This window comes from Pararhodobacter sp. CCB-MM2, from assembly GCF_001691415.1.
Classification (GTDB): domain Bacteria; phylum Pseudomonadota; class Alphaproteobacteria; order Rhodobacterales; family Rhodobacteraceae; genus Pararhodobacter.
Map to the genome: position 1 here is coordinate 1 of NZ_LRRR01000014.1, position 106038 is coordinate 106038.

Below are 106038 nucleotides of genomic sequence, written 5' to 3' on the forward strand. Positions count from 1 at the left end.
CCCCCGACCAGCCGCAGCCGCGCCCTGACCGCGACCGCTCGGATCTGGCCGGGCAATCCGTCGACCAAAGCGACATCAATTTCCGCGAGCAACAACCCCGATGACCGATCCCCTGTTCCGCAAGGATGCCTATCTGCGCCAGTGCACCACCACCGTGACCCGCATCACCGAGGACGGCGCGCTGGTCGTCGCCGCCTCGGTCTTCTATCCGCAGGGTGGCGGGCAACCGGGTGACACCGGCTGGCTGGACTGGGACGGGCAGCGGCTGGAGGTGGCGAATACCCGCAAGGAAGGAGCGACCGAGGTCGCGCTGATCCTCGCCGAGGGCGCCCCCACCCCGCCCGAAGGCGCCGAGGTGACGATGGAACTGGATTGGGAACGCCGGTATCGCCACATGCGGGTCCATACCGCGCTGCACCTTCTGTCGGTGGTCATCCCCCTGCCCGTCTCGGGCGGGGCCATCGGGGCCGAAAAGGGCCGGCTCGATTTCGACATGCCCGAAGCGCCCGAGGACAAGGACGCGCTCGAGGCCCAGCTGAACGCGCTGATCGCCCGCGACCTCTCCGTGTCCGAGAGCTGGATCACCGATGAGGAGATGGAGGCGAACATGGACCTTGTGAAGACGATGTCGGTTCGCCCGCCGATGGGTCAGGGCCGCGTGCGCCTCGTGCGGATCGGCACCGAGGATGAGCAGATCGACCTCCAGCCCTGTGGCGGGACGCATGTCCGCTCGACGGCCGAGATCGGCCCGGTGACGCTGGGCAAGATCGAGAAAAAGGGCAAGCAGAACCGCCGGGTCTCGTTGCTGCTTGCCTGAGCCCTTGCGGGGAGGTCGCAGGGGGCTTTGCCCCCTCGGCTTCGCCTCACCCCCAGGATATTTGTGGAGTAAAGATGGGGCCGGCGTCGTGCCCCTGTATCTTTGCTCTCTAAATATCCTCGGGGGTGTCCAGAGGGGGCGGAAAGCCCCCTTTGGCCCGCACCCACCGCCAGACCCTCCCGTCGAGGATGACGAGCCCCAGCGCGATCAGAGCCATCCCCGCCACATGCCGCGGCAGAAGCGCCTCGCCAAGGAAGGCGATGCCAAGCGCAATGGCGCTGACTGGCACCAGGAAGGTGACGAGGAAGGCGTTCACCGCGCCCGCGCTGGCGATCAGACCGAAGTAGAGCCCATAGGCGAACGAGGTCGACAGAACCGCCAGCCCCAGAAGCGCGGCCATCACGCCCCAACCGGGGAAGGCCAGCGTCCAGGGTTGCTCACGCAGGGCGACGAGCGGCAGTAGCATCAGTGCGGCGCAGCTGACCTGACCGAAGGCAAGCGTCAGCGGCGGCAGGGCGAAGACCCGCAGGCGGCGTCCCCAGACGCCCGCCAACGCGTAGCTGAAGGCCGCGCCGAGGCAGGCGGCCTGCGCCCAGAAGGTGCCATGGATCGCGCCCGATCCCATCATCACCGCGACACCGGCGAAACCCGCCAGCACGCCAGCAAGGCGTGCGCGGGTCAGTTTCTCGTCCTGCGTCGCCAGATGTGCGACCACCACGCCCCAGAGAGGCGTCGTCGCGTTCAGGATCGAGGCGAGGCCCGAGCCGATCTGCCCCTGCGCCAGTACGAAGAAGCTGAAGGGAATGACGTTGTTCAGAAGGCCCATCACCGCCAGCGCGGTCCAGGCTGCGCGGCCCTTGGGAAAGGGCAGGCCCAGCAAAGGCAGTGCCGCGGCCAGCACCAGCGCGGCGAAGCCGACACGGGCCAAGACGATGGTGAAGGGCGGCAGATGGGGCACTGCCACGCCGACAAAGAAGAACGAGCCGCCCCAGAGGACGGACAGAAGGATCAGGCGCAGCCAGTCGCGGCCGGACATGGAGGGGACTCCCGGTGTTGCTCAGGGCCTCACCCTGCCGGATCCGGGCCACAAGACGCGACCCGGAACCTGCGCAAACGCGGTGGATTTAGGATGCGTGCCGGTACGCACCGCGTGGCGGATCAGTCGCGCGTCCAGGTCTGGTCGCGGCAGATGAACAGCACGCAGCCGGCCACCGTCAGCTGGTCGCCCGCGAGGTCCATGCGCGACCGATACGTCTGATCACGGTCGGGCGCATAGATCTGGCCGTCGCGATACTGGCCGTTGCCGCGCGGCTCCATGTCCCAGACAATCTGGCGGCCGTTGTTGGCCGACTGCATTGCCGCGCCCGAGCCGTTGTAGCTCTCGATCAGCGTCCCACAGAGCGTGTCGCCGCACATCGACATCTGGATCACGCCGTAATTGCCGTTGTCATCCGGCTGCGTGCGCCAACGGCCCTCGGCCGGATCGGCCAGCGCGGCCCCGGCGGTCATCAGCAGCGCGGCGGCGGCGAGAATCGTGGTTTTCATGGTAGCTCCTCCCGTTTTCGCGCAGCATCCTCCAGCGCCCGGCCCGTGGCAAGCGTGGCGTGGCGTCCGCCTCACACCCCGCGCATCGCCTGCGTGATCACCGCCATGTCCTCGGCCGTGACCTCGAACAGGCCGTATCGGAAGGGCGCGCCCCAGTGCTGGCCGCCGAAAGACAGATGATCCAGAAGCGGCCGGATCGGCGCGAAGCCCACCGGCTCCCAATGAACATCGCGGCGAAAGGCGGTCCAGCCGCCGCCCATCACGCCGGGATAGGGCGCCCCCTCGGCCACCGTGCCGAGCGCCGTGAAGCTTTGCACCTGCGCGCCGTCCTTGATCCGTTCGCGCGGCGAGTAATAGGCCACGCGATCACCGGGCCGGAGGCGCCGCAGGGGCGCCTCCTTGCCGTGGTTGACCTGCATGAAGCCGCCCGCCCGGCCGATGGCCACATGCTCGGCGCAGGCGACGGCGATCCAGTGGCGCGCGCTCATTGCGGGGCCGCCGCGCGGACATAGGGGCGAAGGCGGTGGCCGTCCGGGTCGGCGACCACGAAACCCTCGCCGAAGCTCATCGCGGTGATCTCTTGCAACAGCGGCGCGCCCGAGGCGATCAGCCGGTCGCGCAGGGCCTCCAGCGCGGCGCGGTCGGGCACGGTGAAGCTGAGCTCGCCGCCGCCCGGACGGATCGAGGCCGCGGGCGCCACGTCTCCTTCGCGCCAGAGGCCCAGCTTGGCCGAGGGGCCGAGCGCCAGCATGGCATAGGTCGGCGACTGGAAGATCACCGGGGCGGCCAAGGCCTGCCCGTAGAAGCGCGCGCTGGCGTCGGGATCCGAGACATAGAGGATGAAAAGCGGGTCGATGGACATGAAAGCCTCCTTGGTTGCGAGGCCGGTATCGCAGGGGTGAGTGTCAGCTTCTGTCAGCAGCGCGCATCCGCTCGCTCTCGCGCCAGTCGCGCAGCAGGGCGTGGCGGCGGCGGGGGAAGCGGTCGGGGAGGATCTCGCAGGCGGCGATGCAGTCCTCGCGGAAATGCCGGATCGCGCCGCGTAGCTCGCACCAGCCGACCAGCATCTGCACGCTCTCGAAGAACCCCAAGGCCACCGGCCAGACCACGCGGCGCGTCTCCTCGCCGGCAAGGCTGCGATAGCGCAGGGCGACCTTGCGCTCCTCGCGCATCGCCTCGCGCAGGGCGGCCATCGCGCCACCTGCCGCCCCCGGCAGACGCGGTGGCACCAGCAGGGGCGAGGTGTCGACGAAGAAGCGCAGTTCCTCAGGCAGCACGGCGCCGATCCGGCCCAAGGCCTTGCCCGCCGCACTCGCCAAAGCCGGGTCCGCGCGCGCCGCGACCAGTCGGGCACCCAGCACCAGCGCCTCCAATTCGTCGCGGGTGAACATCAGGGGCGGCAGCAGATAGCCCGGCCGCAGGATGTAGCCCACGCCCGCCTCGCCTTCGATCACCGCGCCCTGTGCGCGCAGCGCCTCGATGTCGCGATAGACGGTACGTAGAGAGGTACCGGTCTCCTCGGCGATGGCCTGCGCGGCCAGCGGGCGGCGGTGGCGCTGGAGGATCTGCAACACGGCAAGCAGGCGTTCGGAGCGGGTGGTCATGGCGCCACCCTCGCCTGCTCCGCGCGCGCCGGCAATGCCTGCTTTCGCGGCATGCAGGCCTTCAGGACTTCGTGACTGCAATCGCGGCAGATATGCGCCGATCCGGCGGGCCGGGGGCCTTTACGCCATGGGCTTTGCGGGCCTATAAGGGCCGCGCTCGCCCCCGCCCCTCAGCGGGGGCCTTCCATGCTATGGGACACGCACCACATGTTGGGACTGACTGGCCTCTTTTCGTCGGATATGGCGATCGACCTTGGGACCGCGAACACGCTGGTCTACGTCAAGGGCCGAGGCATCATCCTGAACGAACCGTCGGTCGTGGCCTACCACGTCAAGGACGGGCGCAAGCAGGTTCTGGCCGTGGGCGAGGACGCCAAGCTGATGCTGGGCCGTACGCCCGGCTCGATCGAGGCGATCCGCCCCATGCGCGACGGCGTCATCGCCGATTTCGATGTGGCCGAAGAGATGATCAAGCATTTCATCCGCAAGGTGCACAAACGCTCGACCTTCTCGAAGCCGAAGGTCATCGTCTGCGTGCCCTATGGCGCGACGCCGGTGGAAAAACGCGCGATCCGTCAGTCGGTTCTGTCCGCAGGCGCCCGCCGCGCCGGCCTGATCTCGGAACCCATCGCAGCCGCCATCGGCGCCGGCATGCCGATCACCGATCCGACCGGCTCGATGGTCGTCGACATCGGCGGCGGCACCACCGAGGTGGCCGTGCTGTCGCTGGGTGACATCGTCTACGCGCGCTCGGTCCGCGTCGGCGGCGACCGCATGGACGAGGCGATCATCAGCTACCTGCGCCGCCATCAGAACCTTCTGATCGGGGAATCGACGGCCGAGCGCATCAAGACCACCATCGGCACCGCCCGCATGCCGGACGACGGCCGCGGCAAGGTCATGCAAATTCGCGGCCGCGACCTGCTGAACGGCGTGCCGAAGGAAATCGAGATCACCCAGGGCCAAGTGGCCGAGGCGCTCAGCGAAACCGTGCAGACCATCTGCGAAGCGGTGATGATCGCGCTGGAAACCACCCCGCCCGATCTGGCGGCCGACATCGTCGACCGCGGCGTGATGCTCACGGGCGGCGGCGCGCTGCTCGGCGATCTGGATCTGGCGCTGCGCGAGCAGACCGGCCTCATCATCACCGTGGCTGACCAGTCGCTCAATTGCGTGGCTCTCGGCACCGGCAAGGCGCTGGAATACGAGAAGCAGCTGCGCCACGCCATCGATTACGAAAGCTGACCCTCACGGGGTCCCGATGAGAGAAGGCCGTGCCTAGCGATCGCAGCAACGAGGCCGATTATGTCCGCCCGGTGCGCCGACTGGTTATCGGCGTGCTGGTCTTGCTGCTGCTTGGCCTCTTCCTGCTCTGGCGCATCGACAGCCCAAGGATCGAGCGTTTCCGCACCGCTGTCGTGGACGCTGTCGTGCCGAACATGGACTGGGCCATGGCGCCGGTCACCCGCGTCGCCCGGATGATCGAGGATTTCCGCTCCTACGCGCGGATCTATGAACAAAACCAGGAACTTCGCCGCGAGCTGCAGCAGATGCGCGCCTGGCGCGAAGCCGCGCTGCAGCTGGAGCAGCGCAACGCCCAACTGCTGGACATGGCACAGGTGCGGCTGGACCCGCAGCTCACGCATGTCACCGGCGTGGTCATGGCCGATGCCGGCAGCCCCTATCGCCAGTCGGTGCTGCTGAACGTCGGTCAGCGCGACGGGATCGTCGATGGCTGGGCGGTGATGGATGGCCTCGGCCTTGCTGGACGGATCGCGGGCGTGGGCGATCGGTCCTCGCGGGTGATCCTGCTCACCGATTCCAACAGCCGGGTGCCGGTGCTGATCCAGCCCTCGGGCCAGCGCGCGCTGATCTCGGGCGACAACACCCCCCTTCCCGCGCTGGATTTCGTCGAGAACCCCGAGGCCCTGCGCCCCGGCGACCGCGTGGTCAGCGCCTCGGATGGCGGGGTCTTCCCGCCGGGTCTGCTGGTCGGCGAGGTGGTGATGGCCACCGATGGCCGCCTGCGCGTGCGGCTGGCTGCGGATTACGGGCGGCTCGACTTCCTGCGTGTGCTGCGGTCGCGCCCGGCCGAGCGGATCGAGGAAACCGGCACCCTCCTGCGCCCGGTCGATGCGCTGGGAACGCCGCTGGACCCGGCGACCGGCGCGCCGATGCCGCGCAGCACCCCCGGCACGGCCGAGGACCCGCTGGCGCCGATCCCCGCCGTGCCGACGCCCGGCCTTGCGCCCGGCACCGATCCCGATGCGGCCCCCGCCAATGAGTGAGGCCCGCGATGAATGAAAGCTGGCGCCTCGACACCCTGGCCTATCTGGGCCTCTACCTGCTGATCGCCGCCGCGATCATCATGGCACGCATCCTGCCGCTGACCAACGATTCGGGCTGGCCTGCACCGGACTTCCTGCTGGGGCTGCCCCTCGCCTGGGTCCTGCGCCGCCCCAGCCACCTGCCGGTCCTCGCCATCGCGCTGGTGTTTCTTGTGGAGGGGCTGTTCGTCATGCGTCCGCCCGGCCTTTGGGCGCTGGCGGTGGTCGTCGGTTCGGAATTCCTGCGCCGTCGCCAATCGGTCGTGCGCGAGATGAACCTGCTGCTGGAATGGGCCATGGTCGGCGCCGTGATGGTGGCGATGAGCATCGCCTACCGGCTGGCGCTCATGATCGTGATGGTGCCGCGTGACCCGCTCGACTTGAGTGCGGTCAAACTTGCGGTCACAATCCTCACCTATCCGCTGATGGTCTGGGTGTTGCAGACCGTGCTGCGCGTGCGCAAGCCCGCCACCGGCGAAGTCGACGAACTGGGTCGCAAGCTATGAAGAGACCGCCCAAGGACAACGAGGAAAGCGCGCGCAAGATCTCGCGCCGGGCTGCCCTGCTGGGCGGCGCGCAGATGGTCTTTGCTGGCGTTCTGGTGCTGCGCATGCGGTCCTTGCAGCTGGGCCAGTCCGAGGAATTCCGCCTGCTGGCCGACGAGAACCGGATCAACATCCGGCTGCTGCCCCCCGCGCGCGGCATGATCGTCGACCGCAACGGCGCGCTGCTGGCGGGCAACGTCCAGAACTACCGCATCGTTCTGGTGCGCGAGGATGCCGGCGAACCCCGCGCGGCGCTGGAACGGCTGGCGCAGCTGGTGCCGCTGACGCCCGAGGACATCGAACGCGCCGAGCGTGAGATCATGCGTCATCGCCCCTTCGTGCCGGTGACGATCATGGACCAGCTCAACTGGGAAGAGGTCGCCCGCGTCGCCGCCAACGCCCCCGCCATGCCCGGCATCACGCCCGAGGTCGGCTGGACCCGCTTCTACCCCTATGGCGCGGAATTCGCGCATTCGGTGGGGTATGTGGGCCCGGTTTCCGAGGCCGATCTCGCCGCGCGCGAGAACCCGGACCCGCTGCTGATGATCCCCCGCTTCCAGATCGGCAAGATCGGGGTCGAGCGGGAATACGAGGAAACCCTGCGCGGCTCGGCCGGACATCGCCGGGTCGAGGTCAACGCCGTCGGCCGCGAGATGCGCGAGCTTGACCGGCAAGAGGGGGATCCCGGCTCGAACATCCAGCTGACGCTGGACCGCCGCCTGCAGGCCTTCACGCTGGCCCGACTGGGCGAGGACAGCGCCGCCGCCGTGGTGATGGAGATCCAGACCGGCAACATCCTCGCGTTGGCCTCCGCCCCGTCGTTCGACCCCAACCTCTTCGTCCGCGGCATCTCGGTCGCGGAGTACAGCGCGTTGCGGGACAATGACCACCGGCCGATGTCGAACAAGACCGTTCAGGGCGCCTATCCGCCCGGCTCGACCTTCAAGATGGTCACGGCGCTGGCTGCCTTCGAAGCGGGGCTCACCACGCCCGATGAACGCGTCTATTGCCCGGGCTATCTGGAAGCCGCGGGCCGCCGATTCCACTGCTGGAACCGCGGCGGGCATGGCCGGGTCAACATCACCTCGGCGCTGGCCGAAAGCTGCGACGTGTATTTCTACGACCTGTCGCAGCGCGTGGGCATCGACCTGATCAACGCCATGGCCGAACGCCTCGGCCTCGGCATCCGTTACGACCTGCCCCTGTCCGGCGTCTCGTCCGGCCTGAACCCCTCACGCGAGTGGAAACGCGACCGGCGCGGGGCCGACTGGGTGATCGGCGACACGATCAACGCCTCCATCGGTCAGGGCTATGTGCTGGCGACGCCCCTGCAGCTGGCGGTGATGACCTGCCGTCTGGCAACCAACCGGGCAATCATGCCGCGCCTTGTCCATGCCGTCGACGATATCGAACAGCCGATCCCCGACCAGCCGCCTCTGGGCCTGAACCCGGCCAATCTGGCACAGGTGCAGCGCGGCATGTGGGAGGTCTCCAACTCGCAGCGCGGCACCGCCTTCGGCTCGCGTATCGTGGCCGAGGCCATGCGGCTGGCCGGCAAGACCGGCTCCAGTCAGGTGTTCTCGATCACCGCGGCCGAGCGTGCCGCCGGGATCCGCAGCCAGTCCGAGCTGCCTTGGAACCGCCGCGACCATGCGCTGTTCGTCTGCTACGCCCCCGATGTCGACCCGCGCTATGCCGTGTCCGTGGTGGTGGAACACGGTGGCGGTGGCTCGTCGGTTGCCGCGCCGATTGCGCGCGACATCATTCTTGCCGCGCAGAACGGTGGCCTGCCCCCGGTCGAGGCCTACCCCTCGGCCCAGCGCAACCGCATCGAATCGATGATCCGCACGATCTCCGAGCAGATCGGCCCCCCCGCCACGCCAGACGACGCCCGCAGCCGCGCCTAGATCGGAGAGCGCATGAGCTACCTTGAGTACAACGTCAAACGCTCGCCCTCGGGCCTGCGCAAGGTGCTCTATGTGAACTGGGCGCTGGTGCTGCTGCTGTCGGCGGTGGCCTCGATCGGCTTCCTGCAGCTCTATTCCGTGTCGGGCGGGAATTTCGACCGCTGGACCGAGCCGCAGATGCAGCGCTTCGGCCTGTCGTTGGCGGTGATGTTCACCATCGGGTTCGTGCCCCTGTGGTTCTGGCGCTCGATGTCGGTGATGGGCTACGCCGTCTCCTTCGTGCTGCTTCTGGGCGTGGAATTCTTCGGCACCGTCGGCATGGGCGCCCAGCGCTGGCTGGAGCTGGGCCCGATCCGGCTGCAACCGTCTGAAATGATGAAGATTTCCATCGTCATGATGATGGCCGCCTATTACGACTGGCTGGATATCAAGCGCGTCTCGCATCCGTTCTGGGTGCTGGTGGCCGTGCTTCTGATCGTCGTTCCCGCCTTCCTCGTGCTGATCCAGCCGGACCTCGGGACGGCGCTGATGATCATCGGCGCGGGCGGCATGGTGATGTTCTTCGCCGGGGTCTCGCTGTGGTACTTCGGTGCGGTCATCGGGTTGGGCGTGGGCCTCGTCACCGCCGTCTTCATGTCGCGCGGGACGTCGTGGCAACTGCTGCGCGACTACCAGTTCCGCCGCATCGACGCCTTCCTCGACCCAACCTTGGACCCTTTGGGCAGCTCGTATCACATCAATCAGGCGATGATCGCGCTGGGATCGGGCGGCTGGTCCGGGCGTGGCTTCATGCAGGGCACCCAGTCCCGCCTGAACTTCCTGCCCGAGAAGCACACCGACTTCATCTTCAACACCCTGGCCGAGGAATTCGGCTTCATCGGCTCGGTCTTCCTGCTGACGCTTTATATCGGGATCATCGTCACCTGCGTGATCGCGGCGATGCAGGCGAAGAACCGCTATGCCTCGCTGCTGATCCTCGGCATCGCCGGCAACTTCTTCCTGTATTTCGCCATCAACATGGCCATGGTGATGGGGCTGGCGCCGGTCGTCGGCGTGCCGCTGCCGCTGGTCAGCTACGGCGGCTCGGCCATGCTGATGATCCTGATCGGCTTCGGCCTCGTCCAATCCGCCTGCATCCACAGGCCCCGTGAGAAATCCTGACCGACATCGGGAAGAAGCCTGAGGGAGACGGCATGAAAGTTCTGTTCGCAGCCGGCGAGTCGCGCTGGCCCATCTGGGAAGCGCCCCTGCGCGCCGCCATCGACGAGGCCGGACTGGAGATCGATCTGGTCCTCGACGCCGATCCGGCCGAGGTCGAGGCGATGATCTACGCCCCGACCAATGCCTCGGCCGGGACCACGAATGACGATTTCGCGCCCTATGTGAATTGCCGCGCCGTCCTGAGCCTCTGGGCCGGGGTGGAGAAGATCGTCGGCAACCAAAGCCTGACGCAGCCCCTGTGCCGAATGGTCGATCCCGGACTGACGCAGGGCATGATCGACTATGTCGTCGGCCATGCGATGCGGGCGCATATCGGCCTCGACCGGGTGCTGGCCACGCAGGACCGTTGGGAGGTCGTCGTGCCCCCGCTGGCCAGCGAGCGCCCGGTGGCGATGCTGGGCCTCGGCGCGCTGGGGGCGGCTTGTGGTCAGGCGTTGGCGGGTCTGGGCTTCCCCGTTCTGGGCTGGAGCCGCACCGCCAAGGACGTGCCCGGCATCACCTGCCACCACGGCCCCGAGGGCCTTCGCCGCGTGTTGGAGCAGGCGCAGATCGTCGTGCTGCTGCTGCCCTCGACCCCCGGCACCGAGAACACCTTGAACGCCGAGACCCTGTCCTGGCTGCCCAAGGGCGCCGCGATCATCAATCCGGGTCGCGGGCCCCTGATCGACGACGAGGCCCTGCTGGCCGCGCTGGAGACGGGTCAGGTCGGACAGGCCACGCTCGATGTCTTCCGGATCGAGCCCTTGCCGCAGGATCACCCGTTCTGGGCCCATCCCAACGTCACTGTCACGCCCCATATCGCCGCCGAAACGCGCCCGACATCCGCCGCCCGCGTCGTGGCCGAGAACCTACGCCGCCTGCGCGATGGCGAGCCGCTGCTACACGTCGTGAACCGGGCCGAGGGTTATTGATGCAGATCGCCGTCGTCGGGGCCGGGATCATCGGACTGACAACGGCGCATCGCCTCGCGCTCGAGGGCCATGACGTCATGGTCATCGCCCCCGCCGAGGAACCCCACCGCGCCTCGACCGGCAATGCGGGCACCATCGCCACCTATGCGCTGGACCCCGTCGGCACGCCGGGCGTGCTGCGCGACGCGCCGAACCTGCTGCTGAACCCCGACAGCCCGCTGGCGATCCACCGCCCCTCGGCCTTGTCGCTGGTGCCGTGGCTCCTGCGTTTCGCCCGCCAGTCGCTGCCCGTTGCCGCCCAGCGCAACCGGCAGGCCTTGGCCGGGATCGCGCTCGATGCCGATACCCGCTGGCGCGCCCTGATCACCGCGCTGGGGCTGGATGCGCTGCTGCATGATCGCGGCGCGCTCTATGCCTATGACAGCCCGCAGGCTCTGGCCCGTGGCGCGGAAGCGATGAAGGCCCGCCAAGCCCTCGGCGCCGCGGTCGAGATGCTGTACGCCCCCGCGCTGCACGCCCTCGAACCCGCCTTGCCCGAGGGCCGTTTCGCCGGCGCTGCACTGTTTCCCGGCACACTCTGGCTGGACGATCCCGCCGCCGTTCTGACCCGCCTCGCCGCCTCGACCCGCGCGCACCGCATCGACGCCCGCTCCCTGTCGCTGGCCCCAAAGCCGCAGGGCTGGCAGATCGACACCGACCGCGGTCCCTTCAGCGCCGAGGCCGTCGTGCTGGCCGCCGGCGCCTGGTCCGCGCCCCTGCTGCGCCCCCTCGGGGTCAAGATCCCCCTGACCGCCGAACGCGGCTATCACCTTGAATTCGATGGGATCGAGCCCCTGACCCGCCCGACCTGCCCGGTCGCAAAAGGCTTCTATTTCACGCCGATGAAGGGCCGTCTTCGTGCCGCCGGGACGGTGGAACTCGGCGGGATCGGCGCGCCGCCATCCCCGCATCGCTGGGAAAAACTGGAACAGGGCGTACGCTCGGTCTTCCCCGATCTGCCGCCGCCCTCACGCCGCTGGATGGGCCTGCGCCCGTCGATCCCCGACAGCCTGCCCGTGGTCGGCACGGCCCTCCCCGGCCTGATCTGCGCTTTCGGCCATGGCCATATCGGCCTGACCTTGGCGCCCCTGACCGCGGAGCTGGTCAGCCGCGCACTGGAGGGCGAAGCCCCTCAACCCGCGCTCTCCCCCGCCCGGTTTTAGCGTTTCCGCTCGCGCTTTTTCCGCGCGGCGATCTTGCCCGCCTTCTTGGCCGCCCCCTTGCGCGAGATCGGCCCGCGTGAGCGCCCGTTGCGCCGCGCCCGCGCCATCGGCGCGCCGTCGACTTCCAGCAGCTCCAGCACTACGCCGCCGGTGATCGCCTCGGCCTCGGCCAGCTTCACCACCACGCGTTGCCCCAGCCCCAGAACGGTGCCGGTCTTCTCGCCCGTCAAGGTCTGGGTGTCCTGATCGTGGCGGAAATACTCGTCGCCGAGCGAGCGGATCGGCACCAGACCATCCGCGCCGGTCTCATCCAGCTTCACGAACAGCCCGAAGCGCGCGATGCCGCTGACCCGCCCCTTGAACACGGCACCAATCCGGTCGGCCATGAAGGCGGCAAGGTAGCGGTCAGTCGTGTCCCGCTCAGCCGCCATCGAGCGGCGCTCGGTCTCCGAGATCTGCACCGCCGTCTCGGCGAGGTTCTCGATATCCCAATCCGTCAGCCCGTCATCACCCCATTTGTGGGCCTTGATCAGCGCGCGGTGGACGATGAGGTCGGAATAGCGCCGGATCGGCGAGGTGAAATGCGCGTAATTGCGCAGGGCGAGGCCGAAATGGCCGAAATTCTCCGGCGCGTAATAGGCCTGCGTCATCGAGCGCAGGGTGGCCATGTTGATCAGCTCGTCGAACTCGCTGCCCTCGGCATCCGACAGAAGCTTGTTCAGATGCCTTGTTTGCAGCACCTGCCCCTTGGCCAGCGTCAGCCCCGCCCCCTGCGCCACCTCGCGCAGGGCCTCGATCTTCTCGACCGTCGGTTCCTCATGGACGCGGAACAGCAGGGACGAGCGATGGGCGTTCAGCTCCTCGGCGGCGGCGACGTTGGCCATCACCATGAATTCCTCGATCACCTTATGCGCGTCGAGACGGTCCTTGAAGGCGACCGAGGTCACCTCGCCCGCGTCGTTCAGCACGATGCGGCGTTCGGGCAGGTCCAGATCCAGCGGCTGGCGCGCGGCGCGGGCATGAAGCGTGGCTTTCCACGCGTCATAGAGATGCCCCAGCCCCTCGGCCAAAGGCGCGCTCTGCTCATCGGGCCTCCCCTCGAACGCGGCCTGCGCCTGCTCATAGGACAGGGACGCGCGCGAGTTCATCAAGCCGCGCACGAAGCGATGGGAGGTCTTCTCACCCTGCGCCGAGACCTTCATCTCGACGGCCAGCACCGGGCGGTCGACGCCCTCGTGCAGGGAGCACAGATCGCCCGACAGCCGGTCCGGCAGCATCGGCACCACGCGGTCGGGGAAATAGCTGGAATTGCCGCGCTTGCGGGCCTCGCGGTCCAGTTCCGAGCCCGGCCGGACATAGGAAGCGACATCGGCAATGGCGACCCAGACGATGAAGCCGCCGGGCTGCTTGGGATCGGGCGCGGCGCAGACGGCGTCGTCATGGTCGCGCGCGTCGGACGGGTCGATGGTCAACAGCGGCAACCCGCGCAGGTCCTCGCGCTTGCCCGCGGGCAGCTCGGGCGCGGCTTCGGCCTCGGCGATGACCTCATCGGGGAAATGGTCGGGGATGCCGTGCTGGTGGATGGCGATGAGGCTCACGGCCTTCGGCGCACCGGGGTCGCCCAGCCGGTTGACGATGCGCGCGCGGGGCAGGCCCATGCGCGCCTTCGAGGTCTGCTCGGCCTCGACGAGTTCGCCGTCCTTCGCCCCGCCGCTATCGGTCCGGGGCACGAGGAATTCCAGATCCGCGCCCTTGTCGATCGGCAGGATGCGCCCGAATTCCGACCCCGCGCGGTAGATGCCCAAGACCGTGCGCGGCCCCGATTGCAGCTTGCGGATCGGATGCGCCTGCCAGACGCCCTTGACCTGCACCAGCTTCGCCAGCACCCGGTCACCCGCGCCCATGGCCGGCTGGCCCTTGCGCTCGATCACCAGAATGCGGACGGGCTCGGAATCTTCCTCGGCCAGCTCCGCCAGCAAGTCGCCCTGCGCATCGGGGCCGGTGACGCGGATGATGCCGACGGGCGGCACACCGCCGCCCCGCGTCCGGCGCTTGCGGCGCTCATAGAGGCCGTCGCGCTCCAGCTCCTTCAGCATCGCCTTGAGGTCGATCTTCGCCGCCCCCGACTTGATGCTGAAGGCCCGGGCCACCTCGCGCATGGTCGGGTGGCCGGGCTGGTCGTTGAGCCATTGGGCGAGGTCGGATTTCGAGGGCAGCTTGTCCATATCCCGGCGCTACCACGCAGCCCCGCCGCCGTCACGCACAAAGGCAGAACCGCCGCCGCCCGCTCCCCTCAATATCTTCGTTCCGAAAATATCCCGGGGGGTGAGCGGCGTCTCGGAAACGCTCCGGTGGAGCGTTTCAGCCGCGAACGCGGTGCCCGTGGCACCGCCGGAAGAGGCCGCAGGCCGAGGGGGGCAGAGCCCCCCTTCTTCCGTCGCCCAAGGCCTGCGTGCCGGAGGCATGCCGGACGAGGGCGAAACCCCTCACCCGGTCACAGCGACCATTTCGGCGTGAACGGCAATTGCGCGGACAAAGCCCCGTCCACTGCCAGAACCTGCCCGTTCACGTAAGACGCCGCATCCGAGGCCAGGAAGGCGACCGCCTCGGCGATCTCCTCGGCCTGCCCGCCCCGGCGCAGCGGGTTCAACTGGCCGATCCGGTCTTCGCGCCCGCGCGCCCGCGCATCGTCGAACAGCGGCGCAGTCATCGGCGTCTCGATCAGCCCGGGCGCCACGCCGTTGACGCGGATCCCGCGCCCGGTCAGCGCCATGGCCGTGGTCTGCACGAGGCTCACCACCCCGGCTTTCGAGGCCGAATACGGAATCGGCCCCGCCCCGGCCCGCAGCCCCGCGACCGAGGCCGTGCAGACGATGGCCCCGCCCTGCCCCATATGCGGCAGGCATTCGCGGATGGCGATCCAGGGGCCCAGAAGGTTGATCCGCATCACCTCCATGAAATCGGCGCTGGCGGTGTCCAGCTTGGGCATCAGGCCGCCGGTGATCCCGGCATTGGCGTGCAGGATGTCGATGGCGCCAAAGACCTCCAGCGCCCGCGCGACGATCCCCTGCACGCCCGCATCGGTGGCGCAATCGGTGACCACGGCCTCGGCCCGGCCGCCCGCGTCGCGCACCATGGCCGCGGTCTCCTCGGCCCCGGCCTGCACATCGGCCACGACGACCGAGGCCCCGCCCCGCGCCATCAACAGCGCCGTCGCCCGGCCGATGCCGCCCGCGGCGCCGGTGATGATGGCGGTCTTGCCCGTGAATTGTCCCATGGTTCCTCCCGGCCCCGAGGACGGACGGGGGCTCTGCCCCCGACCCCGGAGTATTTTTGACAAAGTGAAAGCGCGATCAGCCGTCGAGCGCGGGGTTCCGGCCGCGGTTGGTCACGAAGGGCGCCCAGCCGGGGTGGTTGAGCCCCTTGCGCTTCTTCACTTCCATCCGGGCCAGCTGGTCGCGGTGCACCTCGTCCGGGCCATCGGCCAAGCGCAGGGCGCGCAGGCCGGCATAGGCCAGCGCCGTGCCGAAATCATTGCCGGTGCCGCCGCCACCGCAGGCCTGAATGGCCCAGTCGGCGATCTTGCAGGCCATGTTCGGCGCGGCGATCTTGATCATGGCGATCTCGGCCTTGGCCTCCTTGTTGCCGACCGTGTCCATCTTGTGCGCCGCATGCAGCGTCAGCAGGCGGCACTGGTCGATCATGATCCGCGCCTCGGCGATACGCTCCCGCGTGACGCCCTGTTCGGCGACCGGCTTGCCGAAGGCCACGCGCTGCAGCGAGCGGTCGATCATGATCTCCAGCAGGCGCTCGGCCATGCCGATCGTACGCATGCAATGGTGGATACGGCCCGGCCCAAGGCGGCCTTGCGCGATCTCGAAGCCCCGCCCTTCCCCCAGCAGGATATTCTCGGCCGGGACGCGCACGTTCTCGAATAGCACTTCCGAGGCCCGGTCCGGCACGCCGTAATACCCGAACACCGGCAGCGAGCGCAGGACGGTGATGCCCGGCGTGTCCATCGGCACGAGGATCATCGATTGCTGCTTGTGCCGATCCGGGTTCGTGGGGTCGGTCTTGCCCATGAAGATGCAGATCTTCGTCTTCGGGTTCGAGGCGCCGGTCGTGTACCATTTATGCGCGTTGATGACGTAATGATCGCCGTCGCGCTTGATCTCGGCCTGAATGTTCGTCGCATCCGACGAGGCCACGGCGGGCTCTGTCATGGCAAAGCACGAGCGGATCTCGCCATTGAGCAGCGGCTTCAGCCAGCGCTCCTTGTCGGCCTCGGTGCCGTAGCGCTCGATCACCTCCATGTTGCCGGTGTCGGGCGCGTTGCAGTTGAAGACCTCGGGCGCGAGGAAACTGCGGCCCATGATCTCGCACAGATACCCGTATTCGACATTGGAGAGGCCGGCGCCCTTGTCGCTGTCGGGCAGGAACAGGTTCCACAGGCCCGCTTCGCGCGCCTTGGGCTTCAGCCGGTCGAACATCGGGTAGATCGCGAAAGGGCCCAACTCCTCGGCTTCGCGGAAGAACTCGGCCTCGTTGGGATAGATATGCTCGTCCATGAAGGCCTTGAGACGGGCCTCGTAATCCAGCACGCGGGCGCTCTTGTCGGGTACCATGATGTCCTCCTCCGTTGCAGGCAGCCTAGCGAGGCCTTTCCGTTCTGACAAGATCGTCTGACGATCTGGCTTGACGATGTCCCGACGCCCCGCCAAACTTCGCCGAAAGCGGGAGGGGATGTCATGGCCGAGGCCGAACTCAATGCCTGGATGGCGCAGCATGTGGCGGGCTATCGCGGTCCGCTGACCCTGACCCGGCTGAAGGGCGGGCAATCGAACCCGACCTGGCGGATCGACGCGGCCTCGGGCGCCTATGTCCTCAGACAGAAACCCGTGGGCAAGACCCTGCCCTCGGCCCATCAGGTCGACCGCGAATACCGGGTGATGAAGGCGCTGGGGCAGACCGATGTGCCCGTGCCCCGGATGCTGGGCCTGTGCGAGGACGAGAGCGTCATGGGCTCCATGTTCTTCGTCATGGAGCATCTGGAAGGCCGCACCCTGTGGGACCCGCGCCTGCCCGAGATGACTGCGCCGGAACGCACGGCGATCTTTGACGCCATGAATGATGCCATCGCCAAGATCTCGATGGTTGATCCTCTGGCCGTGGGCCTGGGCGATTACGGACGGCAAGGTGGCTATGTGGAGCGGCAGGTCTCGCGCTGGACCAAGCAATACCATGCCTCGGAGACGCACAAGATCGCGGCGATGGACAACCTGATCGACTGGTTGCCGCAGAACATGCCGGCCGCGCCCGAGGAGATCCGCATCGCCCATGGCGACTTCCGGCTGGACAACCTGATGTTCCATCCGACCGAGCCACGCGTCCTGGGCGTGCTCGATTGGGAGCTGTCGACGCTGGGCGATCCCTTCGCCGATTTCGCCTACAACGTCATGGTCTGGCGCATCGCGCCGGGGATCTTCCGGGGCCTCGGCGGGGTCGATCTGAGCGGCACCGGCATCCCTACGGAAGACGAGTATATCAACCTCTGGTGCCGCAAGACCGGGCGTGAGAGGCCCGAGAACTTCGACTTTTACGTCATTCTCAGCCTGTTCCGCATTGCCGCCATCGTGCAGGGCATCGCCAAGCGCGCGCAGGACGGCACCGCCAATGACCCCCGCGCGGCCGAGATGGGCAAGGTCGCAGGCCCCTTGGCCGAGGTCGCCTGGGAGATGGTGAAGCGGTGAGCCCGACCTCCGGCCCCGAGGCGCTGGTGCGCGACGTGTTGCAGGGCCTTGCCGAGGGCCGCTTCGTGCCGGGCCAGCGGCTGGCCGAACCCGATCTGATGGCGCGCTACAACCTTGGCCGCTCGACGGTGCGCGAGGGTTTGTCGCGACTGGCGGCCTCGGGGATCGTGGTGCAAATGCCGCATCGGGGCACGCAAATCCGCTTCCTCAGCCGCCGCGCCGCCGCCGATGTGCTGCGGGTGACGGAGCTGCTGCTGGGACTGGTGGCCCGGCAGGCAGCCGAGGCCGTCGCGCAAGGGTCGGATCCCGCCACCCTGCTGGCCGCCACCGCCGAGTACGACGCGGCCGAAGGCGATGACCGCCCCCGTGCCCGCGCCCGCTACTATCGCGCGCTGACCCAGCTGGCCGGCAATGCCGAGCTGGAGCGCCTGCTGCCGACCTTGCAGGTCCATCTGATCCGGGCGCAGTTGCGGCTGAAACGCCCGCCCGGCCGCGGTGCGCGTGCGGCGCTGATCGCCGCGGTGGCCAAGGGGAACCCCGAGGAGGCCGACAGCGCCGCCCGGCGTCATATCAGCAGCCTGATCGACATGTTGCCCGGCCTGCCAGACAGCAGCTTTGCCCCGGACCGGATGCCGGCGCCGCGCGCTTAAAGCGTCGCGCTGGGGGCCGTTACCGGGGCGCGCTGGCCGACCATGCTGGCACGCTCCAACAGCACTGGCGCGCATTCGGCATGCGACCGCAGCGCGCGCTCCAGCGAGATCTGGTCGAGGCTGGTGTAAAACGCAGCCTTCGCCACATCGAGCACCGGAAAGACTCCGCAGCGATCCTCGATCAGGCAGCTGGTGCAATCGACGATCGGGCCGTCATTCTCCATCAGCCGGGCGATCTCGCCGATGGTGATGTCCGCGGCCGGTCTTGCCAACTCAACCCCTCCGGCCCGCCCGCGCGTGCTGGAAAGGATCCCGCCGTCCACCAATTGGTTGACGACCTTCATCACGCTGCTGAGCGGGATTTCGTGGGCCCGGGCGATCTCGCCGATCGACACGAGGGTGCCGGGGCGCGTCGCCAGATAGAGGCAACTGCGGAAGGCGTAGTCCGTAAACTTCGAAAGGTTCATGGCGGGACGGTCTGAAACCAGAGGGAAAGGGTCGCAATCGGTAGTCCGGCACGCTCCCTAATGCGAGTCTTTCATTTTGGAAAGACCCTATCAAAGATGAATATGAATTGCGGAATTACCCTGATGCGGGAATGTCACGAAAGGATGTTACCCGCGCGCCTTCCCGACCCGTCCGAAACAATCGCGCGCGTTGAGCGTGGCCTGTTAGCCGCGCCCCGTCAGCCGGTTGCCGATAGCCGCCAGTCGTGACGGCGGTCCCCCTGCGGCCTCGCTGCGATCCGCCATGGCGAAGAGCTTGTACATCGCGCGGACGCCCAGCCAACGGAAGGGTTCCGGCTCCCATTGGCTGACGCGGCGATTGACCCAAGGCAGGCCGGTCAGCGGCGTCCGCTTCCCCAGCGCCAGATCGGCCAGCGTCCGACCCGCCAGGTTCGAGGTACTGACCCCGGTGCCGACATAGCCACCGGCCCAGCCAATCCCGTCTGCGCCCAGCCCCACCGTCGCGCACCAATCGCGCGGCACGCCGAGGACGCCGCACCACGCATGGTCGATCTTCGCCTGCCGCGCGGCGGGGAAATGCTTGTGCAGGATCGCCGTCAGCCGCCGCACCGTCTCGGCATCGGGCGTGCCGTCGCGGTCGATCTTCGAGCCGAAGCGATAGGGCACGCCGCGCGCACCGACGGTGATCCGCCCCTCGCGCGTGCGCTGGCAATAGCAATAGGTATGGTCGAAATCGCCGAGGATCTCGTGCCCGTCCCAGCCGATCTGTGCCCAGATTTCCGGCGACAAAGGCTCGGTCGCGATCTGCGCCGAATTGAGCGGGAGCCATTTGCGCCGCAGCCCCGGCAGGGTCGCGGTGAAGCCCTCGGTGCAGCGCAGGATGATCGGCGCGCGGACCTCGCCTGCGGGCGTCGTCACAAGGCGGGGCGCGATGCGGGTGACCTCGGAGGCCTCGTGGATCGTGACGCCCAGCCGCTCGACCGCCGCGGCCAGACCGCGCACCAGCTTGGCGGGCTGAATGCGCGCGGTGCCGGTCACCACCATCGCGCCCTGCGCATCGGGGATGGCGACGCGGGCGCGGGTTTCCTCGGCGCCGATGGTGAAGACGCGCCCGCCCTCGCCCCAATTGGCGCGGTGCTTGATCTCGGCCTGCAGACGCTCCATCTGCGCCGGATTGGTCGCCACCATCAGCTCGTCGCAGCGGCGGATATCGGCGTCGATCCCCTCGACCTCGGCCACGCGGATGACCTCGTCCACGGTGCCCATCATCGCCTGCACCATGCGGCGTACGGCCTCGACCGACGTCGTCTCGGCATAGCGCTCATGGTTCCACGCGAAGCCGCCCGAAAGCCAGCCGCCGTTCCGTCCCGAGGCGCCGTAGCCTGCGAAATTCTTCTCGAGGATCGTCACCCGCAGCGCGGGGTCCTGCTGCTTCAGATAATAGGCGGTCCAGAGGCCGGTATAGCCCGCGCCGATGATGACAACATCGGCCTCGGCCGGCCCCTGAAGCGCGGGGCGCCGGGTCTCGGGCAGACCGATATCGGCGTACCAGAACGAGAGTTTGCCCAGGGTCGTCATCTGAGGTTCAGCCCTTTCAGGATCTCGTCGCGGTGTTGATTGCGTCGCGGGGCCGGGGCGGGTTCACGCGCCTGGCCATCGAAGCGCGGCGCGGGCCGGGGTTGCAAAGCACCGTCCACCTGCGCCCAGGTCTGCCGCGCGGCGAGATGCGGATCGGCCAGCGCCTCCTCGGGTGTCAGCACCGGCGCGACGCAGGCATCCGAGCCCGCGAACAACGCGGTCCAGTGATCGCGGGGTTCGGCGGCGAAGATCTCGGTCAGGCGCCGCGTTGCCTCGGGCCAGCTGGCGGGATCGTTTTGTCTGGCAAATGCCGGATCCGCAGACAGGGACATTTTCGACAAAAACTCGGCGTAGAACTTCGGCTCAAGGCATTGGACTGACACAAATCCTGCATCCGCACATTCATAACTGCGCGACCAATGTGGTCCGTCGAGGATCGAGGAACCGCGCTGCGCCCGGAACATCCCGCCCGAACGCATCAGCATCAACAGCGCCATCATATGCGCCGACCCATCGACGATGGCGGCATCGACCACCGTCCCCTGCCCTGTCCGTCCGGCGCGAATGAGCCCCGCGAGCATCCCCGCGACAAGGTACATAGCGCCCCCGCCGATATCGCCCACCAGCGTCGGCGGCGTGACCGGCGGCTGCCCGGGCGGCGAGGCATACCACAGGGCCCCCGACAACGCGATGTAATTGAGGTCATGCCCCGCCTGCAGCGCACGCGGGCCGTCCTGCCCCCAGCCGGTCATCCGCCCGTAGACGAGGCGCGGGTTCCAAGCGTGGCAGGCCTCAGGCCCCAGACCCAGCCGTTCCATCACGCCGGGGCGGAATCCCTCGATCAGCCCGTCGGCCGAGCGGATCAGCGCCTCCAGCACCGGGCGGTCATCGGGCGATTTCAGGTCCAGCGCGATGGTCTTCTTGCCGCGGTCCAGAAGGTTCGTCTCAGGAAGACCCGGCAACGGCGGGCCATCGGGGCGCTGGACGCAGATCACCTCGGCCCCCAGATCGGCCAATGTCATCGCGGCGAAGGGGCCCGGTCCCAGTCCCTCGATCTCAACGATCCTTATGCCTTCAAGCATCCGCTTCCCTCCATTCGCCCCGCGATTGCAACACCGCCTTCAGCAGCGTCGGCCGGTCGGTCATGATCCCGTCGACGCCCATGTCCAGAAGCTGCCGCATCTCGGCCTCGTCATCCACGGTCCAGACCTGAACCTGTACCCCCCGCGCATGCGCCGCGCGAAGGAAACGCGGCGTCACCACTCGGATCCCCCGGAACGCCAGCGGCACCTGCACAACCGGGAAGCGCCCATGCCAAATCGGCAGGCCCCAGCCGCGCAGCCAGAGGCCCAACACCCCGCGATGGGCCGGCGACCAGCTGATACCGTCGCCCAGCAAGCCCCGCAGACGGGCCGTGCGGCGCGGGTCGAAGCAACCGGTTCCGAAGCGCTCGATAGCCCCGGCACGGCGGATCACCTGCGCGAGGGGCTCGACGACATCCGGCGCCTTGGGTTCGATGTTGAACAGCGTGTCGGGGAATTCCTCCAGCACCTCGGTCAGCCGGGGGATCGCGGCGCCGCCATGGGTGCGCAGGCGCTTCAACTCGGCCCAGGTCAGCCGATCGATACGCCTCGGGTCGCCGGTCAGACGGGCGAGCGTGGCGTCGTGATGCACCACCACCTCGCCATCCAATGTCAGACGAACGTCCGTCTCCAGATGGCGGTAACCGAGGCCGACGGCATGGGCGAAGGCGGGAAGCGTGTTCTCCTCGTTCTCCAGCCCGCCGCCACGATGGGCAATGGGAACCGGGCGCGGATGGTCGAGCCAGCCGGGAAGGGTCATCGCGGGTCCTTTCGGCGCAAGATCCAGATCAACAGGCCCAGCAGGATCAGATAGGCCACCGCGCCGAACGAGACGAGCGCTTGCAAGCCCTGCGCGCGCTCGTCCAGCGATTGCCCCATGGTGCCGAGCGCGTGGATCAGGCCCCAGCCGCCGGCGACCCAGCTCAAGGCCAACAGCAGGATACGCTCGGACAGTTGCGTCCGGACGAGGACGTCGCCCGCCACCAGCGCCCCGCCGACGACAGCCAGCACCATGTCGTAATCGTAGAAATAGGGGCTGATCAGGGTCGAGGCAAAGCAGGCCGTGGCGAGGGTCCAGCGCAGCGGCAAGCCTTTGCGCAGGGTGACGGCGACCGCGCCGCAGGCCGTCAGCGCCAAGGCCCCCTGCGCCACGATGGCCACGCCGGCGGGCACGCCGAGGCTGTAGAGCAGCGCGTAGAGCGAGGTCATCCGCACGAAGGGGTAGAAATCCGCGCTGAGTGCCGCGCGGGCGCTGTCCACGCCCTGTCCGAAGGCGGCCCAGATCTGCGGCCCCAGCACCGCTGTCGCCAGCAGCCCCAGCGCCACGGCCACCGCCACGGCCAGCGCCAGCACCGCCCACCGCGCCCGCAGCAGCGCGTGCAAGCCCACGCCGATGCCGAGGTGCGGCTTGATCACCAGCAGGCCCAGCGGCAGGCCCGCCCAGCGGCTGCCGCGCAATGTCAGACAAAGGAAACCGGCGATCAGCGCGCCGGTGAGGAAGGCGTTCTGGCCGATCGAGGCGTTGATATAGATTGGCAGCGCCCCGGCCAGCAGCACCGCAAAGAACGACGGACCGGCCAGCCGGGCCAGAAGCCACAGGAACAGCGTCAGCGTCGACAGGGTGAACAGCGCATAGGCGATCCCCCTCGGCAGCAGGGGCAACGGCGCCACCAGAAGGTCGAATTGCGGCGGATAGGTCCAGGGCATGAAGGCCTGTTGGCCGGTCAACTCACGTTGGATCGCCGCCATGCGGGCGACGTCATGGGCCTCGGCCGCGCGACCGTCGAGGACCAGCTGGCCGGTGATGTAGAAGGCGTCGAAATCCGCGAGGATGCCATGGGCCCCCAGTGTGGGCACCGCCGTCGCGCTCTGCCAGATGGTGAGCACGAACAGCGCGATCAGCACCCCGGCGAGGACGTTGTTGCGCATGCTGCGCGTAATGCCGCCTGCCGCCATGCTCTGCCCTGCTCCTGTCACGCGCACCGGGTGTCGCGCGAAGCCTAGCGGCGGGGGAAGGCTCTGGCAATGCTCAGGAAAAATTGGAACGGAAGGGATGTCAGACAGCCAATCGCCTGACATTCCAAGCCGCCCTATGCGCCTTGGAAGGCCGCTGTCAGGCTTTCAGCGCCGCCAGTGCCTCGGCAAGGTCCAGCTTGCCGTCATAGAGCGCCCGGCCCGAGATCGCGCCGTTCAGGGGCGCGCCGGTTTCCTTCAGTGCGATCAGGTCTTCCAGCCGCGAGACCCCGCCCGAGGCGATGACCGGGATCGAGGTCGCCCAGGCCAGCTCGGCCGTGGCTTCAACGTTCGGGCCCTGCATCGCGCCGTCACGGTCAATGTCGGTGTAGATGATCGCAGCGACGCCCGCGTCCTCGAAGGCGATGGCGAGTTCGGTGACCTTGACGTCGGTCTCCTCGGCCCAGCCCTTGGTCGCGACGAGGCCCTTGCGCGCGTCAATCCCCACGGCCACCTGCCCCGGGAAAGCCCGCGCGGCCTCGCGCACGAGGTCCGGATTCTCGACCGCCACGGTGCCGAGGATCACCCGCGCCAGCCCCTTCGAGAGCCAAGCCTCGATGGTGGCCATGTCGCGGATGCCACCGCCCAGCTGGCAGGGCACCTTGACCGTCTTCAGGATCGCCTCGACGGCCTCGGCATTGACCGGCTTGCCGGCGAAAGCGCCATTGAGATCAACGAGATGGATCCATTCCGCGCCCTGATCGGCAAAGGCCTTGGCTTGGGCTGCCGGATCGTCATTGAAGACCGTCGCCTTTTCCATCGCGCCCTTGTACAGGCGCACGCATTGGCCGTCTTTCAGGTCGATGGCAGGATAGAGGATCATGGCGGTCTCCGCTGTTGGCTGAGGCGGATGTAGCGCCCCTGTCCCGCAGATGCAAATCCCCTGCGCCCGGCGCCGGAAATTGATTGACCACATAGTAAAAAATACAACAAAATCAACAGTAAAGCCGTTTCGCACTTGCAGCGATGGGGTCTCGCCCCTACACCACCCCATCCCGTAAAGCGGGCATGGAGGATCAGGGAATGGACAGACGCGGGGGCTTCGGCCCGTGGCTGGCGGTGCTGGCGGTATTGGTGGTTCTGGGCGGTGCGGTGCCCTATGGCGTGCTGGCCGGGCATGAGGGCTGGTTCACCACCCTGTTCTGGCTGGCCTTCGGCGTAGCGGTGATCGTGGTCATCGCGGCCGGTGTCAAAGGCTGGAGGGATCGCTGATGCTGTCGCCCCTGACGATCTGGACCGCGATTGCGGTCTTCACCCTGTTCGGCTTGTTCCTTGCGTGGCGCGCGACCCGTGAAAACGCCGGCACGGCCGAGGATTACTACCTCGGCAGCCGCAATTTCGGCGGTGTCGTGGCGGGGCTGTCCTATGCCGCGACGACCTATTCGGCCTTCATGCTGGTGGTCCTCACCGGCCTGACCTATCGCGGCGGCATCGGGGCCTTGGGCTTCGAGCTGATCTATTTCGCCGGCCTCGGCCTGCTGGTGATCTTCGCGCCGCGCTTCTGGCTGGCAGCAAAGCGCTGGGGCTTCATCTCGCCGGCCGAGATGCTGGGCGCGCGTTATGGCTCCGTCTGGGTGGCACGGGCGGCGGCTTTGGTCGGCCTTGTGTTCCTGATGCCCTATTGCACGACGCAGATGGCGGGGATCGGCTTGCTGCTGTCGGGTGTGACCGGCGGTGAAATCTCCTTGGTCGAGGCCGTGGCTACCGGTGCTTTGCTGGCGGCGATCTGGACGCTGTTCGCGGGCCTGCGCTCGGTCGCCTGGACCGATGCGGTGCAGGCGGTGGTGATGCTGGTCTCGGCGGTGCTGGCGATCCTGTTTGCCGTCGCGGCCATCGGCGGCTGGGGCGAATTCGCGCGTGTCAGCATGGAGACGCAGGCCCAGCGCCTGACGGTCCCCGGCCCCGGTCTGTGGAGCCTCAACACCTTTATCGCCCTGTCGCTGCCCTGGTTCTTCTTCGCGATCTCGAACCCGCAGGTCAGCCAAAGGCTGTTCATCCTCAAGGACATGGCCTCGATGAAGCGGATGATCTTCTGGGTGCTGGGCTTCGGTCTGGTGTTCACACTGATCGCCGTGACCTGGGGCTTTGCGGCGTTGCAACTGGCGCCGGGGCTGGAGAACACGGCGACGGCGACGCCCGCCCTGCTGACCTCGGGCGCGATCCCGGTGCCGGTGGCGGTGCTGCTGATCCTCGGCATCCTCGCCGCGGCGATCTCGACGCTGGATTCCATCGCGCTGACCCTTGCCTCGATGGTGGCGCGGGACGTGTTGAAGGACGCGCGCCCCTCGGCGCAGATCCTGACGGGCCGCGTGGTGGTGATCCTGGTGATCCTGTTCGCCGCGCTTTTTGCGGTGCAGAAGGCGCAGATCGTCGACCAACTGGCGGCCTTGTCGGCGGCGGGTCTGATGGTCACCGTGCCGGCCATCGTCGGCGCCTTCTTCTGGCGCCGGGCGACGGCGGCGGGGGCGCTGGCCTCGATTCTCGGCGGCGCGGCGCTGGCCGTGTGGATGGCGATGATCCAAGGGGTGAGCGTGTTCAACCCGGTGCTGGCGCTGAGCGTGCTGGGCCTGACCGTGGCGCTGTTCGTGGTGGTCTCGCTGGTGACGAAGCCGAAAGCCACGGCGCTCGATTTCGGCGCCGAGCTGCGGGGCGAGTTGGACCGGCACGGCGCTTGGTAAGATCAGCCAATTGTTGAAAAAGAAGGGGGCCACATGGCCCCCTTTTCCTTGCGCGGAGCCAAGGCCGGAGGCCGCCGCGCATCGCCGGCGCGCCCCTATGCGGCGGCGATTTGGTCGGGCTGGGTGCCTAAGGCAGAGGTCGCCCGGACGTGGCTGGCATAAAGCGCGCGGCACAACCCGCGGATCGCCCCCGCGCGCGCCGTCGCCCCGCGGCTTCAGCCCTTGGCGGCTTTCTCGGCGGCCTTAGCCTGATCCCACAGCGCATCCATCTCGGCCAGATCGCTGTCCGTCGGGGTCCGGCCCTGCTCGGCCAGCGCGGCCTCGATGAAGCGGAAGCGGCGGGTGAACTTGTCATTCGCCGCGCGCAAGGCCGCCTCGGGGTCGATATCCAGATGCCGCGCAAGATTGGCCATCACGAAAAGCAGATCGCCATATTCCTCGAACTGATCTTCCTTCGCGGCCTCGGTCAGCTCCTGCGCCTCCTCGGCGATCTTGGCCACCACTTGCCCCACATCGGGCCAATCAAACCCCACCCGCGCCGCGCGCTTTTGCAGCTTCACCGCCCGCGTGAGCCCCGCATGGCCAACCGGCACATCGTCCAGCACACCTGTCTGCGCCCGCGCCGCGCGCTCCTTGGCCTTCAGCACCTCCCAGGCGTCGGTCTGCGCCTCGGCGCTGTCGATCACCACGTCGCCGAAGACATGCGGATGGCGCGCGACCATCTTGTCGGCGATGGCGCGCAGCACGTCGTCCAGGGTGAAATGCCCGGCCTCCTCGGCCATCTGCGCGTGATAGACCGACTGGAACAGCAAATCCCCCAGCTCGCCTTTCAGCCCGTCCCAATCCTGCCGCGCGATCGCGTCATCGACCTCATAGGCTTCCTCGATCGTGTAGGGCGCGATCGAGGCGAAATCCTGCTCCAAATCCCAAGGACAGCCGCCCTCAGGATCGCGAAGGCGGGCCATGATCATCGCCAGACGCGGCAACCCGCCGCTGGGATCGTGGATGAGGGGATCGTCGGCCATTGCGCCCACCCGGGTTATTGAGGATGCTGCCGCCTCTATCCCAAAGCGAGACGCCGGAGTCCACCATGCCCGTCCTGAACCGCATCGCCGATTATGCCCCCGACATGACGGAATGGCGCCAACATCTGCATCAACACCCGGAAACCCGCTTCGATTGCGAGGAAACCGCCGCCTTCATCGCCAGCCGCCTGCGCGAGTTCGGCATCACCGAGATCCATGAGGGCATCGCCCAATCCGGCCTCGTCGCGATCATCGAGGGGCAAGGCGAGGGTCCGACCATCGGTCTGCGCGCCGATATCGACGCGCTGCCGATCACCGAGGAGACGGGCCTGCCGCATGCCTCGAAGAACCCGGGCAAGATGCATGCCTGCGGCCACGACGGGCATACCACCATGCTGCTGGGTGCCGCGCGCTATCTGGCCGAGACGCGCAACTTCTCGGGCCGCGTGGCGCTGATCTTCCAGCCGGCCGAGGAATGGGGCGGCGGGGCCGAGGTGATGGTCAAGGAAGGCATCATGGAGCGCTTCGGCATCGGGCAGGTCTATGCCCTGCACAACGCGCCGGGGGTCGAGTTCGGCCGCTTCGAGGGCGCGCCGGGCCCGCTGATGGCGGCGGTGGACACGCTGACGGTGCATGTGACGGGCCGGGGCGGCCATGGTGCGCATCCTGAGGAGACCGTCGATCCGGTCGCGGCCATCGTGCAGATGGTCGGCGCGCTGCAGACCATCGTCTCGCGCAACCGCAAGGGCACGGATGCGCTGGTGATCTCGGTCACGCAGATCCACACGGGCTCGGCCGACAACATCATCCCCGAGACCGGCTGGTTCTGTGCCACGGTGCGCACCTATGACAAGGCGGTGCAGGACATGGTCGAGGCCCGCTGCCACGAGATCTGCACGGGCATCGCCACGGCGATGGGCGTGAAGGCCGAAGTGACGTTCGAGCGCGGCTATCCGGCAACGGTGAACCATGCCAAGGAGTTCGACTTCGCGACCGCCGTGGCCGGAGAGATCGGCTCCAGCGCCGGCGAATGCGAGCCGGTAATGGGGGCCGAGGATTTCGCCTATATGCTGGAGAAGCGTCCGGGCGCCTATCTGTTCCTCGGTCAGGGCGAAGGCGCGGGCCTGCACCATCCGAAATACGATTTCAACGATGCGGTGGCCCCCGTCGGCGCCAGCTTCTTCGCGCGGCTGGTGGAGAAGGCGCAGCCCCGCGCCTGACGGGCGTCGGCGCGGGCCGGCGGGCCGGGCGTGCGTATTTGCAGCAGAGTGAATGAGCAGGGGCGGCGCGGGGAGACCGGCGCCGCCCTTTGAGTATTTGCGACAAGGTGATGGGGCGAAGCCCGGAGGCGCGGCCAAATTGCGCGCATCTTTGTTCTCTAAATATCCTCGGGGGATTTGGGGGGCAGACAGCCCCCCTTACGCCATCAGCCGCTTGGTGGCGCGCCGGGCTTTCTCGGCGATCATCCCGGCCTCGAGGGTCGCAAGCTGGAAGTCACGCACGATAGTCCGGCCCTCGACCAGCAGGTGTTTGACACGGTGCGGCCCGCAGAGGACCAGCGCCGCGACGGGGTCCCAGCTACCCGCCGCCTGCAACGCGCTTAAGTCCCAGATCGCGAGGTCGGCGCGTTTGCCGGGCTCGATCGAGCCGAGCTCCCCTGCCCGTCCCAGCACCGTGGCGCCGCCCAGCGTCGCCACCTCCAGCGCCTCGCGGGCGGACATGGCGTCGGCGCCATTGGCGACACGCTGCAGCAGCATGGCCTGACGCGCCTCGTTGATCAGATCGCCCGCGTCGTTCGAGGCCGAGCCGTCGACGCCCAGCCCCACGCGGACGCCCGCATCCCGCATCGCCCGCACCGGCGCGATGCCCGAGCCGAGGCGGCAGTTGGAGCAGGGGCAATGCGCGACGCCCGTCTTGGTATGGGCGAAGAGCGCGATCTCAGCGGCGTCGAGTTTGACGCAATGCGCGTGCCAGACATCGGCGCCGGTCCAGCCCAGATCCTCGGCATATTGGCCGGGCCGCACGCCGAATTGCGACAGGGAATAGGCGATGTCCTCGTCATTCTCGGCCAGATGGGTGTGCAGCATCACGCCCTTGTCGCGCGCCAGCAGCGCCGCGTCGCGCATCAGTTCCCGCGAGACCGAGAAGGGCGAACAAGGGGCCAGCGCCACGCGGGTCATGGCTTCGGGGCGGGCATCGTGGAAGGCGTCGACGACGCGGATGCAATCCTCAAGGATCGCGCGCTCATCCTCGACCACGCTGTCGGGCGGCAGGCCCCCTTTCGATTCACCGATGGACATGGCGCCGCGGGTCGCATGGAAGCGCAGGCCCAACTCGGCGGCGGCGTGGATCGTGTCCTCAAGCCGCGCGCCGTTGGGATAGAGGTACAGGTGGTCCGAGGACATCGTGCAGCCGGTCAGCGCCAATTCGGCCAGCCCCAGCTGCGTGGAGATGTGGAAATCCTCGGGCGTGTAGCGCGCCCAGATCGGGTAGAGGGTCTTCAGCCAGCCGAACAGCAGCGCATCCTGCCCGCCGGGCACGGCGCGGGTCAGGGTCTGGTACAGGTGATGGTGCGTGTTGACGAGGCCGGGCGTGACGACGCAGCCGCTGGCCTCGATCACCTCGGCGCCGTCCGCGCGCAGGCCCGGCCCGACGGCCGTGATGGCGCCGTCCTCGACCAGCACCGAGGCGCCCGCGAGTTCGCGCCGCGCCCCGTCCATCGTCACCACCACATCGGCGTTGCGGATCAGCGTTTTCATTTCGGCCCTTTCGGCAAAAGGAAACGGGCCCCGAAGGGGGCCCGCCATGGTTCAGTGCTTGGTGCCCGAGAGCCCGCCGTTGACCTCTTCCGTCGATTCCTCGGTGAGGTTCTCGGGCAGGATCAGGTTCAGCACCACAGCGATCAGCGCGGCGGGCAAAAGGCCCGAGGTCAGCAGGATCTGCAGCGTGCGCGGCAGGTGTTGCAGGGCCGAGGGCTCCAGCTGCAGGCCCAGACCGACGGACAGGGCGACCGCGAAGATCACCATGTTGCGGCGGTTCCAAACGACGTCCGACAGCATCGAGATGCCCGAGGCGCAGACCATGCCGAACATGACGATCACACCGCCGCCGAGCACATTGATCGGCACGGTGTTGATGAAGGCGCCGACCTTGGGCACCAGCCCGCCGAGGATCAGGAACAGCGCGCCGAAGGTCACGACATGGCGGCTCATCACGCCGGTCATCGCCACAAGGCCCACATTCTGGCTGAAGGACGTGTTGGGCAGGCCGCCGAACACACCCGCGATGGCGGTGCCGAGACCGTCCGCGAAGGTCGCGCCCTGGATCTCCTTGTCCGTGGCCTCGCGCCCCGCGCCGCCCTTGGTGATGCCCGAAGTGTCGCCCACCGTCTCGATGGCCGAGACGACGGCCATGAAGCACATGCCGATGACGATGGCCCAGTCGAACTGGAAGCCGTAGTGGAAGGGCGAGGGCACGGTGAACCAGCCCGCGCGGCCCAGCGAGGTGAAGCTCACCTGCCCCATCATCAGCGCCACGAGGTAGCCCGCGACGATGCCGATCAGCACGGCGGCGACGGCGGTGAAGCCCCGGGTGAAGAACTTGATGCCGAGGGTGACGAAGATCACCACCAGCGCGGGGGCCCATTTTTCCAGCGTGCCGAAGGCCTCGGTTCCCATCAGGGGCACGCCGCCCGCTGCGTATTGGATGCCGACCCGGACCAGCGCGAGGCCGATCATCAGGACGATCAGGCCGGTCACCAGAGGCGGCAGCGCGAAGCGGATCTTGCCGATCACGGTGCCCAAGAGGAAATGGAAGATGCCGCCGATCATCACGCCGGTCAGCAGCCCGCCAAGCCCCGCGACACCGGCGCCCGCGACGGCGGGGATCATGATCGGGATGAAGGCAAAGGAGGTCCCCTGCACGATCGGCAGGCGCGCGCCGATGGGGCCGAGGCCCACGGTCTGGAACAGCGTGGCGATGCCGGCGAACAGCATCGACATCTGGATCATGTAGGTCATGTCGGGGAAGCCCAGCGCCCCCTGATCCGAGCCAAAGCCGATCCCCGCCGCGCCGCAGACGATGATCGCGGGGGTCACGTTGGCCACGAACATCGCCAACACATGCTGGATGCCCAGCGGCACCGCGATGCCCAGCGGCGGCGTGTAATTCGGGTCCTTCAATTGCTCGGGCGTGCCGATGCGAGAGGTGCTCATTCCGATGTCCTTTCCCTGTGGGGGCGTTCTTGCACAGCCGCCCGCGCCCCGCCCCCGGGGTTGCGCTGCGGTCAAGGAGGCCGGGTTGTTCCCGGTCTTTTCGCTCAGGCGATCACGCTGAAGGGCGTGTCGAACCAATGTTCCTGAAGATTGGGCGTCTGGCCGATCCGGTCGACCACCGCGAAGAGGCCGGGCGCGGCGAGCGGCGTCAGCACGCCGTGCCAGGTGTTGCGATGCAGGTTGATGCCCTGCTTGCCATCGGTGACGAAGGCGAGGGGCTGGCCCGGCTGGCCGCCCTCATCCGGCGCGACGATCACGAGGAACGGGTGTTCGTGCAACGGCAGGAAGGCTTGCGAGCCTTCGGGGTGACGCTCGACCATGTCGAGCCGGTTGGGCAGCGCGCGGGGCTCGGCGTTGAAGATCGAGATCCCGGCGCGGCCCTCGGGGCCGAAATCGAGCTGCGCGCGGTCGTGGAAGCGGCCGCAGAGACCCTGATTGATGATCTTGTCCGGGGCGCCTGTGGCGGCGAGGACATCGCCGAAAGGGGCGAAGGCCTCTTGGGTCAGGGGTTGGACGCGGATCTCTTGCATGACGGGCCTTGGGTTCGGGTGGAGAGCGCCGGGGGTTTCACACCCCCGGACCCCCGTGGGATATTTTTGGAGCAAAGATGGGGTCAGCGGCTTCCGGGGTTCGACCACGGGCCGCGCAGGCGGGCGTGGCGGTTGACGTCCTTGTAGAGCAGGTAGCGGAAGGGCTCGGAGCCGCCGGCGTAGCAGGCCTGCGGGCAATAGGCGCGCAGCCACATGAAATCGCCGGCCTCGACCTCGACCCAGTCGCGGTTGAGCTTGTAGGTGGCCTTGCCCTGCAGGACATATAGGCCGTGCTCCATCACATGCGTCTCCTCGAAGGGGATCGAGCCGCCGGGCTGGAAGGTGACGATGTTCACATGCATGTCGTGGCGCAGGTCCGTGGGCTCGACGAAGCGGGTCGTCGCCCAGCGGCCCTCGGTGTCGGGCATGGCGATGGGCTTGAGGTCGCGCTCGTTGGTGACGAAGGCCGTGGGTTTCTCGATGCCCTCGGCCGGTTCCCAGATCTTGCGCACCCAATGGAAGCGGGCGGGGGCATTGCCCTCGGCCAGCAGCGTCCATTTGGCCCCCGCCGGGATATAGGCATAGCCGCCGGCATCAAGCTCGTGCCCGGTGCCGTCGATGGTCAGGGTGATCAGGCCATGCGTCACGAAGAGCACCGATTGCGCGGCCGGATCGTTGTCGGGCAGGTCCGAGCCACCGCCCGGTTGCACCTCCATCACATATTGGCTGAAGGTCTCCGAGAAGCCCGACATGGGCCGCGCGATCAGCCACATGCGTGTCTTGCGCCAGCCCGGCAGATAGCTGGTGACGATGTCCGAGAAGCAGCCCTTCGGGATCACCGCATAGGCCTCGGTGAAGACGGCGCGCTGGGTCATCAGGGCGGATTGCGGGGGCAGGCCCCCTTCGGGTGCGTAATAGGTCACGGCAGGAGATCCATCAGGCGGATTTCGGCGATCCGCTCGACCTGACGGCAAGCGGTGGCGAATTCGGTGTCGGTGTCATGGGCGATGCGCGTCTCGAAGGCCTGAAGGATCGAGGCCTTGGTGTTGTCGCGCACGGCGATGATGAAGGGGAAGCCGTGCTTCTCGACATAGGCCGTGTTGAGCTGGGTGAAGCGCGTCCGCTCGTCATCCGTCAGGGCGTCGAGGCCGGCGGAGGCCTGTTCGTTGGTGGACTCGGCCGTCAGGCGCTTTGCCTGCGCGAGCTTGCCGGCAAGGTCCGGGTGGGCGCGCAGCACGCCAAGGCGCTCCTCGGCGGAGGCCGAGCGGAACATGCGGGCGAGCGCGTTGTGCAGGCCCACCGCCGTGTCATGTGCGGGGCCGAGCTCCAGCCCATGGGCGCGTTCGGCGATCCAGGGGGAATGTTCGAAGATCGAGCCGTATTTGGCGACGAACGTGGCGCGGTCCATCCGGCTCGGGCGCTCATAGCGCTGGTTGGGATAGGTCGCGGCCCAGAAATCGGCGATCTGCGAGCGGGTGGCGAACCAGGCCCCGCCCTTCGCCGCGACATGGTCGAGGAAGCGAATGAGCCCCGCGATCTTGCCGGGACGGCCGATCAGCCGGTTGTGCAATCCGATCGAGAACATCCGCCCGCCCTCGGCCAGCAGGGTCTCGTAGCTGTCGATCAGGTATTGGCCGAAATCCTGCCCGGTGACCCAGCCCGGCGCGGTGGCGAAGCGCATGTCATTGGCTTCGAGCGTGTAGGGGATGACCAGTTGGTCGCGCTCGCCCACCTCCAGCCAATAGGGCAGGTCGTCGTCATAGGTGTCCGAGATCCAATCAAGCTGCCCCGTCTCGGCCGTCAGCGCCACTGTGTTGACCGAGCAGCGGCCGGTGTACCAGCCGCGCGGGGGCTCGCCCACGACTTCGGTGTGCAGGCGGATCGCTTCAGTGATCTGCGCGCGTTCCTCGGCCTCGGGCATGTCGCGGTGTTCGACCCATTTCAGACCGTGGCTGGCGATATCCCAGCCGGCGTCCTTCATCGCCTTGACCTGCTCGGGGTTGCGGGCAAGCGCCGTCGCCACACCATAGATCGTCACCGGCAGGGCGCGCTGGGTGAACAGGTCGTGCAGGCGCCAGAAGCCGGCCCGCGCGCCGTATTCATAGATCGATTCCATGTTCCAATGGCGCTGGCCCGGCCATTGCGCGGCACCGGCGATGTCGGCGAGGAAGGCCTCGGATTGCGCATCCCCATGCAGCAGGCAATTCTCGCCGCCTTCCTCATAGTTCAGCACAAGGCTGATCGCCACGCGGGCCCCGCCGGGCCAGTCCACACGAGGGGCGCGGGGGCCATAGCCGATCATATTGCGGGGATAACGGGGGGCGTCGCTCACGGCGTGTTCCTTGGGTAGGCAGTCTGCCTTTCCACCGTAGCCAAAAAATCCCCGGGGTTTATCAATTTTTCCCGAAAAGACCTTCGCGGCGCCCGCCCTCTGGCCTTTGCGCGCGCGGCAGGCACAATGGGACCACAACGAACAGGAGCGCGTCATGCCCGGCTATCTGACCACCCATGTCCTCGACACCGCGCGGGGCCTGCCGGCCGAGGGGCTGCGCATCACCCTGCACCGGTTAGACGGTGAGACCCGCACCCTCGTGGCCGAGAAGGTGACCAATGACGACGGGCGCACGGATGGCGCGATCCTGCCGCAGGACAGCTTTGCCACCGGCACCTATGAGCTGACCTTCCACGCCGGGGACTACCTGCGCGCGACCGGGCAGGACGGGGCGGCGCCGCTGTTCCTCGACGTGGTGCCGATCCGCTTCGGCATGGCCGACGCCGAGGCGCATTACCATGTGCCGCTGCTGCTCTCGCCCTATGGGTATTCAACCTATCGCGGTAGCTGACGGTTTGTTGCCGAAACGGCGTGTTGACCTGTTAACCCTGAGCAGGCCAGATACCGCCATGTCGGATCGCGCTGGTACTCTTTTGTTATACGCCCCGGTGCCGTTGCACCGGAAGGTCGGGGTGCTCCACCTCGAGGATCAGGCCTGCAACGGCCTCCGCCTCTGGGCCGAGCATTTCGAGAAACTCATCCTGATGATCCCCGAGGCGTCAGGCCCCCTGCCCCCCGCCTGGGTGCCGCTGGAGCGGGTCGGGCCGTCGTTGGAGCGGATCGAGCTGCTCATCGTCCCCGAGGCTTGGCGCCCGGACCGCTTCCTGCGCGCCCTGCCCGGCCAGAAGCCGCGCATCCGCGAGGCCATCGCGCGGGCGGATTACGTCGGTTTCGCCATCGGCGGGCTTTGGGGCGACTGGGGCTCTTATGCCGCGTGGCAGGCGCATAAGATGAAGAAGCCCTTCTACATCTGGACCGACCGCGTCGAATCCGCCGTGGTGCGCCGCACGCTGGGCTCGCTGCCCCTGCGCCGCCGCGTCCGCGCGAGGGTCGAGGTACCGCTGATGGCCGCGCTGGAGCGCGCGCTGATCCGCCGCTCGACGCTGGGTCTGTTCCACGGGCGCGAGACCTATGACACCTACGCGCCCTATGCCTCGAACCCGCAGCTGGTGCATGACATCCATCTGAAACGCGCGGACCATATCCCGCCTGAGATGCTGGCCGCGAAGATCGCCGGCGCCGCCGAGGGGCCCCTGAAGATCGTCTATGCCGGACGGGCGACGGCGATGAAGGGGGCGATGGACTGGCTTGCCGTCTTGGAAGGGCTGGCTGCGCGGGGAGTCGATTTCACCGCGACATGGCTCGGCGACGGGCCGGATTTCGCCGCGATGCAGGCCCGCGTGGCTGAGGGGCCGCTGCAAGGCCGCGTCGCGCTGCCCGGTTTCGTCAGCGACCGGCCGACGCTGCTGACGGCGCTGCGCGAGGCGGATCTCATGCTGTTTTGCCACAAGACCCCTGAAAGCCCGCGCATCCTGATCGAGGCCTTGGCCTCGGGCTGCCCGATCGTCGGCTATGACAGCCCCTTCCCGGCGGATCTGATCGACCCGCATGGCGGCGGCAAGCTGGTGACTTTGGACGATGTGGCGGGGCTGACCGAGGCCGTGACGGCCTTGGCGCAGGACCGGACCGCTTTGTCCGATCTCATTGCAAAGGCGGCGCAAGACGGGGCGATCTTCGACGATGAAGCGGTCTTCGCCCATCGGTCCGAGCTGATCCGCGAAAACCTGCCCGGCCCTCGGTAATCAGGCCCTGACGGCGCGCTTGGTGGCGACGGGCTGCGGCTGGCCCCAGACGCCGCCGTCCAGTTCCCATGCCTCGGGCTCTCCGGCGACAAAGCCCTTGGGGCCCCAATAGTGGCGGGTGATCTGCACCGCGCCGTCCTCGACATCCAGCGTCAGGAACACATTCGCCTCGCCCCGGCGACGGGTCGACAGCGAGGTGCCATTCTGCACGAACAGCGTGCCCGGCAGGTCGCGGAACGGCGCGATATGGCTGACATGGATATGCCCCGACAGCACGATGCTGACGCCCATCTCGGGCAGCTGGCCGCGCAGATTGTCCGCGCCGATCATCAAGGGGTCGATGTTCAGCGCCGCATGTTCCAACGGATGGTGCATCACCGCGATCCGCATGCGCCCGCCCGCGTCGTCGAAATGCCCGCGCAGGGTCTCGATATGCGGCGGCGTGACCTTGCCGCGCATCCATTGCGTCCGGTCGGCGGTGTTGATCCCCGCGACCACGGCGCCATGGCTGTGCCAGACCGGCTCCTCGGGTCCGCCCGAGGCCTTGCGGAACCGCCCGTAAGGATCGAGGAACCGCAGGATCGGGTTGAAATGCGGCAGGTCATGGTTACCGGGCACGCTGAGATGCGGCTCGGGCAGACGCTCGACAAAGTGCCGCGCCTCGCGGAACTGGCTGATCGTGCCCCGTTGCGCGTAATCGCCCGAGACCACGGTCAGGTCAGGCTGCTGGGCATGCACGGCGTCCAGAAGCGGGTCGATCAGGGCCGGGTCATGCGCGCCGAAATGCAGGTCAGAGAGGTGGACGATCCGGGTCATGCAGCCACCCGGTCGGCCTCGTTCGGCACGATGATCGACAGCGCGTCCTCGAGGATCTCGAAGGTCAGGGGCGCGGGAATGCGTTTCTTTTCGCCATCATAGGCGACGATGGGCTTCGGGTGCTTGGTCTCGATCACCATCTTCGACGGCGTGATCAGCTCCACGTCGCGCCCGGCCTTCATCGTGCCCATCGCCAGCCGCAGAGCCAGCATGAACAGATGCCCCCGGTGCCCGTCGCGGGCCATGTAAACGGCGAATTTGTCGCTGGAGATCGCGTCCTTCCCATCCAGCCCGAAGTAATCCAGCTGGTAGGACGAGCGCGCGGCAAACAGCAGCGGCGTGCGCAGGCTGCGAGTCTGGCCGTCCTCGGTGGTGATGCGCATCTGATGCGGGCGCTGGAAGCGATAGAGCGTGCGGATCAGCGACAGATGCGCCAGAAACCGCGAGCGGCCCCAGCGCCGATACACATCCTCCCGCGCACGCAGTGCGGCGGGATACAGACCCAGCGAGGCATTGTTCAAGAACACCTGCCCGTTGACCGAACCCACGGAAATCTTGTGCGGACGTCCCTTCAGGATCGCTTCAGCGGCGGGCTCCGGCTCTTGCGGCAGGCCAAGGCCGCGGGCGAAGTAGTTGAACGTGCCCAGCGGCAGCACCCCCATATGCGCGTCGGTGCCGATCATCGCCTGCGCCACGCCCATCACGGTGCCATCGCCGCCCGCCGCGACGATCACCCGGTGACCATCGGCGACCGCGTTCTTCACCTCATCCTCAAGGCCCTTGTCCTTGGACCAGCGGCGCAATTCGGCGCCCGAGCCCAATGCGGCCATCGCCTTGTCGATCGCCTGTGCGTCCTTGCTGTTGCGCCCCGATTTGGGGTTGGCAATGACGCAGATGTCCTCGCTACGGATTTCGTCGCTTCTGAGCATCGGAACCGGGCCCTTCGATCTGCGGCAGGTCCAGACCCTGCACTTGCGCCGCCATGTCGGCACGGATGCGCCCGACGATGAAATCGGCAAACAACCGCACCTTGGGGTCACGGAGCCGCCGGTGCGGCGTCAGCAGGCTCAGCGTCACGGGCAGAGGGGGCGTGGCCAGCGCCACCGGCACCAGCTCCCCGCTCCGCAAGTAAGCGCCTACCTCGAAGACAGGTTTCATCACGACGCCGTGACCAGCCAGGGCCCAGTCGGTCAGCACATCGCCGTCATCGCTTTCAAAAGGCCCGGAAATATCGAATTTCTGCACGCCCTGCGGGGTCTGCAGGGACCATTGGAATTCCTTGGCGCCGGGGTAGCGCAGGTTCAGGCAATCATGCCGGTCGCGGATCAGCGCCGCGCCATCCGCCGGCATCCCGCGACGGGCGATGTAATCGGGCGCGGCGCACAGCAAGCGCGGGCATTCCGCGATCACCCGCATCTTCAGCGCCGAATCCTCCAGCCGCCCCAGATGAAGCACTGCATCCAAGCCCTCGGCGGTGACGTCGATTATCCGGTCGGACAACCGCAGCCGCAGGTCGATCAGCGGATAGGCCGCCTTGAACGCCGGCACGAAGGGCGCGAGGAACCGCCGCCCCACACCCAGCGGCGCGCCCACGAACAGGACACCGCGCGGGTTCTGGGTGGCGTCGGCCACGGCAGCCTCGGCGTCCTCGATGGCCTGCAGGATGCCCAGCGCGCCCTCGTAGAAGATCCGCCCGTTCTCGGTCGGTTGCAGCTTGCGCGTGGTGCGGTTGAACAGCCGCACGCCGAGGTGCTTCTCCAGCTCGGAAATCCGCCCCGAGGCCACCGCCGGAGAGGTGCGCTGATCCCGCGCAGCCGCAGACATGCTGCCCAATTCATAGACACGCACGAACATCCGGATCATGTTGACATAGGACATTTTCAGGCCCCGCTTGAAAGTCCTCAGAGATTTGATGGACTAACAGAAAGACCTGAGGGGCGATAGCCTTCGGGAAAACAACGGGGATAGCGCGATGGACAGCGGACTTCTGGAACTTGCCATCATCGGCGCCTGGCTGGAATTCGCCATCCGCTGGCTGCATGTCGTGACCGCCGTGGCCTGGATCGGCTCCAGCTTCTATTTCATCGCGCTGGACCTTGGCCTGAACCGCAACATCGAAGGCCCGGCGGATGGCGAGGAATGGCAGGTCCATGGCGGCGGCTTCTACCATATCCAGAAGTACCTCGTCGCACCCGAGCGCATGCCCGAGCATCTGACCTGGTTCAAATGGGAAAGCTACATGACCTGGCTGTCGGGCTTCACCCTGATGGTCGTGGTCTATTACCTCGGTTCGGAATTCTACCTGATCGACCCGGCGGTGCTGGATCTCGCGCCGTGGCAGGCGATCCTGATCTCCATGGCCTCGCTGGCCTTCGGCTGGCTGGTCTATGACCAGATCTGCAAGCGCTTCGTCAATTCGAACCAGACGCTGGTGATGATCGCCCTCTTCGTCGTGCTGGTCGGCATGAGCTATTTCTACACGTCGGTCTTCTCGGGCCGGGCGGCGATGATCCATCTCGGGGCCTGGACCGCGACGATCATGACCGCGAACGTCTTCATGATTATCATGCCGAACCAGCGCATCGTGGTCGCCGACCTGAAAGCTGGCCGCAAGCCCGAGGCGAAATACGGCAAGATCGCCAAGCAACGCTCGACGCATAACAACTACCTGACCCTGCCGGTCATCTTCCTGATGCTGTCGAACCACTACCCGCTGGCCTTCGCCACGGAATACACCTGGATCATCGCCAGCCTCGTGTTCCTGATGGGCGTGACGATCCGGCACTACTTCAACTCGAACCACGCCCGCACCGGCAATCCGACCTGGACCTGGGCCGTCACCGCGGTGATCTTCATCCTCATCATGTGGCTGTCGATTGCCCCCGCGATGCGCGAGGAAGAGGATGTGGCCTCCCTGCCCGCCTCGGTCGCGGTCTTCGCCGAGGCCCCGCTGTTCGAGGACGCGCATTCCATCGTCGCCGGGCGCTGCTCCATGTGCCACGCCGAATTCCCCGGCTATCCCGGCATCAACTGGGCCCCGCGTGGTCTGCGGCTGGAAACCCCGGCCGAGGTCGCCCGCGCCGCACGGCTGATCTATCTGCAAGCCGGGCGCTCGCATGCGATGCCGCCCGCCAATGTCAGCTGGATGGAAGAAGACGAGCGCGCCTTGATCCGCGAGTGGTATCAGTCGGTCGCCGGCTGATCGCCTTCTTGCCCCTGCCTGCAACCGGCCCTAAGCCTGCGGGATGCGCATTCTCGACAACATCATCAGCGACCGGGGCTCGAAATACGCGGTCTCGGGTGCGCCTTGTGCCTCCGAGGACGAGGCGAAGGCCTTCATCAAGACCCTCTGCCGCCAGAAGAAATTCGCCAAGGCCACGCATAACACCTGGGCCCTGCTGACCGACGAGGCGCCGATCAAGAACGACGACGGCGAATCCGGGGCGGGGATGGTCATCCTGCGGATGCTGGAGCGCGAGGGGCTGAAGAACCACGTGATCGTGGTCACCCGCTGGTTCGGCGGCAAGCATCTGGGGGGCGACCGCTTCCGGCATGTGCAGGAAGCGGTGCGGATTTACCTTGAGGATCTGGCGAAGGGCTGAACCGATTTAGTCGTTCAGCTTGTCGAGCCGCGCGCGCACGCTGAGGCCATGCGCCTGCAGGCTCTCGCTGGTGGCCAGCGTCTCGGCGGCCGGGCCGATGGCGCGAAGGGCCTCGGGCGTCATCTTCGCCAGCGTCGTGCGCTTCATGAAATCGAGGACCGACAGGCCGGACGAGAACCGCGCCGAGCGGGCGGTCGGCAGCACATGGTTCGGCCCGCCGACATAATCGCCGATCGCCTCGGGCGTCCAATGGCCGAGGAAGATCGCCCCCGCGTGACGGATCTCTGGCAGCAGGGCTTCCGGGTCCTCGACGCAGAGTTCAAGGTGCTCGGGCGCGACGCGGTTCGACAGGGCGGCGGCCTGCGACAGGCTGTCCACCACGATCACCGCCCCGTAATCGCGCCAGCTCGCCCCGGCGATCTCGCGCCGTTCCAGCACCTCAAGGTGACGGTCCACGGCGGCGCAGACGGCATCCGCCTCGGCCTGCGAGGTGGTGATGAGAATGGATTGCGCGACTTGATCGTGTTCGGCTTGGGACAGCAGATCGAGCGCGATCCAGTCGGGGTCGCCGGTGCCGTCTCCGATCACGAGGATTTCCGACGGCCCCGCGATCATGTCGATGCCGACGCGGCCGAAGACCCGGCGCTTGGCGGCGGCGACGAAGGCATTGCCCGGCCCGGTGATCTTGTCGACGGGGGCGATGGTTTCGGTGCCATAGGCCAGCGCCGCCACGGCCTGCGCGCCGCCGACCCGGTAGATCACATCGACGCCCGAGAGCTTCGCCGCCAGCACGACGAGCGGGTTCACCGCACCGCCCGGCGTCGGGCAGACGACGACCAGCCGCTCGACCCCGGCGACCTTGGCGGGGATGGCGTTCATCAAGACGGAGGACGGATAGCTCGCCTGCCCGCCCGGCACGTAGAGACCGGCGGCCGACACGGCCGACCAGCGCCAGCCCAGCGAGGCGCCGGTGGCGTCCGTCCAGCGGGCATCCTCGGGCTTCTGGCGCTCGTGATAGGCGCGGATGCGCTCGGCGGCGAGCTCCAGCGCGGCGCGATCTTCAGGCGTGACTTGGGCGCAATAAGCCTCGATCTCTGCGTCCGAGAAGGCCAGCGTGTCGGGCGTCAGCTCCAGCCGGTCGAATTTCGCCGTCAGCTCGATCACCGCCGCATCGCCGCGCTTGCGGACATCCTCGATGATCCCCGCGACGACGGCGTCGACGTCCGGGCTGTCCTCGCGTTTCATGCCCAGCAGATGGGTGAAATCGCCCTCGAAACCGGCATCCTGCGTGTTCAGAAACTGGGTCATGGCGATCTCCGCTTGGGCTTTGCGCCGTCGATAGGGGATCGCACCGCGCAGGGCAAGCGGACCCGTCAGCGCAGGTCCTTGCACAGCGGGTCGCCGGTGGGCGCAGCAGCGGATGGATCAGTCTGAATGCGTGGGCGCGTGGTGCGACGGCGCGGCATAGGGGCGCGTCACGTCGCTGAGTTCGACCTCGAGGCATTCGACCGTCAGCTGCAGGGCGCCATCCCCCGCGAAGGTCAACACGACACGACCGGGTCCGGCAGGCGCACCGTCCTCGGGCGCGGCATCCGCGGCATAGTCCACGGACAGCAACGACAGCACGGTGTCCTTGTCGCGCGACAACCCCTGATGCCCCACCGCCGTGACGTCCGAGAAATCGAGAACCGAGCGCACCCGCTCGAATCGCCGGCCCGAGGCACGGGCGCGTGATTCGTCTTCCCAGCGGAAGCGGTTGAGAAGAAGCGAGAATCGGCGGCGCGACTTCGAATAAGACAGATCTGCCCCTGTCAAAACGGCATCCTGTACCAGCGCCGAGAGGACGCGAAGATCCTCGGCATCACGGGCCAGCAGGCGCAGCGGCGCTTCGGCACCATCCTCGAATCGGGCGTCGGTCATTGGTCTTCCTCATCGTCGCCACGCAGGCGGGCCTGAGCCTTGCGCTTGGCTATATTGGCTTTGAGCGCGGCTTTCACACGCGCTTCCTTGGCCTCGTCCCCCTTGGTCGCCTTCACCGATTTCACGCGGCGGGCGCCGTCGAAGCCGTCAGCGGCGGGGTTCTTTTCGGGCTGATGTGTGGTCATGCACTTTGTCTTAGCGCAGGGTGAAATAATGTCCAGACGGGGCTTGCGCCCGCTGCGCGGAGCGTCTATTCAGCCGCCCACGGAGACGCTGCAGTAGCTCAGTGGCAGAGCACTCCCTTGGTAAGGGAGAGGTCGAGAGTTCAATCCTCTCTTGCAGCACCATCCGTCCTTTGAAGGATCGGTCGAAACCCTGCCCCGGCAGGGTTTTTTGCTGTTTGGACGCCAGCAACGCGAAACGCGCCGCTCCTTTCGAAGCGGCGCGTTCCCCTTTCCCAACACGAAATCAGATCAAGCCTGTCAGCACCGCGGCGACGAAGCCGCCCGTGACCAGCAGCAGCAGCCCCACCGCCAATGAGCCGAGGTCCTTGGCGTCCTTCGCCATCTGCGACCATTCCGGCGAAATCCGGTCGCAGAGAACCTCGATCGCGGTGTTCAGCGCCTCAACCGCCAGGACCAAAGCCAACAGGAAGCCGGTGACCAGCCAATGCCAGACCGCGGCGCCGGCCCACAGATAGGCAACGGCGACGACCACGGCGGCCAGCAGCTCCAGCCGGGCGGCGGTTTCCTGCAACAGCCGGCGGAACCCGGCGAGGGAATAGCGCGTCGCGTCGAGGGCGTGCAGCAGCCCGCCGCGCGGAGGAGTGACGGTCGGCTTGCGGGTCGGATCGGAGAGGGTCATCACGCTTGGTCCTCGCGGCGGCAGGTGGCGGTCAGGTCCAGCGCGGGATCGCGAACCTCGGTCTGGACGTCGAGCAGGCCCAGCATGCTGGAGAACAGCATATCATGGCTGGCCCGTTCCTGCGCCACGTCGCGCAGACAGCCCTCGTCAAGGCGCATCGCCGTGCGGAAACGGGCGCCCAGCCACATCAGCATCGGCACATGGGTCTGCTCCTCAGGTGCCATGAACATCGGGGCCGCGTGGAGGTAGAGTCCCCCCTCGCCCAGCGACTCGCCATGGTCGGACAGGAAGACCATCGCCGGGGTCACGCGGTCCGAGGCCTGCAGGATGTCGATGGCGCGCGACAGGACATGGTCCGTCTCCAGCACCGCGTTGTCATAGGCGTTGACGATCTCCTCGGCCGAGCAATCCGCGAATTGCGCGGTCTGGCAATCCGGCGTGAACTGCGCGCGCTCCTCGGGGTAGCGCAGGTAATAGGCCGGGCCGTGGTTGCCGATCATGTGCAGCACCAGAACGGTGTTGCGGGTGATCGTCGCGGCGGTCTGTTCGATCAGCGGCAGGAAGACCTCGTCCGTGCACTCGACGGCACAGGCTGCGGGGTCCAGCGCCTCGTCCACACGCTCCCAGCCAAGACGGGCGGCGATGTGCTGGTCGCCGGTGTTGTTGTCCACCCAGCGCACGTCGAAACCGGCGCGGGCCAGGACGTCGAGCAGGTTCTCCCGGCCCAAGAAGGCCTCGCGGCTGTAATCCGCCTGCGTCAGCGGCGAGAACATGCAGGGCAGCGACACGGCGGTCGCGGTGCCGCAGGAATGCGCATCGGGCAAGTTGATGACCGCGCGTTCGGCCAGACCGGGGGTCGTGTCGCGGGCATAGCCGTCGAGGCCGAAGTTCTGTGCCCGGAGCGTTTCGCCGACGAACAACACCATCAGCACCGGCGCGGGCGCCGTCTCCAGCAGCGGGCCGGGCGCGGCATCCTCACCCACCGGCTGCAGCACGCGCTCGCCGCTGTTGAGCTGCTCCTTGCCGTAGCGCACCAGCGCCGCGAGGGTCGCGCCGGGCTGATAGGCGCCGGCAATGTCCTGATGCTCGCGCAGGGTCGAGGATGCGGCGGCGTAATCCGCGAACAGGCCGAACAGCACGACGACCAGCGACAGCATCACTGCCAACGGCCAACGCCACAGCTGGTGCCAGATCCCCACCCGCGACACGCGCGGCCAGAACACCAGCGCCACCGGCACCACGCCGGTCAGGCCGATCCACCCCACGGCGCCAAGGGTGACGAGGTGCTGCGCCTCGGTCGGCGTGGTTTCGAACACCGAGCGCACCAACTCACGGTCGACGAGCGTTCCGAAGGCGCGCTCGAAATACGCGGCCGAGGCGGCAATCACGATCAGCGCCGCGGCCACCGGCTTTTGCAGCCGCCAGGGGCCCAAAAGCTCCAGCGTCAGGAAAGTCAGGGCCGAGAAGGCCAGACCGAACAGCGCCACGTTGACCGGCCGGTCCGGGAACTGAAGCATCAAGCGGCTCCAGACGCCGGTGTTCAGCACGCCCATGACATAGAGGGTGACCAGCAGGTTCAGGGCCACATGGCCGATCGTCGGGCGCGGGAAGCGGGGTTCGGGGGGCAGGGTCTCGGTCATCGGGTCCGTCCAGATCAGGTGTCCCCCCGCCTTTCGACCGCCAACCTTGCGCTTGGCTTACGATCCCGCATCCGCCCACGATTTTCCTCGCCCGACCGGCGGCGCGGCGATAGACACAGCCCATGCGCCTGCTTCTTGTGGAAGATACCGCCGATCTGGCTGACAGCGTCCTGCGCGCCCTGAGGGCCGAGGGGCATGCCGTCGATCACGCCCCCGACGCCGCCACGGCCGAGGCGGCGATGGCCGTCGCGGAGTATGCCTGCGTGGTGCTGGACCTTGGTCTGCCGGATGGCTCGGGGCTGGAGGTCCTGCGCACGCGGCGCCGGGCCGGGGACCGCACGCCGGTCATCATCGCCACCGCGCGCGATCAGATCAGCGACCGGATCGCGGGCCTCGACGCCGGGGCCGACGATTACGTCGTGAAGCCCTTCGACCTGCGCGAATTGCTGGCCCGGGTCCGGGCGCAGGCCCGCCGCGGCCAGAACGCCCCCGAAACCCGCCTTCAGCTGGGCGAGATTGAGGTCGACCGTGGTGCGGCCAAGGTCTGGCGCGACGGCGACGAGATCCGCCTGACCGCGCGTGAATGGGCCTTGTTCGACGCGCTGCTGGGCGCGCGGGGCCGGGTCTTGGGCAAGCCTGCGCTGGAGGAATCGCTCTATGCCTTCGACGCCGCCATCGAGGGCAATGCGGTCGAGGTCTATGTCTCACGCCTGCGCCAGAAGCTGGGCGCCAGCGTGATCGAGACCCGGCGCGGTCTGGGATACGTCCTGCCATGAGCGCCCGACGTTGGTCCTTGGGGCGTCGCCTGACGATGCGGGCGCTGGGGCTCGTTGCCTTTGGCTGGCTGGCCACGATCGGGCTGTCGATCGTGGCGCTGAACCATGAGCTGAACGAGATGTTCGACGAAGAGCTGCAGGCGCTGGTCGAGGCCACGATCCTGTCGCTCGATGCCGGCACCGACACGCCGATTGCCCGCAGCTGGGGCGTCGGCACCGCGGATGGCGAGCGCCTGCTGCGTGTTTTCCCGGCCGAGGCCCCTGCCCCGGCAGCGCCTTGGCCCGCGCTTCAGCGCAGCGGGTTTTCCGATGCTGCCGGCTGGCGGATCCTGCGGCGTGAGGCCGATGGTGCGGTGATCGAGATCGCGCATAGCAAGGCTTGGCGGCGCGAGGAGATGATCGAGGCGGCCTCGGCCCTTCTGGTGCTGATCGTGCCGCTGGGTCTGCTACTGCTTTGGGGTCTGCGGCGAGTGACGGCGCAGGCCACCGCCCCGGTGACACGGCTGGCCGGGGCCGTCGCCGCACGCAGGCCCGACGATCTGTCGCCCGTCGAACCCGAAGGCCTGCCGGACGAGCTGCGGCCGCTGGCGCTGTCGGTCACCGCCTATCTGTCGCGCATCGACGACCTTCGCCGGTCGGAACGGGACTTCGTCGCCAATGCCGCGCATGAGCTGCGCACGCCCCTCGCCGCGATCCGGGCGAGGCTGGATCTGTCGCCCGACCCGGATGCTCAAGCCGCGATCACCGGCATCGACGCGCTGACACGGCGGGTGGAACGGTTGCTGCAACTCTCGCGGCTGGAGGCGGGCGTGGGCATCGGGCGCGGGCCGTCGGATCTGGTCCGCATCCTGCACCTGCTGATCGACGAGATGCGCCCGGAAAGCCCAGCCGCCCTGCGTTTCGACGATGGGGATCTGGAGGCTTTCCAGGTCGCCGCCGACGCCGATGCGCTGGCCATCCTGCTGCGCAACCTGATGGAAAACGCGCGCGATCATGGGGATGGCACGATGGTGCTGCGCCTGACCCCAAGCGGCCAGTTGAGCCTGACGAATCCTGTCCAAGGCCCCGTCAGCCTCCCGAAGGGGCGCTTTGCCACCGGCGGCGCCTCGACAGGTCAGGGGTTGGGGCTGTCGATTGTCGAGGCGCTGACCCGGGCGATGGACATCGGCCTCGACCATCAGATCGCGGAGAACCGGGTCACCGTCACCTTGGATTTCGCGGCGCTGCGACCGACGGCGTAAGCGCCGATCAGTCGTCGAACGGCGTCATCTGCGCGACGATCACCGCGTTCTCGTCCAGCGCCCGCTGCATCAGCTTCCGCTCGGCCGGATCGATCTCGTCGCCCTGCTCCAGCCGCTCTTCCAGCGTGCCGTAGCCGGTGACGTCCAGCGGCGCCATGTCGGCCTGCTTCAGGATCGCGACCGTCTCGCGCACGGCCTCGGCCTCGTCCACGCCCGAAGCATAGCACAGTAGACCCGCCCCGGTGCTACCCTTGGGCAGGCCGTCGCCATCCTTACGCCCCACCTCGACCAGCAGGGTGTAGACCTTCTGCGCGCGTTTCTGTTTCTCGGCCATGATCCCTCGCCCGGCGTGCCGCCGTGTCCAATGCTCCCGCCTCTTAGCCTGTCGTGGCCGGTTCCGAAAGCGCCTCGTCGCGATGCGGGTTGAGCTCTTGCTGCCAATCGTCGATCGCTTCGACAGGCCAGACCAGCATCAGGGTCGTCAGCGTCAAGCTGTCGCGTGCCACGACGGTGGCGACAACCTCCAAGGCCAAGATGGCCGCCACGATCCAGCGCTTGCGGACCCGCAGGGCCACGACGAAGCCGGCCAGCATGAACAGGTAGTCGCAGACCGCGTTCAGCACGCTGTCGCCGACATAGCCCTGATTGATCGTCGTCGCGCGGAATTTCTCCAGTACCCAATCGGTATGCTCGATGATCTCCCAGGCGACGCCGGTGACGATGGCCAGCGCGAACAACGTCGTCGCCCGCAGGCCCAGCGCCCGGCCAATCAGCGCGATCAGCAGGCCGTGGACGATATGCGACAGCGTGTACCAATCGGCGATGTGCTGGGAATTGCCCTCGTCGAAGACGGAGTTGACCCAGAGCTTCACCTCGCCACAAGTACAGATCAGCGGCTGCCCCCAAAGGAACAGCGTCACGCCGATCGCCGGCACGCCGAGCGCCGCCAGAATTGCCAGGAACCTCATCCGCCCTCTCCGTGCCAGAGAGCCGAGGGTAGTGCGCTGACAACGCTCGGCAATCCGGGCCGGGCGAATTCACGCGCGGGCGCGGATTTCGGCGGCGAGGCGGCGGGCCCAATCGGCATACAGGCCCGCGCCGGGATGCACCCCGCTGGGCGCCAGTTGCGAGGGGTGCAACTGCGTGGAGTGAAACGGCAGGCGGTACAGGGGCGGGTGGCTGTCGCGGATCAACACCTCGTCCAGACGCCGGGCTCGGGCCGCCATCACCCCGCGCAGGGGCCAGGGGACGAGGAAATGCTCCATCGGCGGAACGGCGCAACGCCAAATCTGCTTGGCCCCATGCCCCAGCAACAGCTGCGAGAGGGCCCGTTGCTGGCGGCGATAATGCATGGCCGAGACATGCCGCTGCACATCATTCACCCCGACCGAGACCACCGCCACATCGATCTGCCCCAGATCAACGGACAATAGCCGTGCCAAGGTCTGCCCGGTGGTCGCCCCGGCCCGCGCCTCAAGCCGCCAGAAGACCGTGAAATCGCGCGCCAGATCCGCCACCAGCTTGCCGGTCAGCGCATCGTCCTGCGTGCCGACCCCTACTCCCGCCGCCGAAGACCCGCCGACGATCAAGAGCCGCAGGTCAGGCCCCGTTCCGGTCACCCCCTCGCGCGGGCCGACCGGTTCGGGCAGGGCGGTAGCGCGCCGACGCAGCGAAACGCCTTGGGGCAAAAGGACGGGAGAGAGCAGCATACGCACGGGCAAGGTGGACATCATGGCGACACCGGAACTGGTTAACACAACGGAAAAAACGACTGCCAATCTGGCAGCGGAATCATGATCAGCGGCAAAATCGTTACGAAATGTTGAATGCCGACGCGGGACGTGATTGCCTGCCCGCAAGCACAGGAGGAGTTTCATGAAACGCGTCAAGGACATGGTGACCGAAGCGAATACGCTGGTCGAACACGCCCCCGCCGCCGATTTGTTTGCCCTACACGGGCAGGAGGGCGTGACCTTTGTCGATCTGCGCGACCCGCGCGAGCTGGAGCGCGAGGGGATGATTCCCGGCGCCTTCCATTGCCCGCGCGGCATGCTGGAGTTCTGGATCGACCCCGAAAGCCCCTACGCCAAGCTGCAATTCCAGTCGGGCAACAAGTTCGTGTTCTATTGTGCCTCGGGCTGGCGCTCGGCGCTGTCGGCGCGTGTCGCGCAGGAAATGGGGCTGGAGAACGTGATGCACATCACCGATGGCTTCGGCGGCTGGAAGAAGTCGGGTGGCCCGGTGGGCGAGAATCCCTCGAAGAAGGACTAAGCGGCGAACAGCTCGACCCCGACGGCCGACGCATAGACGGCCATCAAGAGCACGCTCTCGATCCCGATCCGCGCCGGCCCCTCTCGCTGGCGCAGGATCAACCCACCGAGCAGGATCGCCGTCATCAGCATGCCGGTGGCCAGCCAATACAGGTCCGTGGGCCCGATCGCCTGATAAAGCGAGCCCTCCCGATACGCGACGTCCGAGAAGACGAGGAACAGTGTGTCGAAGGTGTTGCCGCCGATGATGCCGCCGACCGCCAGCTGCAAGGCGCCCTTGCGGACCGCGACGAGGGTCGTCACCAGCTCGGGCAGCGAGGTGACAACCGCCGTCATCAGCGAACCGACCATGCTGGACGACAGGCCGAAGCGCGTGATGAAAGCCCCGCCCACCTGACTGATGACCCAGCCGCACAGGCCCATCACCACCACCAGCCCGGCGAAGATCAGCGCGGGGCGGGTGACGGGGGCGTCCGGGTCATTCTCGGGCTCGGGCTCGTCATGGCGGGTCTCGGGCGTCTCGACGGGGCGCCACATCGGCTGCTCACCCACCGCCGCGGACAGACGCAATCCGGCGATATAGGCGAAAAACATCACCACCGAGACCGGATGCACCGCCCAGAGGGTGAGGTCCGGCCCTGCCATCGCCGCCACGGGTAGGGACAGCAGGATCATCAGCAGCACAGCCTGAAACAGGTTCGCAGGCTCTGCCGCCGCGTGCTCAAGGTTCGCGCGTTTGTAGAGCAGGTCGGCGACGGCCAGAAACACCGTCTGCGCCGCGATGCCCCCCACTGCGTTCGACACCGCAAAGGACGCATCGCCCCCCGCCGCCCCGGTCACCGACACGACGATCCCCGACAGCGAGGTCGCACCGCCGAGGATCACCGCCCCGGCCATGGCCTCGCCCATACGGGTACGGTCGGCGATCAGATCGGCCATATGGGTCGCGCGGATCGACACGAGGACAACCACGGCACCGGCAGCCGCGAAGATCAGCAGAAGGACGGCCAGCGGCAGCTCGGCGAACATGGCGGGGCTCCGGGTCGGTCAGAATGGCACAATCGCGGGCTCAAAACGAAAGAGCCGGGCGCGACAGGCACCCGGCTCTTTGCTGTCACTCTCCGGCACGGGGCCGGGAGGCGACGTCGTTCAGCTTAGGCCGTGCGGCGGAACATGCGCGCGACGGCGATCAGGATGCAGGCACCGATGAAGCCGACGATCAGCTGACCGATCCAGCCACCCAGCGTCGCACCGACCAGGGCCACCAGGATCCAGTTCAGCACCAGCGCGCCGACGATACCCAGAATGATGTTCATCAAGATGCCCATGTTCGATTTCATGAACTGTTCAGCCAGCCAGCCCGCAAGGCCGCCGACGATGATGGCTGCAATCCAACCTAGTCCGGTCATGGAAGATACCCCCAAGGATGTGTGATGCCGGGTCAGAGTGAATAGCGTCCCGGCGCTTGGGGAAATAACAACGCCGGACGGATCTGGTTCCGCCCGGCGCCCTGTTTTCTTAGGTCTGTCGCGAGATCAGTCGCGCAGCAGCTCGTTGATCGAAGTCTTCGAGCGGGTCTTCGCGTCAACGCGCTTCACGATCACCGCGCAATAGAGGTTCACGCCGTTCTTCGACGGCAAGGAGCCCGCCACGACCACCGAACCCGCCGGCACTTCGCCATACATGACTTCGCCGGTCTCGCGGTCGACGATCTTGGTCGATTGGCCGATGAACACGCCCATGCCCAGCACCGAGCCCTCGCGGACGATCACGCCCTCGACGACTTCCGAGCGCGCGCCGATGAAGCAATTGTCCTCGATGATGGTCGGGCCGGCCTGCATCGGCTCCAGCACGCCGCCGATACCGACGCCGCCCGAGAGGTGCACGTTCTTGCCGATCTGCGCGCAGCTGCCGACGGTGGCCCAGGTGTCGACCATGGTGCCGCTGTCCACATAGGCGCCGAGGTTCACAAAGGACGGCATCAGCACCACGCCCGGCGCGATGAAGGCCGATTTGCGCACGACGCAATTCGGCACGGCGCGGAAGCCCGCGGTCTTCCACTGCGCGGCGTCCCAGCCCTTGAACTTGCTGTCGACCTTGTCCCACCAGCCGCCGCCCTGCGGGCCGCCCGACTGCTCTTCCATGTCCTTCAGGCGGAAGCCCAGCAGAACCGCCTTCTTCGCCCATTGGTTGACATGCCAGCTGCCGTCGGCCTGACGCTCGGCCACGCGCAGCGAGCCCGAGTCGAGTGCGTTGAGCGTGTTCTCGATCGCGTCACGGGTTTCGCCCGTGGTAGCCGGGGTGATCCCGTCGCGGGCCTCCCAGGCGGCTTCGATGGCGGCTTCGAGTGCGGCGTTCGACATGGGGCTCTCTCCGGTTTTCCAGCGTTATCCTGCCCTATAACGGGCGCGGGGCGTCTGGACAATGCGGCGCTTTCCGTAGTCGTTTGCATCCCCCGCGCGACAGGCTAGATCGCGGGGGCGACACCACAGGAGTTTCCCATGGCCAAGATGATCCATTCCATGATCCGCGTGCTGGACGAGGCGCGCTCGCTCGCCTTCTACGACAAGGCTTTCGGGCTGAAAGTCGCGGACCGGCTGGATTTCGACAGCTTCACGCTGGTCTACCTGTCGAACCCCGAGACCGGCTTCGAGCTGGAACTGACGATCAACAAGGGCCGGACCGAGCCCTATGATCTGGGCGACGGCTATGGCCATCTGGCAGTCTCGGTCGAGGATGTCACCGCCGAGCATGCGCGGTTCGAGGCCGAGGGCCTGTCGCCGCGCAAGCTGGTGGATTTCGCGCCCGCCGGCGAGGTGATCGCCCGCTTCTTCTTCGTGGCCGACCCCGATGGCTATCAGATCGAGGTCCTGCAACGCGGCGGGCGCTACCTGTAAGTCAAATGGGCTCTGGTGCGGGGTTCGCCCCGCACAGCAGCACCGCGACCCGCTCGCCCGGCTCGGGCCGGTAGGCACCCGACAACAGCGCCGCGAGGGCCGTCGCGCCGGCGGGTTCGACCAGCTGGCGGCCCTCGCGCCACAGAAGCTTCTGCGCCTCGGTGATCGCGTCATCGCTGACCAGCATCGAGGGGATGCCCTGCGACTGCGCCAACTCGTAGCTGAGCTGCCCGTGCCGCCGTGCTCCCAGCGCGTTTGCCGCGACGCCCGAGACCTCGACATCCACCGGCCCGCCCGCCTTCAACGCAGCATGCAGCGAACACGAGGTCTCGGGCTCGACCGCCACGACCTTGCGCGCACCCTGCCACCAGGCGAGCGCCCCGCCGATGAGGCCCCCGCCGCCGACGGCAATCAGCACCGTGTCGGCCGTGAGCCCCTGCGCGTCCCATTCCCGCGCCAAGGTCCCCTGCCCCGCCAGCGTGTTCACCGCGTCATAGGCATGGACTTGCATCGCGCCGGTCTCTTTCTCATAGGCCAGCGCGGCGGCCAGTGCATCGGCATATTGCCCCGGCACCACGGTCAGCCCCGCACCCGTCCGCTCGATCAGCGCGATCTTCGACGGCCCCGCCATCTCGGGGACGAAGATCTGCGCCGGGATGCCGAGGCTCGCCGCCGCATAGCCCACCGCCGCGCCATGGTTCCCGCCCGAGGCCGCGACGACCCCGCCCTTCGGCACCGGCCCCTTGATCAACGAGTTGAACGCCCCGCGCGCCTTGAACGACGCGGTGTGCTGCAGATGCTCCAGCTTGATCTCGACGGCATGGCCGCCCAGCGTGATCTCCATCACCGGGGTGCGCCGCACATGGCCCTCGATCCGCCCCGCCGCCGCTTCGATTTCCGCCCGCCAATCCATCGCCATTTCCTGCACTTCTGGTCAATCTTTGTCCGCGACACTACCTAGGGGGTCCGATAGTTGAAAGGGGAGCCGCCATGAGCAAGGCCACGAAGCGCGCCGACACCAGAACCCAGCGCCGTCACGCCCTGCGCGACAGCCATCAGGACATCGAAACCGCGCGCCATATTCCCCAGACGCCGCAGACCCTGTCACCGACCTATCGCCTCGCCTTCGCCGATGACGATTTCCTCTGCCGCGACGAGCTGCGCCCGGTCCGTCTGCAGCTGGAGCTGCTCAAGCCCGAAATGGCGATGAACGAAGCCGGCGTGAAATCGACCGTCGTGCTGTTCGGCGGCGCCCGCATTCCGGCGCCCGAGAACAAGGCCAAAGCCCGGACCGAGACGCTCGCCAACCTGTCGCATTACTACGACGAGGCGCGCAAATTTGCCCGCCGCATCACCGAGATTTCGCTCGAACAGGGGGGCGACGACTGGATCGTCACCACCGGCGGCGGCCCCGGCGTGATGGAAGCCGGCAACCGCGGCGCGGCCGAGGCCGGGGGCAAATCCATCGGCCTGAACATCGTCCTGCCGCATGAACAGGCGCCAAACCAATACGTCACGCCCGAACTTTCCTTCAATTTTCACTATTTCGCGCTGCGGAAGATGCATTTCCTGATGCGCGCCCGTGCCGTCGCGGTTTTCCCCGGCGGCTTCGGTACGCTCGATGAAATGTTCGAGAGCCTGACCCTGATCCAGACAAAGCGCATGAAGCCGATCCCGTTCCTGCTGTTCGGGCGCGACTTCTGGGAGAAGGTCGTGAATTGGGAGATGCTGGCCGACGCGGGCACGATCGCGCCCGAGGATCTGAAGCTCTTCCGCCTCGTCGAAACGGCTGACGAGGCGGTGGAGGCGATCCTCAACTGGGATCACTCGGCGGCGAAATAACGCTCGAGGATATGGCGATAGACGCCCTTCAGCTGATGCACATGGTCAGTGGCGACATGCTCGTCGACCTTGTGCATCGACTGGCCGACCAGCCCGAATTCGACCACCGGGCAATGGTCCTTGATGAAGCGCGCATCCGACGTGCCCCCCGAGGTCGACAGCACCGGACGCCGCCCGCAATTGGCCTCGACCGCGTCGGTCACGAGGTCGGTGAACCAGCCCGGCGGGGTGACGAAGCTCTCGCCCGAGATCTTCACCATCAGCGAGAAATCGACGCTCGTCTCCTCGCGGATCTTGGCGATTTCTCCTTCCAGCCAGCCGGTCAGGCTGTCGCCGGAATGCAGGTCGTTGAACCGGATGTTCAGAACCGCATGCGCCTTCGCAGGGATCACGTTCGAGGTGGGGTTGCCGGTGTCGATCGTGGTCAGCGCCAGCGTCGAGGGATCGAACAGCGCGTTGCCCTGATCCAGCTCGTGACTGGCCAGCCGATCAAGCAATTTCACCAGCGCTGGCAAGGGGTTGCGTGCCCGATGCGGATAGGCGGCATGGCCCTGGATGCCACGTGCCTCGATCCGCGCGGTCATCGAGCCCCGGCGACCATTCTTCATCATCTCGCCCATCTGCTCCGGGCAAGTCGGCTCACCGACGAGGCAATGCGTCATGCGCTCGCCCTCGGCCGCCATCCAGTCCAGCAGCGCCACTGTGCCGTCCGTGGCATCGCCCTCCTCGTCGCCGGTGATGGCGATGACCACGGCGCCATCGGGCGGCGTCTCGCGCACGAAATCCACCGCCGCCGCGACGAAGGCCGCGACGCCCGACTTCATGTCGCAGGCCCCCCGGCCCCAGAGCTTGCCCTCGGCCTCGGTGGCCGAGAAGGGATCGAAGCGCCATTCCGCCGGATCGCCCACCGGCACCACATCGGTATGCCCGTTGAAGCCGAAGCTGCGGTTCGCCCCCTTCGCCCCCCAGCGCGCGAACAGGTTCGACGTGCCGTTGCGGTCGACGCGGGTGCAGGTGAAGCCGGCGGCGGACAGTTCGGCCTCCAACAGCTGCAGCGCACCGCCTTCCTCAGGCGTGACCGAGGGGCAGCGGATCAGCCGGGCAGTGAGATCGACGGGGTCCATGGGCGCGGTCATCGGCGGCTCCTTCAGCTGTCCGGACGGGTCTGGCGAAGTGCTACCGAAACCCCTCCCCCCTCGCAAGGCACCGGGGTCGTTGGCAGAAGCGCGGATTGACCTGTTGCCATGAAAACGGCACAGTTCACGCCGAAGTTGTACCCCTGCGCCCGCCGACCGGTCATAGCTCACGAAACCTTAACCACTCTCCGGGCAGAACTGTAATCCTGAGACCGGCGTTGTCCGCTGGCAGGAGCATTTTGCATGAATGACGACATCATCAGCAACGAGACACGCCTGACGCGCATTCAGGGTCTGGTGGTGGACATTCTCAACGACCTTTTGCGCGCATCCATCGACCAGACCGATGCGTCGATCAACGCAGCCATATCGCGCTTGGGCGACTATTGCGTCCGGGATCGTGCCTATGTCTTCGTCCACGATGGTGAGGTGACCAACAACACCCACGAATGGTGCGCCGAGGGGATCGACCCGATGCTGGAGCATCTTCAGGGCCTCCCGATCGAACTATACGGCCCGATCGCCGAAGCCTTGGACCGCGGTGAGCATTTCCATGTTCCCGACGTCGCCGAGATGGAAGAGGGCTCACATTCCCGCGCGATTTTGGAAGAACAACAGATCCGCTCGATCCTGCTGGTGCCGATGCGCTGGGAAGGTGCGACCTACGGCTTCGTGGGCTTCGACGGCGTGCATCACACCCACGCCTTCCTGCCGGGTGAGGTCTATCTGCTGCAATCCGTGGCCGACGTGATCTGCTCGGTCCTGATCCGGCGCGAGAAGGACATCGCCGTCCGCGAAACCCAGGCGGAACTGGCCGACGAACAGGCGTTCCTCGAATCGATCCTGTCGACCTCGGCCATGGGGATGATGGTGTTCGACGCCGAGGGCCGCATCCAATTCGCCAATGATCAGGCCGAAACCGTGATGGGCGCCCCCCGCGCGGTGATGATCGGCAAGCCGCATGATTCCGACGAATGGCGCTATACGCGAGAAGACGGCACGCCCTTCGCGAAGGGCGAGACCCCGTTCGATCAGGTGATCGAGACCGGCAAGGCCGCGACGCCGATCCGCTTCGCGCTGCATTGCCCTGACGGCCTGCGCTATTGCTCCGTCCATGCCGCCCCCGTCCCCATCGGCGATGGCACCCGCGCGCGGGTCGTCTACGCCTTGCTGGACGTCACCGATCAGGTCGGGGCCGAGCGCGCCAAGGAAGAGGCGCTGGAAGAAGCCCACCGCGCCAATGCCGCCAAGTCGAACTTCCTCGCCAAGATGAGCCACGAGATGCGCACGCCCCTGAACGGCGTCCTCGGCGTGGCCGAGGTGCTGGAGGGGCTGGTGTCGGACGCCGATCAGCGTCGCATGGTCAAGGTCATGCACGATTCCGGCACGCTGCTGCTGAGCATCATCAACGACCTCTTGGACATGTCCAAGATCGAGGCCGATCTCCTCGAGATCGAGACTGTGCCCTTCGTGCCGATGGATATCGCCCAGCGGATCGAATCGGTGCACACGCTCAAGGCCTCGGAGAAGCATATTTCCTTCGGCGTCACCCTCTCTGGCGACGTCCAAGGCGCGCGCATGGGCGATCCGCACCGCATCCTACAGATCATGCACAACGTGATCTCGAACGCGGTGAAGTTTACCGAATCCGGCTCGGTCATGGTCGACATCAATTGCGATGCGCCGGACGTGATGGCCCTGTCGGTGCGCGATACCGGCATCGGCATGAGCGAAGAGCAGATGGTTCAGGTGTTCGAGGAATTCGGTCAGGCCGACAGCTCGATTGCCCGCCGCTTTGGCGGCACGGGCCTTGGCATGCCGATCGTCCGCCGTCTGGTGGAGATGATGGGCGGCAGCATCGACGTGGTGTCGGCCCCCGGCGAAGGCACGACCGTATCGCTGTCGCTGCCGATCGCACGGACGGATGTCCCGGAGGCTCGCAAACCCGCCCCTGAGGCCCCGCTAGACCCTGAGGCCCTGCACGGCCTGCGCGTTCTGGCTGCCGATGACAACCGGACCAACCGGATGATCCTGGGCGCCATGATGGGGCAACTGGGGATCGGGGCGGTTCTGGTACCCGATGGGGCCGAGGCGTTGAAAGCCTATGAGCGCGAGGAATTCGATCTGATCATCCTCGACATTTCGATGCCCGATCTCGATGGCGTATCGGTCCTGCGTGAGATCCGGGCACGGGAAGCGCAGCGGGCCACGGCGCCCGGCGCGCGTCCACCGGCCACCATGCTGCCAATCGTGGCCTTCACGGCCAACGCGATGTCGCATCAGGTGGAGGCCTATCTGAAAGCGGGCTTCGACGATTGCCTGACGAAACCCTTGCAGATTGAGAAACTGCGAGGCGCCCTTGGTCCGCTCATCGCCGAGCGGGGACGCCGTCGCCCAAAGCCGCGCAACAGCGTCATCACACTGCGACCAACCCTCACGGCCTGAGCGGACGACGCCGCCCGTAAAGCTATGACGTCAAACAGAAAACGCGCGTCTCAAACAGCGCGCGTTTTGCTTGAAACAGATGCAATCGTTGGTTTAGCGCGAGAGAGGCGTGGCGTTGGCGATCTCCCGGACGTGGATCCACACCTGTAACCGTACTTACGGAAACACGAAGAGGGCACCACGCATCCCCTCCCATTGTGCAGCCGTATCCAGACTGACTGCGCAAGTGCTGCAGCAACAGGACGGAAACTGGCGCCTATGGGCCGAAACCGCCCAAGACGCTCAATAACTCCGGATCAATCCGACAAGACGGCCCTGCACCTGCACCTGATCATCGCGCAGGACGCGAGTCTCATAGGCGGGGTTCGCGGCTTCCAGAGCGATCATCCCACGCTGCCGGCGGAATCGCTTCAACGTTGCCTCAAGCCCTTCCACCAAAGCGACAACGATATCGCCATTGTCCGCGGTGGTCTGTTCGCGGATCACGACGATGTCGCCGTCATGGATCCCGGCCTCGATCATTGAGTCGCCGTGAACCTCCAGCGCATAATGCTCGCCCTTGCCGCCCAGCATCGATCCCGGCACGGCGATGTGGTGCGAGACCTCGGAAATCGCCTCGATCGGTGTACCGGCGGCGATCCGGCCCATCACCGGCAGGTCCATCGCGGCTGCGCTGACCGGCATGGCGCGCGCGGGCGCCGGGGCCGGAGCGGGCGGCGCGCCCCCTTCGATCACCCGCGGGACGCGCGCCTCCAAGGCCTCAGGCATGCGGACGACTTCGATGGCACGGGCGCGATGGGCGAGACGACGGATGAAGCCCCGTTCCTCCAGCGCGGTGATCAGCCGATGGATCCCCGATTTCGAGCGCAGGTTCAGCGCATCCTTCATTTCGTCAAAAGACGGCGGCACCCCGTCACGCTTCATCCGCGTGTCGATCAGTTCCAAAAGCTCGAGCTGTTTGCGGGTGAGCATCGCGTCCTCCAACAGGGAAACGTCAGGCGTTTGCCCCCTGTTCTACGCATGTTCCCGTTTTGTGTCAACGCTTCATCAAGAAGCGCCGATCAGAATGGCAGAACACTCACCGAGTCGCCTGCCTTGCGCGGCCCGTCGCCCAAGGGACGCTCCAGGAGGCAATCGGCATCGGCCAAGACGCCCAGAAGGGCGCTATCCTGCGACGGGAAGGGCGTGACGACGCCGTCCACCAGTCGCGCGCGCATGTAATGCGTCCGGGGACCCGTGGGGCCGACGTCCTCGCCCAGCACGGCCTGCTGGCGCAGCGGTGCGACCGAGGGCAGGCCCAGCCAGCGCCGGACCATCGGCAGCAGGAACAGATGGCCGGTCACAACAGCCGAGACCGGATTCCCCGGCAGCCCGAGGTAGGGAACACCGCCCAATTGCCCCGCGATCAGCGGTTTGCCGGGGCGCATGGCGATCTTGTAGAAGGCGCGGCGCATGCCCAGCGCCTCGCCGACCTGACCCACGAGGTCATAATCCCCGACCGAGGCCCCGCCGATGGTCACGGCGATATCCGATTGCGCCATCTCGCCCATGGCGATCTCAAGCGCGTCGCGGCGGTCGGGTGCGATGGGCAGGATCAGCCCCTCGCCGCCGGCCGCATCGACCATGGCTTTCAAGGCGAAGGTGTTGGAGGCGATGATCTGGTCGCGGGTCGGATCCTCGCCGGGCATCACCAGTTCGTCTCCCGTGGCCAGCAGGGCGACCCGCGGGCGCGCGCGCACCGTGACATGCGGCACGTTCATCGCCGCCAGAAGGGCAAGATCGCGGGCATTCAGCACACGGGGCGGCGTCAGGGTGAAGCCTTCGTCGAAATCGCCGCCCGCGGGGCGGATGTTCGGCCCCTGCCCGAGGTTGGGCTGGATGCTGATGATATCGCCGTCGCGGGCGACATCCTCCTGGATCACGACATGGTCGGCGCCTTCCGGGACCGGGGCGCCGGTGAAGATGCGGACGGCTTGACCCGGCTGGACGGTGCCGTCCCAGCCATGGCCCGCGGCGGCCTCGCCCACCACGGTGAAGGCGGCGCCGATCGCCAGCTCGGCATCCCGCAGGGCGTAGCCATCCATCGCCGAGGACCGGAACGGCGGCTGGGCGCGCCGGGCACGGGCCGGTGCCGCAAGCACCCGGCCCGCCGCTTGCGCCAGCGCGACCGTTTCCACCCGCGCACCCGGCGTCACGAGGTCAAGGCAGAGCGACAGCGCCTCATCAACGCCGATCACGCGTTATCCCTCACATAGGTGCCGGACTTGCCGCCTTCCTTGCGCAGGACCGCGATGCCGCCGATTTCCATCGATTTCTCAACGGCTTTGAGCATGTCATAGACGGTCAGCGCGGCGGTCGAGGCGGCAGTCAGGGCCTCCATCTCGACCCCGGTCTGGCCGGTCGTCTTGACCTCGGCGGTGATACGCACGCCGGGCAGCGAGGGGTCGGGCACCAGATCGACGCTGACCTTGGTGATCGGCAGCGGATGACAGAGCGGGATCAGATCCGAGGTCTTCTTGGCCGCCATGATGCCAGCCAGCCGCGCGACACCCAGCACGTCACCCTTCTTGGCCGTGCCGGAGACGACATGGGCCAGCGTCTCGGGCAACATTACCACATGCGCGCAGGCGGTGGCAACGCGGCTGGTCACGGCCTTTTCGGACACGTCGACCATCAGGGCGCGGCCCTCGGCGTCGAAATGGGTGAGGCCGCTCATGCGGGCACCGGATTGGCCAGCAGCGCACGGGTCGCCCCGGCCACGTCGTCCTGCCGCATCAGGCTCTCGCCGATGAGGAAGGCGCGCGCACCATGGGCAGCCATGTCGGCCAGATCGGCGGGGGTGAAGAGGCCGCTTTCCGAGACCAGCATCCGGTCCTGCGGCACCATCGCCGCCAGCTGGCGCGTGGTGTCGAGCGTCGTCTCGAAGGTGTTGAGATTGCGGTTGTTCACGCCAATCAGCGGCGATTTCAGCCGCAGGGCGCGTTCCATCTCGGGCGCGTCATGGGTCTCGATCAGCACATCCATGCCCCAGCCCATCGCGGCGTCTTCCAGCTCGGCCGCCTGCGCGTCCGAGACCGAGGCCATGATGATCAGAATGCAATCGGCACCCCAAGCGCGGGCCTCGGCGACCTGATAGGTGTCGTAGAGGAAATCCTTGCGCAGGCAGGGCAGCGAGACGGCGGCCCGTGCGGCTTTCAGGAACTCGGGCGCGCCCTGAAAGCTGGGGGTGTCGGTCAAGACCGAGAGGCAGCTCGCGCCGCCGGCCTGATAGGCTTCGGCCAAGGCGGGCGGGTTGAAATCGGCGCGGATCAGGCCCTTCGAGGGCGAGGCCTTCTTGATCTCGGCAATGAGACCATAGCCAGTGGCCGAGGCGAGCGCCAAGGCCGCGTGGAAGCCGCGCGGGGCGGACGCTTCGCGGGCTTCGGCTTCGACCTGCGTGAGCGGACGGGCGGCCTTGGCGGCGGCCACTTCTTCCAGCTTGTAGGCCTTGATGCGGTCGAGAATGGTTGCCATGGCGGGGCCCTCCTTGCCGGAAATGACTAGCCCGAGACGGGCGATTTGGGAAGCGTCGGGCTCAGTAGCCCAAAGCCTTCCTCAGCATGTTCAGCGCCATCACCATGATGAAGATCGCGAAGACCCGGCGCAGGGGCTTGGGGTCCATCGCATGCGCCAGTTTCACACCCCAGGTGGTGGTGATCATCGTCATCGCCACGACCAGCGCGAAGGCGGGCAGGTTCACGGCGCCCAGCGTGAAGGGCGGCGCATCTGCGATCGGGACGAAGAGAAACCCGATGACCGAGGGCGCGGCGATGGTCAGCCCGAAGCCTGCCGCCGTGGCCACCGCGCGGTGGATCGGCACGTTGAACAGCGTCATCAGCGGCACGCCGAACGAGCCGCCGCCGATCCCCATCAGCACCGACAAAAAGCCGATGATCGAGCCGGTGATGCCGCGCGGGGCACCTTTGGGCATGTCCTCGCCCAGCCGCCAGTTCTCGCGGCCGAAGGCCAGATAGAGGCCGACGATCAGGCCGACGCAGCCGAAAATGCCCTGCAGCACGACCGATTTCAGCCCCGAGGCCGCGACGACGCCCAGCAGCGCGCCGATGGCGATCCACGGGGCCCAGCCCTTGAGGATGTCCCAATCCACCGCGCCGCGCTTGTTGTGGGTGCGGACGGACTTGATCGAGGTGACGATGATCGTCGCCAGCGAGGTCGCCAGACAGACCTGCATCAGCTGGTCGCTGCCATAGCCCAGCGCCGAGAAGGCATAGAAGAACGCCGGCACCAGAACGATGCCGCCACCGACCCCCAACAGGCCGGCGATCACACCGGCGACCATGCCGATGGCCGCCAGCAGCAGCCCCATGAGGATCAGGGTCGAGGGATCGGGCATGTCAGTTCTCCAGCGCCTGCGCGGACACGAGGCGGATGCGTTCGACCATCGCCCGAACCCCGTTCGAGCGTTGCGAGGACAGGTGTTCGTCCAGACCCAGCTGTTTCAGCGCGGCGCCGGCGTCGATGCCGGGCACCTCGGCCAGCGGGCGACCGGCGTAGAGCGCATGCAGCACGGCAATCAAGCCGCGCACGATCATGGCATCGGAATCGCCGTAGAAATCGAACCGGCCGTCTTCGATCCGGGGGAACAGCCAGACCTGGCTGGCGCAGCCATTGACCTTGTTGGCGGGGACCTTCAGGGCCTCGTCCATCGGGGCCAGATCGCGGCCCATCTCGATCACGTGGCGATAGCGATCTTCCCAATCGTCGAGAAATTCGAAGGTCTCGGCGATCTCGTCGAACTCTTGTTGCGCCATGTCGTCTCCGCTTTTCCGCTGGAAATGCCTGCCCGGCCAGACCTAGGCCCAAGGGGGGGAAAGGTCCAGCGCCTAAAGGGGCACGGTCTTTTCAAAGCGGGGCCTTTGCGCTAGGCCTTGCCCCAGCCTCGGCATGGAGAGAGCCCGATGAAGACCCCGCTGATCCTGGTCCTGGCCGCGAGTGTCGCGCTGACCGGCTGCTCGACGGTCCGCGAGTCGCGGATCAACCCGATGAACTGGTTCAACTCCTCGCGTGAGGAAGCCCGCCCCGAATTGGGCGAGACCGGCGCCGTCGAAGATCACCGCCCGCTGGTTCCGCAAGTGACCGCGATGACCATCGAGCGCACCTCGTCCGGCGCCATCGTCCGGGCCGAGGCCGTGATGCCGTCGGTCGGCTGGTGGGACGCACAGCTGGTGCCTGAGAACTTTGGTCGCCCGCAAGGCGGCACGCTGACCTTCCGCTTCGTCGCCGCCCGCCCGCGTCAGCCTGTCGCAGCGGCCTCGGAAGCGGCGCGCACGATCAGCGCCGTCTATGCCCTGACGCAGGCCCAGTTGGACACGACCTCGGACGTCGTGGTCGTCGGCGAGGGCAACTCGCGCCGCGCCCGTCGCTGAACCGGCCCGTCACGGCATGAAAAAAGGGGGGCTCATGGCCCCCCTTTCGCATTCTGTCCGCCGGCTCAGCCCGCGGCCGAGGTCTGCAGCGCCGAGTTGTTGGCGCGCCCCTGCCCCGCATGCATGCGGTTCAGCGCGTTGACATAGGCCTTGACCGACGCGACCACGGTATCCGTATCCGCCGACTGGCCGGTATAGACCGTGCCGTCGCGGCTGATGCGGACCGACACGGTCGCCTGCGCGTCCGTGCCCTCGGTCACGGCCGAGACCTGATACAGGTCCAGCTTGGCGTTGTGCGGGTACAGCATCTTCACGGCGTTGAAGCAGGCATCGACCGGACCATCGCCCGAGGCATCGACGAATTTCTCCTCGCCGCCGACGCTCATGGTCAGCTCGGCTTCCTGCGGACCTTCGGTGCCACAGACGACGCGCAGCTTCTTGACCTGCAGATGCTCGTCGCCCGAGGCCGAGGCATCGGCCATCAGCGCGACCAGATCGTCGTCGTAGACTTCCTTCTTGCGGTCAGCGAGCGCCTTGAAGCGGACGAAGACGTCCTTCAGCTGGTTGTCACCCAGATCATAGCCCAGCTCGGCCATTTTGGCGCGCAGAGCGGCTCGGCCCGAATGCTTGCCCATGGCGATGTTCTTCGCGGTCAGGCCGATATCTTCCGGGCGCATGATCTCGAAGGTCTGGACGTTCTTCAGCACGCCGTCCTGATGGATGCCGGATTCGTGCAGGAAGGCGTTCTTGCCGACCACGGCCTTGTTGTATTGCACGGCAAAGCCCGAGACCTGGCTCACGCGGCGCGACAGATGCATAATCTTCGTCGTGTCGATGCCGGTGCGGTAAGGCATGATGTCGTTGCGCACGCGCATCGCCATCACCACCTCTTCCAGCGCGGTGTTGCCGGCGCGCTCGCCCAACCCGTTGATCGTGCATTCGATCTGGCGGGCACCCGCCTCGACCGCGGCCAGCGAGTTGGCGGTCGCCATGCCGAGATCGTTGTGGCAATGCGTCGCGAAGACGATCTCGTCGGCGCCCGGCACCCGTTCCAGCAGCATGCGGATCAGGTCGGCGCTCTCGCGCGGGGCGGTGTAGCCGACGGTATCGGGGATGTTGATCGTGGTGGCGCCGTTCTTGATCGCGGTTTCCACCACGCGGCACAGATAGTCATGCTCGGTGCGGGTCGCGTCCATCGGCGACCATTGCACATTGTCACACAGGTTGCGGGCATGGGCGACCGTGGCGGCGATCTTCTCGATCATGCCTTCCTGATCCAGCGCGGTGATGTCGCGGTGCAGGGGCGAGGTGCCGATGAAGGTGTGGATGCGCGGCTTGGCGGCGTGTTTCACGGCCTCCCAGCAACGGTCGATGTCGGCGAAATTGGCGCGGGCCAGACCGCAGATCACCGAGTTGCGCGAGTTGCGGGCGATTTCCGAAACGGCAGCGAAATCGCCTTCCGAGGCGATCGGGAAGCCGGCTTCGATGATGTCCACGCCCATCTCGTCGAGCAGGCCGGCGATCTCCAGCTTCTCGTCATGGCTCATGGTGGCGCCGGGCGATTGCTCGCCGTCACGCAGCGTGGTGTCGAAGATCAGAACGTGATCCTGGGCGGTCTTGTCGGTCATGGCTGTATTCCGTGCTTCCTCGGGGGTCTTCTTAGCGATGTGCATGGGCGCTGGCTACCTCTGAGCGACGCGCCCGGGGGCACGCTCAGAGGTGGCTAAGAAGGAGGAGGCCGCCAAGGACAATGGGCGCGCACAGCAGCGCCGCGGGCAGACCCGGCAGGCTGGCAATGGCAATGGCGCGCGACTTTTCCATGCGCCCGACTATAGGCGCCGTTTCAGGAATGGAAAGCGAAAAGTCTCAGGCCGCGAAATAGCGCTCGGCCGACAGGTACCAGGCCAGCCGCGCCGCCTGCGCCCAACCGCGCTCCTCGGCCGTGTCTCCGACCATGACCACGCGGTCGGCGGGCCATTTCTGCGAGGCAATCGCCCCGAGGAGCGCCTTGCGGCTCTCGCTCCAGCTGGCGAAGACCTTGGGACCGGGGGCTGCGTGATCCAGAAGATCCGGCGCCATGGCCAGCACCTGTTCGGGCGTGAGCGGTGCGCGGGTCAGCGCGGCGCGGCCGGCCTCGGTCACGGCCAGCTGGGCGGCGCGATCCTGCGGCAGCGCCTGCTGCGCCGAGAGGAGCCGCAAAGCGTTGGTCGAATAGAGGAAGGCAATCACGTCATGCCCGGACGAGGCCCGGATCGACGCATAGGTGCGGTAATCGAGGCCAATCTCGGCCGCGCGCTTCACGCGCATGCGCACCACCTCAATGGGCAGGACCGGCATCAGCCGCGCCCGCGCCTTACCCCAAGCATGGCGGCGCCAGCTTTCGCCCGCTTCCATCGTCGGCCCGTTGTTATGCCCGATTCCCGCCATCTCACGTCTCCTGTCTGCCCCGCCAGCCTAACGGTGCCGGGGCCGAAGGGAAGAGGCGATCACGCGCTCATCGGTGGCCAAGGCCGTTCTGCATCCGCCGCGATCCATGCGTGCACGAAAGGAGGCAGTTCCGGGCTGGCAACGCCCGCATGGCCCATCGCCGCGACCAGTTCTGACGGCGGGACGATGCCCTTGCCGCCGGTCGTCGCCGCGCGGATCAGGACATGGTTCAGGGCGTCGCCATCGCGCCACATCGACTGTTCCATGTAGAAGAAGCGATGATCCCAGCCCAACAGCCGAGAGCGCATCTCGACCGCCTGCATGATCTTCACCCGGCGCCGGTAGCGCACGGTCGAGCCCGCAACGGTCATCCCCCAGCCCTGCTTCATCAGCGCATCATTAAGGCCGATGCGCGAACACATCGGCACCCGGCCCAGATCGAACAGCGTCAGCGTGCGGCCGTTGTTAAGCTCGCGCCACGGGTCCAGATCCCAGGGCCAGCAGCAATGCTGCGAGACATGCGTGTCGAACAGCCCAAGGGGTTTGCCCCGGAATTTCAGCATTTCCTTGGCGAGGCGGATCAGCGGATACATTCTTTTGCCTTTCGTTGCCTCCCCGTGGCCGCCGCTTCGCCCGTCCCGTCGGCAGGGTCAAGGGTCCAAGCCCCGTGACGCCGCGGCCCCGCGCATTTTGACGAAACGGTTACCGAATGGGCGCACACTTGCCCTTGGGTTAACCGATGGGTGCCGTTGCCCCGTTTCCCCGAAGCCCGTAGACTGTCCCCATTCCACGGAGAGCAAGATGACCGGCGCCCTGCGCACAGCCTATTCGAAGGCCGAACAGATCTCGGATGCCGTTGTGCATGTCATGGGGCTGATGCTGGTGCTGATGGCCGTGCCGGTGCTGATCGTGCTGACGGCGTTGTACCGGGGCGACGCGGCCTCGATCACCGGCGTGTCGATCTACGGCGGCGCGCTGATCGCGATGATCCTGTGCTCGGCGCTGTACAATATCGGCGAGACTTCGGGCTTCGGCACCGCCAAGGAATGGCTGCTGCGCCGGCTGGACCATTCAGCCATCTACCTGAAGATCGCCGGCACCTATACGCCCTTCACGCTGCTGTCCGGCCAGAGCATGGCCCTGATGGCCGGCGTCTGGGGCGCGGCGCTCGCCGGGATCGCGCTGAAGATCGTCTCGCCCGAGCGGTTCAAATGGGTCGCGCTGGCGCTCTATCTGGGCATGGGCTGGGTCGGGCTGGCCGTCGGCGGGCCGATGTTCGCGACGATGCCGACCGCGGTGCTGGTGCTGATGATCGTCGGCGGCTCGCTCTATACGCTGGGCGTGGTCTTCTACCTCTGGCGCCGCCTGCCCTTCCATTACACGATTTGGCACGTCTTCGTGCTGGCCGCGAGCTTCGTCTTCTACTCGGCGGTGTTGGTCTTCGTGCTGCTGGGCCCGCAGACCACGCTGGCCTGAGCGATAGGGCCGCGGCCTGCCGCCATGCCGACGGTGGTCAGTGCTTTATGGCGTCACTTCCTTAAGACCTCTATCCGCGCGCTGCGGTGACCAAAGCGGCTGGCCGTCGGGGCGGCCATCCGCTGCCCGGGCCGCAAGAGCGGCGCCCCGGGCCGGGGTGAGCGATCGGCTGTGGTGACTTAGCTCTCCGCCAACACCGCGAGGAAGGCCTCGCCGAACCGCTCCACCTTGGCCGCGTCCATCCCCGGAATGCGCTCCAGATCCGACAGGCTGCGCGGCCGCCGCTCGGCAATCGCCCGCAAGGTGTTCGAGGCGCAGGACATCAGCTTGCCCGTCCCGTCCTCACCGCGCGCAAGTTCGCTTTGCGCCTCGGCGAGCCGGTCGAAGACCTCACCCGCCCCGGTTCCGGCCAGTTTGCGCCGCGCCGGATGCGCGCCGGCGACGCCCGCGCCGGTGATCACCTCAAGAAACGCCGTGCCATAGCGCTCCAGCTTCGTCGCACCGACCCCGGTGATCCCCGCGAATTGATCGAGGGTCGAGGGCCGGGTTTCCGCCATCTCGATCAAAGACTTGTCGTTGAAGATCACATAGGGCGGCACGCCTGCGGCATCGGCCAGCGCCCGCCGCTTGGCCTTCAAGGCCGACAGCAGCGGCGCGTCCTCATCGGACACCAGCGCCCGCGGCTCGGCCCGGGTGGCGATGCGCTTCACGCTGTCCTCGCGGAATTCGATGCTGGCCTCGCCGCGCAGGATCGGCCGGGCGTCTTGGGTCATGCGCAGCGCCCCGTGACGCTCGGCATCCGGGCGCACCAGATCGCGGCCCATCATCTGCCGGAAAACCCCCTGCCACGCGCCTTTCGACAGCTCGCGCCCGACCCCGAAGGTCGGCAATTGGTCATGCCCCCGCGCCTTGATCTTGTCGGTCATCGCACCGGTCAGGATGTCGATCAGATGGCCGGTGCCAAAGTTCTCGCCCGTGCGCAGCATGGCCGACAGCGCCTTGCGCACGGCCTCCGTCGCGTCGAAGGTCTTCACCGGGTTCTCGCACAGGTCGCAGTTGCCGCAAGGCGCGCTGACCTCGCCGAAATAGGCCAGCAGCATCTGTCGGCGACAGGCGGTCGCCTCGGCCAGTCCCAGAAGGGTGTTCAGCCGCGCATGATCGGCCTCGCGGCGTTCCGGCGGGGCGTTGGATTCGTCGATCTGGGCCCGGCGCAAGCGAATGTCATCGGGGCCGTACAGCGTCATCGTATCCGCCGGCAGACCGTCACGACCGCCGCGCCCGATTTCCTGATAATAGGCCTCGATCGACTTCGGCAGGTCGGCGTGGGCGACCCAGCGCACGTCGGGCTTGTCGACCCCCATGCCGAAGGCGACGGTCGCACAGACGATCAGGCCTTCTTCGGTCTGGAACAGGGTCTCGACCTTGCGGCGTTCCCAATCCTCCATCCCGCCGTGATAGGCGGCGGTGGTATGGCCAGCCTCTTCCAAGGCCCGCGCGAGGCTCTCGGTCCGGGCGCGGGTGGCGCAATAGACGATGCCGGACTGCCCCTTGCGCGCCGCGGCGAAGGCCATGATCTGCTTGCGCGGATTGTCCTTGGCGGCGAAGGCCAGCCGGATATTGGGCCGGTCGAAACCGCGCAGGAAGGTCGAGGGCTCACCACCCGCGAACAGCCGCTCCACGATCTCGCCGCGGGTGGCATTGTCGGCAGTCGCGGTGAAGGCCGCGAGCGGCACGCCGAGGCTGCGCCGAAGCTCACCGATGCGCAGGTAGTCGGGGCGGAAATCATGGCCCCATTGGCTGACGCAATGCGCCTCATCCACGGCGATGAGCCGGCAATCCGAGCGGCGCAGCATGTTGGTCGTGGCACTTGAGGCCAGCCGTTCCGGAGCGATGTACAGCAGCTTGAGCCGCCCCTCATCCATCGCTTCGAACACCGCCTCATTCTCCTCGGGCGTGTTCCCAGAGGTCAGCGCCCCCGCCGCGACACCGGCCTGCTGCAGCCCGCGCACCTGATCGCGCATCAGAGCGATGAGGGGCGAGATGACCACCGTCAGCCCCTCCCGCGCCAGCGCCGGCAGCTGGTAGCACAGCGACTTGCCGCCGCCGGTGGGCATGATGGCGAGCACATCGGCGCCGCCGATCACGGCCTCGACGATCTCTTCCTGACCGGGCCGAAACGCCGAGAACCCGAAGACGCTGGCCAACAGCGCCCGGGTTCGCGGATCCTGGTCCGGGTTCATGGCGTCAGACGAAGGCGCCGATATTGTTGGTGATGACGATCCGGATGGCATAGATCGCAAGAAGCACGATCAGGGGGGCAAGGTCCAGCCCACCCATGTCCGGCAGCAGGCGGCGGATACGGTTGTAGAGCGGGCTCAGCAGCCGATCGAGACCATACCAGATCTGGGCGACCAAGGGCTGACGCAGGTTCAGCACCTGGAAATTGATCAGCCACGACATGATGATATGGGCGATGATGATCCACCAGACCACGTCGAGAATCAGGAACAGGATCTGGATCAGCGACAGCATGGTTTCCTCATCATTCGTCTGTGCCCCTCACGGGCGGCCTGCACTCAGGTAGTGGCTGCGCCGCCCCATCGCAACCCTGCTTGGCACTGGCGGCCAAGGGCGGGGCGAATTGCCTCAGCCGGTCTTGTCCAGCGGCGCGGTCAACGGGCAGGTGTCATCGGGCCGATAGCGCGCGATCATGTCCAGAAGCAGCGGCTTCTTCAAAGGCTTGGTCATCACATGATCGAGGCCCGCCGCCAGGATCTCTTCCTGATCGCCGGCCATGGCATGCGCGGTCAGCGCGATGATCGGCACCTGCGCCCCGTTCGGCAATTGCCGGATCTCACGCGTGGCGGTCCGGCCATCCATGCCGGGCATGGAGATATCCATGAACACCAGATCGGGTTTCATCTCCTTGAAGCCGTCGATCGCCTGAAGACCGTCCTCGGCAAAGCGCAGGTCGACCGCCAGGCCATCCACCATCTTCGAGAACACCAGCCGGTTGGTCTTGTTGTCCTCGGCCGCGAGGATCCGCATGCGGCGGCCGTCGCCGGTCACCGGCATCGGCGCGCGGGGACGCGGTTCGACCACCTCCACCGGTTCTTCGGGGTGAGAAAGCAGATGCAACTGGCGCAGCAGGTCGTGGCGCAACAGCGGCTTTTGCAGGATCGCCCGCAGGCCGGAGATGCCCGGATGATCGCGCAGCACGGCGGGGCTGGAACTGAGCAGGATCACCGGCATCTCGTAGCCGTCCTCCTTCAGCTTCTGCGTCAGGTCCAGGCCGTCCATCCCCGGCATCTCGTGATCGGTGATCACCAGATCGATCCCCTCGCCCTTGCAGCTGTCGATGGCAGCCAGCGCCTGCTCGGCATCCTCGCACAGGGTGACCTTCAGCCCCTGCGCCCCCAGCTGACGCTCCAGGATCGTGCGGTTGATCAGGTGGTCGTCGACCACCATCACATGCTCCAGCGGGATCGGCTCGGCGTGGAAGGGGTCGGCATCGGCGGCCAGCGGCAGGGTCAGCGAGAAGGCGAAGCACGAGCCCTTGCCCAGCTCGCTCTCGACCCAGATCTGGCCGCCCATCAGCTCTATCAGGCGGCGGGTGATCGCAAGGCCGAGGCCCGTCCCTTCGAACTTGCGGTTGGCCTGTTCATCGACCTGCGCGAACTCGCCGAAGATCTTGTCGATATTCTCGGGCGCGATACCGATGCCGGTGTCCTCGACCGTGACGGTGATCTTCTGCTCGGTCTCGCTTTCCTCCATGCCGACGACGCGGATCAGCACATGGCCGGCCTGCGTGAATTTGACCGCGTTGCCGATGAGGTTGGTCATCACCTGACGCATCCGGCCCGGATCGGCCATGAAACGGGTCGGCATGAACAGGTCGTAATCCATCAGCAGGTCTATCGACCGCTTGCGCGCGCCGGCCTGCAGCAAGATCAACACCTCGTGGATGCAACGCTCCAGATCGAAGGGCTCTGGGTGCAGGGCCAGCTTGTCGGCTTCGATCTTGGAGAAATCGAGCACGTCGTTGATAATGTTCAGCAACGCCTCGCCCGAGGAGCGGATCGTCTCGGCATAGAGGCGTTGTTCGTCGGACAGAGAAGTGTCGCAAATCAGCTCGGCCATGCCGACGACACCGTTCATCGGCGTGCGAATCTCGTGGCTCATATTGGCGAGGAAGGCGGATTTCGCCCGGTTCGCGGCCTCGGCCCGGACCCGCGCCTCATCCAGCTCGGCGGCATGGCGCTGTTGTTCGGTGATGTCCCGCACGAGGCTGACGATATCCCCGCCGCGCGCGCGCCGGTCATGGATCCGCGCGGTATCGCCCCGGCTGAAATGCAGGACCATCGGGTCGATCTTGTCCTCTTCCCAGCGGTTGAGCATCATCTCGATCCACTGGTCGCGGCCCAGATGGCCGATGTCGACACGGTCCTCATGCGCCAGAATCTCGACGAGGCGCCGGTAGGAGATGCCGATCTGCACCTCGGGGATGCCGGCGAAGACGCCGAGATAGGCCTGATTGGCGATCACAAGCTCATGGTTCTGGTTGAACACCGCAAAGCCGTCGCGAATCGTGTTGATCGAATCCCACAGGCGGCGTTCGGCCTGCGTGGCGCTGCGCTGTGCGCTTTCCGTCTCGGCCCGGGCGCGGTGGGTGAGGTTCTGCACCTCGGCGGCGCGCTGCGCCTCTTCCAGCGCGGTCGTGCGGCCCCGTTGGCGCAGTTGATGCAGCTCCAACCGCATCTGCTCAAGCTGCCCCATCGCGGCGTTGAGCTCTCGCGTGCGGTGTTCAAGCCGCTGCTCCGCCGTCAATCGCGCACGGCGCTCCTGCGTGAGCTTGTCGAACAACGTCATCGAGTACGGCACCTCTGTCTACACGATCCGGTCGAGGGACCGGCATGCAGAGGATTGCCGCGATCAGTGAAGACGAGCTTAACCGATGTCAGTTTTTCTCGGGGCGGACGATTTTGTCACGCCCGCCCCGAGGTTTGTCCTACGCCAGTCCGTCAGAGACGTTCGATGGCGATGGCGATGCCCTGTCCGCCGCCGATGCACATGGTGATCAGGCCGTAGCGGCCGCCGATGCGCTCCAGCTCGTACATCGCCTTGACGGTGACGATGGCGCCGGTGGCGCCGACCGGGTGACCCAGCGCGATGGCGCCGCCGTTCGGGTTCACCTTGGCCGGATCGAGGCCGAGGCCCTTGTTCACCGCCAAAGCCTGCGCCGCGAAGGCCTCGTTCGATTCGATGACGTCAAAATCCTCGACCTTCAGGCCGGTGCGCTCGCACAGCTGCTGCACAGCCGGGATCGGGCCGATGCCCATGACCTCGGGGCGCACGCCGGCAACAGCGTAACCGACGACGCGCGCCAGCGGCTTCAGGCCGGCTTTCTCGGCGGCGTCGCGGCGTGCCAGCACCACGGCGGCAGCGCCGTCGTTGATCCCCGAGGCATTGCCCGCCGTGACCGTGCCGTCCTTCTTGAAGGCCGGACGCAGACCGGCCAGCGCCTCGGCCGAGGTCGCTTTCGGGTGCTCATCGGTGTCGAAAACCACGTCGCCCTTGCGGCCCTTGATGGTGATCGGGACGATCTGGCTGGCGAAGCGGCCCTCGGCGATGGCCTTCGCCGCGCGCTGCTGGCTCTCCAGCGCGAAGGCATCCTGCGCCTCACGGCTGATGTCATTCTCGGCCGAGACATTCTCGGCGGTGACGCCCATATGGCCGGTGCCGAAGGGGCAGGTCAGCGCGCCCAGCATCATGTCCAGCACCTGCGCATCGCCCATCTTCTGGCCGAAGCGGGCCGAGGGGACGATATAGGGCGCGCGGCTCATCGCCTCGGCGCCGCCGGCCAGCGCGAAATCGGCGTCACCCAAAGCCAGCGATTGCACGGCCGAGACGATGGCCTGCGCGCCCGAGCCGCAGAGGCGGTTCACGTTCATCGCGGGCGTCGTGTCGGGGATGCCGGCGCCGATGGCGGCGACGCGCGACAGATAGGCGTCGCGCGGGATGGTGTTGATCACATGGCCAAAGACCACGGTGCCGATCTGTTCGGGGGCGACGCCGGCGCGCTCCAGCGCGGCCTTGGTGACTTGCGTTGCGACTTCCGCGGGGGGCAGGCCCGAGAGGCTGCCGCCAAAGGTGCCGATGGCGCTGCGCGCGCCGCTGAGAATGACGATCTCGTCCATGTCCATCCCTTTCGGTGAAGTTCCTCGCGCGGCACTATAGCCGCGAGGGGACGGACCGACAGGGGGCGAGGCCCCAAGTCACGCAGCGTTACGCAGACCGGGACCTAACGGCAGTACGACCCGCCCCGATAGCGCGCGGTGTCGAAGTGGAAATGGTCCTGATGGAAACGGTCGGCATTCGGGCCCAGCGTGGTGCCGAAGATGCCGCAGGCGCCGGCATACATCGCCTGCATCGCGCGGCTGAAGGGGCCCCGTCGGAAATGCTGCAGCACGGTAACCGTCTCGCCATTGGCCAGCCGGAAGCCCGAGATGTCGATGGCCCGGCCGCGCCCATGTTCCGAAATCCGAGCACCGCGCTGGTTGTTGCGGGTCCGGCAGGCGTAATGCGCGGCGACGCGGATCTGCGTCACGCCCCCACCGGTGCGGCCGATCTGTGGCAGGGCCTCTGTCCGGATCCAGCGATCCCGCGCCGTGGCCGTGGGGCAATCGAGCGTCGCGGCCATCGACAGCGGGATGCCCTGCACCGACGTCACGCTGACCGGTTCCTCGATCCCGCAGCCACGGGTCGAGGACGTCACGCGCGGGATCTGCCGCCCTTCCAGCCCCGGCACACCGCACAGCCCCCGGCCCGACGGCCCGCCCGAACGTTGCGGCGTGGTGCCTGCCTGTTGCGCGGCCTGCTGGGCCTGTTCCTGCGCCCGCGCGCGTTGCAGGCGAAGGGCAGCATAGCGCTGCACGACGGTGTCACGGCGACGCTGCGGGAAGGCGCTGCGCGGCACGGCCAGCGGGCTGATCGAGCCATCTTCCTGCGCCTCGGCAATCGCCTCGACCGCGGCGGTTTCGGCGGCCAGCTGCTGTGCGGCCGCTTGTTCGGCGGCAAGGCGCGCGGCCTCGGCCTGCTGGCGGGCGATGGCGGCCTGCACGGCGGCTTCCTGCTCGACTGCTGCGGCCTCGGCGATGGTCATCGAGCCGTCCGGCCGGGCGCGCGGTGCGGTCATCGCCTGTGTCACCGCCGCCTCGATCCCCGCCACCGGACGGGGGCGCGGATGAGGCGAGGTCTCAGGCGCCTCTCCCCACGCGGGCACCGACGCAAGACACGCCAGCAACACGAGGGGAAATCGCCATGCCCGCATCCGATCAGCCCTTCCGCGTCCGGCCGAAATCGGGCGCGTCGGTATCCTGACCCGCCTCGATGATGCCGCGCCGGATCGCCCGCGTGCGGGTGAAATACTCGTGCAGGTGATCGCCGTCGCCCATGCGGATCGCGCGTTGCAGCACGAACAGCTCCTCGGTGAAGCGCCCGAGGATATCCAGCGTCGCGTCCTTGTTGGTCAGGAACACGTCGCGCCACATCGTCGGGTCCGAGGCCGCGATCCGGGTGAAATCGCGAAAACCCGTGGCCGAATACTTGATGACCTCGGATTGCGAGACGCGGCGGAGGTGATCGGCCACGCCCACCATCGTGTAGGCGATGAGGTGCGGCGTATGAGACACCACGGCGAGGACGAGGTCATGATGCCCCGCCTCCATCGTGTCGACATTCGCGCCGAAGCCCTCATAGAGCGCGCGCAGCCGGGCGATGGCACCCTCGTCGGTGCCCTCGATCGGGGTCAGCAGCCACCAGCGGTTCTCGAACAGGGTCGCGAAGCCGGAATAGGGGCCGGAATGCTCGGTACCGGCCATCGGGTGGCTGGGGACGAAATGCACGCCCTCGGGCAGATGGGGGCCGACCGCGTCGATCACCGCCTGCTTGACCGAGCCCACATCGGTCACCGTCGCACCGGGTTTCAGATGCGGGCCGATCTCCTCGGCCACCGCGCCCATCGCGCCCACCGGCACGGCGAGCACGATCAGGTCCGCGTCCTTGACAGCCTCGATCGCCGTGGCATGGACGCTATCGACAAAGCCGATCTCGGCCGCCGCCTTGCGCGTCTCCTCCGAGCGCGCATAGCCCGCGACATGCGCGGCAAGCCCGTGCCGTTTCATCGCATGCGCCATCGAACCGGCGATGAGGCCGAGCCCGATCAGGGCGACCCGTTCGTAGATCTGGGCCATCAGCGGATCCCCTTGAACCGGGCGAGCACGCCGAGGATGCGGCGGCAGGCGTCTTCGTCACCCACCGTGATGCGCAGGCAATTGGGCAGCTTGTAGCCCGCGACCTTGCGCACGAGGATCCCGTCCTCCTTCAGCGCCGCATCGGCCGCATCGGCCTCCGCGGGGCTATCGAAACGGGCCAGCACGAAATTGGCGTAGCTCTCGTCGCAGCCCACGCCCATCTGCACCAGACCATGGCGCAGGAAGTCGCGCCATTTGGCGTTCTCACTCGCGCAGAAACGGGTGTAATCCACATCGCGGATCGCCGCCTCTGCCGCGCCCATCTGCGCCATCGACAGGTTGAAGGGCTGGCGGATGCGGTTCAGGACGTCGATGATCTCGCGCTGCGCATAGCCCCAGCCGATCCGAAGCCCGCCGAGCCCGTGGATCTTCGAGAAGGTGCGCGTCATCACGACATTCGGGAATTCATCGACCAGAGAGACACCGCCATCGAAGCCCTCGGCAAACTCGGCATAGGCCCCGTCCAGCACAAGGATCACCGAGCCCGGCAGCGACTGCGCAAGGCGGCGGAGATTGTCCTCGGCCACCATCGTGCCGGTCGGATTGGCCGGGTTGGCGATGAAGACGATCCGGGTGCGTTCCGTCACCGCGGCGAGGATCTTGTCCACATCGACCCGGCGCTCGGTCTCGGACACCTCGACCGGCACGGCGCCGGCGGCATGAGCGAGGATCGGGTACATCGAGAAGCCATGCTCGGTGGTGATGCATTCATCGCCCGGCCCGGCATAGGCCTGCGTGATGAATTGCAGCACTTCGTCGGAACCGACGCCACAAATGATGCGGTCAGGATCGAGCCCCTGCACCGCACCGATGGCGGCGCGCAGCTCGGCATGATCGGTCGAGGGATAGCGATGCAGATTGGCCGAGGCCTCGGCGAAGGCCGCCTGTGCCTTGGGCGAGGGACCATAAGGGTTCTCGTTCGACGAGAGTTTCAGCACCTCGGCCTTGCCGGCGAGGCTGCTCTGCCCGCTGACATAGAGCGCGATCTCCATGATGCCGGGCTGGATCTGCGGGCGGATGGCGTCGTTCATAATGGGTCCCTCAAGACGCGTTTATCCTCAATGGGCGAAAGCGGCTACCCGCCCCACCCCAGCGCCGCCCCCGCCGGCTTCATTCTGCCGAAAATACGCTCTTCGGGGCAACGCAATGGAAAAGGGCCACGCCGGTTCCCCGGCGCGGCCCTTCCAAGTGGCAAGACCTCAGCCGTGGCCGGATCAGTTCTTCGCGTAATATTCGACGACGAGGTTCGGTTCCATCTGCACCGGGTACGGCACATCCGACAGACCCGGAGCGCGCGAGAAGGTCGCGGTCAGCTTCGAGTGATCCACTTCCAGGTAATCCGGAACGTCACGCTCGGCCGAAGCAACAGCTTCCAGAACCAGAGCCATTTGCTTCGAACGGTCGCGAACGGCGATCACGTCGCCTTCCTTGACGCGGTACGAAGCGATGTTCACGCGCTTGCCGTTCACGGTCACGTGGCCGTGGTTCACGAACTGGCGGGCAGCGAAAACGGTGGGGACGAACTTGGCGCGGTAGACGACGGCGTCCAGGCGGCGCTCGAGCAGGCCGATCAGGTTCTCGCCGGTGTCACCCTTCACACGGGCGGCTTCGGCGTAGATGCGCTTGAACTGCTTCTCGGTCAGGTCGCCGTAGTAGCCCTTCAGCTTCTGCTTGGCGCGCAGCTGGGTACCGAAGTCCGACAGCTTGCCCTTGCGGCGCTGACCGTGCTGGCCGGGACCATATTCACGCTTGTTGACGGGCGACTTGGCGCGGCCCCAGATGTTCTCGCCCATGCGGCGGTCGATCTTGTACTTGGCAGCGGTGCGTTTGGTCATCGCTGATCTCCTTCTTTGTTTTGGCTCCCTCGACTCACCCGAAAACCGGTGCCCACTTTCCGGGTCTCAGGCAGCAGGTGCCGCCTAGTTCCCGCGCGGGTCCGGCCCGAACGGGCCTTGGGACAGAAGGGCGTTGTCCTTTCTCCTTACGGAGCGACAGGGTTCCCCTTGCGAGGTCCACCAACACCAATGAAAATCCGGGCCACCGCCTTGCGACGGATCACCCGGACGGCGCGCTTATACAGCGAGTCCCTGCACTGTCAATGCAGGAAGCCGAGCAGCGCCTGAAGACGACGACGCGAACGTGACCCTCCGCCGCCGCAACGCCCCTTGCCGAACCCGCCCCCCTGCCCCACATGCCAGAGCCTGACCCAGCGCCAAGGCCCGCCATGACCCGCGACCATCGACGTTTCGACCGACAGCTCGACCGGCTGGGCCGCAGCCTGCCCGGCATGGACGGGCCGATGCGAGGGCTGACGGCGCCGGGGCGCTGGTGGCTGCGGGTGCCGATCGCCGTGCTGTTCCTGATCGGCGGCTTCCTCGGCTTCCTGCCGGTGCTGGGCTTCTGGATGATCCCGGTGGGTCTGGTGCTGCTGGCCGTCGATCTGCCGGGCATCCGTCCGATCGTTGCGCGCTTCCTCGTGCGGATGCAGGCCAGCTGGCGCTATTGGCGCGCCCGGCTGCCCCGCCCGTTCCGACGCTGAGCGCGCCTTAGGCCAATTCCGCCCGCAGGATCCCCGCCTCACCGCGCGAGAGGCAGCGCCGCGCCGGTTCGCCATAGCGGGCGGGCTCGCCGGCCAGCCCCGGCATCGCCCGCTCCAAGGAGCGCGCGTGCCATTGCAGCACCTGTGCATCGGCCAGACCGGGATGGAAGCTCTCGCACGGGACGCCATTGGCGCTGAGGATCTCGTGGCTCTCCAGCATCAGATGGATATAGCGCACCGAGCCGGGCGCATAATCCCGACGGATGCCGCGCCCGTCCTCCAGATCCTCGGCCGCGACCAGCACCTCGTCGGATTGCAGGCAACCCGGCGCGGGCAGCAGCAACCGGTGCGAGGGCGAGACCAGCAGATCCTCGTCCGGACGTCCGCCCGGCAAGGCCCCGGCAGCGATGCGGATCGGGCGCAGATGGGGGTGCAGGAACAGCTCGGCACCGGAGAGGCGCGTCTCGCCCTTCCAGACCAGCGGCTGCGCGCCGTTGTCGCGGGTGCTGAGGTCTTCGCCCGGACGCAGATCCTCGACCGCGCGCGGGCCGTCGGGTGTGGCGATCATCGTGCCCGGCAGGAAGCAGATCACCCCGGCCCGGCGCGGGGCCCGGGTTTCCAGCGTGACCTGCGCCACCCACAGCTCCACATCGGGCGGCGGCAGCATCGGCGCGAAGACCGCCAGCAGACGCGCGCCCAGCCGCACGATCCGCGCGGTATAGACCCGCCGGCCGTCGGTCAGGCTGAAGCTGTCGGGGATGGCGTCGCCGGTCGGCTCGAACGGATCTGCCTCAACCTCGGCGGGGTCGAGCGTTCCGGCCCGGGGTGCCTCGACATCGCTGGAGGCACCCCGGATCGGCACTCCGGATTCGGACGCGGCAAAGGCCAGGCGCTGCACGCGTTTGCGCGCACGAAGGCGGGTTTCGTCACGGCCCCTAGGCGCCTCGAGCCATAACGCGGCGACCCCGGCATCCAGCCGTTGTGCATCACCGCGCCATTGCCATGACATGCCGACCGACAAAAGATCAGGCGGCAACCCCCATTCCTCACCCGGCGCAGTCTGCGCCCATTCCACGGCATACACGCCGCTGAACCCGGATACACTGCTCATTGTTATGCCTGTTTGTTTCCGGGACGCTAACAAACGCGGAGTCGTGAGGCCAGTGCTACCTGCCGCCGAAACGGGCCGGCGCAACGCTTCGCTGCAAACTGTGGCACGCAGGACTCAGGGTGCAGTCCAGGGACGCAGGCCCGAGACGGCAGCGGCGGTCGTCACCGTCCCGTCAGGCGAGAACGCCAAGGCGCCGCTGTCCCGCAAGGCCCGCCGATCCAGCACGCGGCAGCCACCCTCTGGCGGTGCGTCAAGCCATTGATCGGTGACGATGGTCACGCCCTCGGCGCAATGCCCGGGCAAGGCCGCACGGCCCCGTCGCCCCGGCAAATGCCGCCACTCCGCCCCGGCAAAGACGAACCGCACGCCGCCCTCGACAGCCTGCATGCCGGCGCGCGCGGCGGCCTCGGACTGGCTGGCCGCATCGCCATCGGCCTCCAGCCAGTTGCGGGCGACGAAACCCGCCCCGCGGGGTTTGCTCAGCACCCGTCCCTCAGGGCCCATAAGGCCGACCAAGCCGCCCTCGCCTTCCACCAGCAAGGCGGGGCGCGTGGCCTGCGTCCAGCCCGACAGCGCCAAGACCATGAGCCCGACACCCGCCCATCGTGCGCGCCCCGGCCACAGGACCAGCCACAACGCCCCCAGCGACAGCATCGGCATGACCCAGCCGGGCGGGCCCGGGACCAGCCGGACCGCGCCCTCCAGCCCGCCCACCTCTGCGGCGACGAACAGGATCCAGCGCGTGCCCTGCGCCATCAGCCACAGCCCCACCCCCTCTAACCCGAGGGGCCAGAGCGCCGCCGCCAGAACCGCCGCCGGCATCACCAACGCGCCCATCAGCGGCACGGCCAGAAGGTTGGCGATCAGGCCGTACTCCGCCACCCGATGAAATTGCGCGGCGGCGAAGGGCGCAGTGGCCACCCCGGCGATCAGCGAGCAGAGCGCGGCCTCGGCCAAGGGACGCAGCCAACGCCGCCAGCCCTTGGGCCGCGACGCGCCCTTGGCCAGCCGCCAGTCGCGCAGCGCACGGAACACCGCGACCAAGGCGATGGTGGCGGCGAAGGACATGTGGAACCCGACCGAAAGCAGCGCCTCGGGCCGCCAGACCAGCAGGATCAGCGCCGCCAAGGCGACCGAGCGCATCGACAGCGCCCGCCGCTCCACCAGCACGGCGCCCAGCATGACGGCGGCCATGACGAAGGCGCGTTGCGTCGCGACATTGCCCCCCGACAGCGCGAGGTAAAAGCTCGCCGCCGCCAAGGCCCCCAGCGCGGCGATCTTGCGGATGGGCCAGCGCAGGGCCAAGAGCGGGATCAGCGCCAGAAACCCGCGCAAGGCGCCATAGACCACCCCGGTCAAAAGGCCCATGTGAAGCCCCGAGATCGCCAGCAGATGCGCAAGGTTCGAGCGCCGCAGATCCTCGGTCACCTGCAGGCTCACACCGGATCGGTCGCCGGTCAGGATCGCCGCGACGAAGCCGCCCGCGTCGCCGGGCAGACGCGCCCGGATCCCCTCGGCGATGCGTTGGCGCAGGCGGGTCAGGCTCAGCCCCCACCCCGGCGCGGGATCGTCCATGGCAAGAACCGGCGTCCGGGTATAGCCGATGCCGCCCAACTGCTCGAACCAGGCAAGGCGGCGGAAATCGAAGCCCCCCGGCTCGACCGGACCACTGGGCGGCCCGAGGTAGCCGGTCAGCATCACCGGCGTGCCGACCACCGGATCGACATCCAGATCGCCATGGATCGAAACCCGCACCGTCAACGGCACCCGATCCGGGTGAAGGCCGGGCAGATCCACCCTGTCCAGCGTCAGCCGGATCGCGTCCGAGACGGAGCGGTCGACCTCGATGATCCGGCCGGCGACGGGGCCATAGCGATGACGATCCAGCACCGGCGCGGCGACGTTGTGACTGCGCCAACCCGCCAGCATGACGCCCATCCCCATCAAGGCCAGCGCCATGATCAGGGGGCGCAGAGCCTCTGGCGCCCAACGTTGGCCGGCGGTCAGCGCCAAGACCGCGACCGCCAGCAGTGCGAAGACCAGTTTTGAGGGTTCCAGCGGCAAAGCGAAATAGGCACCGACGCCGAGGCCAAGCGCGACCGGCACGAAGGGGAACAACTGCCCGCGCGCGCCGGCGATGGCCGCCGACCAGCGGCCTGCGACAGCCGTCGGCGTCAGGCCACGCAGGCCGCCGCCCTCGGCCCGCGACGGGGCCGGAGAGGGAAGGTCGTCGAGGGGATCGGCCGGGCTCGACACTTGTTCTTGGCCCCGTCCTTGCCTAGAGCTTGCGCCAAACTTACCTCTCCCGTGGTTTCCGAAAGGTTAACTAAGAATGAACGCTACCTCCGGGATCGTCACCCGCTTCGCCCCCTCGCCGACCGGCTTCCTGCATATCGGCGGGGCGCGCACGGCTTTGTTCAACTGGCTCTACGCCCGCGGCCGGGGCGGCAAGTTCCTGCTGCGCATCGAGGACACCGACCGCGCCCGCTCGACGCCTGAGGCGACGGCAGCGATCCTGACCGGCCTTGAGTGGCTGGGGCTGGATTGGGACGGTGACGCCATCAGCCAGTTCGAGCGCGCCGACCGTCACGCCGAGGTCGCGCACGAGATGTTGGCCCGGGGTCACGCCTATAAATGCTTCGCCACGCAGGACGAGATCGAGGCCTTCCGCGAAGCCGCGCGAGCCGAGGGCAAATCGACCCTGTATCAGTCGCCCTGGCGCGATACCGATCCCGCGACCCATCCCGACGCGCCCTATGTCGTGCGCCTGAAAGCGCCGCGCGACGGCGAGACGGTGATCGAGGATCAGGTGCAGGGCCGCGTGGTGTTCCGCAATGATCAGCTCGATGACATGGTTTGTTTACGCTCTGACGGTACGCCCACCTATATGCTCGCCGTGGTGGTCGATGACCACGACATGGGCGTCACGCATGTGATCCGGGGGGACGACCACCTGAACAACGCTGCCCGCCAGACGCAGGTCTATCAGGCCATGGGTTGGGACGTGCCGGTCTTCGCCCATATCCCGCTGATTCATGGCGAGGACGGCAAGAAGCTGTCCAAGCGCCACGGCGCCCTCGGTGTCGAGGATTACCAGAAGATGGGCTACCCGGCGGCGTCTATTCGCAACTACTTGACCCGCCTTGGCTGGAGCCATGGCGACGACGAGTTCTTCTCGGATGCGCAGGCGCTGGAATGGTTCGACCTCGGCGGGATCGGCAAGGCCCCGGCCCGGCTGGACCTGAAGAAGCTGGACCACCTGACCGCCCAGCATTTCACCGCCATGGACGATGCCGCAGCGCTGCAAGAGCTGGAGGCGTTTCTGGCCGCGACCGAGGCTCCGGCCCTGACGCAGCGGCAACGCGACCATGTGCTGGCTGCCATGCCCCAGCTGAAGGAAAAGGCCCGGAACTTCGGCCAAATCCTTGAACGCGCTTACTTTGTTCTGACGGAACGGCCGATCGAGCCGGATGAAAAATCCGCGAAAGCCCTCGATCCGGTATCCCGTAGTATACTGAATGAATTGACGCCGCAGTTGCAAACTGCTAGCTGGGAACGTGAGAGTCTTGAAGCCATCGCCAGCGAACTTGCGGCACAACACGGCCTCGGCCTCGGCAAGATCGCCCAGCCTCTGCGGGCGGCTCTGGCCGGTCGGACCGTGTCTCCCAGTGTGTTCGACATGATGATGGTCCTGGGACGAGACGAGACCCTGGCGCGCGTCGCGGACGCTGCGAAGGGACACTGAACACCCTGCGGCCCGGGGGATTTCGGGCCGCGCAATACCGACACCTACGAGGAGCGAGGGACGCGATGGCTGAAACCAAGGGAAGTGCAAAACTTACGTTCGGCGACAAGACGATCGACTTGCCGATGCATTCGCCGACCGTCGGGCCCGACGTGCTCGACATCCGCAAGCTCTACGCGCAGGGCGATGTCTTCACCTACGACCCTGGCTTCACCTCGACGGCGGCGTGCTCTTCGACCATCACCTATATTGACGGCGACAAGGGCGAGCTTCTGTACCGGGGTTACCCGATCGAGCAGCTGGCGGACAAATCGCATCACCTCGAAGTCTGCTACCTGCTGCTGTACGGAGAGCTGCCCGACGCCAAGCAGATGGTCGATTTCGAGACCCGTGTGACCAAGCACACCATGGTCCACGAGCAGATGCACAACTTCTTCCGTGGCTTCCGCCGCGATGCCCACCCGATGGCGACCATGGTCGGCGTCGTGGGCGCGATGTCGGCCTTCTACCACGATTCGACCGACATCAACGATCCGTGGCAGCGTGAAGTCGCCGCGATCCGCATGGTCGCCAAGATCCCGACGATCGCCGCGATGGCCTATAAATACTCGATCGGCCAGCCCTTCGTGTATCCGAAGAACTCGCTCGATTACGCCGGCAACTTCCTGAACATGTGCTTCTCGGTCCCGGCCGAAGATTACGTGGTCGATCCGATCCTCGCCAAGGCGATGGACCGGATCATGATGCTGCACGCCGACCATGAGCAGAACGCTTCGACCTCGACCGTCCGTCTGGCCGGTTCGTCGGGCGCGAACCCCTTCGCCTGCATCGCCGCCGGCATCGCCTGCCTCTGGGGTCCGGCCCATGGCGGCGCCAACCAGGCTTGCCTGGAGATGCTGCGCGAAATCGGCACCGTGGATCGCATCCCCGAGTTCATCGCCCGCGCGAAGGACAAGAACGATCCGTTCCGCCTGATGGGCTTCGGTCACCGCGTCTACAAGAACTTCGACCCGCGGGCGAAGGTCATGAAGGAATCGGCGGACGAGGTTCTGGGCCTGCTCGGCATCAAGGACAACGAGACGCTTAAGGTCGCCAAGGAGCTGGAGCGCATCGCGCTGGAGGACGAATACTTCGTCTCCAAGAAGCTCTACCCGAACGTCGACTTCTACTCGGGCATCATTCTGGAAGCGATGGGCTTCCCGACCTCGATGTTCACCCCGATCTTCGCCCTGTCGCGTGCGGTGGGCTGGATCGCGCAGTGGAAAGAGATGATCGGCGACCCAGAGCAGAAGATCGGCCGTCCGCGCCAGCTCTACACCGGCGCGCCGCGTCGCGACTATGTCGAGGTCGAAGGCCGCTGAGCCTCGCTTCGCTGAGATTGGAAACGCCGCCCCCTCGGGCGGCGTTTTCGTATTGGGCGCCCGGCGTTACGCGCTCAGCCGCTTTTGCCGACTGAATCAAGGTCAAGCTTGTCGGCCTGTGTTCAACCGCGTCTCGTCCCCGTCGATGGCCTGCATCAGAATCGGATGAATGACGGCGTACCAAAGCGGCGGCACCAACATCAGCGCGAAGACCCCCGGATAGCCCGAGGGCAATTCGGGCGCGCCGTCCACATCCGACAGCGTCTGGAACGGTTTCTGCGCATTGGTGTGGTGATCCGAATGGCGCTGAAGGTTGAAGAACAGCAGGTTCGAGAAGAAGAAGCTCGAATTCCACGAATGCTCGGGTCGGCAGGGCTCTCTCCGGCCGTCGATCATCCGGCGGGCCAGCCCGTAATGTGCGGTGTAGTTCGCCATCGAGATGGTGAACCAGACCGAGGCACAGATCAGCGCATAGAAGGCCAGCGCGGCAGGGCCGAAGGCGGCAAGGATGGCCAGCGCCATAAGCCCCGTCACCAGCCAGCTTTGCAAGATCGTGTTCTGCAAATGCCAGAAGACCAGCCCCCGACGGGCCAGTCGCGCCCGCTCGGCCCGCAGAGCGCCCATCAGCACGCCGGGGATCTCTCGCATCGCGAAGCGGTACAGGCTTTCGCCGTAGCGGGCCGAGGCCGGATCACGCGGCGTTGCGACATGGACGTGATGCCCGCTGTTATGCTCGATGGAGAAGTGACCGTAGCCGATGAGGCCCAGTGCGACGCGGGCCATCCTGCGGTCCCGCAGCGACCGCGCGTGGCCCAGCTCGTGCCCGATCAGGACCAGAGGCGCGTGGATCAAACCAAGGCCCAAGCCGAACAAGACGGACTGGAGCGGCCCGAACACGCCCGACGACACGATCCAGCAGGCCAATAGCAGCGACAGCCCGAACAGGCCCGTCACAAGGAACAGCAAGCGCCGGTAATAGGGATCGTCTTCAAGGCCCATGACGATCTCAAGCGAGACGTTGCGATGATCACGACCGAAGACATGATCCAGCGCCGTACAAAGGCCGAACAACAGGAACAGTGGCGTCACGGCGACGGCCCAGCTCGGCGCCCCGAGGGTCAGGGCCGCGAGGCAGAGCGGAACCACCATCGGCATGGACAGACCCGCCGGCCAAAGCGCCCGCCTCGGGTCGACGTCATGGACACTGATACGCTTCGCAAACACCGCCGGGACACCTCAAGAAACAGCAGCGACAGGCTACCATGCCTCGCGCCGGTCTCAAAAGGATCGTTGTCGCAGGGGGTCTTTGCAGCCGGGCGCACGTATGCGGCCCGTCGAGCAACCAACTTTGTCTGGGAAGAAAGTGGAGGTGGGTACCGGAATCGAACCGGTCTTCACGGATTTGCAATCCGGTGCGTAACCTCTCCGCCAACCCACCGTTGCCCGAGGCTGGGGGTGATGTAGCGGCTTGGTCGCACAGGCGCAAGGGGGCAGATGCGGGTTGCGGGGCGAAGCCGGTCGAAAGCCGACCCCGCCCCATGCCGTCAGCTTCCCCATTGGCGGCGCAGGAAGGCCAGCCAATTGCCGTGACACAGCTTTTCCACCAGCGCATCACCAAAGCCGTGGTCGCGCATCGCCTGCACCAGCGCCGGCAGGTCGCCGCAATCGCTGATGCCCTCGGGCAGCGGCGCCCCGTCCATGTCCGACCCGAGGCCGACGTGATCCTCGCCCGCCCCCTCAATCATCGCGTCGAGCTGGCGCAGGCAATCGTCGATCGTCGCCCGGCCGGTGCTCCAACCGGTTTCGGACAGGAAGACCGTGGCGAAGTTCAGCCCCGCCATGCCCCCCGTCTCGCCCACCGCCTTCAGCTGAGCCGGCGTCAGATTGCGGGTGCATTGGCACAGATCCCAGGCGTTGGAATGCGTGGCCACCATCGGCAGGCCCATCTCGGCGATGTCCCAAAAACCCTTCATTGTCAGGTGGCTGGTATCGACGACGATGCCCAATTCCTTGCACCGGGCGATCAACTTGCGCCCCAGCTCGGTCAGCCCCGGGCCCGTGTCGCCATCGCGCCCATGGCCGAAGGGCACGCCATCCCCCCAGATCGTCGGGCGCGACCAGACCGGCCCCAATGAGCGCAGCCCGGCATGATAGAGCGCATCGAGGACGGTCAGCTCGGGATCGATGCATTCCGCCCCTTCCAGATGCAGGACGGCAGCGATCACGCCTTCGGCCATCGCGGCCTCGATCTCGGCAACCGTGGTGCACAGACGGATGAGACCGGCATCGGCGAGGCGGCGGGCAATGCCCAGTTCGGCGATCACCGGCTGCAGGGCCGGGCCCTGTTCCATCGGCGTCGACAGCGGCATGTTGCCACCGCGAAAGCCCCGGAAATCAAAGGCGGTACGGCGCTGGGGCGAGTAGAGCGCGAAAAGACCGCCGGCGAACCCGCCGCGTTTGGCCGCGTCGCGGTTGATATGGCCGGCCTCGCGGGTGAACCGGGCGACCGGATCCTCGCCCGAGCACCAAAGACGGCTGAGGGCATCGTTATGCCCGTCGAAAATCTGCATGGTCTGCTCCTGTTGGTCCCGCAAAGCTAGGCCGCCGGCCGCCTCGGGGAAAGGGGGCCGAAGAACCCCCGCAACCTGCCGCGACGCGACGGCTTTTGCGCGCGCGGGGAGGCTGCTATCCTCCGCCGCCTTGAAGAACAGGAGAGTTCCATGACCGTGCATATCGGCGCCAAGCCCGGCGACATCGCCCCCACCGTGCTGATGCCCGGCGATCCCTACCGTGCCCGTTGGGCGGCCGAGACCTTCCTCAAGGACGTGCGGCTGGTCAACGAGGTGCGCGGCATGCTGGGCTTCACCGGCACTTGGAACGGCCATCCGGTGACGATCCATGGGTCGGGCATGGGCATGCCCTCGCTGTCGATCTACGCCAACGAGCTGATCCGGGATTTCGGCGCCAAGACGCTGATCCGCGTGGGCTCGGCCGGGGGCATGCAGGGGCATGTGAAGATCCGCGACGTGGTGCTGGCGCAGGCGGCGACCTCGCTGTCGACCCCGTCGAAGGGCATCTTCCGCGAGCTAAACTTCGCGTCCTGTGGCGATTTCGGCCTGCTGGCCGCAGCGCACAAGGTCGCGCAAGAGAAGGGCATCACCACCCATGTCGGCAACATCTATTCCTCGGACGTGTTCTACGACGAGCGCCCCGATCTGAACGAGGTGATGACCCGTCACGGTGTCCTCTGCGTCGAGATGGAAGCGGCCGAGCTGTATAACGTCTGCGCCCGGCATGGCGCGCGGGCGCTGGCGGTGCTGACGATCTCGGACCATCTGGTGACGGGCGAGGCCCTGCCGTCGTCGGACCGTGAACGGTCGTTCGGCGACATGATCGAGATCGCGCTGGGTGCGGCGTTTGCTTGAGGAAAGTGGGGGCTCTGCCCCCGCCTTCGGCCTTGCCCGGCCCTTCGCTGTCGCTTCGGGCGTTCGGGCCTGAGGGCGCGCCACCGGCGCCCCCTCCGGGCGGCCCTCACCCCAAGATATTTCTGGAGCAAGGATGAGCGTGACGTCGGAAGAGTGGCAGATTGGGGCCGCAGGCGCCGAGTTGACGGGGCAACTACATGCCGTTGAAGCGCCGGAGATTGTCGTGTCGATCAATGGCGCGACCGGGGTGCCGTCACGTTTTTATCATGCCTTCGCAAGGTGGCTGGCCGAGGAGAAGCAGGCCGCCGTGCTGACCTGGGACTACCGGGATTTCGCGGGATCGGGCTCGCCCTATGGATCGGGTGCGACCATGACCGATTGGGCCACACGCGATCCGCTGTCGGTGCGGGCGGCGCTACGTGTGCGGTTTCCGAGCCTGCCGATCTGGGTAATCGGGCATTCCCTGGGCGGGATGGCGGTCGGGTTTCAGGACGACATTGCCTCGGTCGACCGTGTGATCACCGTGGCCTCGGGTCATGGGCATATCCGCGACCTGCCGATGCCCTTCCGGCGCCGCGCCCGCCTGCTGTGGCATGTGCTGGGACCTCTGTCGGTGCTGTTCCTCGACCACTTCCCCGCCAAGCGCTTCGGGTTGGGCGAGGATCTGCCCAAGGGCGTGTTCCGGCAATGGCGCGATTGGCTGTTGAGCGATGCCGCCCTGCCTGGCGACCGCCGTCTCGGTGGGTTACGCCAGCCGCCCTATGCCGGGGTCCTGACCACCGTGGCGCTGGCGGATGACGAGATGCTGCCGCCCGCCACCGTGCGCCGGATGGCCGCTTGGCATCCGGCCGCCACAATCGACTATCGGGAACTGACCCCTGCCGATTTCGGGTTGGAGCACCTGGGCCATATCCATGTCTTCAGCGCCCGGAATGCGGCGGTCTGGCCCGCGCTGATCGCCTAGAGCAGCGCCGCCAGCACTGTCGCGGCGGCTGAGCCTTCCGGCAGGTCCCGCAGCGGCCAGAGCGCCAGTGACACGCCGCTGTCGGCCGTCACGCCATAGGGATCGACCACCCGCCCCTGCCCCAGCGCCGCCTCGGCCAGCGGGCGGGCAATGACCAGCACGCCGGCGCCATTCGCGGCTTCCTCCAGCGCCAGCGCGGCCGAGCCATGCACCGGCCCGCGCGGCTGGAATCCGGCATGGCCCGCCGCCTTTGCCCAGACCTCCCAATCGCCCAGCGGCCCGGCCAGAACCAAGGCTTCGGCCGGGTCCAAGGCGGGCAGCTGCGCTTCGACCAGCCCCGGCGCGGCGACGGCGATCAGCGGCGCGGCGATCCCCTCCCCTTCCCGCGCGAACAAGGCCAGATCGGCGATCCCGCGTGCGGCTTCCGGGCCGTCGACTGGCACCGGCACCACCTGCAACCCGGCCCGCCTGAGGCGCGGAAGGCGCGGCGAGAGCCAGAGCTGCGCCAGATCCTGCGTGGTGGCGATCCGTACCAATCCCGGCGCGGCCTCGGTCTCCAGCCGCTGAACGGCGGCATCGATCTGGCGGAAGGCGCGGGTGAAGTCGGGCAGCACCCGGGCGCCCAGTTCGGTCAGGGCGACGCCTTTGTGGCGACGCTCGAACAGCTGAACGCCAAGGGCACTTTCCAAGGTTTTGAGATGCGCGGTCACGGCCCCTGGCGTCACGCCCAGTTCACGGGCGGCAGGGGTAAAGCCGCCCAGCCGTCCCGCTGCTTCGAAGGCTCGCAACGCGGTTAGCGGCGGCAGTTTCGGGCGCGGGGGCTGGACGGCCATTGCTCTATTTTTTCTTGCCTGAGTATTTCTTACCCTAATTTTTCTAAATCAAGCAAGTGGGAAAATGCGTTCGGCTCAGAAAATCTGAGCCGAGGCTTTGTGCCGTCGCGCGCCACGGAAAAACCCGCCTCCGGGGGCGGAGGCGGGTTGGGTCAGGGGTGCGAAAAGGGGGGTTACCAGCCGATGAGTTGGCGATTGCGGAAGAAGCCGCCGCTGGGCCCATCATCGGGCAGCATCGCCAGCCAGACCGGGGTATCGGCGCCTTCCTCGGGGCTGAGGGTGGCCCCCGCGCCGCCCATGCGGGTCTGCACCCAGCCCGGGCAGCAGGCGTTGATCTTCACGCCGTCCGGCAGATCCCGGGCCAAGGCGCGTGTCAGGGCGTTGAGGGCGGCTTTGGCGACCCCATAGGCGCCCGGCCCTTCCAGCCCCTCGGCATGCGCGCCCCAGCCGGACGAGATGTTCACCACCCGCCCCCAGCCGGTCTCGCGCCACCGCGCTGCATTGAGGCGGATCAGGTCGAGAGGTGCGGTGACCATCACCTCCATCGCCTCGTCAAAGTCGGAGGCCGGCGACAGCAACGAGGCCTCGCCCAGCACCCCCGCATTGTTGACGAGGATGTCGAAGCCCTGCGCCTCCATGACCGCGGCGAAATAGGTCTCAGGGTCCTGCAAGTCGATCCGCGCGAACGAGGCCCCGAGAGCCTCGGCCGCGGCCTGCCCAGCGCAGGTATCCCGCGCGCCGATGGTGACATGGCAGCCTCGGGCGATCAGCCCCTCGGCGATGGCACGGCCGAGGCCGCGATTGCCCCCGGTCACGAGGGCGGTGGGATGCAAAGGTCTGGTCATGCGGTCGAGGTAGCGCGGAAGCGGGCGCGGGGAAAGGGTGTTGGCCTCGTCCCGTGTGCAGGCGTTACAGGCGGGCGGCCAGTGCCGGCCAGGCGTCGAACAGCGCATCGCGGCTGCGCAGGCCCGGCGAGGTGGCGTGGCGCGTCTCATCCTGCGCCAGCCGCACGACGATCACGCGCCGCCCGTCCCGCTCGGCCCAGCCGACATACCATCCCCACCCGCGCGCGCGATCAAAGCTGCGATCCGCCAAGCGCGGATAGGCCCCGCCGGTCTTGCCATGCATCACCCAGCCCGCGACCTCGTGCCGGGGTGTCAGCGCCTCGGCCGCGGTCATCGCCGCTTCGCTGACAGGCAGCGCGCGGGTCAGCCAGCGATGCAGGAAATCCGCCTGCTGCCGCCCGCTGATCCGCAGGGACGATGAGATCCAGGCGCGTTCGAGCCCGTTGTCAAACCCCGCATCGCCTGAGACATCGGCATTGCCATAGCCCAGCGATTGCACCGCCTCGGCAAATTGGCGGGGCCCCAAAGCGCGGGTGAGCCGCTGCGAATACCAGACGACCGAGTCCCGCAGCCAGCTCTCCGGGGTGACGATGCCGGTCCAGGCCGCACCGCCCCAATCGGGCTCTCCGGGTTGCCACTCCATAGCGGGTTGGTCGCGGTCCTGCAGCAGGCCTTGGTCGAAGCCGATCAGCGCCAGCGCCAGTTTGAAGGTCGAGGCCGGGGTGACCGCGCGGTCGCAATCGCCGTCTTCGATCAAGGCCGCGCCGGTCTCGGCGTCTGTGACGAGGAGGCAGATCAACGCGGCCTGCGCCGGCAGGGCCGGGAGCAGCAAGGCGAGGCAGACAAGGAGGATACGCATGAGCCCTTGTGCCAAGACCCGTCCGCCGGCGGAACCCCGTAGGGTGGGGTTTCACCCCACCTTGGCGAAACCCCGCCAAAGGCAAAGGGCCACCGCAATGCGATGGCCCCTCGGATCAGAGTAATGGCAGGATCAGTGGTAGAGGCCCACTTCACCACCCGGCTGGGCGACGGTCGCCAGTGCCTCGAAGGCATAGCCCGCGACCGAGCGGAAGCAGACGACCGACCACTCATCCGCGCTGTCGCGCCAGACGGCCGCGGCCACCTGCGCCAGACGCGAGCGGCGCAGCTCGCCCACCGCGAAATCGGCGAAATCGATCGGCATCAGCTTGGCCAGCACGTCCCGCGCCTGAGCGCCCGAGACGCGGATCAGCGCCCGCGCGTCCGAAACCACGGCGACGGTGGCAAACTGCCCCGCCAGCGCGGCCTCCAGCGCCGCAGCGACGCCCGGCGCCTCGGCATAGGGCAGCACCACCAACAGCTCGTCGGGCGACATCCACAGGACCTGGCCCTTCTCGCCCGAGACCACACGGCGCAGCTCGGGCGCCGACAAGCCCAGCACCGAACCCAGCGCCCCGCCCAGAAGGCCAAGGTCGCCGCGCAGGGTGATCATGCCCATCGGACCCGCATCTGCCAGATCCACCAGACCCGAGGCGCGCTGGCCGTTCAATGCGCTCACAGCGTCAGACATTCTGCTTCTCCCCTGCCTTGTCGTAGAAGCACGGATCGACGATCCGCGCGGCGACGGTGCCGCCGGCGGCGGACTGGAACTGGATCACCTCGCCCATGCGCTTGGGCCCGTTATGGACGATGCCCATCGCGATGCCCTTGCCCAGCGTGGGCGAGAAATAGGTCGAGGTCACCCGGCCCTGCGTCTCCTGCTGGCCATTGTCGTTCTTGCCCGGCAGCGGCGCCAGCGCGCCATCAGGCAGGACCGACCCGTCGAGCGTTTCCAGACCCACCAGCTGCCAGCGATCCGGCGAGACCATGGCCTCGCGTTCCATGCCGCGCTTGCCGAGGAAGTCTTCCTTCTTCTTGCTGATGGCCCAGTTCAGCCCCAGGTCCTGCGGGATCACGGTGCCGTCGGTCTCGTCGCCGATCATGATGAAGCCCTTCTCGGCCCGCATCACGTGCAGCGCCTCGGTGCCATAGGGCATCACGCCGAACTCGGCACCCGCCGCCATCAGCTTGTCCCAGAAGGCCTGCCCCTTCGAGGCCGGAACGGCGATCTCGTAAGACAATTCACCGGAGAACGAGATGCGGAACGCCCGCGCCTCGATCCCGCCGATTTTGCCTTCCTTCCAGTCCATGAAGGGGAAGCTCTCGGCCGACAGGTCGAAATCGGCGCCGACTTTCTCGATCACCTTGCGGGCATTCGGGCCCACCACGGCGATCTGCGCATATTGCTCGGTCAGGTTGACGACATGGACTTTCCAGTCCCACCATTCGCACTGCAGCCAGTCTTCCATCCAGCCATGGATGCGATCCGCGCCGCCCGAGGTGGTGTGGCACAGGAAGGTATCCTCGGACAGACGCGCGACGACACCGTCATCCGACAGGAAGCCGTTCTCGTTGCACATCAGGCCATAGCGGCATTTGCCGACCTTCAGGTTGCTCATCATGTTGGTGTAGAGCATGTCCATGAAGCGACCGGCATCCGGGCCCTTCACGATGATCTTGCCCAGCGTCGAGGCGTCGAGCAGGCCCACCGATTTGCGGACCTGATTGATCTCGCGCTTGACCGCGTCGCCATGCGTCTCGCCGGTCTTCGGGTAGCAATACGGGCGGCGCCAATGGCCGACCGGCTCCCAATAGGCGCCCTGCGCCATGTGCCAATCATAGATCGGCGTCTTGCGCAAAGGCTGGAAGATCCCGCCACGCGCCTCGCCGCCGATCGCACCGATGGAGATCGGCGTATAGGGCGGGCGGAAGGTCGTGGTGCCCGTCTGCGGGATCGGCTGACCCAGCGCGTCGGACAGGATGGCGAGGCCGTTGATGTTCGACAGCTTCCCCTGATCCGTCGCCATGCCCAGCGTCGTGTAACGCTTGGTATGCTCGACCGAGGCATAGCCCTCTTTCGCGGCCAGCTGCACGTCCGAGACCTTCACGTCGTTCTGCGGATCGAGCCAGGCCTTGGCGCGCAGCTCGTAGCTGGCCTGCGCGGGCATCAGCCAGACGGGCAGCATCGCCGCCTCGCCCTCGTCGTCGAACTCGCCGTTCGAGGCGCCGACGCAGGTGACGAAGCCCTGACCGTCATGGCCCAGCGGCGGGCGGTTCGCATCGGGGCGGAACAGGGCGCGACCCTCGTCCCAGGTGAGCTTGCCACCGCAATGCGACCAAAGGTGCACGACCGGCGACCAGCCGCCCGACATGCCCAGCGCGTCGCAAGCCAGCGTCTCGATCACCGCGCCGCCATCCGAGTTGAAGCGGCACAGCTGCACGCCGGTGACGGATTTCCCGCCCTCGACATAGCGCACGGCGCAATCCTCGATCACGCGGATACCGGCGGCACGCGCCTTCGCGGGCAGATCGCCCGTCACTTCCTTGCGCGCGTCGATCACGGCAGGGACAGTGACGCCCACGGCATGCAGCGCCAAAGCGGTGCGATAGGCATCGTCGTTGTTGGTGACGATGGCGACCTTTTTGCCCGGCGAGACGGCGTAGTTGACGACGAAATCGCGGATGGCCGAGGCCAGCATCACGCCCGGAATGTCGTTGCCCGCGAAGCTGAGCGGACGCTCGATCGCCCCGGTGGCCGAGATCACCTGCCCGGCGCGGACACGCCACAGCCGGTGACGCGGCTTCTCGGCGCCCGGCGTATGGTCGGCGACGCGCTGATAGGCCAGCACATAGCCGTGGTCATAGACGCCCGAGACCATGGTGCGGTCCAGCACGGTGACGTTTGGCATCGCCTGCAGCGCCGCGACCTGGGCCTTGACCCAATCCTCGGCGGCCTGGCCTTCCACCTCGATGCCATCGACGACCGCGCGGCCGCCGAAATGCGGGTTCTGCTCGGTCAGGATGACGCGCTTGCCCTCATCGGCGGCCTGACGCGCGGCCTTCAGGCCGGCGACACCGCCACCCGCGACGATCACGTCGCAATAGGCATAGAGCTGCTCGTACCGGTCGGCATCGCGGGTCTCGGCGTCGGGGGCTTTGCCCAGACCGGCCGAGCGACGGATGATCGGCTCGTAGACATGCTTCCACAGGGGGCGCGGCGAGATGAAGGTCTTGTAATAGAACCCCGCCGGGAAGAAGCGCCACAGCTTGGCGTTCACCGCACCGACGTCGAATTCCAAGGACGGCCAGTGGTTCTGGCTCACGGCCTTCAGACCCGAGAACAGCTCGGTCGTGGTGACCCGCTGGTTCGGCTCGAAACGCTGACCCTCGCCCAGACCGACCAGCGCGTTCGGCTCCTCGGCGCCCGAGGCGACGATGCCGCGCGGGCGGTGATACTTGAACGAGCGGCCCACCAGCACCTGGCCCGCACCCAGAAGGGCGGCGCCGAGGCTGTCACCGGCATAGCCGCGCATCGACTTGCCGTTGAAGGTGAAATCCATGGGGCGGGCGCGGTCGATCAGGCGCCCCCCGGTTCCCAGGCGGTGGCTCATTTGTACCCCTCCCATTCCGGCCGGCGGGCCTTGATCTTGGCTTGAATATCTGCAGGCGGCTCGGTGGTCTGGGCCTTGTAGGCGCCGTAGACTTCCAGCGTCATCGTATCGCGAGCCATGAGGAACCACTTGCCGCAGCCATAGGCATGGCGCCAACGCTCGAAATGCACGCCGCGCGGGTTCTTGCGGGCGAACATATAGGCCTCGTAATCGGCGTCCGAGGAGCCCGGGCCGAAGCGCTTGAGATGCGCCTCGCCCCCATTGGTGAACTCGGTCTCTTCAGCGGAGACCCCGCAACAGGGACAGGTTAGCAGCAGCATGGAACCTCCTCGGGGGATTCAAATGGGGCGCATGCGAAAGGGCTGGCCACGGCAATGCCGCGACCAGCCCGGTCGTTCGTCAGGGAGTAGGCGTGGTTATTCGACCGCGCGGTCGATGGCAGCGCCGGTGTCTTCGGCAGCGTCTTCGACGGCAGCGCCAGCAGCAGCGGCAGCGTCGCCGGCGTCATCGGCAGCGCGTTCCACAGCGGCCGGGGCATCGACCGAGACGTTGACGTTGTCAGCGTCCGGGCCAGCCGGGGCAGCGATGACGAAATAGGCGACGATGGCAACCAGCGCGACGATCGCACCGATGGCGATTGCGACGCCCGAGCCCGAGCGTTGCGGCGGCACCGTGGTGTTGGTCGTGTAGTTGTTGGTGGTGTGGTTCGGGTTGCGGTCAGTGGTGTAAGCCATTGGATTTCTCCTGTGCATGTCTGCGTTGACAGAAGAACTCGCAAGGTCCGGGTCAGGTTCCCGTCCACCGAAAGGATGTGCGAAATCCCGCCACGAAGCCCGTGGCAGCGCGCGGCGCGCAGGCAGGCAGCCTCGGCGCGACGCGGGGCAAGCCCCGCACCGGCGTCGATGTCACCCACAAGGATCGCGCCACGCTGCATCATCAGTGCGCCACACCCGCCGCGACGCTTTCGTCGATGAAGCGGCCTTCGCGGAAACGGAACATGGAGAAGTCGCGCGCCAGCGAGCCCGGCTCGCCCTTGGCGATCAGCTCGGCCATGGCCCAGCCCGAACCCGGGATGGCCTTGAAGCCGCCGGTGCCCCAGCCGCAGTTGATGAAGGTGTTGCCCAGCGGCGTCTTCGAGATGATCGGCGAGCGGTCGCCGGTCATGTCCACGATCCCGCCCCATTGGCGCAGCATCTTCAGACGCGAGAGCATCGGGAAGGTCTCGATCAGCGCGCGCACCGTTTCTTCGATATGCTGCCACGAGCCACGCTGGGTGTAGTTGTTGAAATGGTCGGCGCCGCCGCCGATGACCATCTCGCCCTTGTCCGATTGCGACATATAGCCGTGCACGGTGTTCGCCATCACGACGACATCCATCGCCGGTTTGATCGGCTCGGACACCATGGCCTGCAGCGCCACCGACTCGATTGGCAGGCGGAAGCCCGCCATATTCGCCAGATGGCCCGAATGGCCGGCGACGACGATGCCCAGCTTGTTGCAGCCGATGGTGCCCTTGGTGGTCGCCACGGCCGAGACCTGCCCGCCGACACTTTCCACGCCGATCACTTCGCAGTTCTGGATCACATGCATGCCCATCGCCGAGCAGGCGCGGGCATAGCCCCAAGCCACGGCGTCATGGCGCGCGGTGCCGCCACGGGCCTGCCACAGGGCGCCCAGCACCGGGTAGCGCGGGCCTTCGATGTTCATGATCGGCACAAGGCGCTTCACCTCGGCCGGGCCGATGAAGCGGGTCTCGACGCCCTGCAGCTTGTTGGCCATCTCGGTGCGCTTGTAGCCGCGGACCTCGTGCTCGGTCTGCGCCAGCATCATCACGCCGCGCGGCGAGAACATGACGTTGTAGTTCAGGTCCTGGCTCATCGTCTCGTAGAGAGAGCGGGCCTTCTCGTAGATCGCGGCCGAGGGGTCCTGCAGATAGTTCGAGCGGATGATCGTCGTGTTCCGGCCCGTGTTGCCGCCGCCCAGCCAACCCTTCTCGATGATCGCGACATTGGTGATGCCGAAATTCTTGCCGAGGTAATAGGCGGTCGCGAGGCCATGGCCGCCGGCGCCAACGATCACCACGTCATAATGGGCTTTCGGCTCGGGCGAGGCCCAGGCCTTCTGCCAGCCCGTATGCTGGCGCATCGCTTCACGCGCGATCGCAAAGGCCGAATAACGAGTCATGGGCGCTCTCCCCTGTTGGGCTGCGGAACTGGCCGCAAGCGGGCCGTATAGGGCCGGTGATGGATCACGGCGCGGCATAATCCTTGGCTGCAAGCGGCACAATGATGCAAAAACCGACATGCAGCCCGGCCTGCGCAAATCCGCCGCATCCGCGACCGTCCTACCCTGCGATTTCGGGCCGGGGCGGCGCCCTCATGATGCCCTTTGTCGCGCCCTTGTGCACGCGGTTTGGCTTTTTTCTCGACCGGTGAAGCGATAAGGGAAAGGTTGCGAAACAGGAGTTGGCATGTCGATCTGGTTGTTTCTCGTCCCGGCGCTGGCGCTGTCGGCGATCGTCGTGGCGCTGTCGGTTCTGGGCCTGCGGCGCGGCGCGCGGATCGAAGCGGCCGAACCGGGCCAGCGTCGCGAGATGCGCATCTACCGTGACCAGCTCAAGGAAATCGAACGCGACCGCGCCCGTGGCCTCATCGCGCCCGAGGAAGCCGAACGCCTGCGCGCCGAAACCGCGCGCCGCCTGCTGGACGCCGACAAGCGCACCGAGGCCGAGGTCCACGAATCGCCCGCCTCGATGCGCCTGCTCGCCATGATCCTGGTGCTGGCCGTGCCCCTAGGCGCCGCGGCGCTGTACTGGGTCTGGGGCGCACCGGGCTATCCCGACCTGCCCCTCACCGCACGCTACGCCGCCGCCGAGACCCTGCGCGCGCAACGCCCGGATCAGGCCACCCTTGAGGCGCAGTGGCAGGCCAGCCCCGACCACCCCGAGGCCCCGCAGGTCGAGCAGCAGTATCTGGACCTGATGGCCCAGCTGCGGCGCGCGCTGGAGGACCGGCCGAACGACCCGCGCGGCCTGCGCCTGCTGGCGGTGAACGAGGGCAACATCGGCAATTTCGCCGCCTCCGCCGACGCCTGGATCCGCCTGATCGACGTGCAGGGCGAGGACACGCCCGTCACCGACATGGTCGCGCTGGCCGAGGCGATGATCTCGGCCACCGGCGGCGGCGTCTCGCCCGAGGCCGAGGTGGTGCTGCAACAGATCCTGCAGCGTGAGCCGCGCAACGAATTCGCCCGCTTCGCCCTTGGCCTGAGCTTCCTGCAGACGGGCCGCGAGGACCTCGCCTTCCGCCTCTGGCGCGGGCTGGTCGAGGACGGCGCCCCCGACGCCCCATGGATGGAGCAGGTGCGCGCCACCATGCCCGAACTCGCCCGCATCGCCGGCGTCCGCTACACCCTGCCCCCGGTATCGGGGGGCGGCCGCGGCCCCTCGGCCGCCGATGTCGAGGCCGCGTCCGAGATGACGGCTGCCGAGCGTCAGGACATGATCGGCGGGATGGTGGAAGGTCTGGCCTCTCGCCTCGCCAACTCTGGCGGGCCGGCCGAGGATTGGGCGCGCCTGATCGGTGCCCTCGGCGTGCTGGGCCAACAGGACCGCGCCCGCGCCATCTGGTCCGAAGCGCGGCTGGTCTTTGCCGATGATGCCGATGGGCTGGCACTGATCGACCAAGCCGCCCGTGCACAGGGGTTCACCCAATGAGCGTCCATGACGAGACCGAGGCTTTCGTAGCCGCCCTGCCCCCGAACGGCGCGCTGGCCGCGCTGGATTTGGGCACGAAAACCATCGGCGTGGCCCTGTCGGACCTGCGCCGCAGCGTCGCCACCCCCCTGGAAACGGTGAAGCGGAAGAAATTCACCCTCGATGCCGCGCGCCTCTTGGAAATCGCCAAGGCGCGTCAGGTCAGCGGCTTCATCCTGGGCCTGCCCCTGAACATGGACGGGACCGAAGGCCCCCGCTGCCAGTCGACCCGGGCCTTCGCACGGAACCTGTCGGCGCTGACCGAGCTGCCGATCGGCTATTGGGACGAGCGCCTGTCGACGGTGGCGGCCGAGCGCGCGCTTCTGGCCTTCGACACCTCGCGTGCGAAACGGGCCGAGGTGATCGACCATGTCGCCGCAGGCTTCATCCTGCAGGGTTTTCTGGACAGATTGGCAGCAATGCGTCGCTGACAGGCTGGCAACGGGGGTGTGCGTGGCTATGTTGGCCGCAGGAACCTCCAGCTGAATACGCGGTTTTCCCTCGATGAACGACCTGACTGCCAATGCCCTGTGGAAACGTGACGAGGTGGACAGCCCCTGCGTGAAGATCTGCGTGATCCATCCGCGTGAGGGCCTCTGCGCCGGATGCTACCGCACGCTGGAGGAAATCGCCCAATGGTCGACCATGGGCGGCGACGCCCGGCGTGAGGTTCTGTCGCAGTTGCCATCGCGGATGGGCCGCCTGAAGAAACGCCGCGGCGGTCGCGAGGGGCGGCTGAACGAAGGGTGAGGGGTTTCGTCCTCGCCCGGCATGGCTGCGCCATGCAGGTCTTGGGCGACCGGAAAGGCCAAGGGGGCCTCGCTTCGCTCGGCCAGGGGGCTCTGCCCCCCGCCTTCGGCTCCCCCCGGGATATTTTTCAGAACGAAGATGAAAAGGGGTGCGGCGCGGCTGTTTCACTCTGCTCCAAATACTCGAAGGTACGCGGGGCAGAGATAATTGCCCGCGTCTTCGCTCTGCGCAAATACGCGAACACCTTCGTCGCATTCGCCGCCTCTCGAGGTCGCCGCGGGCGGCCGAAGCGCGCGGGGTGGGTGGGCGGGAGCAAGCTTCGGCCGCCTTACCCATCAATCGGCTCGATGAGTTCCGGGCCTTCGGCGCGGTTGGAATTCACCGTTGTCCCGACCCGCGCGAAGGACAAGGCCCCCTCGCCCGGTGCGTCCATGAGGCGGGCGGCGCCATGGCCCTCTTCTCCCAGCCAGAGCGCCCATTCCTCGGGCTCCAGCACCACGGGCACACGTTCGTGTAACCGCGCCATCTCGGGCCCAGCCTCGGCCGTGACGATGGCGCACGAGGCGACGCGCGCGCCTTCAGGTCCCTGCCAGCTTTGCCAGACGCCTGCAAAGACCATGGGCTCGGCATCTGACCGGGTGATGTACCACGGCAGGCGCGTCTCGCCCTCCTTGGTCCATTCGTAGAACCCCGACGCCGGGATCAGGCAGCGCCTCTTGCGGGCGGCCTCCTTGAAGGACGGCTTCTCGGCAATCGTTTCCGAGCGCGCGTTGAACAGCAGCGGGCCGTCGGTCGGCGTCTTGTACCAGCGCGGGATGAAACCCCAACGCATCGGGCCGTAGCGCCGCTGCCCTTCGGCAGAGATGACCACCGAAATCGGCTGGGTCGGGCAGACATTATAGCGTGGCACCGGGGGCAGGTCATTGGCCGGCGCGGCGTCGAACAGCCGAGTCATCGCATCGTCAGGCAAGGTGATGGCAAAGCGTCCGCACATCGCCTGAGAGGGCCATGCGGGCCGCGCCGGGTCAAGCCCGCGCGGCCTCGCTCAGTTGAAAGTTAGCCTGCCACGCAGTCGCTGATCGCTGTTGCCAGCCCGCGCATCAGCACGCGGTAAAGGTCGGCGCCCGGCTCCAGTGTCACGCCTGCGGGGTCGAGCGGCGCACCAAGACGCAGCGGCGTGCCCTCGATCACCACTTGGGCGAAATCGTCGGGGTGGTTCGCCTCGGGGAACAGGCAGACGGCTCCGCCCTCGGCCAGATCGGCGCGCAGAGCGGACAGTCGGGCCGCCCCCGGTGCAGCGGCATCCCCGCCGCTGATCGTGGCGACGACGTTCAGGCCGAAGCTCTCGGCGAAATAGCCGTAGGCGTCGTGGAACATCACCAGCCCCGCATCGCCGACCGGCGCCAGCGTCGCGGCCAGTTCTGCCTGCAGCGACAGGGTCTCGTTCGCCGCAGCCTCGGCGTTGGCGGCATAGGTGGTCGCGTTCTCAGGATCCAGCGCCGACAGCGACGCCGCGATGCTGCGCAGCCAAATCACCGCATTGCCGGGATCGAGCCAGAGATGCGGGTCGAGGCCCTCGTGATGATGGGCGTGCTCCTCGTGGCCTGCATGGTCATCGTGATCGCCGTGCTCGGCATGATCCTCGTGGTGGCCATGGTCGTCATGGTCATGGTCATGATCGTGGTCATGATCGTGGTCGTGGCCCTCATGGTCATGATGATCCTCATGCTCGGCGTCATGGTCATGATCCCCATGGTCGTCATGATCCTCACCTTCTTCGCCGTAGCTGCGCAAGTGCAGGCCGTCGATCGAGGTGAGGGTCAACACCGTGCCTGCGGCCAGCGTCTCGACCGGTTCGGCCAGCCAGGGGGTCAGCGCCTCGCCGGTCCAGACCACCAGATCGGCCCCGGCCAGCGCCCGCGCCTGCGAGGGGCGGAGCTGCACATGATGCGGGTCGGCGCCGGCGTCGAGCAGAGGATCGGGCGAACCCAGATCCCCCATGACCTGCGCGACCAGCGACTGCGTCACCGGCGTATCCGTGACCACGCGCGGCACCTCGGCAAAGGCCGGGACGGTCAACAGGGGAAGGACGAGGAAGGAACGCAGCATGGGTCTTGGCTCTGCCGTTGGGAATGTTATACTGTCACTTGTTATGATATAACAAAACGAACCGCAAGGCCCCCTCGATGCCCGTCCCCTCCCCTGCCCCCGCTTTCGAGCCGCACGACCATCATCATTGCGTGTCGCAGGCCCTCGCCGGTGCCGACGCGCTTGTCCGCGCGCGCGGCTTGCGGCTGACCCCGGTGCGGCGGCGCACGCTGGAAATCCTGCTGGAGCGCCATGGGGCGATGGGCGCCTATGACGTGCTGCAACGCCTGTCCGAAGACGGCTTCGGCCATCAGCCGCCGGTCGCCTATCGGGCCCTCGATTTCCTTGTGGAAAATGGGCTGGCGCATCGCATCCAGCGCCTTAACGCCTTCGCGGCCTGCGCCCATCCCGGCGAGGCGCATCATGCCGCCTTCCTGATCTGCCGGGGCTGCAACGCCGTGGCCGAGATCCCCGCCGATCCTGTGCGCGACGTGCTGGAACAGGGGGCCGGAGCGCTGGGTTTCACCGTCGAGCGCGCGAATATCGAGGCACTCGGCCTGTGCGGCGCCTGTCGGGACGGAGACGAGGCATGAGCGCGCTGATCGAGGCCAAGGGCCTCTCGGTCGCCTATGGCCCGGCCGCGCCGGTGCTGAACCATGTGAATTTCACGCTGCACCCCGGCGAGATCGTCACCATCGTCGGCCCCAATGGCTCGGGCAAGTCGACGCTGGTGCGGGCGCTTCTGGGCATGGTTCCGGCGCAGCAGGGCAATGTCAGCCGGGCGCGGGGGCTCCGCGTCGGCTATGTGCCGCAGAAGCTGCATCTGGACCCGAACCTGCCACTGTCGGTCGCGCGCTTCCTGCGGCTGAACCGCAAACTCTCGGGCGATGAGATCGCGCATTTGCTGTCGCGTACCGGCGCTTCGGGGCTGGAGAAGCGCGAGATGGCCACGCTGTCGGGCGGGCAATTGCAGCGGGTGATGCTGGCCCGTGCGCTGGCGGGCGATCCGCAACTTCTGGTGCTGGATGAGCCGACGCAGGGCCTCGACCAGCCGGGCACCGCCGCCTTCTACCGCCTGATCGAGGCCGTCCGGCAAGAGATCAACTGCGCTGTCCTCAGCGTCAGCCACGACCTGCATGTGGTGATGAGTGCCTCGGACCGCGTGGTCTGCCTCAATGGCCATGTCTGCTGCGAGGGTACGCCCTCCGTCGTGTCGAACGCGCCGGAGTATCGCGCGCTGTTCGGCATGGGAACGCAAGGCGCATTGGCGCTGTATCAGCATCATCATGACCACGGGACCGATCATCCCGACCACCCCCACGACCACGAGACCTGCAGCCATGATCATTGACGCCTTTGTCTTGCGCGCGCTGGCAGCCGGCCTGATGGCGGCTCTGGCGGCGGCCCCGTTGGGCTGCTTCGTGGTCTGGCGCCGGATGGCCTATTTCGGCGATGCCACGGCGCATGCGGCCATTCTGGGTGTGGCCTTGGCGCTGGGGTTCGACGTGTCGATCTTCGTCGGCACCTTGGCCACTGCCTTTGCCATGGCGCTGTTCGTCAGCGCCTTGGCCGGGCGCGGTTGGGCGATGGACACGACGCTGGGTGTGCTGGCCCATTCCGCCTTGGCGCTGGGGTTGGTGGCGGCATCCTTCCTGTCCGGCGTCCGCGTGGACCTGACCGCCTTCCTGTTCGGCGACATCCTGACGGTGCGGGGATCCGAGCTGTGGGGCATGGCGGCGGGCACCTTGGGCGTGCTGGCGCTGATGGCCTGGCGCTGGGAGGCCCTGCTCACCGCCACGATCAGCGAGGATCTGGCCCTGTCGCTGGGCCTGAAGCCCGAGCGTGAGCGCCTGATCCTGACGCTGGCCTTGGCGCTGGCCGTCGCCGTGTCGCTGAAAGTGGTGGGGGCGTTGCTGATCGGCGCCTTGTTGGTGGTGCCGCCAGCGACCGCGCGCGTCTTCGCCAAGGCGCCCGAGGGCATGGCGCTGGGGGCCGTGATCGTCGCCGCTCTGGCGGTGGTGATGGGGCTGGGCGCCTCGCTCAACTGGGACACGCCAGCGGGTCCGTCGATCGTCGTGGCCGCGGCGGGGTTGTTCGTGGCGGCCCTGGCGGCGGGTGCCTTGCGCGGCGGCCGTCAGCGGTAAGGCTTGGGTGGCGGACAGGCGCTTGTCGTCACTGTTCCGGGCAGGCGCTTCTGCGCCGACGGCCCTCAGTTCAGCCGAAGCCCGACACGGCACCATAAAGCACCGGCATCGCAACGCCAGAAGCGCCCACCCGCGGTCGGGCACCGGCCTGCCGTTGCGCAGGCCTTTACAGCGCCGCTTCGATTTCGCGCACGAGGCCTGCCACGATCTCATCCAGCAGCGCCGGGTCTTCGCATTCCGCCATCACCCGGACCAAGGGCTCGGTCCCCGATTTCCGGATGAGCAAGCGCCCGCGCCCGGTCAGCCGTGCCTCGGCATCCCGGATCGCCGCCTTGACGGGATCGGCCTCCATCGGCGCTTGGCCCGCCCCGTAACGCACGTTCTGCAGCTTCTGCGGCACCGGCTCGAACTGCCGGATCAGCGCGGAGGCCGGCTTGCCCGTCTCCGCCATCGCCAGCAGGAACTGCAAACCCGCGATCAGACCGTCGCCCGTGGTCGCATAATCGGTCATGACGATATGCCCGGATTGCTCCCCGCCGAGGTTCAGCCCGCGCTGGCGCATCTTCTCGACCACGTAGCGGTCCCCCACCGCCGTGCGCTCCAGGGTCAGGCCCTGCCCCTGCAGGAAGCGCTCCAGCCCGAGGTTCGACATCACCGTTGCGACCAAGGTGCCGTCGTTCAGACGCTCCTCCGCAGCCCAACGGCTGGCAAACAGCGCCATGATCTGGTCGCCATCGGCCACCTGACCATGCTCATCAAGGATGATCACCCGGTCCGCATCGCCATCGAGGCAGATGCCGATATCCGCCCCATGCGCCACAACTGTCTCGGCCGCGGTCTTCGGATGGGTCGAGCCGACCCCCTGGTTGATGTTGGTGCCATTGGGGCTGACCCCGACCGGGATCACCTCGGCGCCCAGTTCCCACAACACCTCGGGCGCGGCCTTGTAGGCGGCCCCGTTCGCGCAATCGATCACCACCTTCAGCCCGCGCAGGCTGGCACCCCGGGGCAAGGTGGTCTTGGCGTATTCGACATAGCGGCCCAGACCGTCATCGATCCGCTTCGCCCGGCCGATCTCCAACGGCGCCGCCAGCTGGCACTCACCGGCGAGAATCGCTTCGATCTCGGCCTCGGCCTCGTCGGACAGCTTGAAGCCATCAGGCCCGAAGAACTTGATGCCATTGTCCGTCGCCGGGTTGTGGCTGGCCGAGATCATGATCCCCACATCCGCCCGCATCGAGCGCGTCAGGAACCCGACCGCCGGCGTCGGCACCGGCCCCAGCAGAAGCACGTTCATGCCGGTCGAGGTCAGCCCCGCCGTCAGCGCGTTCTCCAGCATGTAGCACGACAGCCGCGTGTCCTTGCCAATCACCACGCGGTGACCGTTGAGGCCGTCCTGCCGGAAATAGCGGCCCGCCGCGGCGCCCAGTTTCAGCGCCATCTCGGCAGTCATCGGCCAGGTATTGGCCTGCCCGCGCACCCCGTCTGTGCCAAACAGCTTCCGGCTCATACGTCGTCCTCCAAAGTCAGCGCGCGCCAGAGCGCCAGCGCCTGTACCGTTTCTGCCACGTCATGGACGCGGATGATCTGTGCCCCCTGCGCGGCCGCATGCAGCGCCACGGCCAGCGAGCCGGGCATCCGCGCGGCCGCCTCGTCCACGCCCGAGAGCGTGCCGATGAACCGCTTGCGCGAGGCGCCCAGCAAGACTGGCGCGCCGAGGCCGTGAAACAAGGCCAAGCCCTTCAGCAGCGTCAGATTGTGCTGCAGGGTTTTGCCGAAGCCGATGCCGACATCGGTGATGATCTTCTCGGGCGCGATGCCCTGCGCTACCGCATGGTCCATGCGCGCGCCCAGCCAGTCATAGACCTCGCGCAGCACGTCGTCATAGCGCGGGTCCGCCTGCATGGTCTGCGGCGTGCCCTGCGCATGCATCAGGCAGATGGGCGCGCCGAATTCGGCGGTAACCCGCGCCAGATCCGCGTCCCAGGTCAGGGCCGAGACATCGTTGACGATATCCGCCCCGGCCTTCAGCGCCGCCTCGGCAACGCCCGCCTTGCGCGTATCGATGGAGATGGGCGTGGAGATCCCCTCGGCCCGGATCGCCGCGATCACCGGCGCGGTGCGGGCGGTCTCGTCGACGACGGGCACCTCGGCCGCCCCGGGCCGCGTGCTCTCGCCACCAATGTCGAGGATATCCGCCCCCGCCTCGACCTGCGTGCGGGCCCGAGCCACAGCCTCGGCGACCGAGCCCAGGGTGCCACCATCGCTGAAACTGTCGGGCGTGACATTGACGATCCCCATGACCAAAGGCCGGTCCACAGGCAAGGACGGCAGGATCGGCTTGGGACGGGCCAGCATGGCGCTATCAGCCGAGGCACCCTCAAACCAGACATGCGCAGAGCCGGCTAACGGCAAGGCACCGTCAGCGCGGGGCCAATCTGTGCGGGCGGTCGGGGCATCGGCGAAGGGGATTCTCATACCCCCTCAGAATCAGATCGCAGAGCGCTTGGCAAGAAACCGCAAAGCCCGCGCGCGATTGTTACAGCCCAAGCGCGGCTTCCTGCCTATTCACCTTGTCCCAAATACTCATCCGCCCTGACCGCCATCGCCCCAGCCGGGCCAGCAGAACGGGCGGCCCGGCCGCGCGGGGTGGGTGGGCG

The 106038-nt window shown here is 67.2% G+C and carries 105 protein-coding genes and 2 tRNA genes; 37 read left to right on the forward strand and 70 right to left on the reverse strand.

The genetic code is table 11. The annotated features are described in order from the left end of the window. Nucleotides 1-100 precede the first annotated feature (100 nt). Nucleotides 101-817, forward strand: coding sequence for an alanyl-tRNA editing protein (locus BCY78_RS14100; RefSeq protein WP_068303008.1), 717 nt, complete (start codon nucleotides 101-103; stop codon nucleotides 815-817). Between the two features lie 109 nt (nucleotides 818-926). On the opposite strand, the gene BCY78_RS14105 is transcribed toward BCY78_RS14100, so the two are convergent. The 5 genes from BCY78_RS14105 to BCY78_RS14125 form a co-directional block, all read right to left on the reverse strand. Next, nucleotides 927-1853 carry a DMT family transporter gene (locus tag BCY78_RS14105; protein WP_068303010.1) on the reverse strand — a complete coding sequence of 309 codons (927 nt, stop codon included), beginning with the start codon at nucleotides 1851-1853 and terminating at the stop codon, nucleotides 927-929. Between the two features lie 122 nt (nucleotides 1854-1975). Further along, nucleotides 1976-2362 carry a DUF2147 domain-containing protein gene (locus BCY78_RS14110; protein ID WP_068303012.1) on the reverse strand — a complete coding sequence of 129 codons (387 nt, stop codon included), beginning with the start codon at nucleotides 2360-2362 and terminating at the stop codon, nucleotides 1976-1978. 71 nt (nucleotides 2363-2433) lie between these two features. Continuing rightward, nucleotides 2434-2850 carry an EVE domain-containing protein gene (locus tag BCY78_RS14115; RefSeq protein WP_068303015.1) on the reverse strand — a complete coding sequence of 139 codons (417 nt, stop codon included), beginning with the start codon at nucleotides 2848-2850 and terminating at the stop codon, nucleotides 2434-2436. Then, entirely contained in the window at nucleotides 2847-3224 is a 378-nt protein-coding gene (locus tag BCY78_RS14120; protein WP_068303017.1) for a VOC family protein, read from the reverse strand. Before BCY78_RS14120 ends, BCY78_RS14115 begins: the two co-directional genes overlap by 4 nt. 43 nt (nucleotides 3225-3267) lie before the next feature. After that, nucleotides 3268-3966, reverse strand: a complete 699-nt coding sequence (locus BCY78_RS14125) for a YafY family protein (protein WP_068303019.1) — start codon at nucleotides 3964-3966, stop codon at nucleotides 3268-3270. A gap of 207 nt (nucleotides 3967-4173) precedes the next feature. Between BCY78_RS14125 and BCY78_RS14130 the strand changes: the two genes are divergently transcribed. The 7 genes from BCY78_RS14130 to BCY78_RS14160 are packed head-to-tail and all read left to right on the forward strand — an operon-like array spanning nucleotide 4174 to nucleotide 12079. Then, nucleotides 4174-5211 (forward strand): rod shape-determining protein, encoded by a 1038-nt coding sequence (locus tag BCY78_RS14130; protein ID WP_068303021.1) that lies wholly within the window; start codon nucleotides 4174-4176, stop codon nucleotides 5209-5211. A gap of 29 nt (nucleotides 5212-5240) precedes the next feature. Continuing rightward, nucleotides 5241-6254, forward strand: a complete 1014-nt coding sequence (mreC, locus tag BCY78_RS14135; protein ID WP_068303023.1) for a rod shape-determining protein MreC — start codon at nucleotides 5241-5243, stop codon at nucleotides 6252-6254. A gap of 8 nt (nucleotides 6255-6262) precedes the next feature. Further along, the gene (locus BCY78_RS14140) at nucleotides 6263-6799 is read left to right on the forward strand and encodes a hypothetical protein (protein ID WP_068303025.1); all 537 of its coding nucleotides are present in this window, start codon (nucleotides 6263-6265) and stop codon (nucleotides 6797-6799) included. Then, nucleotides 6796-8745, forward strand: coding sequence for a penicillin-binding protein 2 (gene mrdA / locus BCY78_RS14145; protein ID WP_068303027.1), 1950 nt, complete (start codon nucleotides 6796-6798; stop codon nucleotides 8743-8745). The genes BCY78_RS14140 and mrdA overlap by 4 nt, the downstream gene beginning before the upstream one ends. A 12-nt stretch (nucleotides 8746-8757) precedes the next feature. After that, nucleotides 8758-9906, forward strand: a complete 1149-nt coding sequence (rodA, locus tag BCY78_RS14150; RefSeq protein ID WP_068303028.1) for a rod shape-determining protein RodA — start codon at nucleotides 8758-8760, stop codon at nucleotides 9904-9906. A 32-nt stretch (nucleotides 9907-9938) separates the two neighbouring features. Further along, entirely contained in the window at nucleotides 9939-10877 is a 939-nt protein-coding gene (locus BCY78_RS14155; protein ID WP_068303029.1) for a glyoxylate/hydroxypyruvate reductase A, read from the forward strand. Beyond that, a complete protein-coding gene (locus tag BCY78_RS14160) occupies nucleotides 10877-12079 on the forward strand; it encodes an FAD-binding oxidoreductase (RefSeq protein ID WP_068303038.1) in 1203 nt (400 codons plus the stop codon). Before BCY78_RS14155 ends, BCY78_RS14160 begins: the two co-directional genes overlap by 1 nt. Here BCY78_RS14160 and rnr read toward each other — a convergent pair. The 3 genes from rnr to BCY78_RS14175 form a co-directional block, all read right to left on the reverse strand. Next, entirely contained in the window at nucleotides 12076-14304 is a 2229-nt protein-coding gene (gene rnr / locus BCY78_RS14165; RefSeq protein WP_068303042.1) for a ribonuclease R, read from the reverse strand. The two genes, BCY78_RS14160 and rnr, sit on opposite strands and share 4 nt — an antisense overlap. Before the next feature lie 269 nt (nucleotides 14305-14573). Continuing rightward, nucleotides 14574-15356 (reverse strand): SDR family NAD(P)-dependent oxidoreductase, encoded by a 783-nt coding sequence (locus BCY78_RS14170; protein WP_068303044.1) that lies wholly within the window; start codon nucleotides 15354-15356, stop codon nucleotides 14574-14576. Between the two features lie 76 nt (nucleotides 15357-15432). Continuing rightward, complete coding sequence (locus BCY78_RS14175; protein WP_068303046.1) at nucleotides 15433-16704, reverse strand: acyl-CoA dehydrogenase family protein; 1272 nt, start codon at nucleotides 16702-16704, stop codon at nucleotides 15433-15435. A 123-nt stretch (nucleotides 16705-16827) separates the two neighbouring features. Between BCY78_RS14175 and BCY78_RS14180 the strand changes: the two genes are divergently transcribed. After that, nucleotides 16828-17829 (forward strand): phosphotransferase, encoded by a 1002-nt coding sequence (locus tag BCY78_RS14180; protein ID WP_068303049.1) that lies wholly within the window; start codon nucleotides 16828-16830, stop codon nucleotides 17827-17829. Continuing rightward, the gene (locus BCY78_RS14185; protein ID WP_068303051.1) at nucleotides 17826-18479 is read left to right on the forward strand and encodes a GntR family transcriptional regulator; all 654 of its coding nucleotides are present in this window, start codon (nucleotides 17826-17828) and stop codon (nucleotides 18477-18479) included. Before BCY78_RS14180 ends, BCY78_RS14185 begins: the two co-directional genes overlap by 4 nt. Here the strand turns inward: BCY78_RS14185 and BCY78_RS14190 are convergent. The 6 genes from BCY78_RS14190 to hisA all read right to left on the reverse strand — a co-directional run bounded on the left by BCY78_RS14190 (nucleotide 18476) and on the right by hisA (nucleotide 24442). Further along, nucleotides 18476-18946, reverse strand: a complete 471-nt coding sequence (locus BCY78_RS14190) for an Rrf2 family transcriptional regulator (RefSeq protein WP_068303053.1) — start codon at nucleotides 18944-18946, stop codon at nucleotides 18476-18478. The two genes, BCY78_RS14185 and BCY78_RS14190, sit on opposite strands and share 4 nt — an antisense overlap. A gap of 204 nt (nucleotides 18947-19150) precedes the next feature. After that, on the reverse strand, nucleotides 19151-20524 hold the full coding sequence (locus BCY78_RS14195) for an FAD-binding oxidoreductase (RefSeq protein WP_068303056.1): 1374 nt from the start codon (nucleotides 20522-20524) through the stop codon (nucleotides 19151-19153). After that, on the reverse strand, nucleotides 20521-21606 hold the full coding sequence (locus BCY78_RS14200) for a CaiB/BaiF CoA-transferase family protein (protein WP_068303058.1): 1086 nt from the start codon (nucleotides 21604-21606) through the stop codon (nucleotides 20521-20523). Before BCY78_RS14200 ends, BCY78_RS14195 begins: the two co-directional genes overlap by 4 nt. Further along, nucleotides 21599-22366 (reverse strand): glycerophosphodiester phosphodiesterase, encoded by a 768-nt coding sequence (locus BCY78_RS14205; RefSeq protein WP_068303060.1) that lies wholly within the window; start codon nucleotides 22364-22366, stop codon nucleotides 21599-21601. The genes BCY78_RS14200 and BCY78_RS14205 overlap by 8 nt, the downstream gene beginning before the upstream one ends. Next, the gene (locus BCY78_RS14210) at nucleotides 22363-23535 is read right to left on the reverse strand and encodes a glycosyltransferase family 87 protein (protein WP_068303264.1); all 1173 of its coding nucleotides are present in this window, start codon (nucleotides 23533-23535) and stop codon (nucleotides 22363-22365) included. The genes BCY78_RS14205 and BCY78_RS14210 overlap by 4 nt, the downstream gene beginning before the upstream one ends. A gap of 184 nt (nucleotides 23536-23719) precedes the next feature. Further along, nucleotides 23720-24442, reverse strand: coding sequence for a 1-(5-phosphoribosyl)-5-[(5-phosphoribosylamino)methylideneamino]imidazole-4-carboxamide isomerase (gene hisA / locus BCY78_RS14215; RefSeq protein WP_068303062.1), 723 nt, complete (start codon nucleotides 24440-24442; stop codon nucleotides 23720-23722). Nucleotides 24443-24642: 200 nt separating this feature from the next. Here hisA and BCY78_RS14220 point away from each other — a divergent pair, with 200 nt between their 5' ends. Next, nucleotides 24643-24831 (forward strand): hypothetical protein, encoded by a 189-nt coding sequence (locus BCY78_RS14220; RefSeq protein ID WP_068303063.1) that lies wholly within the window; start codon nucleotides 24643-24645, stop codon nucleotides 24829-24831. Continuing rightward, nucleotides 24831-26297: a sodium:solute symporter gene (locus BCY78_RS14225; RefSeq protein WP_083195042.1), complete on the forward strand. Its 1467-nt coding sequence runs from the start codon at nucleotides 24831-24833 to the stop codon at nucleotides 26295-26297. Before BCY78_RS14220 ends, BCY78_RS14225 begins: the two co-directional genes overlap by 1 nt. Before the next feature lie 215 nt (nucleotides 26298-26512). On the opposite strand, the gene mazG is transcribed toward BCY78_RS14225, so the two are convergent. After that, on the reverse strand, nucleotides 26513-27322 hold the full coding sequence (mazG, locus tag BCY78_RS14230; RefSeq protein WP_068303064.1) for a nucleoside triphosphate pyrophosphohydrolase: 810 nt from the start codon (nucleotides 27320-27322) through the stop codon (nucleotides 26513-26515). Between the two features lie 65 nt (nucleotides 27323-27387). Here mazG and BCY78_RS14235 point away from each other — a divergent pair, with 65 nt between their 5' ends. Continuing rightward, the gene (locus tag BCY78_RS14235; protein ID WP_068303065.1) at nucleotides 27388-28542 is read left to right on the forward strand and encodes a M20 aminoacylase family protein; all 1155 of its coding nucleotides are present in this window, start codon (nucleotides 27388-27390) and stop codon (nucleotides 28540-28542) included. A 198-nt stretch (nucleotides 28543-28740) separates the two neighbouring features. On the opposite strand, the gene BCY78_RS14240 is transcribed toward BCY78_RS14235, so the two are convergent. The 5 genes from BCY78_RS14240 to puuE all read right to left on the reverse strand — a co-directional run bounded on the left by BCY78_RS14240 (nucleotide 28741) and on the right by puuE (nucleotide 34428). Next, nucleotides 28741-30081, reverse strand: a complete 1341-nt coding sequence (locus BCY78_RS14240; protein ID WP_068303069.1) for an 8-oxoguanine deaminase — start codon at nucleotides 30079-30081, stop codon at nucleotides 28741-28743. Nucleotides 30082-30132: 51 nt separating this feature from the next. After that, nucleotides 30133-31536, reverse strand: coding sequence for a uracil-xanthine permease family protein (locus tag BCY78_RS14245; protein ID WP_068303070.1), 1404 nt, complete (start codon nucleotides 31534-31536; stop codon nucleotides 30133-30135). 104 nt (nucleotides 31537-31640) lie between these two features. Continuing rightward, a complete protein-coding gene (locus tag BCY78_RS14250; RefSeq protein WP_068303071.1) occupies nucleotides 31641-32126 on the reverse strand; it encodes an ureidoglycolate lyase in 486 nt (161 codons plus the stop codon). Nucleotides 32127-32209: 83 nt separating this feature from the next. After that, the gene (locus tag BCY78_RS14255; RefSeq protein WP_083195043.1) at nucleotides 32210-33049 is read right to left on the reverse strand and encodes a bifunctional allantoicase/(S)-ureidoglycine aminohydrolase; all 840 of its coding nucleotides are present in this window, start codon (nucleotides 33047-33049) and stop codon (nucleotides 32210-32212) included. After that, complete coding sequence (gene puuE, locus BCY78_RS14260; RefSeq protein WP_068303269.1) at nucleotides 33046-34428, reverse strand: allantoinase PuuE; 1383 nt, start codon at nucleotides 34426-34428, stop codon at nucleotides 33046-33048. The genes BCY78_RS14255 and puuE overlap by 4 nt, the downstream gene beginning before the upstream one ends. Before the next feature lie 184 nt (nucleotides 34429-34612). On the opposite strand from puuE, the gene uraH reads away from it, so the two are divergent. Beyond that, the gene (uraH, locus tag BCY78_RS14265) at nucleotides 34613-34969 is read left to right on the forward strand and encodes a hydroxyisourate hydrolase (RefSeq protein ID WP_068303073.1); all 357 of its coding nucleotides are present in this window, start codon (nucleotides 34613-34615) and stop codon (nucleotides 34967-34969) included. A 121-nt stretch (nucleotides 34970-35090) separates the two neighbouring features. Beyond that, the gene (locus BCY78_RS14270; protein ID WP_233499411.1) at nucleotides 35091-36260 is read left to right on the forward strand and encodes a glycosyltransferase; all 1170 of its coding nucleotides are present in this window, start codon (nucleotides 35091-35093) and stop codon (nucleotides 36258-36260) included. On the opposite strand, the gene BCY78_RS14275 is transcribed toward BCY78_RS14270, so the two are convergent. Genes BCY78_RS14275 through BCY78_RS14285 form a run of 3 tightly spaced genes read right to left on the reverse strand, consistent with a single transcriptional unit; the run spans nucleotide 36261 to nucleotide 38954 of the window. Continuing rightward, nucleotides 36261-37076, reverse strand: a complete 816-nt coding sequence (locus BCY78_RS14275) for a metallophosphoesterase (protein ID WP_068303079.1) — start codon at nucleotides 37074-37076, stop codon at nucleotides 36261-36263. Then, nucleotides 37073-38005: a diacylglycerol kinase family protein gene (locus tag BCY78_RS14280; RefSeq protein WP_068303081.1), complete on the reverse strand. Its 933-nt coding sequence runs from the start codon at nucleotides 38003-38005 to the stop codon at nucleotides 37073-37075. The genes BCY78_RS14275 and BCY78_RS14280 overlap by 4 nt, the downstream gene beginning before the upstream one ends. Beyond that, nucleotides 37980-38954: a LysR family transcriptional regulator gene (locus BCY78_RS14285; protein ID WP_068303082.1), complete on the reverse strand. Its 975-nt coding sequence runs from the start codon at nucleotides 38952-38954 to the stop codon at nucleotides 37980-37982. The genes BCY78_RS14280 and BCY78_RS14285 overlap by 26 nt, the downstream gene beginning before the upstream one ends. Nucleotides 38955-39048: 94 nt before the next feature. On the opposite strand from BCY78_RS14285, the gene BCY78_RS14290 reads away from it, so the two are divergent. Continuing rightward, nucleotides 39049-40278, forward strand: coding sequence for a urate hydroxylase PuuD (locus tag BCY78_RS14290; RefSeq protein ID WP_068303087.1), 1230 nt, complete (start codon nucleotides 39049-39051; stop codon nucleotides 40276-40278). Nucleotides 40279-40321: 43 nt separating this feature from the next. Then, nucleotides 40322-40678, forward strand: a complete 357-nt coding sequence (locus BCY78_RS14295) for a YigZ family protein (protein WP_068303090.1) — start codon at nucleotides 40322-40324, stop codon at nucleotides 40676-40678. A 6-nt stretch (nucleotides 40679-40684) separates the two neighbouring features. Here BCY78_RS14295 and hisD read toward each other — a convergent pair whose 3' ends face one another. From hisD to BCY78_RS14310, 3 genes are all read right to left on the reverse strand, one after another. Beyond that, entirely contained in the window at nucleotides 40685-41986 is a 1302-nt protein-coding gene (gene hisD / locus BCY78_RS14300; RefSeq protein WP_068303094.1) for a histidinol dehydrogenase, read from the reverse strand. 117 nt (nucleotides 41987-42103) lie between these two features. After that, nucleotides 42104-42598 (reverse strand): DUF2948 family protein, encoded by a 495-nt coding sequence (locus BCY78_RS14305; protein ID WP_068303096.1) that lies wholly within the window; start codon nucleotides 42596-42598, stop codon nucleotides 42104-42106. Beyond that, the gene (locus BCY78_RS14310; protein WP_068303099.1) at nucleotides 42595-42783 is read right to left on the reverse strand and encodes a hypothetical protein; all 189 of its coding nucleotides are present in this window, start codon (nucleotides 42781-42783) and stop codon (nucleotides 42595-42597) included. Before BCY78_RS14310 ends, BCY78_RS14305 begins: the two co-directional genes overlap by 4 nt. A gap of 87 nt (nucleotides 42784-42870) precedes the next feature. On the opposite strand from BCY78_RS14310, the gene BCY78_RS14315 reads away from it, so the two are divergent. Further along, nucleotides 42871-42945, forward strand: a tRNA-Thr gene (locus BCY78_RS14315). A gap of 121 nt (nucleotides 42946-43066) precedes the next feature. Here the strand turns inward: BCY78_RS14315 and BCY78_RS14320 are convergent. Beyond that, the gene (locus BCY78_RS14320; protein ID WP_068303102.1) at nucleotides 43067-43462 is read right to left on the reverse strand and encodes a diacylglycerol kinase; all 396 of its coding nucleotides are present in this window, start codon (nucleotides 43460-43462) and stop codon (nucleotides 43067-43069) included. After that, complete coding sequence (locus BCY78_RS14325) at nucleotides 43462-45102, reverse strand: phosphoethanolamine transferase (protein ID WP_068303104.1); 1641 nt, start codon at nucleotides 45100-45102, stop codon at nucleotides 43462-43464. Before BCY78_RS14325 ends, BCY78_RS14320 begins: the two co-directional genes overlap by 1 nt. Nucleotides 45103-45224: 122 nt before the next feature. On the opposite strand from BCY78_RS14325, the gene BCY78_RS14330 reads away from it, so the two are divergent. Both BCY78_RS14330 and BCY78_RS14335 read left to right on the forward strand, forming a co-directional pair. Next, a complete protein-coding gene (locus tag BCY78_RS14330; RefSeq protein ID WP_068303107.1) occupies nucleotides 45225-45878 on the forward strand; it encodes a response regulator transcription factor in 654 nt (217 codons plus the stop codon). Then, the gene (locus BCY78_RS14335) at nucleotides 45875-47119 is read left to right on the forward strand and encodes a histidine kinase dimerization/phospho-acceptor domain-containing protein (protein ID WP_139103175.1); all 1245 of its coding nucleotides are present in this window, start codon (nucleotides 45875-45877) and stop codon (nucleotides 47117-47119) included. Before BCY78_RS14330 ends, BCY78_RS14335 begins: the two co-directional genes overlap by 4 nt. A gap of 7 nt (nucleotides 47120-47126) precedes the next feature. Here BCY78_RS14335 and BCY78_RS14340 read toward each other — a convergent pair whose 3' ends face one another. The 3 genes from BCY78_RS14340 to BCY78_RS14350 all read right to left on the reverse strand — a co-directional run bounded on the left by BCY78_RS14340 (nucleotide 47127) and on the right by BCY78_RS14350 (nucleotide 48849). After that, complete coding sequence (locus BCY78_RS14340) at nucleotides 47127-47453, reverse strand: hypothetical protein (protein ID WP_068303112.1); 327 nt, start codon at nucleotides 47451-47453, stop codon at nucleotides 47127-47129. Between the two features lie 43 nt (nucleotides 47454-47496). Next, nucleotides 47497-48087, reverse strand: a complete 591-nt coding sequence (locus BCY78_RS14345) for a DUF2585 family protein (protein WP_068303115.1) — start codon at nucleotides 48085-48087, stop codon at nucleotides 47497-47499. Nucleotides 48088-48156: 69 nt separating this feature from the next. Then, nucleotides 48157-48849, reverse strand: a complete 693-nt coding sequence (locus BCY78_RS14350) for an SGNH/GDSL hydrolase family protein (RefSeq protein ID WP_068303273.1) — start codon at nucleotides 48847-48849, stop codon at nucleotides 48157-48159. Nucleotides 48850-48994: 145 nt separating this feature from the next. On the opposite strand from BCY78_RS14350, the gene BCY78_RS14355 reads away from it, so the two are divergent. Then, nucleotides 48995-49390: a rhodanese-like domain-containing protein gene (locus BCY78_RS14355; protein WP_068303120.1), complete on the forward strand. Its 396-nt coding sequence runs from the start codon at nucleotides 48995-48997 to the stop codon at nucleotides 49388-49390. Here BCY78_RS14355 and BCY78_RS14360 read toward each other — a convergent pair. The 3 genes from BCY78_RS14360 to dapD all read right to left on the reverse strand — a co-directional run bounded on the left by BCY78_RS14360 (nucleotide 49387) and on the right by dapD (nucleotide 51752). Beyond that, entirely contained in the window at nucleotides 49387-50418 is a 1032-nt protein-coding gene (locus BCY78_RS14360) for a sodium:calcium antiporter (RefSeq protein ID WP_068303123.1), read from the reverse strand. The genes BCY78_RS14355 and BCY78_RS14360 overlap by 4 nt on opposite strands. A gap of 125 nt (nucleotides 50419-50543) precedes the next feature. Then, nucleotides 50544-50798: a GlsB/YeaQ/YmgE family stress response membrane protein gene (locus BCY78_RS14365; RefSeq protein ID WP_068303126.1), complete on the reverse strand. Its 255-nt coding sequence runs from the start codon at nucleotides 50796-50798 to the stop codon at nucleotides 50544-50546. Nucleotides 50799-50924: 126 nt separating this feature from the next. Continuing rightward, on the reverse strand, nucleotides 50925-51752 hold the full coding sequence (gene dapD / locus BCY78_RS14370; RefSeq protein WP_068303128.1) for a 2,3,4,5-tetrahydropyridine-2,6-dicarboxylate N-succinyltransferase: 828 nt from the start codon (nucleotides 51750-51752) through the stop codon (nucleotides 50925-50927). A 138-nt stretch (nucleotides 51753-51890) separates the two neighbouring features. On the opposite strand from dapD, the gene BCY78_RS14375 reads away from it, so the two are divergent. Beyond that, entirely contained in the window at nucleotides 51891-52286 is a 396-nt protein-coding gene (locus BCY78_RS14375) for a VOC family protein (protein ID WP_068303131.1), read from the forward strand. Nucleotide 52287: 1 nt separating this feature from the next. Here BCY78_RS14375 and BCY78_RS14380 read toward each other — a convergent pair whose 3' ends face one another. After that, nucleotides 52288-53199: a threonine/serine dehydratase gene (locus BCY78_RS14380; protein WP_068303134.1), complete on the reverse strand. Its 912-nt coding sequence runs from the start codon at nucleotides 53197-53199 to the stop codon at nucleotides 52288-52290. 77 nt (nucleotides 53200-53276) lie between these two features. On the opposite strand from BCY78_RS14380, the gene BCY78_RS14385 reads away from it, so the two are divergent. Continuing rightward, a complete protein-coding gene (locus BCY78_RS14385) occupies nucleotides 53277-54128 on the forward strand; it encodes a TIGR00730 family Rossman fold protein (protein WP_068303137.1) in 852 nt (283 codons plus the stop codon). Here the strand turns inward: BCY78_RS14385 and dapE are convergent. After that, a complete protein-coding gene (gene dapE / locus BCY78_RS14390; protein ID WP_068303139.1) occupies nucleotides 54110-55264 on the reverse strand; it encodes a succinyl-diaminopimelate desuccinylase in 1155 nt (384 codons plus the stop codon). The two genes, BCY78_RS14385 and dapE, sit on opposite strands and share 19 nt — an antisense overlap. A gap of 243 nt (nucleotides 55265-55507) precedes the next feature. On the opposite strand from dapE, the gene BCY78_RS14395 reads away from it, so the two are divergent. After that, nucleotides 55508-57709, forward strand: a complete 2202-nt coding sequence (locus tag BCY78_RS14395; protein WP_068303142.1) for an ATP-binding protein — start codon at nucleotides 55508-55510, stop codon at nucleotides 57707-57709. A gap of 282 nt (nucleotides 57710-57991) precedes the next feature. Here BCY78_RS14395 and lexA read toward each other — a convergent pair whose 3' ends face one another. The 6 genes from lexA to BCY78_RS14425 all read right to left on the reverse strand — a co-directional run bounded on the left by lexA (nucleotide 57992) and on the right by BCY78_RS14425 (nucleotide 62520). Further along, nucleotides 57992-58681, reverse strand: coding sequence for a transcriptional repressor LexA (gene lexA / locus BCY78_RS14400; RefSeq protein ID WP_068303145.1), 690 nt, complete (start codon nucleotides 58679-58681; stop codon nucleotides 57992-57994). Nucleotides 58682-58770: 89 nt separating this feature from the next. Continuing rightward, nucleotides 58771-59946, reverse strand: a complete 1176-nt coding sequence (glp, locus tag BCY78_RS14405) for a gephyrin-like molybdotransferase Glp (protein WP_068303146.1) — start codon at nucleotides 59944-59946, stop codon at nucleotides 58771-58773. Beyond that, a complete protein-coding gene (gene moaC / locus BCY78_RS14410; protein ID WP_068303147.1) occupies nucleotides 59943-60425 on the reverse strand; it encodes a cyclic pyranopterin monophosphate synthase MoaC in 483 nt (160 codons plus the stop codon). Before moaC ends, glp begins: the two co-directional genes overlap by 4 nt. Beyond that, entirely contained in the window at nucleotides 60422-61222 is an 801-nt protein-coding gene (gene trpC / locus BCY78_RS14415; protein WP_068303149.1) for an indole-3-glycerol phosphate synthase TrpC, read from the reverse strand. The genes moaC and trpC overlap by 4 nt, the downstream gene beginning before the upstream one ends. 61 nt (nucleotides 61223-61283) lie before the next feature. Continuing rightward, nucleotides 61284-62102, reverse strand: coding sequence for a sulfite exporter TauE/SafE family protein (locus BCY78_RS14420; protein ID WP_068303152.1), 819 nt, complete (start codon nucleotides 62100-62102; stop codon nucleotides 61284-61286). A gap of 1 nt (nucleotide 62103) precedes the next feature. Further along, a complete protein-coding gene (locus BCY78_RS14425) occupies nucleotides 62104-62520 on the reverse strand; it encodes a SufE family protein (RefSeq protein ID WP_068303155.1) in 417 nt (138 codons plus the stop codon). 147 nt (nucleotides 62521-62667) lie between these two features. On the opposite strand from BCY78_RS14425, the gene BCY78_RS14430 reads away from it, so the two are divergent. After that, on the forward strand, nucleotides 62668-63135 hold the full coding sequence (locus tag BCY78_RS14430; RefSeq protein WP_068303157.1) for a hypothetical protein: 468 nt from the start codon (nucleotides 62668-62670) through the stop codon (nucleotides 63133-63135). 65 nt (nucleotides 63136-63200) lie between these two features. On the opposite strand, the gene BCY78_RS14435 is transcribed toward BCY78_RS14430, so the two are convergent. The 3 genes from BCY78_RS14435 to BCY78_RS14445 form a co-directional block, all read right to left on the reverse strand. Beyond that, nucleotides 63201-64763, reverse strand: a complete 1563-nt coding sequence (locus tag BCY78_RS14435; RefSeq protein ID WP_068303161.1) for a 2-isopropylmalate synthase — start codon at nucleotides 64761-64763, stop codon at nucleotides 63201-63203. A gap of 238 nt (nucleotides 64764-65001) precedes the next feature. Continuing rightward, nucleotides 65002-65562 (reverse strand): hypothetical protein, encoded by a 561-nt coding sequence (locus BCY78_RS14440; RefSeq protein ID WP_068303167.1) that lies wholly within the window; start codon nucleotides 65560-65562, stop codon nucleotides 65002-65004. Nucleotides 65563-65621: 59 nt separating this feature from the next. Further along, a complete protein-coding gene (locus tag BCY78_RS14445) occupies nucleotides 65622-66155 on the reverse strand; it encodes an acyl-CoA thioesterase (RefSeq protein ID WP_068303168.1) in 534 nt (177 codons plus the stop codon). 208 nt (nucleotides 66156-66363) lie between these two features. On the opposite strand from BCY78_RS14445, the gene BCY78_RS14450 reads away from it, so the two are divergent. After that, nucleotides 66364-67038: a hemolysin III family protein gene (locus BCY78_RS14450; protein WP_068303172.1), complete on the forward strand. Its 675-nt coding sequence runs from the start codon at nucleotides 66364-66366 to the stop codon at nucleotides 67036-67038. Nucleotides 67039-67217: 179 nt separating this feature from the next. Here the strand turns inward: BCY78_RS14450 and recQ are convergent, their stop codons facing one another. The 8 genes from recQ to rpsD form a co-directional block, all read right to left on the reverse strand. Then, nucleotides 67218-69278 carry a DNA helicase RecQ gene (gene recQ / locus BCY78_RS14455; protein WP_068303173.1) on the reverse strand — a complete coding sequence of 687 codons (2061 nt, stop codon included), beginning with the start codon at nucleotides 69276-69278 and terminating at the stop codon, nucleotides 67218-67220. A gap of 4 nt (nucleotides 69279-69282) precedes the next feature. After that, the gene (locus BCY78_RS14460) at nucleotides 69283-69570 is read right to left on the reverse strand and encodes a YggT family protein (protein ID WP_068303176.1); all 288 of its coding nucleotides are present in this window, start codon (nucleotides 69568-69570) and stop codon (nucleotides 69283-69285) included. A gap of 114 nt (nucleotides 69571-69684) precedes the next feature. Continuing rightward, nucleotides 69685-71907, reverse strand: coding sequence for a response regulator (locus BCY78_RS14465; RefSeq protein ID WP_068303179.1), 2223 nt, complete (start codon nucleotides 71905-71907; stop codon nucleotides 69685-69687). Between the two features lie 152 nt (nucleotides 71908-72059). Next, complete coding sequence (locus BCY78_RS14470; protein WP_068303275.1) at nucleotides 72060-73235, reverse strand: acetyl-CoA C-acyltransferase family protein; 1176 nt, start codon at nucleotides 73233-73235, stop codon at nucleotides 72060-72062. A 104-nt stretch (nucleotides 73236-73339) separates the two neighbouring features. After that, on the reverse strand, nucleotides 73340-74320 hold the full coding sequence (locus BCY78_RS14475; protein ID WP_158515941.1) for an extensin family protein: 981 nt from the start codon (nucleotides 74318-74320) through the stop codon (nucleotides 73340-73342). 52 nt (nucleotides 74321-74372) lie between these two features. Next, nucleotides 74373-75290: a prephenate/arogenate dehydrogenase family protein gene (locus BCY78_RS14480; protein WP_068303186.1), complete on the reverse strand. Its 918-nt coding sequence runs from the start codon at nucleotides 75288-75290 to the stop codon at nucleotides 74373-74375. Continuing rightward, complete coding sequence (gene hisC / locus BCY78_RS14485) at nucleotides 75290-76381, reverse strand: histidinol-phosphate transaminase (protein ID WP_068303188.1); 1092 nt, start codon at nucleotides 76379-76381, stop codon at nucleotides 75290-75292. The genes BCY78_RS14480 and hisC overlap by 1 nt, the downstream gene beginning before the upstream one ends. A 183-nt stretch (nucleotides 76382-76564) precedes the next feature. Next, nucleotides 76565-77185 carry a 30S ribosomal protein S4 gene (rpsD, locus tag BCY78_RS14490; RefSeq protein WP_068303190.1) on the reverse strand — a complete coding sequence of 207 codons (621 nt, stop codon included), beginning with the start codon at nucleotides 77183-77185 and terminating at the stop codon, nucleotides 76565-76567. Nucleotides 77186-77574: 389 nt separating this feature from the next. On the opposite strand from rpsD, the gene BCY78_RS14495 reads away from it, so the two are divergent. Next, nucleotides 77575-77889 (forward strand): hypothetical protein, encoded by a 315-nt coding sequence (locus BCY78_RS14495; RefSeq protein ID WP_068303193.1) that lies wholly within the window; start codon nucleotides 77575-77577, stop codon nucleotides 77887-77889. Nucleotides 77890-77896: 7 nt separating this feature from the next. Here the strand turns inward: BCY78_RS14495 and BCY78_RS14500 are convergent, their stop codons facing one another. Next, entirely contained in the window at nucleotides 77897-79000 is a 1104-nt protein-coding gene (locus BCY78_RS14500) for a Hint domain-containing protein (RefSeq protein WP_068303198.1), read from the reverse strand. Nucleotides 79001-79114: 114 nt separating this feature from the next. Further along, a complete protein-coding gene (locus tag BCY78_RS14505) occupies nucleotides 79115-81256 on the reverse strand; it encodes a ComEC/Rec2 family competence protein (RefSeq protein ID WP_233499412.1) in 2142 nt (713 codons plus the stop codon). Between the two features lie 76 nt (nucleotides 81257-81332). Here BCY78_RS14505 and gltX point away from each other — a divergent pair, with 76 nt between their 5' ends. Beyond that, nucleotides 81333-82745 (forward strand): glutamate--tRNA ligase, encoded by a 1413-nt coding sequence (gene gltX / locus BCY78_RS14510; RefSeq protein ID WP_068303200.1) that lies wholly within the window; start codon nucleotides 81333-81335, stop codon nucleotides 82743-82745. 65 nt (nucleotides 82746-82810) lie between these two features. Beyond that, the gene (gene gltA, locus BCY78_RS14515; RefSeq protein WP_068303203.1) at nucleotides 82811-84106 is read left to right on the forward strand and encodes a citrate synthase; all 1296 of its coding nucleotides are present in this window, start codon (nucleotides 82811-82813) and stop codon (nucleotides 84104-84106) included. Nucleotides 84107-84208: 102 nt separating this feature from the next. Here the strand turns inward: gltA and BCY78_RS14520 are convergent, their stop codons facing one another. From BCY78_RS14520 to BCY78_RS14530, 3 genes are all read right to left on the reverse strand, one after another. Next, nucleotides 84209-85261, reverse strand: coding sequence for an alkane 1-monooxygenase (locus tag BCY78_RS14520; protein ID WP_083195048.1), 1053 nt, complete (start codon nucleotides 85259-85261; stop codon nucleotides 84209-84211). 209 nt (nucleotides 85262-85470) lie between these two features. Further along, a tRNA-Cys gene (locus BCY78_RS14525) sits at nucleotides 85471-85544 on the reverse strand. A gap of 106 nt (nucleotides 85545-85650) precedes the next feature. After that, nucleotides 85651-86676 (reverse strand): dipeptidase, encoded by a 1026-nt coding sequence (locus BCY78_RS14530; protein WP_068303204.1) that lies wholly within the window; start codon nucleotides 86674-86676, stop codon nucleotides 85651-85653. A gap of 150 nt (nucleotides 86677-86826) precedes the next feature. Between BCY78_RS14530 and deoD the strand changes: the two genes are divergently transcribed. Next, nucleotides 86827-87531 (forward strand): purine-nucleoside phosphorylase, encoded by a 705-nt coding sequence (gene deoD / locus BCY78_RS14535; protein ID WP_068303205.1) that lies wholly within the window; start codon nucleotides 86827-86829, stop codon nucleotides 87529-87531. A 133-nt stretch (nucleotides 87532-87664) separates the two neighbouring features. Continuing rightward, nucleotides 87665-88495 carry an alpha/beta fold hydrolase gene (locus BCY78_RS14540; RefSeq protein WP_068303208.1) on the forward strand — a complete coding sequence of 277 codons (831 nt, stop codon included), beginning with the start codon at nucleotides 87665-87667 and terminating at the stop codon, nucleotides 88493-88495. Here BCY78_RS14540 and BCY78_RS14545 read toward each other — a convergent pair. The 8 genes from BCY78_RS14545 to BCY78_RS14580 all read right to left on the reverse strand — a co-directional run bounded on the left by BCY78_RS14545 (nucleotide 88492) and on the right by BCY78_RS14580 (nucleotide 96826). Then, nucleotides 88492-89328, reverse strand: coding sequence for a LysR family transcriptional regulator (locus BCY78_RS14545; RefSeq protein ID WP_068303211.1), 837 nt, complete (start codon nucleotides 89326-89328; stop codon nucleotides 88492-88494). The genes BCY78_RS14540 and BCY78_RS14545 overlap by 4 nt on opposite strands. Before the next feature lie 173 nt (nucleotides 89329-89501). Continuing rightward, nucleotides 89502-90173, reverse strand: coding sequence for an SDR family NAD(P)-dependent oxidoreductase (locus tag BCY78_RS14550; RefSeq protein ID WP_068303214.1), 672 nt, complete (start codon nucleotides 90171-90173; stop codon nucleotides 89502-89504). 64 nt (nucleotides 90174-90237) lie between these two features. Then, on the reverse strand, nucleotides 90238-91032 hold the full coding sequence (gene blaOXA / locus BCY78_RS14555; protein WP_068303217.1) for a class D beta-lactamase: 795 nt from the start codon (nucleotides 91030-91032) through the stop codon (nucleotides 90238-90240). A 132-nt stretch (nucleotides 91033-91164) separates the two neighbouring features. Further along, complete coding sequence (locus BCY78_RS14560) at nucleotides 91165-91722, reverse strand: sarcosine oxidase subunit gamma (RefSeq protein WP_068303221.1); 558 nt, start codon at nucleotides 91720-91722, stop codon at nucleotides 91165-91167. Further along, nucleotides 91715-94642: a 2Fe-2S iron-sulfur cluster-binding protein gene (locus BCY78_RS14565; protein WP_068303222.1), complete on the reverse strand. Its 2928-nt coding sequence runs from the start codon at nucleotides 94640-94642 to the stop codon at nucleotides 91715-91717. Before BCY78_RS14565 ends, BCY78_RS14560 begins: the two co-directional genes overlap by 8 nt. Further along, entirely contained in the window at nucleotides 94639-94962 is a 324-nt protein-coding gene (locus BCY78_RS14570; protein WP_068303224.1) for a sarcosine oxidase subunit delta, read from the reverse strand. Before BCY78_RS14570 ends, BCY78_RS14565 begins: the two co-directional genes overlap by 4 nt. Nucleotides 94963-95058: 96 nt before the next feature. Next, nucleotides 95059-95376: a hypothetical protein gene (locus BCY78_RS14575; protein WP_068303227.1), complete on the reverse strand. Its 318-nt coding sequence runs from the start codon at nucleotides 95374-95376 to the stop codon at nucleotides 95059-95061. Nucleotides 95377-95578: 202 nt separating this feature from the next. Next, nucleotides 95579-96826: a sarcosine oxidase subunit beta family protein gene (locus tag BCY78_RS14580; RefSeq protein ID WP_068303233.1), complete on the reverse strand. Its 1248-nt coding sequence runs from the start codon at nucleotides 96824-96826 to the stop codon at nucleotides 95579-95581. A 286-nt stretch (nucleotides 96827-97112) separates the two neighbouring features. Here BCY78_RS14580 and ccmI point away from each other — a divergent pair, with 286 nt between their 5' ends. The 3 genes from ccmI to BCY78_RS14595 all read left to right on the forward strand — a co-directional run bounded on the left by ccmI (nucleotide 97113) and on the right by BCY78_RS14595 (nucleotide 99146). Further along, nucleotides 97113-98357, forward strand: a complete 1245-nt coding sequence (gene ccmI, locus BCY78_RS14585) for a c-type cytochrome biogenesis protein CcmI (protein ID WP_068303238.1) — start codon at nucleotides 97113-97115, stop codon at nucleotides 98355-98357. Continuing rightward, complete coding sequence (gene ruvX / locus BCY78_RS14590) at nucleotides 98354-98827, forward strand: Holliday junction resolvase RuvX (protein ID WP_068303241.1); 474 nt, start codon at nucleotides 98354-98356, stop codon at nucleotides 98825-98827. Before ccmI ends, ruvX begins: the two co-directional genes overlap by 4 nt. Before the next feature lie 73 nt (nucleotides 98828-98900). Continuing rightward, nucleotides 98901-99146, forward strand: coding sequence for a DUF1289 domain-containing protein (locus tag BCY78_RS14595; RefSeq protein WP_068303244.1), 246 nt, complete (start codon nucleotides 98901-98903; stop codon nucleotides 99144-99146). Nucleotides 99147-99474: 328 nt separating this feature from the next. Here BCY78_RS14595 and BCY78_RS14600 read toward each other — a convergent pair whose 3' ends face one another. Together BCY78_RS14600 and BCY78_RS14605 are read right to left on the reverse strand one after the other, a co-directional pair. Beyond that, nucleotides 99475-100140 carry an SOS response-associated peptidase gene (locus BCY78_RS14600; protein WP_068303247.1) on the reverse strand — a complete coding sequence of 222 codons (666 nt, stop codon included), beginning with the start codon at nucleotides 100138-100140 and terminating at the stop codon, nucleotides 99475-99477. 62 nt (nucleotides 100141-100202) lie between these two features. Then, nucleotides 100203-101255: a zinc ABC transporter substrate-binding protein gene (locus BCY78_RS14605; protein WP_068303250.1), complete on the reverse strand. Its 1053-nt coding sequence runs from the start codon at nucleotides 101253-101255 to the stop codon at nucleotides 100203-100205. A 77-nt stretch (nucleotides 101256-101332) separates the two neighbouring features. Between BCY78_RS14605 and BCY78_RS14610 the strand changes: the two genes are divergently transcribed. The 3 genes from BCY78_RS14610 to BCY78_RS14620 are packed head-to-tail and all read left to right on the forward strand — an operon-like array spanning nucleotide 101333 to nucleotide 103378. Then, nucleotides 101333-101827 carry a Fur family transcriptional regulator gene (locus BCY78_RS14610; protein ID WP_068303253.1) on the forward strand — a complete coding sequence of 165 codons (495 nt, stop codon included), beginning with the start codon at nucleotides 101333-101335 and terminating at the stop codon, nucleotides 101825-101827. Beyond that, complete coding sequence (locus BCY78_RS14615; protein WP_068303256.1) at nucleotides 101824-102585, forward strand: metal ABC transporter ATP-binding protein; 762 nt, start codon at nucleotides 101824-101826, stop codon at nucleotides 102583-102585. Before BCY78_RS14610 ends, BCY78_RS14615 begins: the two co-directional genes overlap by 4 nt. Further along, the gene (locus tag BCY78_RS14620; protein WP_199523160.1) at nucleotides 102575-103378 is read left to right on the forward strand and encodes a metal ABC transporter permease; all 804 of its coding nucleotides are present in this window, start codon (nucleotides 102575-102577) and stop codon (nucleotides 103376-103378) included. Before BCY78_RS14615 ends, BCY78_RS14620 begins: the two co-directional genes overlap by 11 nt. Nucleotides 103379-103544: 166 nt before the next feature. On the opposite strand, the gene glmM is transcribed toward BCY78_RS14620, so the two are convergent. Beyond that, nucleotides 103545-104888, reverse strand: coding sequence for a phosphoglucosamine mutase (gene glmM, locus BCY78_RS14625; RefSeq protein ID WP_068303259.1), 1344 nt, complete (start codon nucleotides 104886-104888; stop codon nucleotides 103545-103547). Then, the gene (gene folP, locus BCY78_RS14630) at nucleotides 104885-105856 is read right to left on the reverse strand and encodes a dihydropteroate synthase (protein ID WP_068303261.1); all 972 of its coding nucleotides are present in this window, start codon (nucleotides 105854-105856) and stop codon (nucleotides 104885-104887) included. Before folP ends, glmM begins: the two co-directional genes overlap by 4 nt. Nucleotides 105857-106038 lie beyond the last annotated feature (182 nt).

Excerpts from the sequence above, each read along its gene's own strand:
- BCY78_RS14100 (WP_068303008.1), top strand. The coding sequence starts at position 101 with ATGACCGATCCCCTGTTCCGCAAGGATGCCTATCTGCGCCAGTGCACC.
- BCY78_RS14105 (WP_068303010.1), bottom strand. The coding sequence starts at position 1,853 with ATGTCCGGCCGCGACTGGCTGCGCCTGATCCTTCTGTCCGTCCTCTGG.
- BCY78_RS14110 (WP_068303012.1), bottom strand. The coding sequence starts at position 2,362 with ATGAAAACCACGATTCTCGCCGCCGCCGCGCTGCTGATGACCGCCGGG.
- BCY78_RS14115 (WP_068303015.1), bottom strand. The coding sequence starts at position 2,850 with ATGAGCGCGCGCCACTGGATCGCCGTCGCCTGCGCCGAGCATGTGGCC.
- BCY78_RS14120 (WP_068303017.1), bottom strand. The coding sequence starts at position 3,224 with ATGTCCATCGACCCGCTTTTCATCCTCTATGTCTCGGATCCCGACGCC.
- BCY78_RS14125 (WP_068303019.1), bottom strand. The coding sequence starts at position 3,966 with ATGACCACCCGCTCCGAACGCCTGCTTGCCGTGTTGCAGATCCTCCAG.
- BCY78_RS14130 (WP_068303021.1), top strand. The coding sequence starts at position 4,174 with ATGTTGGGACTGACTGGCCTCTTTTCGTCGGATATGGCGATCGACCTT.
- BCY78_RS14140 (WP_068303025.1), top strand. The coding sequence starts at position 6,263 with ATGAATGAAAGCTGGCGCCTCGACACCCTGGCCTATCTGGGCCTCTAC.
- mrdA (WP_068303027.1), top strand. The coding sequence starts at position 6,796 with ATGAAGAGACCGCCCAAGGACAACGAGGAAAGCGCGCGCAAGATCTCG.
- rodA (WP_068303028.1), top strand. The coding sequence starts at position 8,758 with ATGAGCTACCTTGAGTACAACGTCAAACGCTCGCCCTCGGGCCTGCGC.
- BCY78_RS14155 (WP_068303029.1), top strand. The coding sequence starts at position 9,939 with ATGAAAGTTCTGTTCGCAGCCGGCGAGTCGCGCTGGCCCATCTGGGAA.
- BCY78_RS14160 (WP_068303038.1), top strand. The coding sequence starts at position 10,877 with ATGCAGATCGCCGTCGTCGGGGCCGGGATCATCGGACTGACAACGGCG.
- rnr (WP_068303042.1), bottom strand. The coding sequence starts at position 14,304 with ATGGACAAGCTGCCCTCGAAATCCGACCTCGCCCAATGGCTCAACGAC.
- BCY78_RS14170 (WP_068303044.1), bottom strand. The coding sequence starts at position 15,356 with ATGGGACAATTCACGGGCAAGACCGCCATCATCACCGGCGCCGCGGGC.
- BCY78_RS14175 (WP_068303046.1), bottom strand. The coding sequence starts at position 16,704 with ATGGTACCCGACAAGAGCGCCCGCGTGCTGGATTACGAGGCCCGTCTC.
- BCY78_RS14180 (WP_068303049.1), top strand. The coding sequence starts at position 16,828 with ATGGCCGAGGCCGAACTCAATGCCTGGATGGCGCAGCATGTGGCGGGC.
- BCY78_RS14190 (WP_068303053.1), bottom strand. The coding sequence starts at position 18,946 with ATGAACCTTTCGAAGTTTACGGACTACGCCTTCCGCAGTTGCCTCTAT.
- BCY78_RS14195 (WP_068303056.1), bottom strand. The coding sequence starts at position 20,524 with ATGACGACCCTGGGCAAACTCTCGTTCTGGTACGCCGATATCGGTCTG.
- BCY78_RS14200 (WP_068303058.1), bottom strand. The coding sequence starts at position 21,606 with ATGCTTGAAGGCATAAGGATCGTTGAGATCGAGGGACTGGGACCGGGC.
- BCY78_RS14205 (WP_068303060.1), bottom strand. The coding sequence starts at position 22,366 with ATGACCCTTCCCGGCTGGCTCGACCATCCGCGCCCGGTTCCCATTGCC.
- BCY78_RS14210 (WP_068303264.1), bottom strand. The coding sequence starts at position 23,535 with ATGCGCAACAACGTCCTCGCCGGGGTGCTGATCGCGCTGTTCGTGCTC.
- hisA (WP_068303062.1), bottom strand. The coding sequence starts at position 24,442 with ATGATCCTCTATCCTGCCATCGACCTGAAAGACGGCCAATGCGTGCGC.
- BCY78_RS14220 (WP_068303063.1), top strand. The coding sequence starts at position 24,643 with ATGGACAGACGCGGGGGCTTCGGCCCGTGGCTGGCGGTGCTGGCGGTA.
- BCY78_RS14225 (WP_083195042.1), top strand. The coding sequence starts at position 24,831 with ATGCTGTCGCCCCTGACGATCTGGACCGCGATTGCGGTCTTCACCCTG.
- mazG (WP_068303064.1), bottom strand. The coding sequence starts at position 27,322 with ATGGCCGACGATCCCCTCATCCACGATCCCAGCGGCGGGTTGCCGCGT.
- BCY78_RS14235 (WP_068303065.1), top strand. The coding sequence starts at position 27,388 with ATGCCCGTCCTGAACCGCATCGCCGATTATGCCCCCGACATGACGGAA.
- BCY78_RS14240 (WP_068303069.1), bottom strand. The coding sequence starts at position 30,081 with ATGAAAACGCTGATCCGCAACGCCGATGTGGTGGTGACGATGGACGGG.
- BCY78_RS14245 (WP_068303070.1), bottom strand. The coding sequence starts at position 31,536 with ATGAGCACCTCTCGCATCGGCACGCCCGAGCAATTGAAGGACCCGAAT.
- BCY78_RS14250 (WP_068303071.1), bottom strand. The coding sequence starts at position 32,126 with ATGCAAGAGATCCGCGTCCAACCCCTGACCCAAGAGGCCTTCGCCCCT.
- puuE (WP_068303269.1), bottom strand. The coding sequence starts at position 34,428 with ATGATCGGCTATGGCCCCCGCGCCCCTCGTGTGGACTGGCCCGGCGGG.
- uraH (WP_068303073.1), top strand. The coding sequence starts at position 34,613 with ATGCCCGGCTATCTGACCACCCATGTCCTCGACACCGCGCGGGGCCTG.
- BCY78_RS14275 (WP_068303079.1), bottom strand. The coding sequence starts at position 37,076 with ATGACCCGGATCGTCCACCTCTCTGACCTGCATTTCGGCGCGCATGAC.
- BCY78_RS14280 (WP_068303081.1), bottom strand. The coding sequence starts at position 38,005 with ATGCTCAGAAGCGACGAAATCCGTAGCGAGGACATCTGCGTCATTGCC.
- BCY78_RS14285 (WP_068303082.1), bottom strand. The coding sequence starts at position 38,954 with ATGTCCTATGTCAACATGATCCGGATGTTCGTGCGTGTCTATGAATTG.
- BCY78_RS14290 (WP_068303087.1), top strand. The coding sequence starts at position 39,049 with ATGGACAGCGGACTTCTGGAACTTGCCATCATCGGCGCCTGGCTGGAA.
- BCY78_RS14295 (WP_068303090.1), top strand. The coding sequence starts at position 40,322 with ATGCGCATTCTCGACAACATCATCAGCGACCGGGGCTCGAAATACGCG.
- hisD (WP_068303094.1), bottom strand. The coding sequence starts at position 41,986 with ATGACCCAGTTTCTGAACACGCAGGATGCCGGTTTCGAGGGCGATTTC.
- BCY78_RS14305 (WP_068303096.1), bottom strand. The coding sequence starts at position 42,598 with ATGACCGACGCCCGATTCGAGGATGGTGCCGAAGCGCCGCTGCGCCTG.
- BCY78_RS14310 (WP_068303099.1), bottom strand. The coding sequence starts at position 42,783 with ATGACCACACATCAGCCCGAAAAGAACCCCGCCGCTGACGGCTTCGAC.
- BCY78_RS14320 (WP_068303102.1), bottom strand. The coding sequence starts at position 43,462 with ATGACCCTCTCCGATCCGACCCGCAAGCCGACCGTCACTCCTCCGCGC.
- BCY78_RS14325 (WP_068303104.1), bottom strand. The coding sequence starts at position 45,102 with ATGACCGAGACCCTGCCCCCCGAACCCCGCTTCCCGCGCCCGACGATC.
- BCY78_RS14330 (WP_068303107.1), top strand. The coding sequence starts at position 45,225 with ATGCGCCTGCTTCTTGTGGAAGATACCGCCGATCTGGCTGACAGCGTC.
- BCY78_RS14335 (WP_139103175.1), top strand. The coding sequence starts at position 45,875 with ATGAGCGCCCGACGTTGGTCCTTGGGGCGTCGCCTGACGATGCGGGCG.
- BCY78_RS14340 (WP_068303112.1), bottom strand. The coding sequence starts at position 47,453 with ATGGCCGAGAAACAGAAACGCGCGCAGAAGGTCTACACCCTGCTGGTC.
- BCY78_RS14345 (WP_068303115.1), bottom strand. The coding sequence starts at position 48,087 with ATGAGGTTCCTGGCAATTCTGGCGGCGCTCGGCGTGCCGGCGATCGGC.
- BCY78_RS14350 (WP_068303273.1), bottom strand. The coding sequence starts at position 48,849 with ATGTCCACCTTGCCCGTGCGTATGCTGCTCTCTCCCGTCCTTTTGCCC.
- BCY78_RS14355 (WP_068303120.1), top strand. The coding sequence starts at position 48,995 with ATGAAACGCGTCAAGGACATGGTGACCGAAGCGAATACGCTGGTCGAA.
- BCY78_RS14360 (WP_068303123.1), bottom strand. The coding sequence starts at position 50,418 with ATGTTCGCCGAGCTGCCGCTGGCCGTCCTTCTGCTGATCTTCGCGGCT.
- BCY78_RS14365 (WP_068303126.1), bottom strand. The coding sequence starts at position 50,798 with ATGACCGGACTAGGTTGGATTGCAGCCATCATCGTCGGCGGCCTTGCG.
- dapD (WP_068303128.1), bottom strand. The coding sequence starts at position 51,752 with ATGTCGAACGCCGCACTCGAAGCCGCCATCGAAGCCGCCTGGGAGGCC.
- BCY78_RS14375 (WP_068303131.1), top strand. The coding sequence starts at position 51,891 with ATGGCCAAGATGATCCATTCCATGATCCGCGTGCTGGACGAGGCGCGC.
- BCY78_RS14380 (WP_068303134.1), bottom strand. The coding sequence starts at position 53,199 with ATGGATTGGCGGGCGGAAATCGAAGCGGCGGCGGGGCGGATCGAGGGC.
- BCY78_RS14385 (WP_068303137.1), top strand. The coding sequence starts at position 53,277 with ATGAGCAAGGCCACGAAGCGCGCCGACACCAGAACCCAGCGCCGTCAC.
- dapE (WP_068303139.1), bottom strand. The coding sequence starts at position 55,264 with ATGACCGCGCCCATGGACCCCGTCGATCTCACTGCCCGGCTGATCCGC.
- BCY78_RS14395 (WP_068303142.1), top strand. The coding sequence starts at position 55,508 with ATGAATGACGACATCATCAGCAACGAGACACGCCTGACGCGCATTCAG.
- lexA (WP_068303145.1), bottom strand. The coding sequence starts at position 58,681 with ATGCTCACCCGCAAACAGCTCGAGCTTTTGGAACTGATCGACACGCGG.
- moaC (WP_068303147.1), bottom strand. The coding sequence starts at position 60,425 with ATGAGCGGCCTCACCCATTTCGACGCCGAGGGCCGCGCCCTGATGGTC.
- trpC (WP_068303149.1), bottom strand. The coding sequence starts at position 61,222 with ATGGCAACCATTCTCGACCGCATCAAGGCCTACAAGCTGGAAGAAGTG.
- BCY78_RS14420 (WP_068303152.1), bottom strand. The coding sequence starts at position 62,102 with ATGCCCGATCCCTCGACCCTGATCCTCATGGGGCTGCTGCTGGCGGCC.
- BCY78_RS14425 (WP_068303155.1), bottom strand. The coding sequence starts at position 62,520 with ATGGCGCAACAAGAGTTCGACGAGATCGCCGAGACCTTCGAATTTCTC.
- BCY78_RS14430 (WP_068303157.1), top strand. The coding sequence starts at position 62,668 with ATGAAGACCCCGCTGATCCTGGTCCTGGCCGCGAGTGTCGCGCTGACC.
- BCY78_RS14435 (WP_068303161.1), bottom strand. The coding sequence starts at position 64,763 with ATGACCGACAAGACCGCCCAGGATCACGTTCTGATCTTCGACACCACG.
- BCY78_RS14440 (WP_068303167.1), bottom strand. The coding sequence starts at position 65,562 with ATGGCGGGAATCGGGCATAACAACGGGCCGACGATGGAAGCGGGCGAA.
- BCY78_RS14445 (WP_068303168.1), bottom strand. The coding sequence starts at position 66,155 with ATGTATCCGCTGATCCGCCTCGCCAAGGAAATGCTGAAATTCCGGGGC.
- BCY78_RS14450 (WP_068303172.1), top strand. The coding sequence starts at position 66,364 with ATGACCGGCGCCCTGCGCACAGCCTATTCGAAGGCCGAACAGATCTCG.
- recQ (WP_068303173.1), bottom strand. The coding sequence starts at position 69,278 with ATGAACCCGGACCAGGATCCGCGAACCCGGGCGCTGTTGGCCAGCGTC.
- BCY78_RS14460 (WP_068303176.1), bottom strand. The coding sequence starts at position 69,570 with ATGCTGTCGCTGATCCAGATCCTGTTCCTGATTCTCGACGTGGTCTGG.
- BCY78_RS14465 (WP_068303179.1), bottom strand. The coding sequence starts at position 71,907 with ATGACGTTGTTCGACAAGCTCACGCAGGAGCGCCGTGCGCGATTGACG.
- BCY78_RS14470 (WP_068303275.1), bottom strand. The coding sequence starts at position 73,235 with ATGGACGAGATCGTCATTCTCAGCGGCGCGCGCAGCGCCATCGGCACC.
- BCY78_RS14480 (WP_068303186.1), bottom strand. The coding sequence starts at position 75,290 with ATGGCCCAGATCTACGAACGGGTCGCCCTGATCGGGCTCGGCCTCATC.
- hisC (WP_068303188.1), bottom strand. The coding sequence starts at position 76,381 with ATGAACGACGCCATCCGCCCGCAGATCCAGCCCGGCATCATGGAGATC.
- rpsD (WP_068303190.1), bottom strand. The coding sequence starts at position 77,185 with ATGACCAAACGCACCGCTGCCAAGTACAAGATCGACCGCCGCATGGGC.
- BCY78_RS14495 (WP_068303193.1), top strand. The coding sequence starts at position 77,575 with ATGACCCGCGACCATCGACGTTTCGACCGACAGCTCGACCGGCTGGGC.
- BCY78_RS14500 (WP_068303198.1), bottom strand. The coding sequence starts at position 79,000 with ATGAGCAGTGTATCCGGGTTCAGCGGCGTGTATGCCGTGGAATGGGCG.
- gltX (WP_068303200.1), top strand. The coding sequence starts at position 81,333 with ATGAACGCTACCTCCGGGATCGTCACCCGCTTCGCCCCCTCGCCGACC.
- gltA (WP_068303203.1), top strand. The coding sequence starts at position 82,811 with ATGGCTGAAACCAAGGGAAGTGCAAAACTTACGTTCGGCGACAAGACG.
- BCY78_RS14520 (WP_083195048.1), bottom strand. The coding sequence starts at position 85,261 with ATGCCGATGGTGGTTCCGCTCTGCCTCGCGGCCCTGACCCTCGGGGCG.
- BCY78_RS14530 (WP_068303204.1), bottom strand. The coding sequence starts at position 86,676 with ATGCAGATTTTCGACGGGCATAACGATGCCCTCAGCCGTCTTTGGTGC.
- deoD (WP_068303205.1), top strand. The coding sequence starts at position 86,827 with ATGACCGTGCATATCGGCGCCAAGCCCGGCGACATCGCCCCCACCGTG.
- BCY78_RS14540 (WP_068303208.1), top strand. The coding sequence starts at position 87,665 with ATGAGCGTGACGTCGGAAGAGTGGCAGATTGGGGCCGCAGGCGCCGAG.
- BCY78_RS14545 (WP_068303211.1), bottom strand. The coding sequence starts at position 89,328 with ATGGCCGTCCAGCCCCCGCGCCCGAAACTGCCGCCGCTAACCGCGTTG.
- BCY78_RS14550 (WP_068303214.1), bottom strand. The coding sequence starts at position 90,173 with ATGACCAGACCTTTGCATCCCACCGCCCTCGTGACCGGGGGCAATCGC.
- blaOXA (WP_068303217.1), bottom strand. The coding sequence starts at position 91,032 with ATGCGTATCCTCCTTGTCTGCCTCGCCTTGCTGCTCCCGGCCCTGCCG.
- BCY78_RS14560 (WP_068303221.1), bottom strand. The coding sequence starts at position 91,722 with ATGTCTGACGCTGTGAGCGCATTGAACGGCCAGCGCGCCTCGGGTCTG.
- BCY78_RS14565 (WP_068303222.1), bottom strand. The coding sequence starts at position 94,642 with ATGAGCCACCGCCTGGGAACCGGGGGGCGCCTGATCGACCGCGCCCGC.
- BCY78_RS14570 (WP_068303224.1), bottom strand. The coding sequence starts at position 94,962 with ATGCTGCTGCTAACCTGTCCCTGTTGCGGGGTCTCCGCTGAAGAGACC.
- BCY78_RS14575 (WP_068303227.1), bottom strand. The coding sequence starts at position 95,376 with ATGGCTTACACCACTGACCGCAACCCGAACCACACCACCAACAACTAC.
- BCY78_RS14580 (WP_068303233.1), bottom strand. The coding sequence starts at position 96,826 with ATGACTCGTTATTCGGCCTTTGCGATCGCGCGTGAAGCGATGCGCCAG.
- ccmI (WP_068303238.1), top strand. The coding sequence starts at position 97,113 with ATGTCGATCTGGTTGTTTCTCGTCCCGGCGCTGGCGCTGTCGGCGATC.
- ruvX (WP_068303241.1), top strand. The coding sequence starts at position 98,354 with ATGAGCGTCCATGACGAGACCGAGGCTTTCGTAGCCGCCCTGCCCCCG.
- BCY78_RS14595 (WP_068303244.1), top strand. The coding sequence starts at position 98,901 with ATGAACGACCTGACTGCCAATGCCCTGTGGAAACGTGACGAGGTGGAC.
- BCY78_RS14600 (WP_068303247.1), bottom strand. The coding sequence starts at position 100,140 with ATGTGCGGACGCTTTGCCATCACCTTGCCTGACGATGCGATGACTCGG.
- BCY78_RS14605 (WP_068303250.1), bottom strand. The coding sequence starts at position 101,255 with ATGCTGCGTTCCTTCCTCGTCCTTCCCCTGTTGACCGTCCCGGCCTTT.
- BCY78_RS14610 (WP_068303253.1), top strand. The coding sequence starts at position 101,333 with ATGCCCGTCCCCTCCCCTGCCCCCGCTTTCGAGCCGCACGACCATCAT.
- BCY78_RS14615 (WP_068303256.1), top strand. The coding sequence starts at position 101,824 with ATGAGCGCGCTGATCGAGGCCAAGGGCCTCTCGGTCGCCTATGGCCCG.
- BCY78_RS14620 (WP_199523160.1), top strand. The coding sequence starts at position 102,575 with ATGATCATTGACGCCTTTGTCTTGCGCGCGCTGGCAGCCGGCCTGATG.
- glmM (WP_068303259.1), bottom strand. The coding sequence starts at position 104,888 with ATGAGCCGGAAGCTGTTTGGCACAGACGGGGTGCGCGGGCAGGCCAAT.
- folP (WP_068303261.1), bottom strand. The coding sequence starts at position 105,856 with ATGAGAATCCCCTTCGCCGATGCCCCGACCGCCCGCACAGATTGGCCC.